Source organism: Entomomonas moraniae (assembly GCF_003991975.1).
In the GTDB taxonomy this organism is placed as follows: domain Bacteria; phylum Pseudomonadota; class Gammaproteobacteria; order Pseudomonadales; family Pseudomonadaceae; genus Entomomonas; species Entomomonas moraniae.
Window position 1 is genome coordinate 2763216 of the sequence record NZ_CP029822.1, and the last position, 115343, is coordinate 2878558.

The following is a 115343-nucleotide window of genomic DNA, read 5'->3' on the forward strand; positions in this document are numbered from 1 at the left end:
TTTTGCAGGGGTAATTCGTGCCCATAGTGATGAGGCTGATGTTATTGATAACGATACATTGAGTTTAGTTATTAGCGAGCCTATTGGTGTTGTTGGACAAATAGTTCCATGGAACTTCCCTCTATTAATGGGTGCTTGGAAAATAGCCCCAGCGTTAGCCGCAGGAAATTGTATTGTCATCAAACCTTCTCGTGAAACATCTCTTTCCTTATTGGAACTTGTACGTATTTTAGGTGAAGTTTTACCTGAAGGTGTTGTAAACCTTGTTACTGGCGCAGGTTCTACAACAGGTCAATATATGCTACAACATGAAGGCTTTAGTAAATTAGCCTTTACTGGTTCAACAGATATTGGTTACGGTGTTGCTAAAGCGGCGGCTGAAAAACTTATTCCTGCAACGCTTGAGTTAGGTGGTAAATCTGCCAATATCGTTTTTGAAGATGCCCAAATGGATAAAGCTGTTGAAGGTGCAGCACTGGCTATTTTATTTAATCAGGGCCAAGTTTGTTGTGCAGGTTCACGCTTATTAGTACAACGTCCTATTTATGATAAGTTTTTGGCACAATTAAAAGCTAAGTTTGAGTCTGTTAAAGTGGGCGATCCATTAGATCCTACGACTCAAATGGGTTGTCAAATTAGTGAAAAACATATGAATAAGATTCTAAGCTTCGTGGGTATAGGAACACGCCAAGGTGCTAGACTATTAACGGGTGGAGAACGCTTTGGTACAGAAGGTGCGTTTGTAAAACCAACGATTCTTGCCGATTGTAAACCTGATATGGATATTTCTTGTCAAGAAGTGTTTGGCCCTGTATTAGCCGTTATTCCTTTTGATACAGAGGAAGAGGCCATCACAATTGCAAATAATTCTGAATTTGGCTTAGGTGGCGCTGTTTGGACACGCGATATTAATTGTGCTTTACGTGTTTCTAAAGGTGTGAGAACCGGTAGAATGTGGGTTAATTGCTATAATCAATTGCCTGCACATGCTCCATTTGGTGGCGTTAAAAAATCAGGTATAGGTCGTGAAACACACAAAATGATTTTAGAAGCTTATACTCAGAAGAAAAATATTTTTATTAGTACCTCTGAAAAACTAACAGGATTGTTTTAGTTGTGAAGTTTTCAAGGGCAAGTAAATCTTGCTCTTGAAAGTGTTTTATAAGGTAAATAAAAACACTTTATGATTAATGTATAAAAGTTTTAGAAAAAATGAACTTTCTAAACTCGTTGTGTTCTCATAGTAAGTAAGATTTAGTTTAGTTATTTATTGTATGACTGGTTTTGTTGGATTTCCCCTAAATCCAACAGCTTAGATCCTGGGCTTCTCCTCCTCCCTAATTGAAGTCTGGGATTTTTTTTATTTAAATTTAATCAATCAATAAACAGCCCATTATTAGAGCATCTTCGTAGCCTTGTTTAGCGGGATAGTAGTTAGGTCTTCTGCCTATCTCATTGAAACCAAAACTTTCATAAAGCCGATAAGCAGCGAGATTACTTTCTCTAACTTCTAAAAAACATTCATCTGCACCTAGTTTTTTTGCTTTTTGCATGAGATGAGCTAATAAATATTTTCCAAACCCATTGCCTTGTTGGTCGGGTGTAATAGCAATGTTGAGTAGTTCTGCCTCATTTAACACAATTTTTAATATGCCATAGCCGATTATTGGTTGATTTTGTTGTAATACCCAACACCTATAATGATGGATGGCTTCTTTGATTAGTGTTTCGCTCCAGGGGTGGTAATGAGCTTTTTGCTCTATCTTGTTTACATCGTTTATGTCAATTTCCGTCATCTCACGGAATAAAAGATTAGTTAGTTCTGCCATAGTGGAATTAGCTTACGAATAGCTTGCCATAAAGGGGCTTTCAAGTGGGGGGAGGTCGTCAGTATATCAAGGCTAGGGCTAAGCAGTATTTGCCCATAGGGCTCAATAATGGGTGACTCAAAATAGTTTGTTTCATTTAGGTCAGTTGCATGGCAAATACTGTCTAATCCAATTAACCATAAGCACTGGGTATCAATAAATTGCTCTTTATAGGTGATGATGAAGCTTTGTAAAAACTCTTTGGCTTCTTTCTTTCCTTGAGCAATTGTGGAGTGTTTAAAAAGGGGCCATTGTATGAGGTCACCTAATGGTTGAGGGCTATCGGGTAGTTTGGCTGCATATAAAATATTGCGTAATAGTTGATAGGTTGGGTCTTTTATGTGAAAGGTTTCTGCTATTGGTCGTTCGATTAAAAGCAGGCAACGTCCTACTTGCATTAGCTGTAATGAGAAATGGGGGGCGGTAGTTGGAGTATTATTTTGTAATGGAGTTTCTTCTACAAGAGTCTTTTCTTTAAAAGCTGCTATCGGTGTGGGCGTTTTTTGCTCCTCTATAACAGCGATCGTTTCTATTATAGGGGGCTCTGTTATAGAGGTTAACAATGAGTTGTCAGATTGCTTAGCGAAAGGTAATGGTGCTCGGGGAAGCCATGTGTTTATTTGCATGGCCGATAAGTAGTTTTCCCGTTGCTTTGTTTGTATCATAAAGCTATACACTGTGCTTGAGTTGAGAGAATTGGTGCTGAAAAATACACATTCTGACTACATCACGATATTCACCATTAACAAAAAACTCTTGTTTCAAAATACCTTCTTGCTTAAAACCTAATTTGGCATAGACATGAATGGCTTTGTCGTTATTTACATCAACCAGTAAGTAAAGTTTATAAAGATTTAAAATATGAAAGGCATATTCCATTGCTAGTTTTGTTGCTTTACTGGCGTAACCTTTTCCTTGGTGTGCTGGATCTATAATAATTTGAAACTCAGCATTGCGATGAATATAGTTGATTTCGACGAGTTCAACGAGTCCTATTTTTGTTGTTTGATTTTGGATAATAAAACGGCGCTCACTTTGATCATGAATGTGCTTGTTATATAAGTCAGCAAGCTCTACAAAGGCTTCATAAGGCTCTTCAAACCAATAACGCATAATATTGGCATTATTATTTAGTAGATGAATAAACTCTAAATCTTTTTTTTCAAGGGGACGTAGTTGAACAGAGTTGCTTTCGATAATTGCCATAAAATCTCCAAAAGAATTTATATAGCTATTTTAATATAAGGCATTGTATAACTACTTTTTACTTTACAAAATAGTTGAAAACAAACCCAGTATTACTGGGCTTGTTTTTGAAAGACTAGTTTTTGGTGATATTCTCTTGTTTCATGCGTTCTAATTCTTGAGCATAGAGTGCATCAAAATTAATAGGAGAAAGCATAAGGGCAGGGAAAGAACCTTTAACAACTAGGCTATCTAATGTTTCACGAGCATAAGGAAATAATAGGTTTGGACAAAATGCACCTAGCATATGGCTTATGTTATCAGCATCTAAGCCTTTAATCATGAAGATACCGGCTTGTTGTACTTCTGCGATGAAGGCCACATCATCATCAATTTTTGCAGTTGCTGATACTGTTAATATAACTTCATAAACACCTTCTTCAATGGTGTTTTGGCGAGTATTTAGTTCAAGATTAACCGCCGGTTTCCATTCTTTTAAGAAGATGGCCGGTGCTTTAGGTGATTCGAAAGACGCATCACGTATATAAATTCGTTGGATTGAAAATTGTGGTTCTTGAGCATTATTTTGTTCAGTCATTGTGTTAAATATCCATAAATAAATTAAATATTAATGAGTTGCCAATAGCTTGTCTAACTTTCCTTCATTCTCGAGTGCAACAAGATCATCGCATCCCCCGACATGAAAATCATTAATCCAAATTTGAGGGACAGAGTTACTGTTGGCTTTTTGACTCATCTCTGCACGTACATCAGATTTGCCATCAACAGAAATTTCTTGGAATGTTACGCCTTTTTGTGTAAGGAGCTGTTTCGCTCTTATACAGTAGGGGCACCAAGCACTGGTATAGATAATGATATTTGCCATGGTTATGCCTTTGCTTTCTTTTTAACAAGAGGTAGGCCATCCGCTTTCCACGTGGCTGTACCTCCACCTAGTTTAGCAACATTAAAGCCAGCTTTTTTTAAGTCGCGGCAAACAGTGCCACAATGCTGACCTTGTGCATCGACAACAACGATTACTTTATTTTCTTTAAACTTATTAAGTTCCACCATGCGTGTCGCGATTTTTTCAAGCGGAATATTGAGCGAGTCTGTAATATGGCCTGCTCCAAAGTCTTTAGACGAGCGAATATCAACAATAATAGCCTGTTCGCTATTAATCAGTGACGTTAATTGAGCAGAACCAATACTGCGGCCTCCACGACGAACTTCTGTTATGGCTAATAAAACCAATAAGACCAGAAAAATACCACATAAAATATAGTGGTTACCAATAAACTCAATAAATCTTGAAGTATCCATTAATTAATTCCGCAATAAGTAATTCTGTCAGTATACACGAAGTTTATCCAATGCTTAATCTATACATTGAAACGGAAATGCATAACATCACCATCTTTTACTATATAATCCTTACCTTCTAAACGCCATTTTCCTGCTTCTTTGGCGCCTGCTTCACCTTTGTATTGTACAAAGTCATCATAAGCGACTACTTCAGCACGGATGAAGCCTTTTTCAAAGTCTGTATGTATGACCGCTGCAGCTTGTGGTGCTGTTGCTCCAATTTTTACTGTCCATGCCCTTACTTCTTTAACACCCGCAGTAAAATAGGTCTGTAAGTTAAGTAATTGGTAACCTGCACGAATAACACGGTTTAAACCAGGTTCTTCTATACCAAGTTCAGCAAGGAACATGTCCTTTTCTTCTCCATCATCCAACTCAGCAATTTCAGCTTCTATTTTATTACAGATAGGAACAACAACGGCGCCTTCTTCTTTTGCAATTGCCTGTACAATATCGAGATGAGGGTTATTTTCAAAACCATCTTCTGCCACGTTAGCAATGTACATAACAGGTTTTACTGTGAGTAGATGGAATGATTTGATCTTTATTTTTTCATCAGACGTTAAGTCTTTTAATAGGGAACGTGCAGGTTTGCCATCTGTAAGATGTTGTTGTAGTTTTTCTAATAAATCTTTACTAGCAATTGCTTCTTTATCACCACTTTTTGCTTGCTTTTGAGCACGTTGTAATTGCTTTTCTATACTATCAAGATCAGAGAAAATTAGCTCAAGATCAATAATTTCAATATCTCTTTTAGGGTCTACACTGTTGGCGACATGGACAATATTGTCGTCTTCGAAGCAGCGTACTACATGTGCAATTGCATCTGTTTCTCGAATATTAGCTAAAAACTGATTACCTAATCCTTCACCTTTGGACGCGCCTTTAACAAGACCTGCAATATCCACAAACTCCATAGTGGTTGGCAGTACTCGCTCAGGTTTAACTATCTCAGCCAATATATTTAGGCGCATATCTGGCATTGCTACAACACCACTATTTGGTTCGATTGTGCAAAATGGAAAGTTCTCAGCACCAATACCTGCTTTGGTTAGTGCATTAAATAAAGTAGATTTACCAACATTTGGTAAGCCAACAATACCACAATTAAACCCCATTGTTTGTATCCCTTAAAGTGATTAGTTTATGCTTTTTGACTGTGTAGTTGTTGCATTGCCTTATCCCAGTTACCAGCGATAATATCAGGTAATACATCAAGTGAGTGTTCTATACTGGTAGCCAGCAATTGGCGTTCTTTGGGAGGTGCTTTGCTTAGTACAAAGTTAGAGACTAAGCTTTTATCTCCAGGGTGCCCAATACCCAGTCGTAAGCGATAGAAATTATTTTGATTTGAGCATTGCGCAATAATATCACGTAAACCATTATGTCCACCATGTCCACCGCCTTGTTTTAGTTTTGTAACGCCAGGGGGAAGATCTAGCTCATCGTGGGCAATAAGGATAGCATCTGTTGGTATACGAAAAAAATTTGCTAGTGCGGCAACTGCTTGACCACTACGGTTCATATACGTTGTTGGAATCAAAAGTTTAACATCTTGATTATTGATATTAAAACGTCCAACCAAACCATAGTATTTACGTTCTGAAATTAGTGGAACATTGTATTTTTCTGCAATGCTCTCAACGAAAAGAGCCCCTGCATTATGTCGAGTTTGTTCATATTCTGGTCCTGGATTACCAAGACCTACTATCAACTGTACAGCAGACATATCAGGGGCCCTCTTTATACAGAAGAATTATTCTTCTGTAGGTGCTTCAGCTATATCACCTTCTGCGGCAGGTTCATCATCTACTTGTGCGCGTGGTGTGTAAATAGTTGCTACAGCAAGGTCATTTTCATGAGATAAAGCAACTAGTTCAACGCCTTTCGGTACATTAAGTTCTGATAAGTGGATAACTTGGTCTAGCGTAACATTAGCCATATCAACAGTGATTGACTCAGGTAAGTCTTTAGGTAAACACTGAATTTCAACTTCAGATGTCATGTGAGATATCTCACCACCATCTTGTTTTACGCCTATCGCAATATCTTCATTGATGAAGTTTAAAGGAATAGTTGTAGTAATTTTTTGGCCTGCAACCATGCGTTGTAGGTCAATATGTAAGACAAAACCTTTTGAAGGGTGACGTTGTAATGCTTTAATTAAAACATTTTCTTTTTGTCCAGCAACATTGATGTTTAAAATGTGGCTAAATACAGACTCGTTTTCTAAAAGTTTAGCAAGATCTTTTGCTAAGATACTTATAGATTTAGGAGCTTTGTCTCCACCATAGATGATGCCTGGAACCATGTTTACGTTACGACGTAGGCGGCGGCTCGCACCTTTCCCTAAATCATCACGTGATTCTGCGTTTATTGTAAAATCTACCATTTATAAAATCTCCAAAAAAAAGAGCTCAAAAACGTTTGCGACCAGCGTTTGAGCTGCTTATAAAAAAGCCTACCAATGATAGGCTAGGTTACAGTGCTAATAACGGAACATAGCACTAATAGATTCTTCATTACTGATACGTCGAACAGCTTCTGCGACGATCGGTGAAATATCAAGCTGACGAATTTTAGCACAGCCTTGTGCTTTTGCCGATAGGGGAATTGTGTTTGTAACAACTAATTCATCAAGTAATGAACCATTAATGTTTTCTATCGCTGCACCTGAAAGAATAGGATGTGTACAGTAGGCAAGAACCTTTGTAGCCCCGAAGTCTTTTAATGCCTTAGCTGCATGGCAAAGTGTACCTGCTGTATCAACCATATCATCGACTAATATACAAGTGCGGTTTTCTACCTCACCAATGACATGCATAACCTCAGATTGGTTTGCTTTAGGGCGACGCTTATCAATAATCGCTAATTCTACACCGAGTGATTTTGCTACCGCACGAGCCCTTACAACACCACCAATATCTGGAGACACAATTAATGTATTCTCGAATCGTTGAGTAATAATATCATCGACTAAAACCGGTGAACCATAAATGTTATCAACAGGGATGTCGAAAAAGCCTTGTATTTGGTCGGCGTGTAAGTCAACAGTAAGAACACGATTTATGCCCACAGTATCTAGCATATCAGCAACTACTTTTGCTGTGATTGCAACACGTGCTGAGCGAGGTCGACGATCTTGTCGTGCATAACCAAAGTAAGGAATAACAGCGGTGATACGGCTAGCAGATGACCGTCTAAATGCGTCAGCCATCACAATGAGTTCCATTAGGTTATCATTGGTTGGAGCACAAGTTGGTTGGATTAAGAAAACATCCTTTCCTCGGACATTTTCATTAATTTCTACACTGATTTCACCGTCTGAGAATTTACCGACAGAAACGTCACCCAATGGAATATGCAACTGACTAACGACTCGCTTTGCTAGGTCAGGATTTGCATTCCCTGTGAATATCATCATCTTTGACATGGAGGTGATACCTAAATAGGTTATCTAAGAATATGGCAGGGGTGGCTGGATTCGAACCAACGCATGGCAGGATCAAAACCTGCTGCCGTACCGCTTGGCTACACCCCTATGATTAAAGTAGGTATTTTAGTTTTCTTGTATATCAAGAATTGGTGCGCACTTTAATAGTTAGTTGGGTTAATGTCAAGCATTTATCTATTTTTTTTCAAGAAAACTAATAATTAATTACCCTCAAATTAAAAATTTAGACATTATTATAAGTTTACTATAGACTTTTTAAATGTTATAAGTTGAGTTAGCTTGTATTTTTCTTACTTTAGCTAGTTAAATGCAGAGTGTTTATTGGAATTAATTAGATGTATGAAAGAAAATTTAAAATACCGATCTTCTAAAGTATTTTTTTTGTGGATACTTTTGGGAATTTTTGGCTCGCTCCTTGTAGCTTGTGATGCGGATCTATCCTCTGTAAGTGCATTAGAAAAAATAAAACAAGAAGGGGTCTTACATGTGGTTACTTACAATAGCCCGATGACTTATTTTGAAGACCGCTCTGGAAAAACTGGTTTTGAATATGAGTTGGTTAAAAAGTTTGCAGAGAGTTTAGGGGTAAAACTGCAAATTGAGCAGGTCAATAATTTAGATGATGTTTATAGCAGTGTAGAAAGTAATGCACATTTTTTAGGAGCTGCTAATTTAGTTAAAACAAGTTATAGAGAGCAACAAGTAACTTTTTCAAAGCCCTATTTATTAGTTGATGCATTGGTGGTTTATCATAAATCAGCGCAGCGCCCTACAAGAGTGGAAGACTTATTGGGTAAATCTATTCTCGTTGTTAAGGGGAGTAGTCAGGCTGACGAACTAAAAAAGCTAAAAGAAAAATACCCTGATCTAATGTATCAAGAGTCTGATGTAATTGATGTTATTGATTTATTACAACAGGTAGAAGATCAAAAAACAGATATTGTGATACTTAATAAAAACGTGTTAGCAATGACACAAGTTTATTACAGTAATATCAGAATTGGCTTTTCCCTAATTAAAGACCAGCCGATGGCATGGATAGTTGCTAAAAATGATGACAGCAGTTTAATTGATGCTGTTGATGCGTTTATAGACGAGTCTGAATCAAATGGGTTATTAGAGCGATTAAATGATCGTTTTTTTGGGCATATTGATGTTTTAGGCTATGTAGGAGCCTATTCATTCGCTAAACATTTACAAGAAAGATTACCTAAGTATGAAAAATACTTTATTCAGTACGCTAAAAACAATGATTTGGATTGGAAGTTATTAGCGGCTATTGGTTACCAAGAGTCTCACTGGAACCCCGATGCTGTTTCTCCCACAGGCGTGAGAGGGCTTATGATGTTAACGCAAAACACAGCAAAAGCGATGGGGGTTGAAAATCGTTTAGATCCAGGGCAGAGCATCATGGGCGGAGCAAAACTCCTTAGTATTTTAAAAGAGGGTGTCAGTAAAGATGTTGTCGGACGTGATCGTACTTTTTTTGCATTAGCCGCTTATAATATGGGGCAGGGACATTTGGCAGATGTTCAGAAAATAGCTGAGTTAAATAATATGAATCCCAATGCTTGGCGTGATGTTAATCAGGTATTGCCACTAATTGCACAGAAAAAATGGTATACGCAAGTGCGTTATGGGTATGCGCGAGGGCTTGAAACAAAACAGTTTGTTCGTAATATAAGGCGCTATTATGATATTCTCAGTTGGTTAGGTTATTCACAGCGTGAGGTCATGACGGGGCTTCCTAAATTACATGTGCCATCACTAAGCCGTAAAGAGCTATCTGAAACGACCTCACTGCTTTAATCGTCTTTCCTTAAAAAAACTTTTGAGTAGGTTGCTGCACTCCTCAGCGAGTACACCGCCTTCGATAATAGGGCGGTGGTTAAGAAAGCTCTTTTCAAAAAACTCATCTTGGCTTGTAATAATGCCAGCTTTTGGTTCAGTAGTACCAAAAACGAGGCGTTTAATACGCGCATGGACAAGTAAGCCCGCGCACATACTGCAAGGTTCTAATGTGACATAGAGGGTTGTGTCAGGAATGCGGTAGTTTTGTAATGTTTGGGCTGCCTCATAGATAGCAATCATTTCAGCGTGGGCACGAGGGTCATTTTTTGTAATTGGTTGGTTAAAGCCTCTGCCTATAATAGTATCGTTATGGACAACGACAGCCCCTACAGGAACCTCCCCTAGAAGAGCGCCTTCTTTTGCCAGTACTATTGCCTGTTGCATAAAGTAGAGATCTTGAGCGCGATTAATGACGATTGGCTTTACCATATTAATAACGCGTTGCTTCTAAGTTAATGGGGTAGGCAGACTCATCAAGTCTTGAAATACCCGTATCGATAGTGCCATCATTGAACAATTTGATCCAACGATAACCAGGAGCCTGTGTATCGATTTTAAAGTCTGCTGAGTTAGGTGCAAATTGTATGCAAGTAGACGGTGTCGCAAATAAGTAAGTGCCTCGATAGTAGACTTCAAATTCTTGATGGATGTGTCCACATAGAATAACATTAGCATTGAGATGCCCTTCTAGGCGCTCTAAAAGCTTCCAAGAGTCTTGCAGCTTAATCTCATTTAACCATGTGTTTGTGCATGAAAAAACAGGGTGATGAAGACAAATAAGGTGGAAGCGGTCGGGGTGATCTTTCAACGATTGTGATAGGTTGTTGAGTTCATCTTCTGAGATTCTTCCGCAATTTTCACCGATGGACTGAGAGTTAAGCGTAATAATACGCCAAAACTCACCAAGGTTTTGTTGTTTAGTGAGATATTGCTGAAAAGTAAGGCGATCTTTTACACATGAAAAGTTATCATGGTTACCCGCCGCCCATAAAGAGGGCGTTGCGAGTTGGTTGAGTTGCTCTTGGAAAAGTTCATATGATTCAAGGCTGCCATCTTGAGAAATATCGCCTGTAGCGAGTACTAAATCAATATCCGAATGGTTTTTTTGAATCATAGCAACAACACTATTTAAACTTTCGGCGGTAGGTATACCTAAAAGGGTTTTTTTGGCATCAGCAAACAGATGACAATCGGTTAGTTGTATGCAAAGAGAATAGTTTTTTGATTTGGCTATCATGATAGAAGAGCATGGTTATTTAAAGGTTTTAGTATAGCCGATAAAACCCGCTCTTTTAATAGCCCAGTTGTTAGAAAGTTGATAATTCTTTTAAGCAGTTGCCGCGCGTTTCTAGTGTTGTCTGTTCAGCGATACAGTTTGATATAGCTTTTATCTGTGGTTCTTTTGAAAAGTCATCCACGCAAATATCGTTGAACTTAGTGTCGGAGCTTATGTCTTCAAGTTTAGTGATAAACTTTTTTGTTTGCTCATATTCTTCTGGTGTAATATTTTTTTCTTGAAACTCTTTATCATTTGTTTGTCGTAAATAAAACGAAACATCTTTGATATTGGATCGGATTGTTTGGCAGGATGCTCTTTTTAATCTGAGTTGTTGTTGAGCCACTTCCTGTTCTTTTTGATCAGGTGTTTTTTGTTGCTCTTCAAAAATAATTGTTTTCGAATCTTTAGCTACTTCTAGCTTCTTTGGGGGAAGGTCTGACGGTTGTGGGGGCATTTTTGAGTAATGCCATTTACCTGTGGCATCTTGCCATTTATAAAGTGTTTTATCGTCGGCTTTTTGTCCGATAGCCAATGAGGCGCTCATTGCTAATGTAAGCCCAACGAAACTAAGAGTAATTATGTTAGTAATGCGCATCATGATAAAGTCGTATTTAAAAAATATTGAAATTAGTTAAGATCAAAGATTGCATAATATGTAATAAAATGACAAATTGTGTCATAAAATTAATCGCATATTATTTTTTTGTTACAGTACTTACCTCTTCTATTAACCAGTTAATTTGCCATTTTCCAGTATCTTCCGTTAAAACATTCGTCAGAAAAGGCAATAAAGAAAGTAGTTCACTTTCTAATTTCCAAGGTGGATTTGCAATAATCATTCCAGAACCGTTAAGACCTAAGTCATTATCTGTAGGTTTTATCATTAATTCCGCTTTTAATAGTTTAGGAGCGTTTGATTGTTTTAGACTATTATAAAAATGATTAAGTGTTTTTTGATCTTTTATTGGATACCAAATAATAACGATAGCTTGACGCATACGTTTGATAGACTCAGTAAGACTCTTAACACAAAGTTCAAGCTCATTTTCCTGTTCAAAAGGAGGGTCGATGAGTACGACAATTCTTTTTTCCTTTGTCGGTAATACTGCTTTAGGCAGTAACCAACCATCTTGGCAATGAATGGTTGTGTTTCCATCATGTTTGAAGTTCTTTTTTAACACTAAGCTATCTTCTGGGTGTTTTTCATTCAAAATTATATGGTCTTGTGGTCGCATTAACACTTTTGCTATTGTAGGAGAACCTGGATAGTAGCGTAAGGTGTTTGAGATATTTAGTGCTTTTATGATGTCGATATAGGGGGTTATTAATGCTGGAGGATTGGGTGTATCAAATAAAGGTTTTATTCCTTCGAGCCACTCACCTGTACGACTGGCTTCAGAAGCTTGCAGGTCATATAAGCCAATGCCTGCATGTGTATCTAGATAAGCAATAGGGGTATCTTTTTGAGTGAGTAGCGTTATTATACGGCTTATAACAATGTGTTTTAGCACATCGGCGTGATTCCCTGCATGGAATGCATGGCGGTAATTCATAATAAGGTCCTGTAAATTCAAAAAGATAATATCTTTTTAATGTTTAAATAGGCGAACATTGTCAGATAGGGTTACAATACACAAAAATAGTATTACTTATGATGTCTAATTATACGATTGAACATCAAGTATAATATTTCATGTTTATATTTTATATCATTAATTGTTAAGAAGCTTATATATGGTTGCTAAAAATACTCACTCTACAATTGCTACAATAGATCTAGGCTCTAATAGTTTTCATATGCTATTAGCAAAAATAGATGATGATAAAGTGCGGGTGCTTGAACAATTGGGAGAGAAAGTGCAATTGGCCGCCGGTATTAATCAAGACTTACAATTAGATGAAGCCTCGATGGAGCGGGGATATGAGTGCTTAAAGCGTTTTGCTCAGTTTGTAAGTGATATGCCATTAGACTGTGTTCGAGTCGTAGGAACTAACGCACTAAGAGAAGCAAGAAACCGAAAAGTATTTATTAAGAAGGCTGAAGAAATTTTACAACATCCGATTGAGATTATTTCTGGTCGAGAAGAGGCAAGATTAATTTACGTCGGTGTGGCACATACATTACGTAGCTCCAAAGAAAAGCGATTAGTTATTGATATCGGTGGTGGGAGTACAGAGATTATTATTGGTCGAGACCTGGATACTTTGCTATTAGAAAGTTTGCAAATGGGTTGTGTTAGCTATAATAAGCGTTTCTTCATGGGGGAGAAATTAACAGCAAACCGTTATGCACAAGCTTATACCTCTGCTCGTTTAGAGCTTATGTCGGTTGAACAATCGATACAAAAAATGGGCTGGCAAGAAATAGTAGGGTGCTCAGGAACTATTAAGGCTATAGCGAACGCTTGTAAGTTTGCAGGTTTCACAACACCTGATGCTGATATTACAAGGGAAGGTATTATTTGGTTAAAGCAAGAAATTTTAAAGCTTGGTGATGTGGAAAAATTAAATATTGATGGGATTAAAAATGATCGTAAAGCGATTTTACCGTCAGGTTTAGCTATTCTAGAAGCTGTTTTTGATGCGCTTAATCTAGATAAAATGATTTATTCTGAGGGCGCTTTACGAGAAGGTGTTTTGTATGATCAACTAGGCCGTGATTCCAGTGAAAATGCTCAAGAGCGCACCATTGCTTCTTTGCAAGAACGTTATCGTGTCGATATAGAGCAGGCAAAACGTGTCTCAGATAAGGCTTTAGAGGCGTTAGCACAAGTAGCTGACGTATGGGAGCTAGAGGATGAACGATACGCAGAGCTCCTTGATTGGGCTGCTAAAGTTCATGAAATAGGCTTAGATATTGCTCATTATCAGTACCATAAGCATAGCGCTTATTTATTAGAGTATTCAGATTTATTAGGCTTTTCTAGACGAGAACAACAATCGTTGGCCTTATTGGTTAGAGGGCATCGTCGTAATATTCCGAGAGATAAGTTTGAGGACGCGGTTGAGGACAGTGAATCATTGCTTAGACTCTGTATTTTATTAAGATTTGCTATCTTATTCCACCATATTAGAAGTGATCAGAATGGTCCACAAGTCAAGCTTATTGCCTCTAATAAAAAATTAAAAATACAATTCCCTGAGGATTGGTTAGAGAATAATCCTTTAACCTTTGCTGATTTTACTCAAGAGGCTGTTTGGTTAAAGCGTATTGGCTATGAGTTAGTTGTTTCTTAGTGTTAACCGTTATGATTAAGTTTAGAGTCTATGTCTATTTATTAATTATAGCGCTAGCCTCCAATACAATATTTGCCAAGAGTAGTGTTTGGGTGGTAGAGAAGAATGGGCATAGTATTATTATAGCGGGCAGTGTTCATTTAGTTCACCCTTCTCAGTTGCCGCTACCTCCTGAATACCTTAAGGCATTTGCCTTTTCTAAGCGTGTGGTCTTTGAAATAGATTTAAGTGAAATGAATCAAGGTACGTCGTTAGCAAAAATGATACAGACATTTAAGCTAAAGGGAACAACTTTAGATAAAACCTTAAGACCCGAAGTTTGGCAAGAGCTAAATGTAGTAATGAAGCAGTACCGTGTCCCCCATTCTTTACTAGCCTATGATGCTGCTTTTATGAGTTTTTCGTTGCCTTTAATTATTTGGCAAAATCAAGGTTATCGAGAAGGGATCGATAAACTATTATATGATAAAGCCAAACAAGAAAATAAAGAAATCATTGGGTTAGAAACATTTGATGAGCAATTAAAGGCATTGGCTATTCTCCAAGAAATAGATCCTAACTTATTGATGCAAGAGACATTAAGAGAAATAACAAATCCACAATTTTCTTTAGATGCTTTAATTAAAGACCTTTATCAAGGTCAGCAAACGGTTTTGAATGAACAATTAGCAATTTATAATACGAAAGAAATGGAACCTTTTTATCAAGTCCTCTTAGTTAGTCGTAATAAAGCATGGATTCCTAAAATTGATCAATTTGCAAAGGATTCAGTAAAAACAATGGTTATAGTAGGTGCTATGCACCTAGCAGGCAATGATAGTGTTTTGCAACTATTAAAGGCGCAGGGTTATAAGATTCGTTATTACGAGTAGTAAACTCTCTGCTACTTTAAATGACGTCCACCATTAATATGCAGTATTTCTCCTGTGATATTAGTACTTTCTAATAAGTAATTAATTGCTTTAAAAATTTCTTGTTCACCCGGAACAATGCCCAGTAATGATTTGTTAATTGCATGCTGTTTATAGTCATCTGAGTCATGTTCATTAAACATCACTAAGGCGGGGGCGATACAATTTACTTTAACATGAGGTGCAAACGATTTTGCAAAGGATAATGTTAAGTTTGTTAGTCCAGCTTTACTAGCACAATAAGCGATATGATCAGCACTGCCTTTTCGAATGTTATCATCTGTAACATGAATGATATCTGCTGAGGAAGAAGCCATTAATAAGTGTTTGCAATGTAGATTAATTAAATAGGGAGCTTGAATGTGTACCGCTAATAGCGTGCTCATTGCCTCTCCAGTTGTATCATCTTTAACCCATGTTGACGCATTGTGAATAATGGCGCGTAGTGAAGATGTCGTCTTTTTTAGCTCATCAATAAAGGTGAGAATACTTTGGTTGTCTTGAAAGTTAGCCTGAATTAATTGTGCACCTTTATCTCTTAATACATTAAGCGCATCACGTTCTTGACGGTAAGTCGCTATCACAGGAAATCCTTGTTCTAGCCATTGCAGTGCACAATAGAATCCTACACGTTGCCCTGCACCGGTAATTAAAATAGGCGATGTTTTCATGTTCGGTTTCCTAAGTCGCGCTAATAGTTTATGAATGTTATTATAAAAGGAGTACACTATCAAAGTGAAACGAATCCGCTTAGTTAATCATGGTTAGATAGGCCATTGGAATAGATCAAACGTGTAAGAGAAATATAATGGCTGACAAAGAACATACTCCTCCCATTATTAATCAATATATTGAAATGCTTTGGCTAGAGAAAGGTTTGTCAGAGCATAGTCAAGCTAGTTATTTAAGCGATCTACGCCATTTTCATCAATGGTTGACTAAGCAGGGGCTGACAATTAGTGAAGCACAACGAGATAATATATTAAGCTACCTGTCTTTACGCTTAAAAAAAGGCTATAAGGCAAGATCAACCGCCAGATTATTATCTGCATTACGTAGTTTTTACCGTTATCTTGTTCGAGAAGGCTTACGTGAGTCTGACCCAACACTACAAATAGAAATGCCTAAATTAGGCCAACCTTTACCTAAAACGTTATCTGAGCAAGATGTTGAGGCGTTATTATCAGCGCCTGATACTGAAGAACTAATAGGCTTAAGAGATAAAGCAATGCTTGAAGTGCTTTATGCTTGTGGTTTGAGGGTGAGCGAGCTAATTAGTTTAACGTTAGAGCAAGTTAACTTAAGGCAAGGGGTATTAAAAGCTTTCGGTAAGGGGCGTAAAGAGCGGCTTGTTCCTCTGGGTGAAGAGGCTATTATTTGGCTTGAACAATATTTGCGATCAGGTAGGGCGTTACTTTTAGGGGGGAAGATTAGTGATGTACTCTTTCCCAGTACACGTGGTGATATGATGACAAGGCAAACGTTTTGGCATCGTATAAAATATTATGCCAAAATAGCAGGTATTAACAAGTCGCTATCCCCTCATACCTTAAGACATGCTTTTGCGACACATCTTTTAAACCATGGTGCTGATTTGCGGGTGGTACAAATGCTCTTAGGGCATAGTGATTTATCAACTACACAAATATATACACACATAGCTCAAGCGCGTTTACAAGATTTACATGCTAAACATCATCCGCGGGGTTAGCCGTAGGCAACTAACTTAATGAAGAAGACGATATGGAAAAGCTAGACCGTTACGATTTACACATTTTAGAGTTATTACAAAAAGATGCGAGTTTGTCTAATCATGAGTTGGCTAATCAAATAGGGTTGTCACCCTCCCCTTGTTCTAGACGTATTAAGCAATTGATTGATGCAGGGTACATTTCTAAACAAGTGGCGCTACTTAATCCCAAAAAATTGGGATTGAGTTTAACCGTTTTTGTGTTGATAGGGATGGATCGTCATACACCTGAGCGCTTTGACCATTTTCAATCCATTTTAAAAAAGCATCCTGAGGTGATTGAGTGTTGTTTGATTACGGGGATGGACGCAGATTATCAGTTAAAAGTGATTGTGCCAGATATCGACTGTTATCAAAAATTTTTACTGGGTACGTTAACTCGAATTGAGGGAGTAACCAGTGTTCGATCTTGTTTTGTACTTAATCAAATTATTTCTAAAACACAGATGCCTTTAAATTTTATTACTGAACAGAGCAAGGAGTCATCATAGACTCCTTTATTTAGATAAAAGCGTATTGGTTAGGTATTTATCAAAAAAGGCTGCGCTAGTATTAAAATAACGTTTAGCTTCTGGTGAGTCAGGTATCATCAAATATTGAGCATGAGAAAGCCCTTCTAATACTATTAAGTCTGCAATACTTCCTGCATCGCGTAGCTTTAAATGCATTCTAATGGTATTGCTTAAGAAGAGATCTCGTGTTCCTGTTACGAGTAATGTGGGAGGAAAGCCTGCTACATTACCATAAATGGGAGAAAGTAATGGCTCTTTCAGGTCATGGCCATTAGCGTAAAGTTTGGCTGCATCTCCTAACCAGCCGTCATAGCTCACCAAGACATTATCAATGCCTTCATGGGTAAAATAAGAGTCACCTGTTTTAGTTAAATCTGTCCAAGGTGTTCCGACTACAATAGCCGCGGGCATGGGTAGATTATTTTCTTTAATTTTAAGCATCAGCGCTAACGTCATGCCACCCCCAGTGGAGGTACCAAACACACCAATATTTTTTGCTGGGTAGGTTTTTAATAATGCTTGATAGGCTGCCAATGCATCATCTATTGCCGCAGGAAAAGGGTGATCGGGTGGCATACGGTAATCGATAGAGAAAACTTTAATTTTTCCATAGCCTGCCATCATGATGGCTTCATCCGTCCCTGCTTCTCCGGGGTTTAAGACATAACCCCCACCGTGTAGGTGAAGTAAAACGCGGTGCGCATTGTTAGCTGCTATTTGCTGCGGTGTAATGATAAAACTGGGTACACCTGCAAGTTTTGTTGATTCAACGCTGACATGCATTTGCTCACGTAAGGCCGGCAGTTTTTTAATCGTGTCATGCGCGAGTTGATTAACCCATTGTTTCCATGCTTGTGGTGTTTTAGGGTGCTCATTCCAATCAGGAAATGGTTGCTCTGACACCAAAGGTTGTATTTCTTGGCTGACCGTTGCAGGTGTTGGAAAGTGTTGTATGTTAATAAGCTGTGCTTGGGCACTTACCAAGTTGCTGGCGCAGGCAAGTAAGAGTAAATATATTGGTTTAAGCTTCATCCTGTGCTCCTTTAATCCATCCGCTCTAAGGTTACGGTAATATTTTGTTTAAGTGCAGCTAATTGCTCTTTACCTGATACGATGGTACCTAGTGCATAGACGCCATTTGCTTGGCCATAACCTTTATATAATAAGGCTAAATTACCCCAAGACGCATAGTAGGTGAAATCACTCTGAGTGGTTTTAGCCAGTGGTGTTTCTTGCAGTATTAGCTTGTTAGGTAAATAAGCAATTTTTTCAGTACGGGCAAAGTCAGATAACGCCAATGAAAGAGGAAGCTGATTAAGTAATTGTCGACTGGCGGAGTTATCAAACAGCGCAATAATAATGGGCTGCTGATTAATGTTCATTTTAATATGGGCTAGCGTTTTTGTTGATGGCGTATTGGCGTAACTATGCAAACAAAATACCATGAGTAGGCTGGAGAGCAGTATTTTATGACGTAACTTAATCATAGCGTCCTCTTTCAATATGGCTGACTATTGCTGTAAGTTTTGTTTAAAGAAGTGGGTTAATTTGTCAAAGGGAATTAAGTTGACTCGATCGTATAGATCAACGTGGCCAGCCCCTTTTACATAATAAAGTTCTTTAGGTTCTGCGGCGCGTTTATAAGCATCTTCACTAAACTCTTTTGAGTGCGCTTGGTCTCCTGTAATAAATAGCAGTGGGCGAGGAGAGATAGTTTCTATGTCATTGAATGGATAGAAATTCATGAATTTAACGTTACTGGTTAAAGTTGGATGAGTGGTCAGCTCAGGCGATTGGCCTTTCGGTGTAAACTCACCCCGTGGTGTACGGTAAAAATCAAAAAATTCACGCTCAATTGGGCTAGAGTTTTCATTGATTTCATGCACAGTACCGCTGGTGTAAAGTGTTTTGCCCCCAGTAAACTCAACATAGCGTTGCTCAGCAGCTTGGGTAATGATTTGTTTTCTTTGTTCTAGGGTTAAAGAGTGATTAAGTGCATCGCGATTGGCTGCCCCCATGTCATACATGCTGACGGTAGCAATGGCTTTTAGGCGAGGATCAATTTTGGCGGCACTGATGGCAAAACTACCACTACCACAAATACCAATCACACCAATACGTTCTTTATTAATAAAGGGGCGTGTACCTAAAAAGTCTACCGCTGCGCTAAAGTCTTCTGCATAAATATCAGGAGAAACAGCATTGCGTGATGTTCCCTCACTTTCACCCCAAAATGAAAGGTCAATGGCTAAAGTAACAAAGCCTTGCTCGGCCATTTTAGTGGCGTAGAGATTAGCACTTTGCTCTTTAACAGCCCCCATTGGGTGGCCAATAATAATAGCAGGGTATTTTTCTCCTTCTTTCATCGCTTTTGGCATAAATAAATTACCGGTTACCTTCATGTTGTATTGGTTTTTAAAGATAACAGTTTGTTTTGTAACACGTTCACTTTGATAAAAGTTATCAGCTCCGTTTGACATGTCTTGCCCCCTTGCAGTAAATGATAAAATAATTCCCATGATGACCATCCATATGGTGATGAGGGATAAATTAAGGTGTTTTTTCATGGATAAGCTCCTTGATTAGTCTCGTAAGATGGTGAGTTTTAGAAGGGTTTCCCCGTGATTGTGTTATACAGTGAAAAGCTTAACTTCATCACCAAAATAGCCAATAGCATAATGCTAGCGGCACTGATAAAGAGACCCCCACTACCAAAGTGATCAAATACCAAGCCGCCCATCGCTGCGGCTAAACCAATAGAAAACTGAATAGCCGCAACGCTAAGCCCACCCATTAGTTCAGCCTTATCGGCCAACGTGCGAGTAATCCATGTTGACCAGCCCACAGGAATAAAGCCAAATAGAAGCCCCCAAAACACAACCATTACTGTGTTACTTGTTATGTGATGTGGCGTGAAAAATAAACTCAGGGCAATGATAGCTAAGAGTAAATGTACTGTAATCATGGTAGGTTTGAAGTAGCGCCCTAAAAAGAGCCCCGCGATGAAAGTTCCTACACAGTTTGCAATACCGAAAATCAGTAGCATCAAGGTAAGTTTGGTTGAGGTCAGCTGTAAATTAAATTGTAAAAAAGGTCTTAGATAACTAAAGAAAACATGATAACCACCATAGCTTAGAATGGTGCCGATAATACCTACCAATACCCATGATTGTTTTAACAAATCAAACATGGTACGAAAACTATTGCCTGCTTGTGCGGGTAGTGACGGCAGTGATACCAATTGCCAGATAAGCGCGGCTAACCCCATCGTAGCAGAAAGGATAAAAACATTGCGCCAACCGATTAAATCACCTAAATAACTTGAAAGGGGAAGAGCAATGATGGTAGCGACGGACACCCCTGCATAAACAATACTCAGTGCGCGGGGTACATCTTTTGGTGGTGCAAGTTGTAAAGTAACTGCTGATGCCATTGACCAAAAACCACCCACACAAATGCCTAGTAACCCTCTGCCTATAAGCATCACCCCATAATTAGGTGCAAATGCTACCATCAGATTTGAGGCAATAACCATTGCAGAGAAACATAATAAAATAAGCTTGCGGTTAATTGTTTTTGTGAGGGGGGAAAGTAATAAACTGGTTATTACAGCAAATACACCCACCATGGTAATGCTCTGACCTGCCACCCCCTCACTAATGTTTAAGTCGTGAGCGATTGGGGTTAATAAACTGATAGGCGTGAACTCTGCGGCAATTAAACTGGTGACCCCCATAAATAAAGAAAAAATAGCTGACCAATAGGCTTGTTTAGGTATTGAAGGATTTAAAGTGATTTTTATTGCTTTAGCCATGTTTTTATAAATACTCGATTAAGATATGCTGTTTTAATTCTAATTACATGGCATATGAATAACAAATACCTATATTTTATGGTATATAATGCTTTTTAAGCATGGGCAAAATTTGTAGAGGATTTTATGGATATCCGAGTGTTAAGGTATTTTCTAGCTGTAGCTAACGAGGGAAGTATTACAGCTGCTGCAAATGCGCTATATTTAACGCAGCCAACGTTATCAAGACAATTAAAAGAATTAGAGGAAGAGTTAGGTAAAAAGCTGTTTCATCGCAGTAATCAGCGTATTAGTTTAACTGAGGAAGGTATTTTATTACGTAAACGTGCTGAAGAAATCTTAGAGCTTGTACACAAAACCAAGGCGGAGTTTGTCGATTTAGATGAAACTATTAGTGGTGATATTCATATCGCCTGTGGTGAAACAGAGGTAATCAGCTACATTGCGCGTATTGCTAAAGAGATGCGAGCGCAATATCCTAGAATACGTTTTCATTTTTACAGTGGTAATGCTGAATACGTTACAGAAAAATTAGATAAAGGGCTTATTGATTTTGGCATTGTAATAGAGCCTGTCGATGTGTCGAAGTATTATTATCTTGATATGCCTAGTCAAGATACATGGGGATTATTAATGCGTAAAGATAGTCCATTAGCCAATCATGAAACTATAAGCGTTAAAGATTTATTACCGTTACCTATTATTTGTTCAAGGCAGTTAATAACTGAAACTTCATCTAAAAATCATGTGAATAATTGGTTTGGTGATCATGTTGTAAAGCTTAATATTGTTGCCACGTATAACTTGATTTTTAATGCAGCAGTTCTTGTAAGAGAAGGGGTGGGTTATGCCATTACCCTTGATAAATTGGCCAATACCAGTGAAGAAAGTGAAATATGCTTTAAGCCATTTTCACCTAGACTTACTTCTGGCCTTAATATTATTTGGAAAAAGGATCAGGTATTTTCTAAGGCGAGCGAGTTATTTTTGAGGAAAGCCAAAGCGCTTTGCCAATCATAAGTGTTTGTAATTCATTATAGAGGTAAACAAGTATGTCATTTAATGCTATTTTATTAGAAAAAAATGAAACAAGTGGATTTACAGCTTCTATTAAAGTCCTGTCAAAAGAGACGTTATTACAACAACAGGGTGATACATTAATAAAAGTTCAATATTCTAGTATTAACTATAAAGATGCCTTAGCGCTCACTAATAAAGGGCCTGTTGTTCGATCATGGCCTATGGTGCCTGGTATTGATGGTGTTGGGGTAGTAGTTAAGTGTGATAGTGGACGTTATAAAACTGGCGATCAGGTTATTCTAAATGGTTGGGGTTGTGGTGAAAATCATTGGGGTTGTTTGGGACAATATGCTTATTTACAATCAGGTTGGTTAATTCCACTACCTGATAAGTTTACTCCTCAACAAGCCATGGCGATGGGTACGGCGGGTTATACGGCAGCGCTCTGTGTGCAACGTATTATTGAGCATGGTGTGAAACCAGAACAAGGCAGTGTTTTGGTTACAGGCGCTTCTGGTGGAGTAGGGTCGGTGGCAATTGCGTTGCTTACCAAATTGGGTTATCAAGTAACAGCGGCTACTTCGAAAACAGGAGAGGTTAATTATTTAAAACAATTAGGTGCGGTTGATTTTATCGATAGCCAAGCTTTTAAAGGAGCCGGAAAGCCATTGCAAAAAGAGTGCTGGTCTGCTGCTATTGATGTATTAGGTTCTCATGCGTTGGCTAATGTGTGTGCACAAATAAATTATGGTGGCATAGTGGCAGCTTGCGGCTTAGCGCAAGGGTTGGATTTTCCGACAACCGTCGCTCCTTTTATTTTAAGAGGGGTAACTTTAGCAGGTGTAGATAGTGTAATGGCTTCTTATGATAAGCGTTTAATCGCATGGAATCTTTTGGCTAAATATATTGATAGTGGCTTACTTAATCAAATTGCTAAAACTATTCCTTTAAGTGAGTGCATGGAGGTTGCTAATCAAATGATAGCAGGACGAATTAAAGGGCGATTTATTGTGGATGTTAATGTAAGTAGTGAGTAGCGATAATTATTTTTTGTTTGTATGACTCCCATGAATGGTTTAAAAATAATATCATGGGAGTTTTTTTATTATAACTCAACGATTTGACGGCCATTAAGTGGTTGTGGTGGTCGGTTATTTTTACTATTTAATAAGGTAGTAAGTTCTTGTATTTGCTCCTTTGACATTTTTGTGAATTGCTTCATTACTATCCAAATAACGCCCTCTGAGCATGGGGGAGTAGTTAATGATCCGCTGTATCGATAATAATGTGTATCTTTTGGAAGTAATGTTTCAAGTTGAAGAGTCTCTTCTATACGATTAACATCATTAATTCCTTTGGGCGATAGATTAATAATTTTATTAATCGTTGGGTTTGCTTCCCCTACTGTAGCCATGACAGCAACAACGGCTAATTGTCCTTCTTTATTAGTATGTACAAAGTGCATTTCTATAGGATAAGAATTTCCATTAAGGAGATTTTCACTGGGTGTGTGAAAGTGAAACTGTTCCATTGTGAAACTTTGCCCGTCAATATTTATTCCATCGCTATTTTTTGTATTTATTTGGATCATGAATATCGATAGGGAACTGGTTTTTCCCCGTTTTACACATTGCCCAATCAGGGCGTAGATCTTCCCAGTTTTGCGGTGCTCCTTTGCCATTATAAGACCAATGTTCTTCTGCAATAGTTGAATTAACTAAAGATATGAATAATACAGATAAGAAATAACCTTTAAATTTCATTTACAATCTCCGATGCGCTAGCGCTATATATTGCTTTGATATTAAGGTTTACAGGATACGATTTAAAAAAAGTTGTACTATGCAATAAATTATGGTCGCGTTCTTTTATACTTTTTAACTATAAAAATTCGAAAGAAGTAGGCGATTTGAGAAAATTAAAGACTAAACCAAATGATCAACAGATCAAGCCAGTAAAGATAGTCTGCTATTGAGGGATTACATATGTATGAAGTTTGGCTATCTATAAACTAACAAAAATAGTCTCAATATGATTAATGACATTTTGTGTTGGTTTATGTAACTAATAAGATTAATAATAGTAAAAAATGACAAAAAATGTCAGGCAATGAAATTTTTTTTGGGGGAGAAAAAAAAAGGTTTTTTAATAACATGTTGAAATTAATTGATTTATTGTTTTTTATTAAAAGTTGGCATGCTATGTGCTTACTATATAATTAGTCAGAAGGCAGATACAGGCAGTAAATGTCTTTGATTAAATCAAAAGTATATTGGAGAAATCACATGAAAGCAATGCAAAAAGGTTTTACATTAATCGAATTAATGATCGTAATCGCAATTATCGGTATTTTAGCAGCGATTGCTATCCCAGCTTACCAAGATTATATCGGTCGTTCTCAAATGGCTGAAGCATTAAGCTTAGCTTCTGGTCAAAAAGGTGCAGTGGCTGAGTACTATAGTTCTAATACTGCTTGTCCAGATAATGCAAAAACAAACTATGAAAATGGTGGTATTGCTAAAAAATCACAAATTTCTGGTAAATATGTTCAAGAAGTAACTGTGGGTAGCGGTGGTAGTACTATTATAATTTCTGGAACGACTAGTGCAACATCAACATGTGATATTAAAGCAAAAATGAGATCCGCTAATGTTGCGCAAGGTATTATGGGCAAAACTTTAACATTAGGTATGGTTCCTACTTCAGGTGCTTTCCAATGGGGTTGTACAAGTGATGCTGATAACAAATTCTTACCAGCTACTTGCCAAAAATAATTAGTTTGGTGTTAAAAAACCCTGCTTAGCAGGGTTTTTTTTGGTTTGGAATAACTTGTTGGTTATTAACTAATATATAGTTAGCAAGTGAGCTGTAAATCATTTAGTTTATTTAACTCGATATATCATATCTTATATAACGTTTTCTTAATTGTCGTTTCATATCTACCGCAATATAATTCGTTCTTCTATAACTAATTAAAAAGATCTAGCCTATGTGGTTTACATAAGATCAGATACTTTATTGGTTTAGTAGATTTTTGTTAGATATATTTTATATCTACTTTAGGCGTTATAAATAGTGGTTTGTATTATATACGCCCCACCATTAAATTGAATATCAAATTAAAAAAGTACTCGGCAACGAATAGTGCCTTTCACTTGTTGTAATTTTTCTTGAGCAAGTTCTGAGGATTTAGCGTCGAGATCTATAACGACATAACCAACTTTTTCATTAGTTTGTAAGTATTGTCCTCTTACATTAATATTATTATCAGAAAATACTTTATTAATCTCACTCATTACACCAGGGATATTTTGATGCACGTGAAGGATTCTGTGAATATTGCTCTGAGATGGGAGTGCAACCTCAGGGAAGTTCACCGCTGTAATAGACGAACCATTATCGCTGTACTTGATAAGTTTTTCTGCAACTTCAACACCAATATTGCGTTGCGCTTCCATTGTTGAACCACCTATGTGAGGTGTTAAGATCACATTATCTAAACCGCGTAATGGGCTCTGGAACTCATCTTTATTACTGCGTGGTTCAACAGGGAATACATCAATAGCCGCACCGCTTAGGTGCTCATCTTTAATTGCATCTGCTAATGGTTCAATTTCAACAACAGTACCACGAGAGGCATTAATTAAAATACCACCTTTTTTCATTTGACGGATTTCTTTTTCACCAATCATCCACTTGGTAGAAGGAAGTTCTGGTACATGGAGCGTGACAATGTCGGCTGTAGCTAGAAGTTCTTGTAAGCTTTCAACAGGATGTGCATTACCTAATGATAGTTTATTAACCACATCATAAAAAATAACATGCATACCTAAGTTTTCAGCAAGGATAGACAGTTGTGTACCGATAGAACCGTAGCCGACAATCCCGAGGGTTTTACCTCTGATTTCAAAAGAATTGGTTGCAGATTTTAACCAACCACCACGGTGGCACCCCATGTTTTTGGCTGGTATTCCACGGAGCAATAAAATAGCTTCAGCTAAAACGAGCTCAGCAACTGAGCGTGTATTTGAATATGGCGCGTTAAATACAACAATGCCTCTTTCACAGGCGGCTTGTAGGTCAACTTGGTTAGTTCCAATACAGAAACAACCAACGGCAATTAATTTCTTTGCGCAGTCAAAGACTTCGGCGGTTAAATGTGTTCTAGAGCGAATACCAATAAAATGAGCATCAGCAATTTTTTGCTTTAACTCTTCTTCAGGGATTGATCCAGAAATAGCTTCTATATTTTCATAGCCCGCTGCTTTTAAAGTATCGATAGCAGATTGGTGAATACCTTCAAGCAGAAGGAATTTAATTTTACTTTTATCTAAAGAAGTTTTGCTCATTGTATTCTGTCCATTTTATTAAAAATCACAAATAATAGTGTTAAGTTTAAACTTTAATAATAAAGGGTGTGTGAAATAGTTCAACTATGCTAGCATATTCTAAAGCACGTAAGAACTGGATATTTTATCAAGTTCTGTATGAATTTTTTGAGAGATTAAGAAAAATGACAAATAAGCTCCTTTTAGAATCATTACAAAAATTGATTGAGCCTAGTAAGATGTTAACGGACACTGAGTCCCTTGAAGCCTATGGTAAAGACTGGACTAAAATTTATACGCCTAATCCGATGGCAATTGTTTTTCCTAAAACGACTGAAGAAGTTCAAGCCATTGTGCAGTGGGCAAATGAGCATAAGGTGGGGCTTGTTCCGTCTGGTGGTCGTACTGGTCTTTCGGGGGCTGCGGTAGCCACTAATCAAGAAGTGGTGGTGTCATTTGATTACATGAATAAAATAATAGGTTTCAATGAAATTGACCGAGAAGTCATTTGTCAGCCGGGTCTGATAACGGAGCAATTGCAAAATTTTGCAGAGGACAATGGTTTATATTACCCAGTGGATTTTGCCTCAGTGGGCTCTAGTCAAATAGGTGGTAACATTGCAACCAATGCGGGTGGCATTAAAGTTATTCGTTATGGTATGACACGCAACTGGGTTGTAGGTCTAAAGGTTGTCACAGGTAAAGGCGATTTACTAGATTTAAATAAAGGGCTAATTAAAAATGCAACAGGTTACGATTTCCGCAATCTTTTTATCGGTGCAGAAGGAACACTCGGTTTTATTGTAGAGGCAACAATTAAGCTAGAACGTAAGCCAAATAATTTAACAGCACTTGTTTTAGCAACACCTGATTTTGAATCGATCATGTCTTTATTGCATGCATTTCAAAGTAAGTTAGACTTGACAGCTTTTGAGTTTTTTTCAGACCGTTGTTTAGAAAAGATTTTAGATCGTGGTGATATTCCTGCGCCACTTGATGATCGTTACCCATTTTATGCATTGATTGAGTTTGAAGCACTCACTGAAACGATAAAAGATGAAGCATTAGCCATTTTTGAAAATTGTATGGAGCAAGGTTGGGTCGTTGATGGGGTGATTAGTCAAAGCGAGCAACAATTAAAAAACTTATGGCGCTTACGTGAGGATATTTCAGAAACTATAGCACCCTTTACACCCTATAAAAATGATTTATCAGTGACTATCAGTAAAGTACCAAGTTTTTTAGCGGATATTGATGAGGTGGTTAAAGCTGATTATCCTGATTTTGATGTGCTTTGGTATGGTCATATTGGTGACGGTAATTTGCATTTAAATATTTTAAAACCACAAAATCTTGCTAAAGAAGAGTTTTTTGCAAAATGTGCCACTGTAAATAAAGATGTGTTTGAGATAGTTAAAAAATATAATGGTTCTGTTTCTGCAGAGCATGGAGTGGGCTTAGTTAAGCGAGATTATTTAGAGTATAGTCGCTCAGCTGTAGAGATAGATTACATGCGTTCGGTAAAAGCGGTATTTGATCCTAATAATATCATGAATCCTGGAAAGATATTTAAATAACATTTTATATGCCACCTTGCTTTTAGCTTATCTGAAGGTGGCTTAAATTGCCTAAGTTAATGCCAATGTGACAGCTTTTTCTGCATGAATAAGTGTTGTATCAAATAAGGGGATAGATGTGTCAGATTGTTTTATTAACATGCCTATTTCAGTACAGCCTAAAATAATTGCCTGTGCCCCATTTTCAACAAGCTTATCAATAATGGATAGATAAGTTTCTTTTGAAGATTGCCTTATAATTCCAGAGCAAAGTTCGTCATAGATGATAGTATGCACTCTCTTTCTATCTGCTGAGTCAGGTGTAATAACATGCAAGCCGTATTGATCTATAAGCCGTTTTTTGTAAAAGTCTTTCTCCATTGTAAATGCAGTGCCTAACAACCCTACTTGTGTAATCCCTTTGTTCAATAATGCATCACCTGTTGCATCAGCAATATGGATAATGGGGATTTGGATATTGTGGGCAATCGTATCGGCAACAATATGCATGGTATTTGTACAAATAAGTAAAAAGTCAACTCCCGCCTTCTCTATATTTTGAGCTGCATCTGTTAATAACTGCCCAGCCTTTTGCCAGTTTCCTTGCTGTTGTAAGATTTCGATTTCGGCAAAATCGACACTGTATAAGACGAGTTTGGCTGAGTGTAAACCGCCTAGTTGTTCTTTGATTTTTGTGTTTATCAAACGATAATAATCGGTGGTGCTTTCCCAGCTCATTCCACCGAGTAAACCAATAGTTTTCATGGAGTCAAATCCTTCTTTCTATTAAAAAATATACAATATTTACTGAGCGTCTTGTGATTATTTACTTTCATCCTCTTCTTTCACATGAAAGCGGGATGAAGCGATACGCACAATTAAGACGGCGATAGATAATAACAAAATAGCCCCGCAGACCTGAATAATACCCCAGCTCGGTTTATGGTTATGGGAGATATCAGAAATCAATAAACGAGTAAGTGCGGTGATAGAAACATAAATAAGAAAACGTACAGGCATTCGCTTAGTTTTAAAGTAAATACCAACCATGGCACCTAGCTCAAGGTATATAAAGAGCATTAAAATACCATCAACTAGCTCTTTATGCGCTGTGAAAATACTTAAGAACTCTTGTAGTGCTGCCCAAGCAATAATGGCACCCACTGCAAACAGAGCAATATAATGAAATACTTCAACAAATAAATTACCGAGAGAGTCTGCTTGCTTATTAAAAGCTTCTCTAAATAGGTCTATTTTATTTTTAGACATTGTTATTTTACCTAACATAATTTTAAGTGCAGGAGTCTGTATTATAGCGGGTTTAATAACGATGGGAGTAAATAAAGTGATGATTAATTTTTTATATTAAGAATTTTAAAGTAGACATTGCAGGATGATTTCACCCTGCAATGGGGATGGTATTTATCGAGTAAACTCTTTGCGTCCATTGTAAGGAGCTTTATCACCTAGAATTTCTTCGATACGAAGGAGTTGGTTGTATTTGGCCATACGGTCACTGCGGCAGAGAGAACCTGTTTTAATTTGCCCAGCGGCAGTTCCAACAGCTAAATCAGCAATAGTTGCATCTTCTGTTTCGCCGCTTCGATGAGAAATAACAGCGGTATAACCTGCTTTTTTAGCCATTCTAATGGCTTCAAGTGTTTCCGTTAATGAGCCAATTTGATTGAACTTAATCAGAATCGAATTAGCGATTCCCTTTTCGATTCCTTCTCTGAGAATTTTAGTATTGGTCACAAAAAGATCATCACCTACGAGTTGCGTTTTCTTTCCTATTTTATCAGTTAATACTTTCCAACCGTCCCAGTCTGACTCATCCATCCCATCTTCGATGGAAATAATGGGGTATAAGTTAGTTAAGTTATCTAAATAATCAGCAAACTCCGCAGAGGTGAAAGATTTATCTTCACCACTTAAAACATATTTTCCATCTTTATAAAACTCACTGGAAGCACAGTCTAGAGCGAGTGTTACGTCTTCGCCTAGCTTGTAACCTGCTTTTGCTACTGCTGCAACAATAGCTGCCAATGCCGCTTCATTGGATGAGAAATCAGGTGCAAATCCACCTTCATCACCAACGGCGGTGTTGAGTTTACGTTCTTTTAAGATAGCCTTTAAATTATGAAAAATTTCAGCGCCCATTCTGAGTGCCTCTGCAAAAGTCGGTGCACTCACAGGTTGAATCATAAATTCTTGAATATCAACATTATTATCAGCATGCTCACCGCCATTAATAATATTCATCATAGGAACAGGCATGCTGTATTGTTTTGGTGTGCCATTCAAATTAGAAATGTGCTCATACAAAGGGATCCCTTCTGATAGAGCTGCTGCTTTTGCAGTGGCTAAAGACACGGCTAAAATAGCATTTGCACCTAAGTTTTCTTTGTTGTCTGTACCATCTAAATCAATCATGACTTGATCAATTTCAGCCTGTTTTACAGGATCTTTGCCAATGAGTGCGGTACGAATGGGATCGTTAATATTAGCAACTGCTTTTAGCACGCCTTTCCCTAAATAACGGGCTTTATCTCCGTCGCGAAGCTCTAATGCCTCACGAGAACCTGTGGAAGCACCAGAAGGAGAACAGGCACGACCAATAATACCATTATCAAGTATTACATCTGCTTCGACTGTAGGGTTGCCGCGAGAATCTAAAATTTCACGACCTTTGATTTCAATAATTTTTGCCATTATTACTCCAAAATACAGCCGTATAGGCCATTAAGCGGTTTGCACAGGAGGAAACGATTTAATTAAATCATCCAGTTGTTTTAGTTGAGTTAAAAAAGGTTCAAGCTTATCTAACGGTAAGGCACAAGGACCATCACATTTTGCGTGATCAGGATCAGGATGAGCTTCTAAAAATAAGCCAGCTAACCCTTGGCTTAGACCTGCTTTAGCTAAGTCCGTCACTTGTGCTCTACGCCCACCGGCTGAATCTGATCTGCCACCGGGCATTTGTAATGCATGAGTCACATCAAAGAAGACAGGGTATTCAAATGCTTTCATAATGCCAAAGCCTAACATGTCTACCACTAAGTTGTTATAGCCAAAACTGGTTCCGCGTTCGCATAGAATTAGTTGATCATTACCTGCTTCTAAACATTTATTAAGAATATGCTTCATTTCTTGTGGAGCTAAAAACTGTGCTTTCTTTATATTAATAACCGCATTGGTTTTAGCCATGGCTATCACAAGGTCTGTTTGTCGTGACAGAAAGGCAGGGAGTTGTATTATCTCGCAAACCTCTGCTACAGGTGCCGCTTGTTCTGGCTCATGAACATCTGTTATTACAGGAACATCAAATGTTTTTTTAATTTCTTCAAAAATTTTTAAACCTTCATCTAAGCCGGGCCCTCTAAATGAGTTGATAGAAGAGCGATTGGCTTTGTCAAAACTGGCTTTAAAAACATAAGGGATCTGGAGTTTATCTGTGACCTTTTTATAGTATTCGCAGATAGTAAGTGCCAGATCGCGAGATTCAAGCACATTCATTCCACCAAATAAAACAAAGGGTTTATCATTGGCAATGTCGATGTTTTTAACACGAATAGTTCTTTGAGTCATATTAGCCCTTTAATTCATGTTGTTTAATTGCTGCTTTGATAAAACCACTGAATAGTGGATGCCCATCACGAGGTGTTGATGTAAACTCAGGATGGAATTGGCAAGCGACAAACCAAGGATGATCAGGAACCTCAATAACCTCTACAAGTGCACCATCTTCTGAGCGCCCCGTTACTTTTAAACCCGCATTCGTGAGTTGCGACAACAAATTGTTGTTCACTTCGTAACGGTGACGATGACGCTCTCTGATCATATCGCTTTGGTAGCAATTGTATATGGAGGAATCTGCCGCCAATTTACAATTTTGTCCACCTAAGCGCATCGTTCCGCCAAGGTCTGATGTTTCAGAGCGCTTCTCGGTTGAGCCTGTTGCATCTTGCCATTCAGTGATTAAGCCGACAACAGGGTATGGGGTGATTTTGTCAAACTCAGTTGAGTTAGCTTTTTCCATTCCCACAACATGGCGTGCAAACTCAATAACAGCCACTTGCATACCTAAGCAAATACCCAGATAAGGTATTTTATTTTCTCGAGCGTATTGAACTGTCTTAATCTTGCCCTCTACACCTCGTAAACCAAATCCACCTGGCACTAAGATGGCATCTACACCCGCGAGTAATTCCGTACCTTTTCCTTCAATATCTTCTGAGTCAATATAGCGGAGATTGATCTTTGTACGGTTTTGGATTCCCGCATGGGAGAGCGCTTCAATAATTGATTTATAAGCATCTAACAGCTCCATGTATTTACCCACCATGGCAACTGTTACTTCTTTCTCTGGGTTGAGTTTCGCATCAACGACGCGATCCCATTCAGAAAGATTGGCAGGATCACATTCTAGCCCAAAGCGTTCCACGACGAAGTCATCAAGCCCTTGTTTGTGAAGAATAGAGGGGATTTTATAAATAGTATCGGCATCTTCAAGCGAAATAACGGCTCTTTCTTCGACGTTAGTAAATAAAGCAATTTTACGACGTGAAGAGAAGTCTATGGAGTGATCTGAGCGACAAATTAAAATATCTGGCTGCAAACCGATTGAGCGTAGCTCTTTTACAGAGTGTTGTGTAGGTTTTGTTTTTGTTTCGCCTGCTGTCGCAATATAAGGAACTAATGTTAAATGCATTAACATAGCACGCTTAGCACCAACTTCTACACGTAATTGACGGATAGCTTCTAAGAACGGTTGTGACTCGATGTCACCCACTGTTCCTCCAATTTCTACCATTGCGATATCAGCATCACCAGCACCTTTAATAATACGGTATTTAATTTCATCGGTAATATGAGGGATGACTTGAATGGTTGCTCCTAAGTAATCACCACGGCGTTCTTTGCGTAATACATCCGCATACACACGGCCTGTGGTAAAGTTATTATTTTGTGACATTGTGGTACGAACAAAGCGTTCATAATGCCCTAAGTCAAGGTCTGTTTCAGCACCGTCATCTGTGACAAACACCTCGCCATGCTGAAAAGGGCTCATGGTGCCGGGGTCAACATTAATATAAGGATCAAGTTTAAGGAGAGTAACTTTAAGGCCGCGAGCCTCTAGTATAGCGGCTAAAGAAGCAGAAGCTATGCCTTTACCCAATGAAGAAACAACACCGCCTGTGACGAAGATATAATGCGTCATGAGAAATCCTAGCATCAATGAAGGTTGATAAATAACCTAAAATAGCAATATATAACCAAAATCTAATTTATTTCAATAAGATAAAGAAATGTGTAAAGGACTTTTGGGTTGAATTGCTTTAAATTTAAGACGGGATAATAGTCTACCTTAATGTTGCTTGTCCGTCCATGATTTATACTCAATAGAGTCGTTTTATCATAAAAAAGTATATTTCTACTTGAAAGTAAAAAAAAATCCCCCATATTTGTTAGCAGTTAAAGTTTGTTTGGATTTTAGCAAGTTCTAGAAGGAGAAACCTATGAGCGAAGAGCAAAAGCAAGCGGCAGAATCAAATGATATTGAGAATACAGAAGAGCAAAAACTAACGAATGAGCAATGTGGTGAAAGTGCTAGAGTTGCAGAGTTAGAGTCAGAATTAGAAGAAGCAAAAAATCAAGTATTACGTGCAGCGGCTGAAGTGCAAAATATGCGTCGTCGTGTTGAGCAGGATATTGAAAAAGCACATAAGTTTGCTTTAGAAAAATTTGCCTCTGATTTATTGCCTGTATTAGACAGCCTAGAGCGAGGTATTGAGGTTTCAGTAGGTGATCATGATTCAGTTGCTGCGATTCGTGAAGGAATGGAGTTAACACTAAAAGTTTTTAAAGATACATTGAAGCGCTTCAATATTGAAGAAGTTAACCCAGAGGGAGAGCCTTTTAACCCTGATACACAACAGGCTATGGCAATGGAACCTAGTGAGAATGTTGAACCAAATACAGTGCTGAAGGTTTTTCAAAAAGGTTATCTGATTAATGGAAGATTATTACGCCCTGCAATGGTTGTTGTGAGTAAAGCGCCTTAAAAAATATATAAAAAGGGCTTGAAATTTACTAAAACGCCCTTATTTATTTAGCAAGCTTAATGTTTAAATATATAAATACGAATTAATTGAAACAACGTTCAACGTTATTTTAGTTTCAGGAGAGTTATAAATGGGTAAAATTATTGGTATAGACTTAGGAACAACGAATTCCTGTGTGTCTGTTTTAGAAAATGGTGTTGCTAAAGTTATTGAAAACTCAGAGGGTGCACGTACTACACCTTCAGTTATTGCTTACACAAAAGATGGCGAAATTTTAGTGGGTCAATCTGCTAAACGTCAAGCAGTAACTAACCCACATAATACATTGTACGCAGTTAAACGTTTAATCGGTCGTAAATTCGATGAAAGTGTTGTACAAAAAGATATCAGCTTAGTGCCTTATAAAATTGTCAAAGCGGACAATGGTGATGCATGGGTTGAGGTGAATGGCCAAAAAATGGCACCGCCACAAATTTCTGCTGAAGTGTTAAAGAAAATGAAGAAAACAGCAGAAGATTATCTAGGTGAGGCTGTTACTGAGGCGGTAATTACTGTACCTGCTTATTTTAATGATAGCCAACGTCAAGCAACTAAAGATGCAGGTAAAATTGCTGGTTTAGAGGTTAAACGTATCATTAATGAACCAACAGCGGCTGCGCTCGCTTATGGTATGGATAAATCTAAAGGCGATCACACAATTATTGTATATGACTTAGGTGGTGGTACCTTCGACGTTTCTGTGATCGAAATTGCTGAGGTTGACGGTGAACATCAATTTGAAGTATTGGCGACTAATGGTGATACTTTCTTAGGTGGTGAAGACTTTGACTTACGCTTGATCGACTACTTAGCTGATGAGTTCAAAAAAGAAAATGGCATGGATCTAAAAGGCGATCCACTAGCAATGCAACGTTTAAAAGAAGCTGCGGAAAAAGCTAAGATTGAGCTTTCATCTAGCCAACAAACAGATGTTAACTTACCTTACATTACAGCAGACCAAACAGGTCCTAAGCACTTAAATGTAAAAGTAACACGTGCCAAATTAGAAGCATTGGTAGAAGATTTAGTTGCTCGTACGATAGAACCTTGTAAAATAGCATTAAAAGATGCAGGTCTTGATGCAAGCAAAATCGATGAGGTCATCCTTGTGGGTGGTCAAACTCGCATGCCTTTAGTACAACAAAAAGTAACTGAGTTCTTTGGTAAAGAGCCTCGTCGTGATGTTAACCCTGATGAAGCTGTTGCTATGGGTGCGGCTATTCAAGGTGCTGTATTATCAGGCGATGTTAAGGACGTATTATTATTAGACGTTACACCATTAACCCTTGGTATCGAAACAATGGGTGGCGTAATGACTCCGTTAATTGATAAGAATACAACGATTCCTACTAAGAAATCACAAGTATTCTCTACCGCGGATGATAACCAAAACGCAGTAACGATTCATGTATTACAAGGTGAGCGTAAACAAGCGGCTCAAAATAAGACCTTAGGTCGTTTTGATTTGGCAGATATTCCACCTGCGCCACGTGGTGTGCCACAAATTGAAGTAACATTTGATATTGATGCTAATGGTATTTTAAACGTATCGGCAAAAGATAAGGCAACCGGTAAACAACAATCAATCGTGATCAAGGCAAACTCTGGTTTGTCAGATGATGAGATTGAGAAGATGGTACGTGATGCTGAGGCTAATGCTGAGGAAGATCGTAAGTTTGAAGAGCTTGTAACGGCACGTAACTTGGGTGATCAAACAGCGCATGCGGCTCGTAAAATGATTACTGATTTAGGTGATAAAGTAACAGCTGATGAAAAAGCGGCTATCGAAAAAGCGATTGCTGATGTTGAAGAAGCTGTAAAAGGTGACAGCAAAGATGATATTGAAGCGAAAGTAAAAGCTTTAAATGATGTAACTGCACCTGTTGCACAAAAAGCTTATGCTGACCAAGCACAAGGTCAAGCACATGATGCCGGCGCTGACCAAAGTAAACAAGGCGATGATGTGTTAGATGCTGAGTTTGAAGAAGTTAAAGATAATAAAGATAAGTAATTCATAGGAGTTATCTTTAGAGTGTGATGCAAACGCGGGTAGTTTATTACTTTCCCGCGTTTGTTTATTTATGAAGGGATCATTTGTCTTTTCACAAAAGTAGTTATTTGATTCCTTTTTAAGGGTAAATCATCTAATCTGTTAGACTTTTATTTATTAAGTGTTGTTTAGGGGTATTAGGTAAAGAGGTTATGGCAAAGCGCGATTACTATGAAGTTCTCGGAGTGGAAAGAACGGTTACAGAAGTAGAGTTAAAAAAAGCATACCGTCGAGTAGCGATGAAATATCATCCTGACCGTAATCCGGACAATAAAGAAGCAGAAGAAAAATTTAAAGAAGCCAACGAAGCTTATGAGATTTTATCCGATAACCAAAAGCGTAGCGCTTATGATCAGTATGGTCATGCTGGTGTTGACCCACAAATGGGTGGCGGTGGTTTTGGTGGTGGAGCTGGTTTCTCAGATATTTTTGATATGTTTGGTGATATCTTTGGTGATACTGGCGGGCGACGTGGACGCAGTGGAGCCCAGAGAGGGCATGATTTACGTTACACATTAGATCTTACCTTAGAAGAAGCGGTAAAAGGCAAAGAAGTTACCATCAAGGTTCCTACCTATGTGGGCTGTAAAACATGTAATGGCTCTGGCGCTAAAGCAGGTTCAACACCAGAAACTTGTAAAACGTGCGGCGGTCATGGTCAAGTAAGAATGCAAGCAGGCTTTTTCTCAGTACAACAAGCATGCCCAGATTGTCATGGCTCAGGTAAAGTGATTAAAGATCCATGCCCAGATTGTCATGGAGAAGGTCGAGTACAAGAAACAAAAACATTGTCTGTCAAAGTGCCCGAAGGTGTGGATACTGGCGATAAAATACGCTTGTCAGGCGAGGGTGAAGCAGGTTCTATGGGTGGCCCAGCCGGTGACTTGTATGTTGTGATCAATGTTAAAAAACATAGTATCTTCCAGCGCGATGGCCGAGATTTATATTGCGAAGTTCCTATTAGCTTTCCTGATGCAGCCTTAGGTGCCGAATTAGAAGTGCCTACATTAGATGGGCGTGTCAAATTAAAAATACCAGAAGGTACCCAAACAGGTAAAATTTTCCGTTTACGTGGTAAGGGCATAAAGCCTGTGCGAGGGGGTTCTGTTGGTGATTTGTTGTGCAAGGTAATTATCGAAACTCCTGTGAAACTTGATAAAGAGCAACGAGAGTTACTTGAAAAACTACGTGAAACAATTGACGGTTCCGCACATCAAACACCACAAGCTACAGGATGGTTTGAGAGCGTGAAAAGTTTTTTTGAAAGTTTTAAATCCTAAGGTATAGATTATGTTACGTATTGCTGTCATCGGCGCCGCTGGGCGAATGGGTAAAAATTTAGTTGAGGTTATTTGCCAAAATGATAAGACTACACTAGGCGCAGCAATTGTTGAGTCTACTAGCTCATTGATAGGTGTAGATGCTGGAGAGCTTGTCGGATTGGGGAAGGTGGGGATTGTTATTGATAGTTCATTAGAGCATCAGCTAGATAATTTTGATGTATTGATAGACTTTACTCATCCCTCAGTCACGATGAATAACCTTGCCCTTTGTGTAAAGGCTAAAAAGGCAATTGTTATTGGAACGACAGGTTTTTCTGAAACACAGAAACAACAAATAGCCGAAGCATCTAAGCAAATTCCCATTGTATTTTCAGCCAATTACAGTATTGGTATTAATCTGTGTTTTAAGCTTTTAGATATGGCGGCACAAGTGTTGGGTGATGATGTAGATATCGAGGTTTTAGAGGCACATCATCGTAACAAAGTAGATGCTCCATCCGGTACAGCATTACGTATGGGTGAAGTAGTTGCTAATGCGCTAGGTAGAGATTTAAACAAAGTCGCTGTTTATGGCAGAGAAGGGCAGACAGGTGTACGTGACCGTGAAACAATAGGCTTTGCAACCGTGCGTGCAGGAGACATTGTGGGAGACCATACGGTATTGTTTGCTGCGGAAGGCGAGCGCGTTGAAATTACCCATAAGGCATCTAATCGTATGATCTATGCTAAGGGGGCTGTACGTTCTGCTTTATGGCTTCAAGACCAAGGAAGTGGTTTATATGATATGCAGGATGTGTTAGGGTTACGTTAGTATTTAAAATCTATTGGGTAGTTGTGATGAAATTGAAAAATGACCGCTTTTTACGCGCTTTATTGAAGCAACCCGTTGATGTAACTCCTGTTTGGATGATGCGCCAAGCAGGCCGTTATCTGCCAGAGTATCGGGCAACGCGCGAAAAAGCGGGTGACTTTATGAGTTTGTGTAAAAATGCTGAATTAGCTTGTGAAGTTACATTGCAACCACTTGAGCGTTTTCCTCTTGATGCTGCTATTTTATTTTCCGATATTTTGACGATTCCTGATGCCATGGGGCTAGGGCTTTATTTTGAGACAGGTGAAGGCCCGAGATTCAAAAAAGTTATTAATACTATGGCTGATGTTAATGCCTTGCCAATACTTGATCCTGAAAAGGATTTAGGCTATGTTATGCAGGCAGTTCGTACGATTTATAAAGAATTAAATGGCCGGGTTCCTTTGATTGGTTTTGCAGGAAGCCCGTGGACACTAGCCACTTATATGGTCGAAGGTGGTTCAAGTAAAGATTTTCGTAAAATCAAGGCTATGGCTTATGATACCCCTGAAATTGTTCATGCTTTATTAGCTAAGCTTACCCAATCCGTTATTAGCTACCTCAACGGTCAAATTTTAGCAGGTGCACAGGCTATTCAGATTTTTGATACGTGGGGGGGGAATTTAGCCTCTAATGCTTATTTAGAGTTTTCTCTTGCTTATATGCAGCAAATTGTTAATGGATTGATTAAAGAACACGAAGGTAGAACTATACCCATTATTTTATTCACAAAAAATGGTGGGCAGTGGTTAGAAGCAATGGCGAATACAGGTGCTACTGCACTAGGACTGGACTGGACATGTGACCTTGGTGAAGCAAGACTTCGTGTTGGTGAAAAAATAGCACTACAAGGCAATATGGATCCTTCTGTACTTTATGCTAATTCACAAGCCATTACTAAAGAAGTGCAAAGAATTTTAGCCTCTTATGGTAAAGGCTCTGGGCATGTGTTTAACTTGGGGCATGGTATTACGCCAGAGGTTAACCCTGATAATGCTGCTGTATTTATTAATGCAGTACACGAGCTTTCGGCGCGTTATCATTCATAATGATCAGCAAATGGCAGATTCATCATGTAGCTCATTTACTTGAGCAAGGTACGGTGGTCGCTTATCCTACTGAAGGGGTTTGGGGTATTGGCTGTGACCCTTGGAATGAGCAAGCAACATTAAAAATTTTAGCTTTAAAAAATAGATCGATTAAAAAAGGTCTTATCTTAATTGCGAGTGCTATTGAACAATTTGATTTTATTTTGCATGATTTACCAACGCAATATCGAGTTAAACTAGAGGAAAGTTGGCCAGGGCCATTCACATGGCTAGTTCCTCATCATAATAGAGTTCCTTATTGGATAACAGGGGACCACGCAACGGTAGCCTTGCGTGTAACGAATCATCCATTAGTTAAAGCATTGTGTGATTTAACGGGCCCTATTGTATCTACCTCTGCTAATCCCGCGGGGCAACCATCAGCTAAAACACGGTTAATGGTAGAAAAATATTTTTATAACACTGGGCTGACTATTTTAAATGGTCGTTTAGGTGGCGCAAAAACATCAAGTCGAATTTGTGATTTACTAACGAATAAAGTACACCGTTAAGTAAAAGATGAAAGATAATTACATCTGTTGTTTAAATGTTTAATTAATAAAGGGACTCTTAGAGTCCCTTTATTAGTTCTGTAGGATGCTAAATAGTATAATTTAAGATACCGTTTTTTTAGGTGCTGTAACTCTTGTTACAGGTCTTTTTACTGGGGTGGTTTTAGATGCTGCTGTTGCCCTAGGTTTTGATGGTGTTTTTGCAATAGGTTTTTTGGCTACGGTTCTTGACGTTTGTTTGGCAACCGCTGGTGCTGTCTTTACTGGGGCTTTTGTTGCAGTTGATGTTACTTTTGCTGCTGTAGGATTTAATAAGGTACTTACGCGCTCTTTAACCCGTGTAATGCCTTTGGCTAAATCCAAACTTTTTGTAGAGTCTTTTTTTAACGTATTAAGGTAAGTAAATAGTTTTTGTTGTTGATTTTGTAGTTTATTATGCGAGTCTTTTAATTCAATAATTGCTTTTTGTGCTTTAGCCTTAGCTTTGGCTTTGTTCGCTTCATTGGCTTTAGCAAGCTTTTCTTCTGTTTTGACTAGCTTCTCTTGTATTTTTACACGTTGTTTTTCTAGTTTAGTAAGTGCTTTTTCTGTTTCTTGCTGCGCCTCAATGCAAGCTGTTTGTAATTGGTTAACTAATGTATCACTTAGATCATGAAGTAGATGCAGAGGTGTTCTAACTGTTTTTTTTGTAGATGACATTTTACATTTTCCCTTAGCGATGAGTTGGTGCAATTTAATTCTTATTAACTAGCCTTAATATCATAGCTCAATTGGCGGTATTGTATAAGATTTTTTCTGTAGGAAATTGTTTTAAAATTAGTATTTTTAGTTAAATATTTCTAGTTAATTCTCTGTAGTGCTGGCTTATGATAGCGGGTTTGTACGCATCATTATTTGACTTGATTAGAATGATTAAAAGATTATCGGTTTATTAGATAAATCAGTATAATAGCGCCATGGAAAGATCGAAAAAAAAACGAGTAAAAAAAACTAAAAAACAATCCAGTCGTTGGCTAGTATTGTTTGGTTGGATATTTAAATTATCATTAGTCGCTATTGTTGTTATTGCACCGTATATTATTTATCTAGATGCTGTAGTTCAAGATAAGTTTTCTGGTAAGCGTTGGACAATACCCGCTAAAGTATATGCACGCCCGCTTGAATTGTATAAAGGTCAGAAACTTTCGAAAGAAGATTTTTTAACAGAGCTTAATGCTTTAGGCTATAGTTCTGTTGTGACAGTAAACAATGTTGGACAGATGCATGTGGAAGGCAATGATGTCAGTGTTTATGTTCGAGGTTTCCACTTTTATGAAGGAAAAGAACCTGCAAAACTGATTACAGTTTCTTTCTCTGGTAATACCGTTAGTCAGATTACAGATTCAAAAAATCAAAAAATTCCGCTTGTTCGCTTAGATCCAATGCTGATAGGTGGGGTTTATCCTGCCCATAATGAAGATAGAATATTGGTTAAGTTAGATCAAGTTCCCCCCTTACTTGTCCGATCCCTTGTTGCTGTTGAAGATAAACGTTTTTATAAACACCATGGTATATCCATGATAGGTATTGCACGTGCTGTTTATACAAACATTGTAAGAAAAAAATTATCTCAAGGTGGTAGTACACTGACCCAACAGCTAGTTAAAAATTTTTATTTGACCAATGAGCGTACAGTTAAGCGTAAAGCCAATGAAGCAATCATGTCCTTATTGCTTGAGATGCATTATGATAAAAATGAAATTTTAGAAGCTTATTTAAATGAAGTCTTTTTAGCGCAAGATGGGCAGCGCTCTATTCATGGATTTGGTTTAGCAAGCCAATACTTCTTTGGACAACCCATTTCTGAATTAAAACTACCACAAATCGCCTTATTAGTTGGAATGGTAAAAGGACCGTCCTATTATAATCCTCGGCGTAATCCTAAGTTGGCTACTGAGCGCCGTAATGTGGTATTGGATGTTTTAGCTGAGCAAAATATTATTTCTGCTAATGATGCAGCAAAAGCTAAAGCTGCACCTTTAGGCGTTATTCCTCAAGGACGTTTAGGGATTAGCTCATTCCCTGCTTTTATCGATTTGGTGAAACGTCAACTTCGTGAAGATTATAAAGAAGAAGATTTAACCGAAGAAGGCCTAAGAATCTTTACCAGTTTAGACCCCATTATTCAAATTAAGGCTGAGCGTGCTCTGGATGGTACATTAAAGCGTTTAGGTAATCGTGCCAATGATTTAGAAGCGGCGATGGTGATCACTAACCCATCAACAGGTGAATTACTTGGTTTAATCGGTAGTCGTGATCGTAACTATGTCGGCTTTAATCGAGCCATTGATGCGATTAGACCTATTGGTTCACAAATGAAACCTGCTGTTTATTTAACTGCATTAGAAAGTTTAAGGTACACGTTAACGACTTTTATTCAAGATGAACCTTATGCCGTTCCTTTAGCCGGTGGTAAAGAGTGGCGGCCACAAAACTTTGATCGTAAGTTTCATGGTAATATTTTCTTTTTTCAAGCATTGGCTAATTCTTTTAATGTTTCTACGGTAAGAATTGGTATGGATGTAGGCGTAGCTAATGTGTTAAAGACAATTAAGCGTTTAGGGGTAAATAATGATTATCCTGCTTATCCTGCCATGTTATTGGGTTCTGCCTCAATGACACCCATGGACGTATCCAAAATGTTTCAGACAATAGCCAATGGCGGTTATGATACAACTGTTCGCTCGATTCGTAATGTGTTAGACGCAAAAGGTAATCGACTTGGTCGTTATCCTTATGAAACACAGCAACGTTTTGATGCAGGTGCTATTTACTTGTTACAGTTCGCTATGCAACGTGTGATGAGAGAGGGAACGGGCCGTTCTGCTTATAATCAAGTACCAAGTTCGATTAATCTAGCAGGAAAAACAGGGACATCAAATGATTTAAAAGATAGCTGGTTTACTGGCTTTGGCCAAGATATATTAGCAACAGTATGGTTAGGTAAAGATGATAATAGTAATACCTCTTTAACGGGAGCATCAGGTTCATTACAAGTATGGTCTAGCTTTATGAAAGAGGCGAGACCAACTTCTTTAAATATGCCATTACCCAGTAATGTGGTTTATGCTTGGGTAGATGCTGAAACAGGTGAGGGCAGTGGTGAAGATTGCCCTAATGCAATACAGATTCCTTATATAAAAGGAACTGCTCCTGCGCCAGCTTTATCATGTAAGAGACCAGATGGGTCTACGACTGATTGGATACGTGGTTGGATAAATTAATATTAGGATTAAAATATGAGTGTTAAGTTGAAAAGAATAGCATTAGCGTTTAGTACGATTGTTGTTTTGTCGGGGTGTGGAACGAATCAACCAGATTCCATTCCTGTTGTTGATGCAAGTTCTCCTTTATCGAACAAGCCAAATCCTCTTGAAAAGAATACAACACCCGTTTCTAGTCCTTCAAAAAATGAAGCTGTTGCACAAGCAATACCTCAGGGGGTTGATGAAGATGTTCAACCTGCTGCTGTCCATGATAGTTCAGCGCTTCCTACAGGTATTCCTGTCAGCAATAATGGTGGTGGCGCACCCTTAGATGATGCAGTGCTTGCATTATTAACAACCGCACAACAACAAAAAGATGCGGGTAATTTGAATGAAGCAGCTGCAAGTGCGGAGCGTGCTCAACGTATTGCTCCAAGCGAACCAAGGGTGTTATATATGCTTTCAGTTATTCGCTTGCAACAAGGTGATGCTGAAGTGGCAGAACAGTTAGCCCGTAGAGCATTATCTTATACGACAGATGGGCAGGCAGAACTGAAATCAAATCTGTGGGAAGTGGTTGCACAAGCACGCGATAAGCAAGGTGACCAAGTAGGTGCAGATCAAGCACGCCAGCAAAAAACTACCAGTATTTAATTTTCTATAAAGATAAAAAGGGAATATGCTGTTCCCTTTTTATTTTCTCGCTTATGTTATTTAACTAATTACTATGTCTTCTCTTAATCCCCGTCAGCGTGAGGCAGTTCATTCAATTAGTGGCCCTTTATTGGTTCTTGCTGGTGCAGGTTCTGGCAAAACCAGTGTAATCACTAAGAAAATAGCTTACCTTATTCAAGAGTGTGGTATCAAAGCACATCATATCGTGGCAGTGACTTTTACCAATAAAGCCGCCAGAGAAATGAAAGAGCGGGTTAGCGGCTTATTGCGTAAAGGTGAGGGGCGAGGCTTAACCGTATCCACCTTTCATAACCTAGGGCTAAATATTATTCGTAAAGAATATCTAACGCTAGGCTATAAAGCAGGCTTTTCTATTTTTGATGATACTGATGTTAAGTCACTGCTGAAAGAAATTATGCATAAGGAATATGCGGGTGACGATGGTATTGATGAGGCACTGAATAGAATTAGTCGCTGGAAAAATAATTTAGTTTTACCTAACGAGGCTGTAGAACAAGCGCGTAATGCCAATGAACAAATGCTAGCGCATCTTTACATGCACTATCAACGGCTATTAAAGGCTTATAATGCAGTTGATTTTGATGATCTTATTTTATTGCCTGTTAAGCTTTTTCAAGGTAATGAAGCCTTATTACAACGTTGGCGTAATAAAGTGCGTTATTTATTGGTCGATGAATATCAAGATACCAATGCAAGCCAATATTTGTTAATCAAGCTATTGGTAGCAGATCGGGCACAATTTACGGTAGTAGGTGATGATGACCAATCTATTTATGCATGGCGTGGCGCAAAGCCAGAAAACTTGATGCAGCTAAAGCAAGATTTTCCCTCTTTAAAAGTGATTATGTTAGAGCAAAATTACCGTTCAACGAGTCGTATTTTAAAGTGTGCTAATCACTTAATTACCAATAATCCCCACGTATTTGAGAAAAAATTATGGAGCGATAAAGGGGATGGTGATTTAATCAGAGTGATTCGTTGTCGTAATGAAGAGGCCGAAGCTGAACGTGTTGCAACAGAAATACAAGCCATTGTGTTAAAAACACAGCGCTCCTATGGGCAGTTTGCAATTCTTTACCGTGGTAATTATCAAGCTCGTTTGATCGAGCTAAAACTTCAACACCACAACGTACCTTATGTCATTACTGGAGGGACAAGTTTTTTCGCTCGGCAAGAAGTGAGAGATATCATGTCTTATTTGCGCTTGTTAGTAAATCCAGATGATGATAACGCTTTTTTACGGGTGATTAATGTTCCACGCCGTGAAATAGGTTCGGTGACGTTAGAAAAGCTGAGTAATTATGCCACTCAACAGCGTACATCCCTTTATAATGCTGCCAGTGATAGAGCTTTGTTAGATACGCTGGACCAACGTTTTGTCGAGCGTTTACAACGTTTTACCAGTTGGATGGACAGCATTCGTCAACAATGCAGCCAAGGTGATCCTGTGGCAGTCTTGCGCAGTATGGTGGTTGATATTGATTATGAAACTTGGCTTAGACAAAATGCTTCCAACGATAAAGTGGCAGAAGCCAGAATGGGTAATGTGTGGTTTCTGATTGATGCGTTAAAAAATACCCTTGAGCGAGATGACGAGGGTAAAATGACCATTGAAGAGGCGGTTTCACGATTGGTGCTAAGAGATATGCTCGATCGCCAAGCAGAAGAAAAAGAGGAAGATGCGGTACAGTTGATGACATTGCATGCCTCTAAAGGGCTAGAGTTTCCTTTTGTATTTTTAATGGGGATGGAAGAAGAGTTACTGCCTCACCGCTCTAGTATTGAAGTCGATAATATAGAAGAAGAGAGGCGTTTGGCTTATGTAGGTATTACACGCGCTAAGCAGCATTTAACTCTGACCTATGCGGGAAAACGTCGCCAATATGGTGAGGTAATTGATTGTTTGCCAAGCCGTTTTTTAGCAGAACTTCCACAAGAAGAGTTAAGATACGAAGGGCTAGAGAATACACCTGTTGAGCAAAAAGCCGAAGCAGGCAATACGGCACTGTCTAATATCCGCGATTTATTAAAGAAGAAAAGCTAATGACTAAAATAATTACTATTGCTGCTGCATGCATTATTGATCCCCTTAATCGCTTATTAGTGGTTCGTAAGCAAGGTTCTGAAATTTTCATGCAACCGGGCGGAAAGATAGAACTTAATGAAAAGCCTATAGAAGCCTTAGTTAGAGAAATTAAAGAAGAATTGTTGTTAGCAATTGATTTAAGTTTGCCGAAGTATATTGGTCAGTTTGAAGCCCCTGCCGCTAATGAGCCAGGTTATATTGTGAAGGCCGAGCTATTCAAAATAGATTTACCTTATAGTCCAGAGTTAACAGTAGCCGCTGAAATAGCAGAGGCTAAATGGCTAACTGAGAAAGAGATAACCACCATTAATATGGCGCCACTGATGCATACCTATGTGATTCCTCTTTGGATAAAGTAATAAAGTTAAGTTGTTTGAATAGAAAGCCGTTGATAGAGCGGCTTTCTATTATGTGATTACTTATGGAATTGCGCCTTAGATACGGATGAACGGCGAAGATAAAGACTTGCCAACTTTTATTATTTTTTTAAATATAGCCAATTTACTTTTATTTATCGGGTGTTAATTATTTAGTTGTTTCTTTGTTCTATTTGAAACTTTAATAAGGCAGTACTCCGATAAAAGCCATGGGCAAATTTACCAAACGGTATTGTTAAAAAAAATGTCATCACACTGGCTAAGTGGATAATTAATAAAATACCCATGGCTGAAGTATTTCTAAATCCAAGTAAGGCCAATCCTGTTACACTAATGATCAGTAATAAGAAAATAAATCCACGATCCATTGGTTTTTGTTTAGCATCACCATGCAGTGGGTCACGCTTGACATTAAGATATAAGAGTCCTACGGGTCCTATTATTAAGCCCAAGCCACCCACTGTACCGAATATGACAGGTAAACTAAAAAATGGATAGGGAGCTTCAAGCCCTAAAAAGTAATGATAACCTGTAGCGAAAATGGTGGCTAAGAAGCACAGTAAAAAACCGTACATTGTGAGGTGGTGAAAGCGGCGGCGAATCAGTGTATAACGATCACTATCTTCATTACAGCCTTTGCCATGCCCCCCATCAAGGTACTTGAGTGTAAGGATATCTTTAGTAGCATCTTTAATATCAACAGCTTTTACCTGATTTTTAATCACTTGAGAGGTTTGTCGCCAAAAATTAGTAAGACCAAGCCCTAGCAGTAAAAAAGCCAGAATAAAGATACTACCAAAAGTGATGGCTAAAAAGTTATGAGGGAAAATACTGTAAAAATTGCCCTGATATAACCCAAATAGGCTGTTGTTATTGAAAAAAGTAGTCACTAATAAAAAGAAAGTAAACGTTAGTGTGAGTAAACTAACCATAGTAATACCTGCTTTTTGATAGAGCTGACCTAAAAAGCGAGGGATTGAGAAATTTTGGTAGGTTTCTAAACGCACTTTTGCCATCGCTTTAGGAATGTTAACGCCGAACTCGTGTGGTGGAGCATATTGGCAAGCATGAAGACAGTTACCACAGTTATGGCAAATATTGGCTAGATAATGAATATCTGCACGATTAAAGGATAGACGATGAGTCATGGCTTGAAAAACAGCACAGAAAGACTCACAGTAACGGCAAGCATTACAAATTTGCAGTGCCGCCGCCGCCTCTTGTTCATTTTTAGACAGCTGAACAACTGGAATTAATTGATTAGCAGTACTCATTAGATGGTCTCTTTTATTAAAGCAGCTTTTGCTGCATTTTTACCTGCAATACGTCCGAATGTCGTTCCAATAGACATGCCAACACCCGCTGTATACCCTTGACCTAGTACATTACCGGCCATCATTTCACCGGCGACATAAAGATTTGGACTTGGCAAGTTGTTAAAACGTACTGCCGAGTCTTCTTCAACTTTTAGACCTAAATAAGTAAAGGTAATGCCTGGGCGTAAGGCATAGGCATAAAACGGTGGTGTATCCAAAGGGGTTGCCCAGTGTGTTTTTGCTGGCGTTAAGTCTTGTGTATGGCAATTATCCAGTACGGTATGATTAAATTCACCTTTTATGCAGGCTTGATTAAAACCATTAACAGTTTTTTCAAGTTTTTCTGGGTTAAGATCGCATAGTACAGCGAGCTCTCGGATAGTATTGGCGGTTTTTCCTGCAAAAACTGGGGGCATAAAGCGACCCAATGATTTCGAATCAATAATAGAAAAGCCAATTTGACTCGGCTGCTTGGCGACAAGTCGCCCCCAAATAGCATACCGTTTAGGCCAAAAGTCTTCTCCTTCATCATAAAAGCGTTGAGCATTTTTATTGACGACAATGCCTAGTGAGACGCAGTCTATACGGGTACAGATTCCACCATCATATAATGGGGCTCTAGCATCTACAGCAACGCAATGCGATTGTGAAGGATCACCAATAATATCAGCGCCTTGATCAATCATGAATTTAAGTAGATTTCCTTGGTTAAAACGTGTACCGCGAATAACGAAGTTATCAGCAATCCATTCGCCCTCTTCATTTTTTCCCCATGCTTCTTTTAGCCAGTTAAGGTTTGATTCAAACCCTCCCGCTGCTAAAACACAGGCTTTAGCTTCAAAGCGTGTACCATCTTCAGCGATAGCTGCTACAAATTTGCTATCGTTTAATTCTAACTCCTTTATTTTGGTGTTGTATCTAATTTTTATCCCTAAGGCAATTGCACTGCGATAATAGGCATTAATCAGCGCTTTACCTCCACCCATAAAAAATGCATTGGTTCGTGCAACATGCAATGCACCTGAAAGTGGAGGTTGAAAATTGACACCGTGTTTTTTCATCCATGTTCGACAGCTTTCTGTTGAGTGAATGACTAATCGTGCTAGTGTTTCATTTGTTTTTCCAGCAGTTACTTTAAGTAAGTCTTGCCAGAATTCTTCTTCAGGATAGGCCTCAACTAAAACATCTTGAGGCGCATTATGCATACAGCGTAGATTGCGCGTATGCTGAGAATTACCACCTCGCCATTCTTTAGGTGCTGCTTCAAGTAGCAGTACAGAAGCTCCTGCTTCCTGTGCAGTAATAGCTGCGCAGAGCGCCGCATTACCGCCACCAATTACTAAAACATCGTACATAGCTAATCCTTTTAATTATTTTTTTATCACTGTAAAGGAAATATAGCTATGCTAGTAAGTAGCAAAAAATGTAGAGGGGGTTAATTTAATTGAATACCCCAACTATATTAAGCTTGTGCCTAACCATGCACCTTGCTGAATTAAATCATTTGTAGAAGCACGTATAACAGATTTTGCTGCTAGTGCTGAGGGAGATAGTACCTCTTCAGAAAGACTGACTAAATAATTAGTTCGTTCAATCGTTGGGTTGATTATTTTTAAACTGTTTAAATGGTGATAGTGTTGGTTAATAAAAATGCTGCTAGGCTGAATAGTAGCAACACATAGGCTAGCAACTGTTTTCATTAATAAACTAAGGCCATCAATTTCATAGATGATGTTGAGTTTTGATATTTCTTTATCAATGAGGCGCCTTAGACCATGGCCTGTGCTGGGTAATGCTAGAGGTAAAGGTTCTATATGGTTTGATGGAAGTGTTTCTTGTTCCAAATAGTTTTCTAAATGATAGAGTTTAAAGAATTCATTATTACCAATCAGTGACATTGACTCATTGATTAGCGGTTCAGATGTCCAGCTTTCATCAGTGGGTTGATTAAAAATAATCGCTAAATCAAGTTGGTGATTATTGATCAGTTTGATGAGGTTACCAGATAAGCTTTCTACAATGTGTACTTTAATATCAGGATAGCGTTCGGCCATCAGCTGGATAAAATGTACACCTAAAATAGAGGCGGTGCTAGGAGGTAAACCAACACTCACATAGCCTACAAGACGTGATGATTGAGCTGCTTCTATCGCTTGGTTAGCATAGCGTAGTACTTGGCGTGCTTGTTTTAAAAAAGCAAGTCCTGCTGGCGTCGGTGTTACGCCTAAAGGGGAGCGTTGTAGCAAGCGAGTAGCAAGTTCTGATTCTAATTTTGATAACTGTTGGCTCAAAACAGAGGCGCCTACATTCAAATGTTTAGCGGCTTTACCTATGCTGCCCTGTTCAACGATTAATATAAAAGAGCGAAGTTGTCGTAACTCCATGATGGCTACCTATTTTTATAACTTAGTCATGTTATGGGCTCAGTAATTTATTAGAGATTGTCACAGTATTTATACGTGTTATTTAAAACAACCGTCTAACGCCTCTGAGATTTAATTATAATTTTGTATTTTATGAGTCGTTAAATATTACTTGATTATGCCACAGTTTCAATAAGGATGGGTATAGCTGTTTATTGCATAGTCTGTGAATATTTCAATAAGCAGATCAGTAATAGGTATTGAGCATGGTCACGGTGAGTATTAACAGGGCTAATAAAATAGCAGCTATTATTGTGCAAAGAATGATGAGTACTTTTCTGGTATTTTGGTCTTGATTGTCAATGGCTGAACTAAATTTAGATAAGCTAAAACCACCGAATAAGGCGAAAACTGTGGCTAGTCCATAAAGAACAATGAGTGAATAACTATTCATTGCAAAGCCAATCGTCAGCCCGATGATAAAGCCTAGTACACCACCAATAATAGCTAACGAAGCAGCAAATAATTTATTCATGTTTTTCCATTCTAATTAGGCTAGATAATATCTAGCCTAAATGGTGAGAGAGTGTATTGAAATTAAGGTGTGTAAATTTGGTCAAAAATAGCACCGTCAGCAAAGTGTTTTTGTTGAATATCTTTCCAATCACCAAAGTTTTCTTTAATTGATAAAAACTCTACTTTAGGGAAGCGGTCAGCATACTCAGCTAATATCGCTGGGTTTCTTGGGCGTAAGTAATTTTTAGCCGCTATGCGTTGTCCCTCATCGGACCATAAGTATTTTAAATAAGCCTCGGCTTCGGGTTTAGTTTTCTTGGTTTCAACTACCTTTTCAACAACCGCTACAGGAAGTTCAGCTTCAGCAGAAACACTAGGGTAAACCACTTCAAAACTACCTTTACCAAACTCTTTAGCAATCATTTCGGCTTCATTTTCAAAGGTTACGAGTACATCACCTTGATGATTTTGCATAAAGGTTGATGTGGCTGCACGGCCACCTGTATCGAGGATTGAGACATTTTTGAAGAGACTTTTTACGAATGCCTTGGCTTTTTCCTCATCGCCACCTTGTTTAAGGGCATAACCCCATGCAGATAAATAACTATAACGCCCATTTCCTGATGTCTTAGGGTTGGGGATGATCACTTCAGTTCCTTCTTTGACAAGGTCTGACCAGTCCTTAATATTTTTAGGGTTACCTTTACGTACAATAAATACCGTTGCAGAGGTGAACGGCGCGCTGTCATTAGGGAGTAACGTTTGCCAGTTTTCAGGTATTAAGTTACCTCGGGTTGCAATTGCATCGATATCAGTTGCCATGTTCATGGTGACAACATCAGCTTTTAACCCATCAATCACAGAGCGGGCTTGTTTGCTTGAGCCGCCGTGTGACATTTGGACTCTGACTTTGTCATCTTTATGCTGTTCATTCCAGTTTTTTTCAAAAGCAGGATTGTAGTCTCTATAAAAATCGCGCATGACATCGTAAGAGACATTAAGGAGTAGCTTATCAGCCCATACTGGGCCAGTAAAAGCGACAGTTAGTGATAAAGCCGCATTGAGTAGAATCCGATTCATGTGTTCGCCTGCTATGAAGTAAGATTTAAAGTGTTTAAAAGTTAATTAATGTTTCAAAGTAGAATGATATAGTAACAAATACTCTAGTGTTTACTAATCATTATTGAATATTTTATTGGAATATCAATATGCATATTTATTATTTAGTGATAAGGAAATTATTTTTAAGCTACCTAAATTAATTGTATAAAAATATTGCAAATATAAATGAGAATCATTATATTTAATAATTGATAACTAGTTATTACTAATTTGCCATCCAAAATTTGGCTTATTTTCTATAGCTATACCATGTAGATATTACTAACAGTAGAGTCTTTCCATATTATGAAAAAATATACGAAAACATCACTTAGTTTTGCCGTGGCGTCAGCAAGCTTACCCATGATGGGTTATGCTGACACTAGTGGAGAGAAAGTATTAGAATTAGATACACTAACAATTGAGGGGCATAAAGAGACACCTTATCAAACTAAAAAATTGTCTTCGCCTAAGTACACTCAAGAGTTAGTTGATACACCTCAAAGTATTACCGTTGTGCCTAGGGCAGTTATCGAGCAGCAAAATGCTCAAACCCTTCAAGACGTATTATCGAATGTCCCTGGTGTTACTTTTAACTCTGGTGAGGGCAATGGTGGGGTGGGGGATAGCATAAATATCCGCGGTTTTAATAGTGGCGATTACGGTGGCTCTAATGTGTACATTGACGGCGTTCGTGACTCAGCATTTTATACACGAACCGACATGTATAATATTGAACAAGTTGAAGTGATTAAGGGTTCTAGTTCTGCTGCTTGGGGTGCGGGTGTCATTGGTGGAGCTATTAACCTTGTGACTAAAACACCTAAGCTTGAAGATTTTGCTAAAGTTGGCGCTGGTGTGGGAACGGCTGATTATAAACGCCTAACGTTTGATGGCAATAAAGTTTTAGAACATGATTCAGGAACAGCCGCGCGCCTTAATATGGCTTGGCAAGATTCAGGGATAGATGGGCGTGATTGGTTTAAGCGTAATCGCTGGGGGATTGCACCATCGATTTCTTTCGGTTTAAATACTAATACTCGTAATACGTTAGCCTATGAGCATTTAACAGATAATGGTAATTATGATTATGGTATACCCACAAAAGTCTCTAATAACAGGCCTCACAAAGTAGATGGTGTTAAATGGGATGGTTATTTTGGCTACCGTAATCTTGATAGAGAAGACCAACGCATTGATCGTATTTCATGGAAGTTTGAACATGACTTTAATGATAATATTAGCTTTAATAATCAGGCAACTTGGTCTCAATTACAACGCTCTTATATTGTAACAACCCCTAGTGGTGCTAACGCATCCCTTAGACGTTTGCAAGGTGTTGCAAGGCATACAGATAACCAAACATTTAGCAATCAAACTAATATTATTTGGAAGTTTGATACCTTAGGCGTGAAACACACGTTAGTGACAGGAATGGAGTTAACCCGACAATATCTTGATTATAAGTCAGGAGGGTTACGCTGGCACAGTGCGATGGTTTCTAACTCTGTACCTGCCGATCCTAGCCATCCTGCTTCACAGTTTGTAGGTAACAAAGAAATTGCTTATACCAGTAAAATCAGTGCCGACTCTACCACTAAGGCTTTTTATGTCATGGATACCTTAGAGTTTGGTAAATACTGGCAATTAGATTTATCGGCTCGTCAAGATCATTATAAAGCCCGTATTACAGATACTAAAAGTCGCTCTGCTATTAACTCGGGTGGCAAACCTACAGGCGCTTATACTCCATGGGCGAAAGGTGATAATGAGCACAATAACGACAAACTATTTAGTTACCGTACAGCATTAGTCTTCAAGCCTGTAGAGTATGGCAGTATTTATGCTAGTTTCAGTACAGCGCAACAGCCACAATCAATACGTATTGCGACTTCGGGTAGTTTGGGTGATGATTTATCCCCGACTAAAGGTAAAAGTTATGAGTTAGGTACTAAATGGGATCTATTCAATGAGCGGCTTTCTTTAACTGCTGCTATTTTTAGAACAAAAGTTGATGCAACAGACATGGATGATACTGTAACGCCAATACAAACTTACAGTTATAAGCAAAAAACGGATGGGGTTGAGTTAGGTGTATCAGGTAACATCACAGACCGTTGGTCAGTCTTTGCGGGTTATGCCTATATGGACAGTAAGGTCGAAGGACGAGAAGGTTGGGATGATGGGATTACATTACCCAATACCCCTAGAAACTCAGCTAGTCTATGGAGTAGCTATGAGCTACCTTATGATATAACGGTGAGCTATGGTGTTCGTTATGTTGGCGAAAGAAGTATTCCTGGTGGACGCGGAACTTCGATGAGTCATAGTTCAAAAACGGTTGTGCCTAGCTACAGTGTTCATGATGCAGCCATTGCTTGGCAGGCGAATAAAAACCTTAACTTAAGATTAAATATTAATAATATATTTAATAAGCACTACTGGCGTCAATATAACGGACGTGGTTTTGGATTGCCAGGCCCAGGACAAGGAGCACAGTTAACAGCTGAATACAGTTTCTAATGACGATTAATAGACTCATTAATTTTTCGGTAACAACGCCCCACCAAGCTGCCAGTTTAATACTGGTAGCGGCTAAACAAGGTGATGCTATAGCCCAAGCAAAGTTGGGGCAACTGTTATTAGATGGTTATGGCATTACACAGGACTCAGTGCTTGCCTTTAAGTGGTTTAGTATTTCGGAAAAGAACGGTTGTTTACAAGGCACTAACATGCTTGGGCGCTGTTATGAAAATGGTTGGGGGTGCCCTATAAGTTATGAGAGGGCGGCCTACTATTATCAATTAGCTGCAGAAAAAGAATTCAGCTGGGGGCTTTATAATTTTGCGAATTTATTGGCTAAAGGAAAAGGTGTTGTAAAGGACTTGCAAAGAGCCTTTGACTTATATTATCAAGCAGCCCAAAAAGGTCATGCAAAATCAATGAATTTAGTGGGTAGGTTTTATGAAGAAGGGTGGTTGTTTACCTCTGATCTTGATAAAGCAACTGATTGGTATCGACGGTCAGCCAGTGCGGGAGACTTTAGAGGACAATGTAGTTATGCCTCTGTATTAACAGCACAAGGTAACGTTGATGAAGCAGTGATATGGCTAAAACAGTCGATGCAAACAGCAACGCATGGGTTTTTGCAAAAAATGGCCAGAGCACTCTGTGAGTCTCCGCATCAACCATTAAGAGCACTTTCTATTGAAATGTTTGAGCAGTGTGCACAGTGGGGTGATGATGATAAAAAAGCTTATCAAGCAATTATCGAACAATCTATAGGTAAAAAACATGCTATTGCAAATTCCTAATGTATTTTCTAAAGAAGAGGTTCGTTATATCCGTCAGCGGTTAGAACAAGCTAACTGGCAAGATGGACAATTAACTGCGGGGCACATCGCCATAAACTGTAAAGACAATGAGCAGCTTTCAGAAGAAGATCCTTTTGCTATTGAGCTAGGGGATGAGATTATTAAACGGCTAGGGAATCATCCGTTATTCATTTCCGCCGCGCTACCTCATAAAGTATTTCCGCCCATGTTTAATCGTTATCAGGGTGGAGGAACTTACGGCTTTCATGTAGATAATGCCATACGCAAACCTAAAACCAGCTCACAACGAGTTAGAACCGATGTTTCATCAACGTTATTTTTTAGTGAGCCTGAAGAGTATGAAGGCGGCGAGTTAGTTATTCAGGATACTTATGGAGAGCAACGTGTACGTTTGCCTGCAGGTGATTTAGTTTTATATCCCTCAACCAGTTTGCATCAAGTGACACCAGTAACTTCCGGAGCTCGTTATGCTTCTTTTCTGTGGACACAAAGCATGGTTCGCTCCGATGAGAAGCGGCGTTTATTATTTGATATGGATTGTGCAATACAACAATTAGTGCAAGATGTGCCTAATCATCCATCCATCATTAAATTGTCTGGTAACTACCATAATTTATTAAGACAATGGGCTGAGATATAATCATTTGTAAAATAACTAAATACAATAAGCCTAAACATTTATTACGCTTTGTTTTATTATAGGCTGAGTTTAATAAAATAATGAAGGTAAGAAAATGACAGCACCTCATCTCAATAAGAAAGTAAAAGATTTTACGGCGACCGTTACAGGTACGCCTAATACGGTGACACTCTCTGAATTAGCAGGGAAAAATGTTGTGATTTACTTCTATCCTAAAGACAGTACTCCTGGTTGCACAACAGAAGGTCAAGATTTTCGTGATCTTTATGATGAGTTTCTCGCACTTGATACCGTTATATTTGGAGTTTCCAAAGACAGTTTAAAGTCTCATGAGAATTTTAAGGCGAAACAAAATTTTCCCTTTGAGCTAATCAGTGATTCGGAGGAAGTACTATGCCAACAATTCGATGTGATTAAGTTGAAAAAACTTTATGGTAAAGAGTACATGGGGATTGAGCGCAGTACTTTCTTAATTGATAAGCACGGTACGTTACGACAGGAATGGCGTAAAGTTAAAGTGGCAGGCCATGCAGAAGAAGTCCTGAGAGCGGTAAAATCATTAAAAGAATAGGTTGGAATAACTTATTTTTTAAAAAAAGTATATAATAATTAATTAACTTTTTAGACTCAGGAGTCCTCGGTGGCTGTCGTTTTTGTTGCATCTTCATTACTACCTACCCCTTTTGCTGTATTTACTATGCATGGCTTTTTAGATGAGGAAACGGGGATAGAGCATGTGGCTTTAACTTTAGGTGACGTAAAGACTCCAGCGCCTGTTCTTGGAAGAGTACATTCAGAATGTTTAACAGGGGATGCACTGTTTAGTTTACGTTGTGATTGTGGTTTTCAGTTAGAAGCAGCTTTAAAAGCAATTGCCAAAGAAGGGCGAGGTGTACTGCTTTATTTACGCCAAGAAGGCAGAGGAATAGGGTTATTAAATAAAATCAGAGCGTATGCTCTGCAAGATAAAGGTGCTGATACAGTAGAAGCTAATGAACAGCTAGGCTTTCCTGCTGATATGCGAAAATACACCATGTGCCGTCCAATGCTAGAACATTTAGGAATAAAGATGGTTGAGTTGATGACGAATAATCCTAAAAAAATAGCTGCATTAACCGAGTTAGGTATTACAGTAACTAGCCGTAAGCCTATCGAGTTTGGTAATAATCGCTACAATGAGCGTTATTTAGCAACTAAGGCAAACAAAATGGGGCATTTACTCGGGTTGCAACACCAACAAGAATCACCAACAGATAATCACTGATTATGCCTATAAAGCGGTGGGTTAGTTTCCTTTTATTGTTTGTGACGGTTGTTGCGTATGGTGATGAATTAACCAAGCCAAAAATTATTAGCTTAACCCCCTCTTTTACCGATATGGTGGTTGATTTAGGAGCGACTGATCAGTTGGTAGGAGCATCAATACTCGATAAGCAGCGTTTACCAGTCCTTAAATCGCTTGATTCAATTGGTAATTTTGGAAGTTATTCTTTAGAAAAAATAGTCAGCTTAAAACCTGATATTGTTTTAATTTGGCCATCGGCGATCAACTTAGCACAACAACAACAGCTTTCTTCCCTTGGTATTAAAGTAATCAGCCGAGATCCTCAGACATTGAGTGATTTGGGTAATGATATTATTTATTTAGGAAAACAAATTGGTAAAGAGAAAGAAGGTGAGCAACTTGCAAAGCGATTACAAGAAGAGTTAGTGCAACTTAAAAAACAATATCATCGAGAAAAACCATTAACTGTATTTTACCAGATATGGGATAAGCCTATGTATACCATAGGTAAAAAACAAATCATCAATGATGCATTAAATATTTGTGGTGCTAGAAATATTTTTGATGATATTGATCTATCGGCTCCCCAAGTGGATATTGAAAGTGTGCTAGCGCGTAATCCACAGGTGATTATTTCTTCTAAACAATCGTTACTGAATAGTTGGCGATCATGGACAAACCTTTCTGCGGTGGCAAATAATAAACTCATTTTATTTCAGGATGACCGCATAGCGCGTCCAAGTACAGAGATGGTTGAGGCGATCAAGAAACTCTGTATTCAAATTAACGAGTAGGGCCTGTCTAGTAAGCACTTTATTTATTGAATATAACCATCGGGTGCGGATAGCGGTTTTTATTGAGTTATATTAGATTCTCTCGAGATATAACGTTCTATATTGGGAGCAGAGATTTAAAACTAGTTAAGAATAATGTCTTAACAAATATGATCAGAATGATTTGTTAGAGTAGTTCTAGATATTCTAAGTCTAGAACTACTTTCTTAGCTATCCTTAGCGGTTTCATCTTAATTAGAAACTATAACGATAACCTAAGTTAAACATCGCACTGTCAAACTTGCCACCGGTAGAGTAGTCTACTTCTGTATAAATGTTGTGTTTTTTGTTGATGGTTACATTGGCACCAATGCCATTATCGAACCAGCTAGAGCGGAAAGTATGGCCTTTTTTATCACCATTATTAAAGCGATAAGAAGCACCACCACTCATTTCTCTTACAACACCTGTTTTTACATAAATATTAATGGGGTTTTCACCTTGTATTTGGTAACCAGCAATACCACTGACTCTTCCTAAAGCGCTATTGTAATGACTCAGCCCCACTTTTAACCCATTGCTGGCATGGACTGTATCACCGTTTTGATAGCCATAAGATAGCTGAGCCTGTGGTTCAAGATAAAACCCTTGTTGCTTACTTTCAAGCCAAAAACGTTTTCCTATTTCTGTCGAGAGCATTATCCCTTGGGTTTTTCCTGTTCCTTTAACATTGTTTCCTGCCGTATCTCTTACGTTAAATTGGTTATGCATGCTGTTGTATTTTAGTACATTGTCTACATAGATACCGTTATCGTTTAAGTAAGTGGCATAAAGTCCCGTAGTATAATTCTTCCCTGTACCATTGCCATCTCTATAGTTAGGGTTAGTGCGGGTAAAACCAGCCATAATACCAATTAGCAACCGCCCACTTTGCATATCAATATTCTTATCAATGCCTAATTGTGTACCAGTATATGTCATGTCAAAGCCTTTCATGGAGTTACCGGAGAAAGCCGATAATTTACCGCCAAAGCCTTTTATCCATAGTCCATCGCTCTTAACACCTGCTACTTTGCTATTGCGTAAGTCGCCTAAACGTTGTAGTAGAGTTTGGTTTTCAATGTAAGAAGTTAAATAGGCAACATTAAGAAAACTGGTGGCAGCCTCTGCTGTAGTAGTTTTGCGACCAGTAGAATATAGCTCCCATCCAGTACTATTATTACTGTTATTAATAGACTGACGTAAACTATACTCATAAGCTCCTGCCTCAACAGGTTTTACTAATGAAAAGTTGCCACTATTGTTTTCTGGCGTTTCCACTACTTGTAATACTTCATTGCCTTGAGTTGCTGCTGAACCATTATTTGTAATGGCTAATTTGTAGTTCCCAGTATTCGATAATGTATCCGTTACTGTTAACAGATCACCATCAACCCCAGCCGAACCAATTCTTTCACCTTGATTATTGATTCTGGTAGCAGTAGTGATGCCACCTAAATTAACATGCATTCCAAAGTTGGCGTTATTACCTGCTAAGTTAGCTACCTCTAATGTTTGGTAGTTATTGGGGGTTGATAGGAAGTTAATGGAACTATCATTGGCTGTTAAATTTGTAACAATTGAACTATCAGTCATATCCCAAGTAGTACCCGTCATTGAAAGTTTAGTTGTAGAGTTATCACTGGTACTAACAACGCTTTTTAAATAGGAACCTTGTAATAGATTAAAATCTATTAAGCCTTGGTTTTGGGCAAATAGCCCACCATCAATAGTCATTTTGCTGCCGTCTGTGTCTGTAGTCACTTGACTATTATTCCCATCAACAACCATTGCTATCTCTGAGTTACCACTATTGATAGTGGTATTACCTTTGAATACTACTTTGCCTTGGTTTTGGGCAACTAGACCATAAGCCGTATTACTCGCATTGATAGATAAATTGTTAGCATTAACTTCACCGCCTATCACCCAAAGGGTATAGCCATTACCATTAGAGTTGAGCTCTACATTATCTAAATTAGCTTTTGAGGTAGTACTTTGTACTTGTAATGCAAAGGTTCCATTCGCAGTACTGGTAATGGAGCCATTTTTATAATTAAATAGGCCGCCCTGGAACACACTTACACCGTAACCTCAAATAGCTGTAATAGTTCCACCGTTGATGCTCATATTTCCCCGAACATCTATTGCGTGCCCTTTTGTCCCTGTTGAGCTATCTTGTATAATAGTTAAATTATTTGCTGTCAAAGTCCCTTGAAAATTCTCAATACCTGTTGCATTACTTCCTGTTACTTTTATTAAGCTACCATCACCCAAGTTTACTTCGGTATTTTGCTCGGTATGTATTCCTGTTGAGTTAGTACCAGTTGCGTTTATTGATACTTGATCAGCAGTAAAAGAAGCTTTATCGTTAGGAGAGGCATAAATCATCACACCTGTCCCTGTCGCTGTGATACTTGAGCTCCCTTTTAAATGAACCCTAGCACCATTTTCTATATCAAGTCCATAGGCAGAGTTAGCAGATTTAGATATAGCTGTTATATTGAGATCTGTAGCTGTTAAAGAAGTGCCACTTCCTTTTATCTCGATACCTGATGCATAACCATTGCCATTGGTTACAATAGTACTACCTGAACCTAAATTATTAGCAGCACCATTACTTAATTGAACAGCTGAAGTTATTGAACCTGTCGTATTAATACTGATGGCCCCATTATTATTAACTTGTATCCCCTTCCCACCGGTAGTTAAGTCGCTAATACCTGAGTTACCATTTGAAATATTAACTGTATCTCCATTTTCAAAAGTAATTGGTCCAGATATTGGTGTCGTGTAATTGGTTGCATGTGTATAATAAGGACAGAATAAAACATTAATAGCTACTACAATTTTTTTAAAATTAACCAACTTCATAATTAAATCCTATACTTCTTTAATACTTATTGTACGATTTGCTCGTATTAAACTAATTTTCAAACGGTGAGGTTTTGATCAACCCGTTTTATTGAACTGCGCTATCTTAACTTATTTATACCTGTCAATCATCCTTTGGTATTATATTTTGGAAAATATTTTATTAAATCCATAATGTACTGGCATGCTGGCATTCATTAATACAACTGAATAATAACGTGTTGAATTTATGATATGTTTTAATAGATTTACCAAGCTCTATGCGGATGCTAAAAGATGATATTAACATCGGAGCGATTAATATTAAGACCTTGGTAGGAAAGTGATGCGCCGAGCCTTTATGAATATGCAAAAGATGAGCGTGTTGGTCCCATTGCAGGATGGCCCGTACATGAAAGTGAAGCACAAAGTTTAGAATGCATTCAGACTGTCTTTGCACATAAAGAAGTATATGCAGTTACTAAAAAAGAAAATAATCGTGCAATAGGTATGGTTGGTTTATTAATTGGTAAAGATAGTAATTTTGTAATTGCTGACAGTGAGGCTGAGATTGCTTATTGGATTGGTGTACCCTTTTGGGAGCAAGGTTTAATACCTGAAGCGGTAAAAGTTCTGATGAGGCACGCTTACGAAGATTTGCAAATGCAAGCCTTGTGGTGTGGTTATTTTGTCGGAAATGAGAGATCATTTAAAGTACAGGCTAAGTGTGGCTTTAAATATCACCATACAGAAGAAAATAAGTTTAACCAGTATTTAGGTGATTACTACACTGATCATGTTTCTTATTTGTCACGCGAAGAGTGGCGTAGCAGGTTCTAAAGATAAAGATATAGCTAAATAGTACGACAGAATCACTGTTAAGCTTATTCTTTAATATAAAATCGCTCTGGCCTACCTACATTTCCATAAGATACTTGTATTGTTAAGAATTTAATTTTTATACAGTATTCTAAATAGCGTCGTACAGTGGTTTTACTCATTCCTAGTTCAATTGCAACCGTTTCTGCGGAGTAAAGTTTTTTAGGGTTAGTAATAAAAAGATTTTGGACGCTCTGTAAAGTAATTTCTTCAATACCTTTCGTTTTGTTTTTATCTCTAAAGTCTTTTCTTTGTAAATTAAATAGCTCATCTATTTTTTGCTGACTGAGGTATGTTGTATTCTTTTGTGTCTTAATAAAACTTTCAAATTTACTTAAAGAGTATTTTAATCGCTCATACGATATGGGTTTAATGATGTAATCAAAAGCCCCAAGTCGTATTGCATCGCTACAAGTTTGCATATCGCTAGCGGCGGTGATAAAGATGACGTGACAACCTAAGTTAAGAGTAATGATATTTTGAAATAGATCTATTCCTTTACCATCGGGCAAATAGTTATCCAATAAAATTAGCTGTGGTTTTAGTTTTGGAATGAGTTGTTTGGCTTCTTGTAAAGATGATGCAATAGCAACAGCTTTAAATGCTGGTATTTGCCCTATGATTTCAGCATGGACTCCCGCAAGGATAGGTTCATCTTCAACAATAAGAATATCTATTGGTAGAGTCATTTTATGGTTTCCTTAAGTTGCTTTTGTCAAATCAATTACTGATTACTTTGGAATGAAAATGGAAAAAATAGCACCTCCTTCATCTCCATCGCTGATGGTAATTAATCCCCCTGCTTGCTGAACATAAGAGGAAACTAAGTATAACCCTATTCCATGATCGTCAGAAGCTTTTGAAGTAATGCCTCGTTCAAATAAATGATCGCGAATTGTTGGATCTATGCCTACACCTTGGTCTGCTACTTCAATGACTAGCTCATTGGTCTCGTCAGAAATATATAATTCGATTCTATTATGTTCACTAATGAGTTGGGGCTCTTTTAAGTTCATAATGGCATCGAAGGCATTATCTAATAGATTTCCCATAATAGAAATCAGCATCACTTCTGTAAGTGTGGCAGGAATTTCTTTTAATTGGCACGCAGGGTCTAGTTCTAACTGTAGCCCTAGCTCATTAGCTCTTGAGTATTTGCCTAATAATAAACCACAAACAGCGTGATTTTGAAAACGACTAGAAATAAAATCTAGTATTCTCTGGCTACCTAGAGACTTTGCTTCTAAAATACTGATTGCTTTGTCGTATTCTTTCATGTGCAGTAAACCTGCTAACATCGCCATCCAATTTAAAGACTCATGGCGCATGACTCTTAAATTATCTGCAAAGTTTTTTACCTGGCTTAGTTGCAAGTTTAAACTATTAATATCGTTTTTATCCCTAAAAGAAATCACCCAACCTTGCAATTGGTTATTGATGATGATTCGAGTCCGACTTGCAATGACGGCTATATTATTGAATTGACAGATTTCATCTTTACAATCAGTTGTTTTACTGTCAGTATCTAAAAAATTAGTTGTTTGAATGATGGAGCTCAAATCAACCCCTGTTAACATTGAGGCGGACTGCTTAATACCCAAGATAGATCTTGCTGCGTAGTTGATGGCAGTTATTCTATAGTTGATATCGATAGCAATAACTCCTTCAAAAATGGATTCTAGAATAGCTTCTTGTTGTATGGCTAACCGACAAATCTCTTTAGGTTCAAGACCTAGCATTTGAGATTTTATGCGTCTTGAGAAAAACCATGAAAAAGCAAAAACAGAGATAGTTAAACAGATAAATATAATGATAATAGGTGTAAATTCTTCACTGTATATTAAATGGATATCGTGTTGTAAATACCCTACCGAGACAATACCAACCACTTCCCCATTTTTGTTAATGATGGGGGTCTTCCCTCGTAAAGAAACACCGAGTGTACCTTTTCTTATAGAAATGATGCTTTCACCTCTAAGTACGGCATCATTATCCCCTCCCATCATGGGTGAGTATAATTGAATATTACCTGTATGAAATAGATGGTTCCCTTTAGAGTCTCCAATAACGATAAAGCTTGCATCTGAATTTGCATATAGTCGTGAGACAAATTGATTTATACCTTTTGTATCACGTTGTTCGACAGCAGAAATTAGATTGGGGATAATGGCTATTTCTTTGGCTTGTACTAAAGCATATTTGCCGATTTGTTGGTAAAGGAGCTCTTCAAATCGTTTGCTAAAATATGAGACGAGCAGAAGAGCTATAATAATAAAAAAAATAATTAATGAGATAAAAAGTTTGGTTGCAAAAGAGTTTAATCTTTTTTTTAGGGATTTCAGCATCATTAATGGATTAGCTTCGCGGTAGTAATCTATTTTGATCAGTATAAATTAAAACCTTTTCGAAAGGTTAATATAATAAAAAATAGTCTAATGATGTAAGTCATCAATATTTGATAGTAAAAAAATATAACACCATTTACTCCATAAAAACCACGATTTTTTTTTGCTAGACTCTTCTATAAGAAATACAAAATTATAAAACAAACACAGAGGTAGGATTATGAGTGACCAAGATAGAAGTGCTAGTAGTAGTGACTCTGTAACAAATGAAACATGGCAAGAAAAGTTCTGGAGATTTACAGATAAATATAAAATAGGTGTTATTCCTCTCCCCTTATTTATTGCCTGTGGCGTTTTAATCTTCGCGATTATTGCATTAACAGGTACTCTTCCCGCTGATATTGTAGTGATGGTTGCTACCTGTGCTTTTTTTGGTTTTGCTTGTGGAGAAATAGGCAAGCGGTTGCCTATTGTTGGAAAAATGGGTGCAGCTGCAATATGTGCAACTTTTATTCCCTCTGCACTTGTCTATTATAAATTACTACCTGCCCCTGTTGTTGAAGCAACAACTTCTTTTTATAAAAGTACTCATATACTTTACCTTTATATTTGTTGCATTATCGTTGGTAGTATTATGAGTATGGATCGTAAGACCCTAGTCCAAGGGTTTTTACGTGTTTTTGTTCCTATGCTGTGCGGCGAAATTGTCGGTATGGTGGTTGGTGTTACCGTAGGTGTTGTATTAGGTCTTCCAGTTCTTCATACCTTTTTCTTCTTAGTATTACCTATTATGGCGGGCGGGGTAGGTGAGGGAGCCATTCCTTTATCAATGGGATACGCTGCAATTTTTAATGCTGAACAGGGGGTGTTTTTAGGGAAAGTTTTACCTATTGTGATGTTAGGTGGTTTAACGGGAATTTGTTGCGCGGGGATTCTCAATAGAATAGGTAAAAGCTATCCACATTTAACAGGCAATGGCCGTTTATTACCGAGTGATAATGAAGAGGAAGATATAAAGCTTCATAATAATGCTTCATTATCAACGGATGTTACTACTTTTGCCTCAGGTGTGTTATTAGCGGTGATGATGTATATGGTCGGTATGTTGGGGCAAAAAATTGTGGGGCTTCCAGCACCTGTAGGTATGTTGTTTGCGGCAGTTATTTTAAAATTAACTTCTATTGTTTCACCTAAAGTGCTTAGTGGTTCACAAGTAGTATACAAGTTTTTTCAGACATCAGTTACCTATCCTATTTTATTCGCCGTTGGTGTGGCTATTACCCCTTGGGATGAATTGGTTTCAGCTTTTACTATAACCAATTTAATCGTCATTGTTAGCACAGTTGTTTCTTTAGTCGCTACTGGTTTTTTTGTTGCTAAGAAAATGAAAATGTACCCAATTGATACGGCTGTTATTTCTTGTTGTCAAAGTGGGCAAGGTGGAACAGGAGACGTTGCAATATTAACTGCGGCAGAGCGTATGGAATTAATGCCCTTTGCTCAAATTGCTACACGTATTGGTGGTGCGATTAATGTATCATTATCTCTTCTTGTACTTGGCCAGCTGATAGGACCATTTCCTTTGTATTGATAACGGTTAGATCTCTATGAAAGGATGAACAAGGTAAAAACTTATAGTAGGTCAGGAGGTAAAAAAGATGAATCAAGTATGGTCTGCAATTTGGCAAGTGATTAGCTCTTGTCTCCCTGTATTCTTATTGATTTTTCTTGGTTGGCTATGTGTTCAACAGAAAATATTTACGAAGGATGCTAAAAAATTACTATCTGGCCTTGTTTCGAACTTTGTTTTTCCAGCATTACTTTTTGTTCAAACATCCCATGCAAAGCCATCTGAAATATTCGATGGAATTTGGATTATTGCTTTCTTTTGTACCATGGCCTTTATTTGGATAATTTGTTTTGTAGTAAACAAATATATTCTCCATAAAGAGCTAAAATCATGCACAATAAACTCAATGTTGTGTTGTTTTCCAAATATGGGTGGAATGGGCGTACCATTTTTAACACTGATGCTAGGCGCCTCTTCCACTATTTCTATTGCGGTAGCTAATTTTGTGGTGGCGCTTACGCTGATTCCTCTCACTATTTTTCTATTTGAGCTTTGTAGTGCTAAGGTCTCTGGGGGAGAAGTAACCAGTGCAATGATTATCGATGCTGTTAAAAACTCAATTATGAAGCCTATGTTTCTAGCTGTTGCCTTGGGTTTAGTCATTAGTGTTACTAATGGTACTACATGGTTGCCTCATTTTGTTTTTAATACGTTTGACATAATGTCAGGTGCTTGTAACTTTATTTCCCTTATTGCTGTCGGAGTAGGTGTGTATGGTGTAAAAGTAACGTTAAGTAAACCATTGGTTGTTAATGTTATTCTAAAATGTTTTTTAACACCTGTGATCGCCTTAAGTGCAGTATATCTTTTTGGTATTACAGGCATGCAAGCGCAAGAGTTAGTTTTTCTATTGGCCATGCCTACGGCTTCAACTGCAGTCATTTTAGCTTATGACTGGAATGTTGAGCAAGAACAAGCTTCCAGTATTTTCTTAGCTTCTACCGCTTTATCTGTCATTATTTTACCATCGCTATCACTAATAATGAACCTGGTTATCCCAGGGATAAAGTAGGTTTTTAGTTATTCAAAATCATGTATTTTTAGATATGTATTAATTAAGAAGGGTATATCATGAAACTGATCAGCTATAATTATAATGAGCAAGAACATTATGGCATTTTAACGCCGGAAGGCATTATTGATTTATCAACCAGATTAGGTCAGCAATTTTGTGATTTAAAATCTTTGATTGCGGGCGGTGCTTTAAAGCGAATTCAATGCTATTTAAATGAGAGCCCAGACTTTACAGAACAAGAAGTAAAGTATTTACCTGTTATAACAAGGCCTAATAAAATTTTGTGCGTTGGGATGAACTACGCTGATAAGCGTGTAGAGTTTAATCAGACAGACCCTGCCCCCACGCTTTTTGTCCGATTTCCTGATTCGCAAGCAGGCCATAAATGTCCCATTATAAAGCCAAGTATTACTAATGAGTTTGACTATGAAGGAGAGCTTGCCGTTATTATAGGGAAAGATGGTTTTCATATTAAAGCAGAAGATGCACTGTCTCATGTGGCAGGTTATAGCTGCTATATGGATGGTTCAGTCCGTGACTGGCAGCATAGTTGGTTTACTGCGGGGAAAAACTGGCCAAAAACAGGTGGCTTTGGTCCATGCTTAACAACTTCGGATGAAATACCTGACCCTACCAATTTAACAATCTCTACCTATTTAAATAACAATAGGGTACAACATGATAATACGAGCAATCTTATTCACAAGATACCTGAGTTAATCGCATATATTAGTTTATTTACTGAGTTGTCTGCTGGAGATGTTATTATTACAGGTTCTCCTGGTGGTGTGGGTAAGAAACGTGTGCCTCCACTATTCATGAAAGCAGGCGATTGTATTGAAGTTGAAATTGAAAAAATAGGTCGTTTAACTAACTTTATTACCGATGAAGTCACTCCTACTATTTAGTAGGATAGAAACTTTCATAGAAAAAGATAGCCTAGATCATTAATTCTATAGAGTAAATAGAGTAAAGTAAGGTAGGGTAAAGAAGGCGGAATAATGACTAGTGAAATAAAATTTGCACTATTAAATAATAGTGAAAAATCTTTAAATGACGTGAAGGGCTTGTTAGAGAGTTGTCATTTGAAAGTAGACCGACAAGTGGATTTGTTCGCTGTCGCGTATACTGATAATAATGACATTATCGCTTGTGCGGGGCTTTTTCATAATATCATCAAGTGTGTTGCGATTAGCCCTGAGTATCGAGGTGAGAACTTAACAAGCCGACTTATTAATGAAATTATACTTTATGCGGCCGATCGAGGGGTATTTCACTTATTCCTTTATACAAAACCAGAAAATATTCGGGTATTTGAAAAGTGTGGTTTTTATCCTTTAGTTGTTATTCCAGAACTGGCAACGTTTATGGAAAATACTCCGGTTGGGATAAAAGGTTACTGTGAGAAACTTTCTCAGAAACAGCATGTGGGAAAAAGAATCGGTAGTATTGTTATGAATGCTAACCCTTTCACATTAGGTCACCAATATCTCGTTGAGTTTGCCGCAAAACAATGTGACTGGCTCTATGTTTTTGTTGTGAGTGAAGATAGCTCAATGTTTTCTTTTAAAGACCGTTTCCGTCTAGTGCAAGAAGGTACATCAAGTATTGCAAATGTTACGGTGCTTTCTAGTTCTGAGTATATTGTATCAAAAGCAACATTCCCCAGTTATTTTCTAAAAGAGAAAGCTGATGTAGATCATGCCATTACAGGTATAGATTTACTCGTATTCAGAAATTATATAGCACCATCGCTGAATATCATGAGCCGTTTTGTTGGAACAGAGCCATTTTCGCCAATAACAGATAAATATAATCATGGCATGAAATATTGGCTAAGCGAGTACCAGACAAGTTCCCCAACCATTAATGTTATTGAGATCGAGCGCAAGAAGATTAATGGAACGCCTATTTCGGCAACGGCCGTTCGCTATTTTCTTAAGGAAAATAACCTTGAGGAAGTAAAAAAATTAGTACCTGAAACAACATGGGCTTTTCTAAAAGAAAACTTTGCAACAAATTCAAGAGAGGTATTATGAAAATCATCAAAGACGCAATTGCAGGGACACTGGAGTCCAGTGACCTACAGGTTAAGGTTTCTCCCCAAGACAATCTTGAGATCGTTATTCATAGTAATGTCATGCATCAATTTGGAGAGAAAATTGCAGACGTTGTTAAAGAAACACTCAATAAACTACAAGTCGCTGAAGGTTTGATTATTATTGAAGATAAAGGTGCTCTAGATTGTGCTATTCGAGCACGTGTAGAAACTGCTGTTTTACGTGGAGCCGAAGTGACTGAGCTAAACTGGAGTCTATTAAAATGAAAAAATTACGCCGTAGCATGTTATTTTTACCAGGTGCAAATGCCGCTATGTTATCTACCGCATTTGTTTATAGACCCGACTCGGTTATGTTTGATTTAGAGGATGCTGTTTCTATACGTGAAAAAGACAGTGCACGCTTATTAGTGTATCAAACATTACAATTGCCCATATACAGAGAGTTTGGCATTGAGGTCATTGTTCGAATTAACTCATTAAAAACTGAGTTTGGCCTAAAAGACCTTGAAGCAGCTATTTGGGGTGGCGTTGATGCCGTTCGTTTGCCTAAAACAGATACACCCGATGAAATCTATGAGTTAGAAAAACACATGGAGCGTATAGAGAAAGAGGCGGGGCGTCCTGTAGGCTCAACAAAAATTGTTGCAGCGATCGAATCTGCTGTTGGTGTTATTAATGCTGTATCTATTGCACAGTCATCGCCTCGAATGATTGCTATTGCTATTGCGGCGTTTGATTATCTTGTGGATATGCAAACACAGCGTGGCGATGGTTCAGAGCTTTTTTATGCTCGTTGCGCTGTATTGCATGCAGCACGTGTTGCAGGTATCGATGCGTTTGATGCAGTTTACTCAGATGTTAACGATGAGGCTGGCTTTTTAAAAGAGGTTGAGTTTATTAAGGGGTTAGGTTACAACGGTAAATCTCTTATTAATCCTCGCCAAATTTTACCTTTACACAATGCTTATGCTCCTACTCAAAGTGAAGTAGATTATTCTAAACAAGTGGTTGCTGCTGCGGAAGATGGAGAGAAAAAAGGGCTAGGTGTTATCTCTTTAAACGGTAAAATGATTGATAATCCTATCATTAATAACGCTCGCAGAATTATTTCTCGTTATGAAGCTTCTGGCGTTCGTCAATAAATAAGACTATATGATTTAAGGAGCTCCATTATGAAAACTACATTAGATACACTTGTGAAACAACATCCAGAGTTAGAAGGTTTAAAACCATTCTCTACCCCTTATGCGACAACACCTTATTTAGCCGACGCTACTCAAAAGCATACAAGAAAAATACTTAACTCAGTAGAAGATGCTATTAAAGCTACAGGGTTAAAAGATGGCATGACCATTTCTTTTCACCATGCTTTTCGTGAAGGTGATAAGACGATTAATAGTGTGATGGATATCATCGCCAGTATGGGAATCAAAGACCTTACTTTAGCTTCAAGTTCATTATTAAGCTGTAATGAGCCGTTAATCAAGCATATCGAAGCAGGTGTTATTACTCAAATTTATACTTCGGGAATGCGTGGTGAACTTGCTAATGCAATTTCTCATGGTTTAATGAAAAAGCCTATTCAAATTCATTCTCATGGTGGCCGTGTCAATCTTATTCAACAAGGTGAAATAAAGATTGATGTTGCATTTCTTGGGGTATCAACTTCCGATGAGTTTGGTAATGCTAATGGTATAACGGGAAAATCTCGTTGTGGGGCATTAGGCTATGCAATGGTTGATGCGCAATATGCTAAAAATGTTGTTTTACTGACTGAAGCTATTGTACCTTTCTTTAATACACCACCTAGTATCCGACAAGATCAGGTTGATTATATTGTTAAAGTAGACCAAGTAGGTGATCCTACACAAATCGCTGTTGGTGCAGTAAGACTTACCTCTAACCCCCGTGAGCTTATGATTGCTCGTTATGCTGCAGACATCATTGAGCACTCAGGTTATTTTGAACAAGGCTTTTCTATGCAGACGGGTTCAGGTGCTTCTGCAACAGCATGTACACGTTTCCTTGGCGAGAAAATGGTCAAAAAAGGAATTTCAGCTAGCTTTGCACTAGGCGGAATTACTGCTGGTATTGTTGAGTTACATGAAAAAGGACTCATTGAAAAACTTATTGATACACAAAGTTTTGATACTGCGGCGGGTATGTCGCTTGCCAAGAATCCAAATCATTTTGAAATCTCAACGAATATTTATGCAAACCCTGCTTCAAAAGCAGCGTGTGTTGATCAGTTAGATGTAACTATTTTAAGTGCCTTAGAAATAGATTTAGGTTTTAATGTCAACGTACTGACTGGATCTGATGGGGTTATGCGTGGTGCATCAGGTGGACATTGTGACTCAGCAGCGGGTGCTAATTTGCGAATTATTGTTGCACCACTGATTCGTAGTAGAATCCCAACTGTTGTACGTAATGTTACGACAAAAGTAACACCTGGTGATAATATTGACGTTTTGGTTACGGATCACGGTATTGCAGTCAATCCGAAACGACCAGAGCTAATTGAACGCTTAAAAGCAGCTAATTTACCAATTACAACAATTGAAAAACTTTATGATCGTGCAATATCCTTGACAGGAGAACCAAAACCTATTGAATTCACTGACCGTGTGGTGGGTGTTGTTCGTTATCGTGATGGTTCTGTTATTGATATTGTTAAGCAAGTAAAAGATTAATTAGGAGTAAATAATGCAGCAGATCCTTAGTTTGACAGATGGTCCAGAGGTTACACTCGATCAAATGTTACAAACAAGGGATTTGCGTGCTAGAAATCAACGGCAGTGGCTTGTAAAGCACAATATGCCGTTAATTTCGCTGACGTTAGTTGTTCCTGGTTCTATTAAGTATAGCAGTGGTGCGCAATATTTATTTAATACAGCACTGCATAATATTGAAAATACTTGTCATACACATAACTTTCTTATTGCAGCCAAGCAGAACTTTAGTACTGTTTGTGGCTATGAGGCATTATTAAGTGTTCAGGCCGATGCTGCACAGTTAAAAGCAATCTGTATAGAGCTTGAGGAAAAACATCCTCTGGGTAGGCTTTGGGATATTGATATTATCTGTCCCCACAAGGGAATTATTTCTAGACAAACAACAGAGTTTAATGCTCGTCCTTGTTTGGTTTGTGAGGAAGATGCGCATGCCTGTGCGAGGTCTAGAAAGCATAGTTTGCTAGAGCTTATCAAAGTCATAGAGGAAAAGATTAATGCTTTTCAGTGTTGCCCAAAGTGATACATCTTCTGTAGTACAGCAGCGCTTACCTTTTATTAATCAATTACCCGCTACTCGAGTGGCTACACTTGCAACGACGGCTTTATTAAAAGAAATCTATCTAACGCCTAAACCAGGACTGGTCGATCGTCATAATTCAGGTGCACATAATGATATGGATTTTCAAACATTTATTGTAAGCATTCAAGCAATTAGCAAGTGGTTTGATAATTTTTATTATTGTGGTTATCTCCATAAAGAACTCGAGGGGTCATCATTACTTAATGTTATTCGTCCTTTGGGTATTGCTTGTGAAAAGGCTATGTTTGAGGCAACGCAAGGGATAAATACACATAAAGGAGCTATTTTCTCATTAGGGTTGATTTGTGTTGCACTTGGCCATTTAGAGGCAAGACGAGAGCAGGTTAACCATGTCACCATTTGCAACAGAGTAGCGTCTATTTGTCAAAATATTCTTAATGAGTTAGTTACAAGCAATAGACAAAAAACTGCAGGGGAACGGTTGTATAAGTTGTATGGTTTTACTGGGGCAAGAGGTGAAGCCGCCGCTGGTTTTACAACAGTTATACAATATAGTCTTCCTATATATATTGCATTATTAAGGCAAGGTCATTCAGAGCAAACAGCATTATTACAAGCGTTGATGGTGTTAATGGCACATAATAATGATACAAATGTTGTGGCGAGAGGTGGGCTTGAGGGCTTAATATTTGTACAAGAAACAGCACAAAAGCTACTAGATCAATATGGATTATTTTTGCCAGAAGACTTAACGCCTCTCTTCACATTTGATCAACAGCTGATAGATAAAAACCTGAGCCCAGGTGGTAGTGCTGACTTATTATCGATTACTTGGTTTTTGGCTCAATATGAGGCTAATAATTTATAGTTATGTTAGAGAATGCTGTAAAGGTGGTTTATCCATAAAGATAACATATTACCATTAGCCCTTGCTGTCATCAGCAATGGGCTTAGTATTCTTTGCCAAAGTTATTTTGTTAATGAGTGTTAATTTGGGGTACATCAACACTTTTAACATTGTCTACTTCATCTCTGATCTGACCTTCTAAAGAGTCATCAGTGCTTTCAGTTGTATTGTCTCTATGGGTTTGCTCTGCACCACCTTGAATTTCTTCCTCACGCGTTTTTCCTGGCTGGAAGTCTCCAGAAAGGCTAACTAGCTGATTGTTTTCATTGAAGAATAAGGTAATGTTTTCTTGGTGCATGGTTCCACCGCCGGGTTGAATACTATAAATATAGTCCCAGCGATTTGCATGAAATGGATCTAGAATCAGCGGTGTTCCCATTAAGTAATTCACTTGAGCACGATTCATGCCAGGCCGTAATTGGTTGACCATGTCTTGGGTAATAATATTACCTTGTTGAATATCAATTTTATAAACACTCGGGAAACAGCCTGACAGTGTTAATAGGCTTATCAGTAGACTACCTATCAGGATAAATTTTGATTTTTGCATTAGCAATGGACTTCCACTATATTATAGTATCTAATAAAAAATAGTATGATACCTTTATTATAGTCTATTGCGAAGAGTAAAGTGAGAAACATATGGTAGAAAATAGTGAATTAAGAAAAGCAGGCTTGAAAGTTACATTGCCGAGAGTCAAAATTCTTCAACTTTTGGATGCTGCTGAAAGCCGTCATATGAGTGCAGAAGATGTTTACAAATCACTGATGGAGTCAGGTGAAGACGTTGGATTAGCGACAGTGTATCGTGTTCTAACTCAATTTGAATCTGCAGGTTTAGTCGTTCGCCATAATTTTGATGGTGGGCATGCTGTTTTTGAATTGGGCGATGGCGATCACCACGATCATATGGTTTGTGTTGATACGGGAGAGGTCATTGAGTTTGTTGATAAAGAAATTGAGGAGTTACAACACACCATTGCAAAGCGGCATGGCTTTGACCTTGTAGATCATAATCTTGTACTTTACGTTAAAAAGAAAGAAAAATAAAAAGTAGTTGTTTGTCTGATAGCTAATAAAGGGTGTGAAATCAGTCTCCTTTAAAGCGCTGAGATCAATATGCCAGAGAATATTTAGTATAATTTTGATTTATACTAATGACTCTAAGAAAAAAAATGCTTTTTACTTTGTAACCATATATATTAGTGTAATTACAAACGCAATAAGGGGCTTATATGAAGAGTAATAAGGTACTTTGTCAAATTCCGTGGCTAATTCTTGCCATTGTGGGGGCATGTTGTCTTGGTGTTGTGGCATTAAGAAGAGGGGAAGCAATTAGTGCGCTATGGATTATAGTCGCAGCTATTTCAGTTTATTTAATAGCCTATCGTTATTATAGCCTTTATATTGCAAAGTATGTTATGCAGTTAGATCCTTCAAGGGCCACCCCCGCGGTTGTTAATAATGATGGTTTAAATTATGTACCAACAAATCGTTATGTTTTGTTTGGTCACCACTTTGCTGCTATTGCTGGTGCAGGGCCATTAGTTGGGCCAGTTTTAGCCGCTCAAATGGGTTATCTTCCCGGTGTATTATGGATTTTGGCGGGAGTTGTTTTAGCTGGTGCTGTACAGGACTTTATAGTTCTATTTTTATCAGCAAGACGTAATGGTAGCTCGTTAGGTGAAATGATTAAAGAGGAAATGGGGCCAGTAGCAGGAACCATTGGATTGTTTGGTTGTTTCCTTATAATGATTATTATTTTGGGTGTTTTATCACTCATTGTAGTTAAAGCATTAGCAGATAGCCCTTGGGGCGTATTTACAGTTTTCTCAACTGTACCGATAGCCCTTTTTATGGGTGTTTATATGCGTTTTCTTCGCCCTGGTAGAGTGGGAGAAGTCGCTGTTATTGGGATAATTTTGTTGGTGTTGGCTATTTGGTTTGGTGGCGTTATTGCTCATGATCCTGAATTAGCACATTATCTAACTTTCAAAGATACAACGCTTACTTTTATTTTGATTGGTTATGCGTTTGTTTCAGCTATGTTGCCTGTTTGGGTTATCTTGGCTCCACGTGATTATTTAGCAACTTTCTTAAAGATTGGTGTAATTGTAGGGTTAGCAATTGGTATTGTTATTTTAAGACCTGATTTAAAAATGCCTGCATTGACCGACTATATTAGTGGCGGAGGCCCTGTATGGGGGGGCGCAGTATTCCCATTCTTATTTATTACTATTGCATGTGGTGCCGTTTCAGGGTTCCACGCTTTAATTTCTTCAGGTACAACACCTAAACTATTAGCGAACGAAACAGATGCTCGTTTTATTGGTTATGGTGCTATGTTGATGGAGTCTTTTGTTGCGATTATGGCGCTTATCGCAGCGTGTATTATTGACCCTGGTTTGTATTTCGTAATGAATACTCCACCAGCAACACTTGGCTTTTCAATGCCGGATCTTCATAATTTAGGCTCTGCTGATGGGCAAATGATTCTTGCTTCTCTACATGATGTAACCATTCAAGCAGCAGAAAAAGTCAGTTCATGGGGCTTTGTGATTACACCCAATGAAATATTGCAAACAGCAAAAGATATTGGTGAACCTTCTGTTCTTAATCGTGCAGGTGGTGCGCCAACGTTAGCTGTTGGTATTGCTCATGTATTCCATAAGATTATTCCATTTACGGATATGGGCTTCTGGTATCACTTTGCTATCTTGTTTGAGGCATTATTTATTTTAACCGCATTAGATGCAGGAACCCGTTCTGGGCGTTTCATGTTACAAGATTTGTTAGGTAACTTTGTTCCTGTATTGAAAAAGACAGATTCCATTTGGGCTAGTCTAATTGGTACTGCGGGTTGTGTCGGTTTATGGGGATACTTGCTTTACCAAGGTGTTGTCGATCCATTAGGTGGTGTGAAGAGTCTATGGCCTCTATTTGGTATCTCTAATCAAATGTTAGCAGCTGTTGCACTTGTGTTAGGTACTGTTGTTCTGATTAAAATGAAACGTGCTAAATACACATGGGTAACGATTATACCTGCAGTTTGGTTATTAATTATTACCACGTGGGCAAACTTTATTAATATCCCAGGCTTTATTAATACAGCGAAGAGTCAACAAAAAGATGCTGTAAGATTTGAGCAAAATATTGGTGATATTAGAACAGCGCTTCAATCGGCTCAAAGTAATGGTGGCGAAACCATTTCTATTAGTACCACATTGGCTCCTTATACTAGTGCAAAAACCTTAAGTGTTTCTCTATCTGAGGCTGAGCAAGTGATTACGGTATTAAAAAATAAGCTAGCCGATAAAGACTATGCCGTTATCAATAACATGGTAGCACATAAAGAAGATGTTCAAAGTTTAGCCACTTTAGTTGCTAATGCAGAAGCTTCTAATAAGCCTGTTGTTAATATTGATAAACGCTTTGTTCCATTAATTAATGATCCACAAATAACTGTACCAGTTGCTGATGGTGATTTAGTGATTAAATCGCTAGAAAATAAAATACAAGATGCAGGACATATTGTACGTAACAATTATACAAATCTTGTATTAACTATTTTATTCTTACTAGTGGTTTATAGTTTATTATTCTACGGTATCGTTACAGGTATTAAAGGTTTTATGAACCCTAATCGTTCTGATCAGGAAACGCCTTATGTACCTGTTCCTGAAGGTGGTGTGAAAATCTCGACATCACACTAGTTGAGATATTCTAAGCACCTCATTGTTATGGGGTGCTTATGGAGAAATAAGATGTTTGGAAATTTAGGTAAGGCCAGTAAATACCTCGGCCAAGCTGCACGTATGATGATTGGTATCCCTGATTATGATAACTATGTAGCTCATATGAAAAAAAATCATCCAGACAAACCTGTCATGACTTATGAGGAATTTTTTAAAGAGCGCCAAGAGGCACGTTATGGCGGTAAAGGCAAAGGTGGTTTTCGATGTTGTTAATGAAATAATATAATGTAAGGGCATTTATGGCTATTCCTGCGACAATATTAACAGGCTTTTTAGGCTCTGGAAAAACGACACTTTTACAACATATCCTTAAAGAACAACACGGTTATAAAATCGCAGTTATTGAGAATGAGTTTGGAGAGGTCGCTGTTGATACCTCTTTGTTAGGTGATAGAGCCACTAATATTACAACGTTAAGCAATGGCTGTATTTGTTGCAGTAGTCAGAATGAGTTGTCTGATGCACTATATGATTTGCTAGACTCAATAGATGATGGTAGCCTTTCTTTTGATTATTTAATTATAGAATGTACTGGAATGGCTGATCCTGGGCCAATTCTTCAAACATTCTTTTCATCAGAAGTACTATCTGAGCGTTATTTGCTTGATGGTGTGATTACTTTGGTCGATGCTGTACATGCAATGCAGCAGCTTGATCAGTTTTCAATTGCACAAGCCCAAGTTGGGTATGCCGATCGTATTTTGATTACAAAAACTGATGTTAATCCAGACACCAAAGCGTTAGAACAACGACTTAAGCAAATTAATATCAGAGCACCCCAGTATAAAGTTATTCAAGGGCAAATCGATTTAAGCTTATTGTTTAATATTGAAGGCTTTATTTTAAATGATCAATTGTCAAGCAACACCTTGATCTTTAATCCAGTAACGCCTGTTCAGCAAGCAATGGCTATTCAATCATTTGTCATTAGGTTAACAAAACCATTGGAGTTATCTAAAATATCTGAGTTTATGGATGAGCTTTTAGTAACGTATGGTGATCAAATTTTACGTTATAAAGGGCTTTTAGCGATTCAAGATGATGATCGTCGACTTTTATTCCAAGGTGTACAAAGGTTATACAGTGCAGATTGGGATAAAGAATGGCAAGCAGACGAAAAGAGAGAGAGTATACTTGTTTTTATTGGGCTAAATTTGCCTGAGCAAGAGATTAGACAAGGGTTTGATAATTTATAAAAGGATTAGTATGCATATTCGAGCTATTGTAATTACATTGCTCACTGTTTTTTTTGTAGGTTGTATGAATAAGCAAACAGTGCAGGAGCCTTTCGTTATTAATGGTGAAACAGCATGCCAGTCGATTAACCTTAGGCTTAATCAGCAGTTAACAGTTCGCCTTAAAGCTAATCCTACAACGGGTTATCAATGGGTATTAAAGCAGCAACCAAGTTTTTTGAAAATCATTAATGCTGATGTTTATCAACAAGATAGTCATCCAGAAGGAATGGTAGGAGTTGGTGGGCAAACAACATGGTCGTTTCAAGCTCAAGCAAAGGGAAGTGATGCGTTAATATTGATTTATCAGCGGCCTTGGGAGAAAGAGCAGGTTGCTGAAACCTTTGAATGCGTTATAAACGTTAACTAGGGTCTTAGTTACATTTCTAAAAAGCTGTTGTTACCGTTGAGATATTGCTCAATGGCTTTGGCTGGTGACGTAGATGCAATATTACCTACCAGCACATAGTTTTTTTTAATAAGATTTTGTTCTCTTAATTTATTACCGAATACACCTAATATTATTCGTAGGGGGGTTCCAATGATAAAGCTAATATTATTCATGGTATTAATAACTTGATCATCAGGCAAACCTTGTAAACTAGGTGTTAAGAAAATAACGATAAGAAGCGTTACGACAAAAATAATAGCCGCTACGCCCCATAACTGTTTTATAAGTGCCCATAAAATATCAAAGAAGAACGCAGGCCAAGACCAGCCTTGTTTGACTGCTTCATAGCTATCTGAAGAACTTTTAAAAATTTTATAGTCATTCATATCGTTTTATCTAAGCAGCTTTCTAGCAATGGATTAATAAAAGTTAATCCATTGCTATTAGTTGTTACTTGTCCAGTGAGCGCATGTGAGGGAATAAAATTACATCTCTAATAGATGGCGAATCGGTCAGTAACATTACCAATCTATCAATCCCAATACCTTCTCCCGTTGTTGGAGGCATCCCATATTCTAGTGCATTGATGAAATCAGCATCATAATGCATGGCCTCATCATCACCGGCATCTTTTTCTTTCACTTGTTGCATGAAGCGTTCTGCTTGGTCTTCTGCATCGTTAAGTTCTGAGTAAGCATTAGCAATTTCACGTCCGCCAATAAATAACTCGAAACGATCAGTAACGGTAGGATCTTCATCATTACGACGTGCTAATGGTGATACTTCAAATGGGTAGCGTGTGATAAATGTTGGTTGTTCTAGTTTATGTTCAACTAGCTCTTCAAAAATCATGGTTTGTAGTTTGCCTAAGCCTTCATAACCTTTCACATCAGCCCCTGCCTTTTTAGCAATAGCGCGGGCTTTTTCAACAGAGCGTAAATCGTCAGCAGTAATTTCAGGGTTATATTTTAAAATTGAGTCAACAACAGAGAGACGTGCAAAAGGTTCACCAAAATGGAAAACTTTACCTTGATAAGGTACATCGGTTGTGCCTAATACAGCTAAAGCAAGCTCACGGAATAACTCTTCTGTTAAATCCATGTTGTCTTCGTAATCAGCATAAGCCTGATACCATTCAATCATTGTGAACTCAGGATTATGGCGAGTAGAAACGCCTTCATTTCGGAAGTTACGATTCACTTCGAAGACTTTTTCAAAACCACCCACAACTAAACGTTTTAAATAAAGCTCAGGTGCTATACGCAAGAACATATCCATATCTAATGCATTATGATGGGTTTGGAAAGGCTTAGCAGATGCTCCACCAGGAATGCTATGTAGCATTGGGGTTTCTACTTCCATAAAGTCGCGTTCAGTTAGAAACTTGCGAATATGATTAATAACTTGTGAGCGTGTTTTGAATACATGGCGAACTTCTTCATTAACGATTAAGTCAACATAGCGTTGGCGGTAACGCATTTCTGTATCGGTTAAACCATGATGCTTATCAGGTAATGGGCGTAGTGATTTAGTAAGTAAGCGCACATTTTGTAAATGGATAAATAAATCACCTTTGTTAGAGCGTGAAAGATAACCTTCTGCTGCTATGATATCGCCTAAGTCCCATGTCTTAATGTCAGTTAGGGTTTCTTCAGGTAAATTTTTGCGGTCTACATAAAGTTGAATACGGCTTGTCATGTCTTGAATAACCATGAAAGCCCCGCGGTTTAGCATTAAACGGCCCGCAATTTTAATTGTTTTTTTATCAGCTTCTAGCGCTTCTTTATCTTTTCCTTCACCAAAGGCTAGTAAGTCTGCAATATAACTATTACGGCGAAAGTCATTAGGAAATGCAACGGGTTGCTTTTCACGGATGGCCGCTAGCTTTTCTTTACGTTGAGCAATGAGTTTGTTTTCATCTAGCTGTTGTGTGTTTTGTTCAGTCATCTTCTTTCTCGTTGATATGCTTAAAGTTAGAGGCCTTGTTTTAAACTTGCTTCAATAAATTTATCTAAATCACCGTCTAATACGGCATCACAGTTAGTATTTTCAACACCTGTTCTTAGGTCTTTAATACGCGATTGATCCAATACATAAGAGCGGATTTGGCTACCCCAGCCAATATCTGATTTTGTATCTTCTAATGCTTGGGCAGCAGCATTACGCTTTTGCATTTCTAATTCATATAACTTAGCACGTAACATCTTCATCGCATAGTCTTTGTTCGCATGTTGGGAGCGTTCATTTTGACAGCTGACCACCGTATTGGTAGGGATATGTGTAATACGTACGGCAGAGTCGGTGGTATTAACGTGCTGACCACCTGCACCTGATGAACGGTAGGTATCGATCCTTAAGTCGGCAGGGTTAATATCAATTTCGATATTATCATCGATTTCAGGTGATACGAATACAGCTGCAAAAGAAGTATGACGGCGGTTACCTGAGTCGAAAGGGCTTTTTCTCACTAAACGATGAACACCAATTTCAGTCCGTAACCAACCAAAAACATATTCTCCTTCAATATGAATGGTGGCTGATTTTATTCCTGCAACCTCACCTTCTGAGAGCTCAACAATTTTACTTTTAAAACCATGGCTGTCAGACCAGCGTAAATACATGCGCAGTAGCATGTTAGCCCAGTCTTGAGCCTCTGTGCCACCAGATCCAGATTGTATATCTAAATAAGCATTGTTTGGGTCCATTTCTCCGCTGAACATGCGGCGAAACTCTAATGCTTCCATTGTAGAAGTAAGGCGTTTTACTTCTTTTTCAATATCTGCAACGGCCGTCTCGTCATTTTCTTCGACAGCCATTTCTAGTAATTCGTGGGCGTCAGCAAGGCCATTAGACATTTCATCTAAGGTAGTCACGATATGTTCGAGTTGAGAACGCTCTTTTCCTAAGCTTTGTGCTTGCTCAGGATTATTCCATATATTAGGATCTTCAAGTTCACGTGTTACTTCGATTAATCGATCTTTTTTAAGATCGTAGTCAAAGATACCCCCGAATAGCTTCGGTGCGCTCGGTTAGATCTTTTATTGCATTGACAATAGGATTAACTTCCATCAGATTAGCCTATTAATATAACAGTGTGAAAGCTGTTAATTATAACTGTTTTATAGCTAAAATGGCTATTATTGTATTAATGGATAACGTAAATAATAATGAGTAAGGTGAAAGAATTAATAAAAAAGCCAATTGGTTGTTTATTTTTGGGCTTTATTTTTTGCTTTTTGGGCTTCATGGATGGAGGTCTTGTACTACAACTGTGCATTTTATTTTTCGTAGGTATTTATTTTTTAGGGCTATTTGTTCAAACATTATTTAATAAACAGTGGCGTATTTTCGGTAAAAATCTTTGTATTTGGATAGTTGCAGTGGTTATTGGTATGGCAGGTCAGTACTATTTATATAAAAGTTGGTTAAATGAAGCGAATCAAGTGGTTGAAGTTTTACAGGATTATCAGCAAAAATACGGGCAATACCCCAATAAAGAGAAGTTTTACCAGTTATTAAATGCTAAACAATTAAGATTAATTAAACGGCCAGGTTATATTTTTGAAGAAGATGCAGAGTTTCCCTTTCTGATCTATGCCAGTCCAAATATGGTTTTTGGCGCAAATCGATATGATTTTAAATTACGGCAATGGGAATATTTGAGTGGTGATTGATATTCCCTTGTGTGTTTTAAACACAAGGGAATAAGGCTTAGAATTGGCTTCTGTCTAAATTTGTCATCGCTAATGGATTGACCCATTCATTAAAATCTTTTTCTGAGACTAGTTTCAGTTCAAGTGCTACTTGTTTTAGACTTTTATTTTCTTTGTGGGCGGTTTTTGCGATCAGTGCTGCTTTATCGTAGCCAATGTGTTTGTTTAAGGCGGTGACTAACATTAAGTTATTTTCAAGGTGTTTATTAATAACAGGTAAATTAGGTTCGATACCCACAGCACAATGCTCATTAAAGGAAAGGCAAGCATCGGCTAATAGATTAATGCTTTCTAGAACATTATGGACCATTACGGGTTTATAAACATTCAGTTCAAAATTACCCTGTGTTCCCGCAAAGGCTACTGTGGCATCGTTACCAAAAACTTGAGCACAAACCATAGTCAGTGCCTCGCATTGTGTTGGATTTACTTTGCCAGGCATAATAGAAGATCCAGGTTCATTTTCAGGAATTAATAGCTCACCAATACCACAACGTGGACCGCTGGCCAACCATCGGACATCATTGGCTATTTTAAAAAGGGCGCCTGCCAATGTTCTCAATGCGGATGAGGTATTGACTAAGGCATCATGGGCAGCAAGTGAAAAGAATTTATTTTGGGATGATACAAAGGGTTGCTGCGTTAGATCTGCAATATTAGCAGCGCAACGATCACCAAATTGAGGGTGTGCATTTAAACCCGTTCCAACAGCAGTTCCGCCGATAGCAAGGCTATAGAGTCCGCGTAAAGCATATTTAATGGTGTCTAATGCAAAGTCAATTTGTGCAACCCAACCGCTTATTTCTTGGCCTAGCGTAATGGGGGTTGCATCTTGCAAGTGGGTACGTCCAGTTTTAACCACTTCTTTGTATTCAATGCTTTTTTTATGAAGAGTGTCTCTTAATTTACTGACATCGGGAAAGAGTCGATTAAAGAGCTCTAACACTACGGCTATATGCATGGCGGTAGGAAATGTGTCATTCGATGACTGTCCGCAGTTAACATGGTCATTAGGATGAACAACGCTCTTATCACCAATTTGTCCGCCTAATATTTCTACAGCACGATTAGCGATAACTTCGTTAGCATTCATATTCGATTGCGTGCCTGAACCGGTTTGAAAGATAACGAGTGGAAAGTTATCATTGAGTTTACCTGTAATCACTTCGTCGGCTGCTTTAGCAATAGCATCCGCAACATCCGGCGGAATTTCGCCAAGGTCTTTATTCGCTAAGGCGGCTGATTTTTTCAATAAACCCAGTGAGTGAATGATTGTTGGATGCATTTTAAAACGGTCAACACCTATTTTAAAGTTTAGCATTGAGCGCTCTGTTTGCGCCCCCCAGTACTTATCGGCAGGTACTTCAATTTCACCCATTGAGTCACGTTCTTTACGCATTCTAGTCATCATGATTTCCTTTTTTTATTAGTTTTTTCGTAGTTAATTTCGATACCCTTGATTAAAAAGGGTTCCTATTTCTTTATTTTTGTTTGTAACATCTTTTTGATTTGCCATCATACTAAAGATAGATTTTATCGCATTTGGTATCTCTTTATTCTGTTCTTGTTAAATAATCTGTAACATTTTTTTCACGATAATGGCTTTTAAAATATTGAAGTAGCACTATGTTATGCAAGATGGCTGGTTAATCTAGCTATATCCATAGTTAATTAGCATCGTTTTTTCTCTGGTGTTATAGTAGTCGACTTGATTTTTATTCTCAAAATGAGGCTGTTTTGGAAAATATATCTGTTCGTGGTGCGCGTACCCATAATCTTAAAAACATAGATTTAACTTTACCTCGTGATAAATTAATTGTCGTGACGGGATTGTCAGGGTCGGGTAAGTCGTCACTGGCGTTTGATACACTTTATGCAGAAGGGCAAAGACGTTATGTTGAGTCCTTATCTGCCTATGCGAGACAGTTTTTATCAATGATGGAGAAGCCCGATGTTGACTCCATTGAGGGGTTGTCGCCTGCCATTTCCATTGAGCAAAAATCCACCTCACATAATCCGCGATCAACTGTGGGAACGATTACAGAGATTTATGACTACTTACGTTTGCTATATGCTCGAGTAGGAACGCCTCATTGCCCTGAGCATGATGAACCATTAGAAGCGCAAACCGTAAGCCAAATGGTTGATCAGGTATTGGCGCTACCTGAGGGCAGCAAACTAATGCTACTGGCACCTATCATCAAAGAGCGTAAAGGTGAGCATCTGGCTGTATTTGAAGAAATGCGCGCCCAAGGGTTTGTTCGTGCTCGTGTGGATGGGCGACTTTATGAGCTAGACGAGCTCCCTAAACTGGATAAACAAAAAAAACACAGTATTGATGTAGTGATTGATCGTTTTAAGGTAAAACCTGATATTCAGCAGCGCTTGGCAGAGTCTTTTGAAACAGCACTTAAGCTAGCAGATGATACTGCGATTATTGCCCCCATGGAAGGTGAAGAGCTTGATGAGATTTTGTTTTCGGCTAAGTTCGCATGTCCTATCTGTGGCTTTTCTATCAGCGAGCTAGAACCTAAACTGTTTTCATTTAATAATCCGGCTGGGGCTTGTCCTAGTTGCGACGGCTTAGGCGTTAAACAGTTCTTTGATGCCCGTCGAGTTGTGAATGATGAGCTCACGTTGGGCGAGGGGGCTATTAAAGGTTGGGATAGACGTAATGCCTATACTTTTCAAATGCTCAACTCGCTGGCAACGCATTATAAATTTAGCTTAGATACGCCATTTAAGGATTTAACAGAGAAGCAACAAGGGCTAGTGTTAAATGGCAGTGGAACAGAGCAAATTACCTTTAATTATTTAAATGATCGTGGTGATGTTGTAAAACGTAAACATCCTTTTGAGGGGGTATTACCTAACTTAGAGCGTCGCTACCATGAAACGGAGTCCCAAAGTGTTCGTGAAGATCTTGCTAAGTTAATTAGTACAAGGGCTTGCCCTGACTGTAAAGGTACAAGATTACGTCCTGAGGCACGCTTTGTTTGGGTGGGTGAGAAAACATTACCTGAGGTTGTTCAGTTACCCATAGAAGATTGCTACCAATACTTTTCAACCCTTAAGCTAACAGGAACTAAAGGTGCTATTGCTGAGAAGATACTGAAAGAGATTAGCCAGCGTTTAGAGTTTTTGGTCAATGTGGGGTTGGATTATTTAACCTTGGAGCGTAGCGCGGAGACTTTGTCAGGTGGTGAGGCACAGCGTATTCGTTTAGCAAGCCAGATAGGTGCTGGTTTAGTGGGGGTGATGTATATTTTAGATGAACCCTCAATCGGTTTGCACCAACGTGATAATGATAGGCTGCTTAAAACCTTAACCCACTTGAGGGATTTAGGTAACACCGTCATCGTTGTTGAACACGATGAAGATGCTATCCGATTGGCAGATTATGTGATAGATATTGGCCCAGGTGCAGGTGTTCATGGTGGTGCCATTGTTGCACAAGGTACACCTGAAGAGATTATGAAAAATCCTGACTCTATCACAGGTAAATATTTATCAGGTATTTTGAAGATTGAAGTACCTGAAAAACGCACAGCCTATAATAAGAAAAAAGAATTGGTACTAAAGGGTGCGAAAGGTAATAACTTAACAGGCGTTGATTTACACATTCCATTAGGATTATTTACTTGTATTACAGGAGTTTCTGGTTCAGGAAAATCAACATTGATTAATGATACCCTTTACCCTTTGGCTGCGACAGCATTAAATAATGCAACAACACTGGAAGTGGCAGCGTATGATTCTATTAAAGGTCTTGATCAGTTAGATAAGGTGGTTGATATTAATCAAAGCCCGATTGGGCGTACACCTCGTTCAAATCCTGCGACCTATACCAATATCTTTACCCCTATTCGAGAGCTTTTTGCCGCGGTGCCCGAGTCGCGTGCAAGGGGTTATAATGTGGGGCGCTTTTCATTTAATGTGAAAGGCGGGCGTTGTGAAGCTTGTCAGGGGGATGGTGTGATTAAGGTTGAGATGCATTTTCTTCCTGATGTCTACGTCCCTTGTGATGTGTGTAAAGGAAAGCGTTATAACCGTGAAACTTTGGATATTAAATACAAGGGTAAAACTATTCATGAAGTGCTAGAAATGACCATAGAAGACGCCGCTCAGTTTTTTGACGCGGTACCTGCTTTGTCACGTAAGCTACAAACCCTTATTGATGTAGGTTTGTCCTACATTAAATTAGGACAAAGTGCTACAACGTTGTCGGGTGGTGAAGCCCAGCGTGTTAAGTTGGCGCGTGAGCTTTCTAAACGGGATACTGGTAAAACGTTGTATATCTTAGATGAGCCTACCACAGGACTTCATTTTGCCGATATTCAGCAGCTGTTAGTAGTGTTACATCGTTTACGTAATGATGGTAATACAGTAGTGGTGATTGAGCATAATTTAGATGTGATTAAGACTGCTGACTGGATTGTTGATTTGGGTCCTGAGGGTGGTTCAAAAGGTGGAAAAATTATTGCTTCAGGCACACCAGAAGAAATTGCAGAGCTTGAGTATTCATGGACAGGTAGGTTCTTAAAGCCTTTACTGGTGTCTCAACAACAAGCTAAAAAAACCAAGAAAAAATCTAAATAGGTAAAACCACTGTTGCTATCTAGTGGCAGTGGTTATTGTTTGATGTTAATGCGCCCTTGTTAATCATTTGATTCTCCTTGATAATAACCCTATTTATTAGTTTTTAAAGGGATCGATCAATGAAAAAAATAGGGCTGTTGCTACTTGTATTATCTTCAAGTGTTGTGTGTGCTGAATCGCGTTTAGATACGGTATTAAAAAAAGGTATTTTGACTGTATGCACAACAGGGGATTATAAGCCCTATACCTATGAAACAGCTAAAGATCAGTATGAAGGGATTGATATTTCCATGGCTGAGTCTTTAGCGAAATCATTAGGGGTAACCGTCAATTGGGTTAAAACCACTTGGAAAACCTTAACGCCTGACTTCCTTAAAGGGGAGTGTGATATTGCTATGGGAGGCATTTCTGTTACCTTAGAGAGGCAAAAAATTGCATTTTTCTCTGATCGATTAGATGTTGATGGGAAGATTCCTTTAGTGCGGTGTGAAGATAAAGACAAATATCAAACAATTGAACAAATTAATCAACCCTCTGTGCGTGTTATTGAACCTAAAGGAGGAACAAACGAGCGCTTTGCAAATGCTTATTTACCTAAGGTTAATTTGACATTGTCTCCAGATAACATGGGTATTTTTAAGCAATTGGTAGATAAGCAGTATGATGTGATGATTACAGATACTTCTGAAGCATTATATCAACAAAAGCGTAATCCTACACTTTGTGCAATTAATCCCCGGCAACCAATGCAATACAGTGAAAAAGCCTACATGTTGCCTAAAGGTGATGTGACATGGAAACTGTATGTTGACCAATGGTTGCATTTAAGTAATCAAACAGGTGAGCGACAAAAAGTAACTAGCCAATGGCTAGGTGATTACTAGCCTAAGGTTCTGCCGTATAGCGACTTGAAATAGCTATGCGGTTCCACGTGTTAATGGTGATAGCTAACCACTCGATGGCCGCAATTTGTTCCTCTGTAAGGTATGTTGCGGCTTCTTTGTAAATGCCCTCGGGTACTTGATCATCTGCGATGAGGGTGATTTTTTCGGTTAATTTCAATGCACTGCGTTCTAAAGAAGAGAAGTACTGGCTTTCCTCCCACGCACTTAATAAGGTGATACGCTCGATGCTTTCACCATGTTTTAGTGCATCTTGTGTGTGCAGTCGAATGCAAAAAGCACATTGGTTAATTTGTGAGGCTCTTAGGCGAAGTAAATGTGAAAATCCTTCATCAATACCTGCATCGTTTATGACTTGTGAAGCCAGTTTATCTAGCTCAGCTACACATTTATAGAGGGTAGGGTTTGACTTGCCAAGATTGATTCTTTTCATAATAAATAGCCTATTTGTCGTTAATTACTTACATCATATACTAAAATAGCGTATCAATAATGGTTGGTAGTGAAGAGAAGTGGGTAGTGGTCTATAAAAAAGAAAGAAATTGTTATTATCATCAGGTGATTGTGATTTTTGTTTATATAAAAATGAGCATGGCTACTTTTTGGAAGTACCTATTCTTGTTGGGCAAATAGCTTGGTCAAGAACAGTGGCGCTTACGAAAATACAATTTGAGTTGTTCTTAGTCAATGATCCCCCTGCTATTATTGTTGCAAGCCAGCAAGTAGAACAAGGAAGTAAAGAGGCAAGGCCAGCCTTTGATAGACTAAGAAAGGAAAGCATATGAACAATAAATGAAATAGGTGCTAGCATAAAATTAGAAAATGTGGTATAAATTGCGCCCTTAACTCGGCCTTACGGCTATTTTTTAAAACCCGCACATATATCGACACAGTATTCTGGGTGCCTATTTGGTTGAATGCTGGGATATATGGAGGCTTAACCCATAGAGGAATAAAAATGTCTCAAGTATCAATGCGTGATATGCTTCAAGCTGGTGTGCATTTTGGCCACCAAACTCGTTACTGGAATCCAAAAATGGGTAAATACATTTTCGGTGCGCGTAACAAAATCCATATCGTTAACCTAGAAAAAACATTACCTATGTTTAACCAAGCAATGGCTTTCTTAGGAAAAGCAGTTGCTGGAAAAAATAAGGTATTATTTGTAGGTACTAAGCGTTCAGCAAGCAGAATTGTTGCTGAGCAAGCAACACGTTGCAAAATGCCTTATGTTGATCACCGTTGGTTAGGTGGTATGTTGACGAACTACAAAACTATTCGTCAGTCTATTAAGCGCCTACGTGAGTTAGAAGCTCAATCTCAAGATGGTACTTTTGATAAATTAACTAAGAAAGAAGCATTAATGCGTACACGCGACTTAGAAAAGTTAGAGCGTAGTCTTGGTGGTATTAAAGACATGGGTGGTTTACCTGACGTATTATTTGTTGTCGATGTTGACCACGAAAAAATCGCTATTGCAGAAGCAAACAAATTAGGGATTCCTGTTATCGGTATCGTTGATACAAATAGTAATCCAGAAGGTGTTGATTACATTATTCCTGGTAATGATGATGCGATTCGTGCGATTCAATTGTATTTAGGTACTGCAGCTGATGTAGTATTAGCAGCTAAGCAAGGTTCTGGTGCTGCTTTAGCTGAACAGTTTGTTGAAGAAAATGTAGCTGATGAGGCTGCTGAAGGCTAATTATTATTGCCCTTCTTTAATTGATAAAATTAAGGGGGCATTGCCCCCTTTTCTGACTTTAGAGCTAGCTATTTAAAGTTTATAAGCTAATTAAGAGGATATAAAAATGGCAGAAATTACTGCAGCATTAGTAAAAGAATTGCGTGAGCGTACTGGTCTTGGCATGATGGAATGTAAAAAAGCATTAGTAGCTGCCGCTGGTGATATTGAAAAAGCGATTGATGAATTACGTAAATCAGGTGCTGTAAAATCTGCTAAAGCAGCAGGTCGTGTAGCTGCTGATGGCGTGGTTGCAGCTAAAGTGTCTGCTGATGGTAAATACGGTATCATGATCGAAGTTAACTCAGAAACTGACTTCGTGGCACGTGATGATAATTTCAAAGGTTTTGTGGCTGACACATTAGAAAAAGCATTTGCGGGTAAGATTACTGATGTAGCTGAGTTGGCTGCTCAACAAGAAACTGCAAGACAAGCATTAGTACAAAAGATTGGTGAAAATATTTCTATTCGCCGTATTGCTGCGGTTGAAGGGGATGTAGTTGGTGCTTATGTTCATAGTAACAGCCGTCTTGCTGCTCTTGTTGCACTACAAGGTGGTGGCGATTCAGAATTAGCCAGAGATATTGCTATGCATGTTACTGCTTCTAACCCAGCAGTATTAAACCCAGAAGAAATTTCTGAAGATTTAGTAGCGAAAGAAAAAGAAGTTTTCTTAGCATTAAATAAAGATAAGATTGAAGGTAAACCAGCTGAAGTGGTTGAAAAAATGATTGCTGGCCGTATTCAAAAATTCTTAAGCGAAGCAAGCCTTGTAGGTCAAGCTTTTGTTAAAGATGATAGCGTTAAAGTTGGTGAGCACGCTAAGAAACAAGGTGCTAAAATTATTTCTTTCGTACGTTTTGGTGTTGGTGAAGGCATTGAAAAAGCAGAAGTTGATTTTGCTGCTGAAGTAGCTGCTCAAGTAGCTGCAACTAAATAAATAGTTGTGTATTAAGAAAAAGGTTATCTTATGAGATAACCTTTTTTTTATGTCGATTTATTTGGGGTGAGCTGCTTGATTGATAATAACTATAAGCATCCTTTTGAGAGTTGTTGGGGATCCTGTTGTAATTACCTACTCAATAATAAAGTCATTTTGACAATGAGGCGCAAGCTTTTTAGCTACTTACCATTCTTGAAGTTGAAGAGTGATGTGACAGACGTAGTCTATATGAATTGGTTGGTTGACCTTGAGGCGTTTAAAGATTATATACCCGAAGGTGTGACCCTTTTTGAAAAACAAGGACGTGCCTTGTTTACAATTTTGACATATAAACATCATCATTTTTCTCCTGCCTTTTTAGGCCCTTTTCGTAAGTTATTTCCATCTCCTTTACAAAGCAATTGGCGACTTTATGTTGATCAATTGCCATTAAAAACAAACAATGACCAAGAGGTCGTGTTATTTTTAAAAAATATTTTAGACAGTCATTTATTTGCAATAGGTAGCCGCCTTTTTAGTGATGCATTACCTTCGCATTTTGCAGCTTCTTTTACACACAGTAAACAGGGTGATTGTTATGAGACAATAATTACCCCTGGCGAGGGGAGTGCACCCGAGTTACAGGCACGTTTGACAGAAATGGACTCTCAACATTGGCTACCTGTAGAGTTTGAGTACTACTTTGGCGATATACAAAAAGCGCTAGAGTTTATTTGCTTACAAAAAGCAGCTATTTCTTCAATTGGTTCATCAAAAGAAGTTGCTTATGCGGGCATTGATTTACCAGTTGATATTGCAACCATTAAACCGATGCAGCTTAATGGTATCCATGTACCTTTTTTAGAAACATTGCAGGGAAATCTATCACAGCCTTTTTGTTTTGTTGTCCCTAGCGTGCCTTTTACAGTACTTTGGGAGAGAGTTTTATAGTTTAGTCAGTTGGCATTGTAAGGGATAGTTAGGAGTTATGGTGTATCGTTTCCTTAGAAATGGTGGTGTCATTTAAGGATAGTTAAATGAAAAATAATAGATATAGGCATCCAACACAGAGCAAATTAGGAACCATTTGCAATATTTTATTTAATAGTAAACTAATTTTATTTATAAGGCGAACCGCGTTTTATTGTTTGCCTTTTCCGACCCTGCGCAGTGAAGTGAAAGATGTTGTTTATATGAGCTGGCTTGTGGATAGTAAAAGCTTGGCTGACTATATTCCAGAGGGTGTTGGAATTTGTGAGCAGCGTGGGCGAACACTGATTACAGTGCTAACCTATCGGCATCATCATTTTGCACCCGTTTATGTAGGGCCATTAAGAAGAATTTTTCCTTCCCCATTACAGAGTAGTTGGCGTGTATATGTAAATAAGTTACCAAAGAATGATTGTTTAGATAAGGGGGTTATTCTTTATTTAAAAAACACCTTTGATAGCTTGTTGTTTGCAATGGGAACACGATTAACGAGTGATATAGAACCTTCTCATTTTTCCCCTAAATTTATCTTTAATAAAGAGTTTGACCACTACAATATTCATATTGAGGGTGGGATAGGGAGTGCACCTTCATTAGATGCTACTTTGTCGGTTATGGAGGATAAGGACTGGTTGCCTAAAGAATTTGAAGACTATTTTGGTAGTAAGGAAGCTGCTTTAAGGTTTATTTGTTTACAAGGTTCAGCTATTTGTTATGCAGATTCTATTCAGAAGATTGTAAGGGCAGGTATTCGGTTACCTGTTGATCTTTCAACTATTACGCCATTAAAGTTTGAAGAAGGTATAACCCCATTTTTAGATGAATTAAATGGAAATCCTTCAGAACCCTTTTGTTTTATAGTGCCTTACATTCCATTTGATGTGTTATGGGAAAAAATTCTAAAGTGAGGTTATGAAATATTTTTTATATTGTTTATGACGTATCTATAATATTAAACTTGAACAAATGGTAACAATTCGGAATAATGACGCCCCAAATGTTATTGATATTAAAATATAGCCGCTTAAATAGTTACCTGCAGGAGATTTAAAATGGCTCAGCAAGTGGGATTAAGACAACCACGCTACAAACGCATCTTATTAAAGCTTAGTGGTGAAGCGTTAATGGGAAGTGAGAACTTTGGAATAGACCCGAAAGTACTTGACCGTATGGCGCTAGAAATAGGTCAGTTAGTGGGTATTGGAGTGCAGGTCGGGTTGGTTATTGGTGGTGGTAATCTATTCAGAGGGGCTGCGTTATCAGCTGTCGGAATGGATAGGGTTACGGGCGACCATATGGGAATGCTGGCCACTGTAATGAATGGCCTTGCGATGAGAGATGCCTTAGAGCGCTCTAATATTCCTGCTTTGGTTATGTCTGCAATATCAATGGTAGGTGTGACAGACCATTATGACCGCCGTAAGGCAATGAGACATCTTAACTCTGGGGAAGTTGTAGTTTTCTCAGCAGGAACCGGAAATCCTTTCTTTACAACAGATTCAGCGGCTTGTTTAAGAGCAATTGAGATTGATGCTGATGTTGTTTTAAAAGCGACTAAAGTGGATGGGGTGTACACCGCTGATCCATTTAAAGATCCTGATGCTAAGAAGTTTGATCGATTAACTTATGAAGAAGTTTTATCACGTAAGTTGGAAGTAATGGATCTGACCGCTATTTGTTTATGTCAAGATCATAACATGCCGCTTCGTGTGTTTAATATGAATAAACCCGGTGCCCTTCTTAATATTGTTGTCGGTGGAACTGAGGGTACATTGATTGAGGAAGAAAAGAATGATCAATGAAATTAAAAAAGATACACAAACTCGTATGCATAAAACGGTTGAGTCATTAGGCCAAGCGTTTGCTAAAATTAGAACAGGTCGCGCACACCCTAGTATTCTTGAATCTATTTCTGTGCCTTATTATGGTGTTGATACACCACTCAATCAGGCTGCTAATATCACTGTTGAAGACTCCAGAACGTTGGTAGTGACAGTATTTGATAAAAGCATGGCGCAAGCGGTTGAAAAAGCGATTATGACATCAGATTTAGGATTAAATCCTGCTTCTGCGGGCACTGTTATCCGTGTTCCTATGCCACCTTTAACTGAAGAAACTCGTAAAGGTTATACAAAGCAAGCACGTTCTGAGGCGGAAAACGCACGGGTAGCGATTCGAAATATTCGACGTGATGCTATTACGCAATTAAAAGATTTGCTGAAAGATAAAGAAATCAGTGAAGATGAAGATCGACGTGCTCAAGATGAGATTCAAAAAATAACAGATAAATTTATCGCTGAGGTTGATAAAGCATTAGAGCAGAAAGAAACTGATTTAATGGCTGTCTAATAAACTGTTTATGAAAGACACAAAGCAGTTTATTGCTTCTGCAATACCAAGGCATGTAGCAATTATTATGGATGGTAATAATCGTTGGGCAAAAAAACGATTATTACCCCATGTGGCAGGCCATAGAGCTGGTGTTGCGGCTGTACGTGCAGTTGTGGAGGTTTGCATTGAGTCGGGGATTGAAGTTTTAACTTTATTTGCTTTTTCTAGCGAGAATTGGCAAAGGCCGGCAGTCGAAGTACAAGCACTTATGAAACTGTTTTTATGGGCGCTAAAACAAGAAGTTAAAAAGTTGAATCAGCATAATGTGCGATTAAAAATCATTGGTGAGCGCTCTGCATTTAGTCAAGAGCTACAAAGCTCAATGAAAGAAGCTGAGAATTTAACATCAAATAATAATGGTTTGGTATTACAAATTGCAGCTAATTATGGTGGGCAGTGGGACATCTTACAAGCCACTCAGAAAATAGCCAACGATGTAGTAGCAGGCAATATACAACCCGATGAAATTACAATCAACCATATAGAAAATTATTTAGTAACATCTCCTCTTGTTATGCCTGATTTATGTATTCGTACAGGTGGAGAACATAGGATTAGTAATTTCTTATTATGGCAGTTAGCTTATACAGAGCTTTATTTTTCAGAAATGTTTTGGCCCGATTTTAAGCATGAAGCTATGCGTGAAGCATTGGCTGATTTTGCCGCAAGGCAGCGTCGCTTTGGTAAAACTAGCGAGCAAATAGAGCGAGGAGAGTAGAACATGTTAAAACAACGAGTATTAACAGCATTGGTACTTATTCCTATTGCTTTATGGGGGTTTTTCTATCTGGATGGTCGCGCTTTTGCTATTTTTGTTGGTGCAGTAGTGACAATAGGTGCATGGGAATGGGCAAGATTGGCAGGGCTCGAAGAGTCAAATAGTCGCTTAACCTATGCAGGTATTTGCGCATTGCTCCTCATCTTGTTGTGGAATATGCCTTCAGTCGCTAGATTAGTTGTATTGCTAGGTATTTTTTGGTGGGGGTTTGCTTGGTTATTAGTGCTGGGCTTTCCAGATTCAGCGAGTTATTGGAAAAATAACACAACAAAATATGTAATAGGATTACTCATTTTATTACCTGCTTGGCAGGGGCTTATGTTATTAAAGCAAGATGAGTATGGTAATTGGATTATTTTTAGTATTATGCTCTTTGTTTGGGCGGCTGACATTGGCGCGTATTTTGCTGGGAGAACATGGGGTAAAGATAAACTTGCTCCTAAAGTAAGTCCGGGCAAAAGCTGGCAGGGTCTATGGGGAGGCATGCTAGCGGCAGTTGTTGTCGGCTTAATTATTTATATGAAAACAAATATTTTCGACGATAAGTTACTTATTGGCTTAATTTGTTTAGTTATTTTAGTGACTTTCTCCGTCCTAGGTGATTTAACAGAAAGTATGTTTAAACGCGAAGTGGGTCTTAAAGACAGCAGTAATTTATTACCGGGGCATGGTGGCGTATTAGACAGAATCGATAGTCTAACCGCAGCGATACCAGTTGCTGTTTTATTGTTATGGGTTCTTGGTAGCTAATTGTGCAACGTATTTGTGTTTTAGGAGCAACTGGCTCTATTGGTAAAAGTACTCTAGATGTTATTGCAAGACATCCAGAGTGTTACGAAGCGTTTGCATTGACCGCACATACAAGGATTGCAGAGTTAGTACAGTTATGTATTCAGTTTCGTCCTCAGTATGCCGTTGTTGCTAATGAGGCCAATAGGCTTTCTGTTCAGCAAAGTCTTCAAGAAAATGGCATTAAAACTGAAGTTTTGAGTGGTTCTCAAGCGTTATGTGATGTCGCTAGTCATCCAGATGTAGATGCCGTGATGGCCGCTATTATCGGGGCAGCAGGCTTATTGCCAACACTTTCTGCAGTAAAAACAGGAAAGAAAATCCTGTTAGCTAATAAAGAAGCATTGGTTATGTCTGGTGCTTTATTTATGCAGGCAGTTGAAGATTATCATGCTACATTATTGCCTATTGATAGTGAACATAATGCTGTATTTCAGTGCATGCCGAGCTCTTTTAAAAGAAACTTAGATGAAGTGGGCGTGGAGCGAATATTACTGACAGCATCTGGTGGTCCATTCCGAAATACGCCAAAAGAACAGTTAGTTAATGTAACGCCAGAACAAGCCTGTGCACATCCCAATTGGTCTATGGGGCGAAAAATCTCTGTTGATTCAGCCACTATGATGAATAAAGGGCTTGAGTTTATTGAAGCCTGTTGGCTTTTCAATGCACAGCCTGAACAGATCGAGGTGGTTATTCATCCTCAGAGTATTATTCACTCTATGGTTGCTTATACTGATGGTAGTGTATTAGCAGAGTTAGGCAATCCTGATATGCGTACGCCAATAGCTCATGCGCTGGCATGGCCAAAGAGAATAGCATCTGGCGTTGCACCCCTTGATTTATTTAAGATAGCACAACTAGATTTTCATCAACCTGATAACGAACGTTTTCCTTGTTTAAAATTGGCCGAGCAGGCTATGATTACCAGAGGTACGGCTCCTGCTATTTTAAATGCAGCTAATGAAGTGGCTGTTGCAGCGTTTTTACAAAGTAAGATAAAGTTCACAGAAATTGTACAGTTAATTGATTATGTATTAGATAAGCAGCCAGTCATTCAGGCTGACTCTCTTGAAACTATTCTGCAAGAAGATGCAGAAGCGCGAAAGTCTTCGTGTAACTATCTGAAAAAGCTAGGAAAGTAGTGTTCTAATATGTCAATGTTATTTGGAGCGATTATTGCTTTAGGTGTACTAGTCACCATTCATGAGTTTGGTCATTTTTGGGTGGCTCGCCGTTGTGGTGTTGAAGTAATACGTTTTTCTATTGGTTTTGGTAAACCATTAGTTCGTTGGCATGATCGCTTAGGGACAGAGTATGTAATTGCTATGATCCCTCTGGGTGGTTATGTGAAAATGCTGGATGAGCGCGAGACCGATCAGCAAATCCCACCCGAGAAGTTGCCTTACGCTTTTAATCGTAAGTCTGTTGGAAGGCGTATGGCTATTGTCGTCGCAGGGCCTGTTGCAAATTTCATTTTGGCTATTCTGATTTTTTTTGTATTAGCTCTTGTCGGTTCTAAAGAACCTATTCCCATTATTGAAAAAGTTTCTCCAGAAAGTATTGCAAGTGCTGCTGGGCTTAAGCCAATGACAGAGATCCTTGCCGTTGATGATGTATCCACACAGACGTGGGGAGATGTTTCTTTACAGCTTTTTAAGCGATTGGGTGAGACAGGGAGTATTACCCTTAGAGTAAAAGAAGATGATCAAGAAAAACTGTACCCATTAGCTATTAATGACTGGTTGCGGGGTGTCGCACAACCCGACGTTTTCTCAGGGATAGGCATAAAACCTTATCGCCCCCCCATTCAAATTCTTTTAAGTGGCGTGACTGCTGGAGGAGCCGCTGAGAAGGCCGGTTTAAAAGGTGGTGATGTATTAAATTACTTTAATGATCAGCCAATTACAGGATTTCAGATGTTAACGGATGAAATCAAAAAAATGCCCTATCAAAATGTAAAGATTGGCTATGAGCGTAATGGTCAAAATTATGTTGCTAATGTTAGATTAATGACGATGCCCGATGATTCAAGTCTGGGTTATATGGGTGTTGAGTTATCGGGTAAAATGGATTGGCCAGAAACAAAGTTACGTCATGTGAATTATAGTTTAAGCGATTCATTATTAAGGTCGTTTGAGCAAACGTGGGCATTTAGTTTTGTGACATTAACCTCTATTAAGAAAATGTTTACAGGGCAGGTGTCAGTAAAGAATCTAAGTGGCCCTATTTCGATTGTAAAAGTGGCTGGTTCTAGTTTTAGTTCAGGATTTCTTTATTTCTTAAAGTTTTTGGCGCTGTTCAGCATCAGTTTGGGAGTGCTGAATCTCTTACCAATACCTGTATTAGATGGTGGCCATTTGCTGTTTTATATCATTGAATGGGTAAGAGGACACCCTCTATCTGACGAAATACAAGGGATGGCGTTACAACTTGGCATATTTTTAATGATTGGTGTGATGTTATTTGCTATTATGAATGACTTAAATTGGTTATAATGCAGAATTTAAAGTTTGATTTTATTGTTCAGGTATTATTCAGGATAAAAAGGACAGCATGAAATATTTGTTACTACCCCTAGTCTTTGCTGCTGCAATCTCTCCAAGGATTTATGCAGAGTCCTTTACTATTTCTGATATTCGAATTAATGGACTACAGCGGGTCTCAGCAGGCAGTGTCTTCACCGTATTACCCATCAAGATTAATGACGAAGTTGATGAAGATATGCTAGCCGAAGCCTCTCGTGCTTTGTTTAGATCAGGTTATTTTCAAGATATACAGTTAAGTCGTAGTGGCAATGTACTGATTATTACGGTTGTTGAAAGACCGACGATTTCTAGTATTGATATTACTGGTAATAAAGCTATCAAAACAGAGGATTTGTTGAAAGGTTTACGCCAAGCTGGTCTAGCAGATGGCGAAATTTTTCAACAAGTAACATTAGAACGTGTACGTAATGAACTGCTACGCCAATATGTTGCTCAGGGACGTTATTCCGCCAATATTGAGACAGAAGTTATTTCTGAGCCGAGAAACCGCGTTCGTTTAAAAATTAAAATAGATGAAGGTGTTGTTGCCTCCATTGCTAACATCAATATTGTAGGGGATACAGTATTTCCTGAAGATACATTAACTAACTTGTTTGAATTGAAAACAAAGAAGTGGTATCGCTTTTTTAGTAGCAGTGACAAATATTCTCGCGAAAAATTAGCGGGTGATTTAGAGCGTTTGCGCTCTTATTATATGGATCGTGGTTATGTAAATATGGATATTTCTTCGACCCAAGTATCTATAACACCTGATAAAAAGAGTGTTTACATCACAGTAAATATTGATGAAGGTGAGAAATTCCATATTAGTAATATTAAGCTTGCTGGTGATTTAAAGTTACAAGAAAGTGCTTTGCGTGATCTTTTGCTAGTAAAAAGTGGACAAGTATTCTCTCGTAAATTAATGATTACATCCTCTGAGTTAATCAGCCGAAGATTAGGAAATGAAGGTTATGCTTTTGCGGATGTTCGTGGAATTCCTGAAATTAATGCTGAAAATAAAACGGTTTCTATTACTTTTACGGTTGATCCTGGTAAGCGTGTTTACGTTAATCGAATTAATTTCCGAGGTAATACGAAAACGGAAGATGTTGTTTTACGTCGTGAGATGCGTCAAATGGAGGGAGGATGGGCCTCTACTTATTTGATTGACCAGTCAAAAACGCGTTTAGAGCGATTAGGGTATTTCAAAGAAGTAAAGGTTGAAACACCTAGTGTTCCGGGTATTGATGACCAAATTGATGTGAACTATACCGTTGAAGAGCAACCTTCTGGCTCTATATCTGCTTCTGTCGGGTTTGCGCAAAGCTCAGGACTTGTTTTAGGTGGTTCTATCAAGCAAGATAACTTTTTAGGCACAGGTAATAAAGTAGGTATTGGTATGACACGTAGTGACTATCAAACCAATTTAAACTTTAGCTACTTGAACCCTTACTGGACCGTTGATGGTGTTAGTTTAGGTTATAACGTTTTCTATAGAACTACTGACTATTCTAAATTAGATGTGGATTATACAAGTTACTCTGTTGATAGCTTGGGTGCAGGTTTTAGTTTTGGTTATCCGATTAGTGAAACCTCTAGTGTCAACTATGGCCTAGTTGTCCAAAATGATAAAATCAAAACAGGTAATGCAAGTGCTGAAGAAGTTTATGACTTTACAGATAAATACGGTACTAACTATTTAAACTATAAGTTAAATGTTGGTTGGGGCAAGTCTACGCTAAATCGTGGTTTACTTCCTACAAGAGGCGGTTCGCAGTCCTTATCTCTAGAAGTGGCTATTCCAGGAAGTGATTTGACATTCTATAAGATAGATTATAGTGCCCAATACTTTAAACCGATTACAGATAGTTATGTATTACGCTTCCATACGGATTTAGGCTATGGTGACGGTTATGGCTCAACGAAGATACTGCCTTTCTATGAAAACTATTATGCAGGTGGTTATAACTCAGTACGTGGATTTAAAGATGGTTCATTGGGTCCTCGTAGTACGCGAAGCTATAGATATTATAATAGCTATTATGCTAATGATTGGAGCGATGATGATGACCCATTTGGTGGTAATATTTTAATCACTGGTGGTGTAGAGTTGATTGTTCCAACACCTTTTGTCAGTGATCAACGATCAATAAGAACGTCTATTTTTTGGGATGCGGGTAATGTGTTTAGTAACAATTGTCCACTTTCAACAACCAAATACTGTAATAATCCAAACTTTGGTGACTTAGCAAGTTCTGTTGGTGTTGGTGTTACGTGGGTGACTGCATTTGGGCCTCTAAGCTTTAGTTTAGCTGCTCCGATTAAAAAACCCGACGGTGCTGACACTCAAATATTCCAGTTCTCATTGGGACAAACCTTCTAATAAGTTAATAGTTTATAAATATTGTAAGTATCAGGAGTATAGTTTATGCGTAAATACACCAAGTACGTGCTAGTCGCTCTTTTAGCCGTCAGCGCACCAGCTTTTGCTGAGATGAAAGTTGCTGTCTTGAATTATCAAATGGCTTTACTTGAGTCGGATGTAGCACAAAAGTACGCAAAGGATTCTGAAAAGCGTTTTGGGCCAAGAGTTCAGAAATTAAAAGCATTAGAAGAGCAAGCTAAAAAAATTCAAGATAATTTAGTTAAAAATAGCTCAAAAATGCAGCAGGCAGAAAGAGAACGCTTAGAGCTAGAACTTAACCAAAAAGCACGTGATTTTCAAGTTCAGTCTAAAGAGTTAAATGATAGTAAGATGAAAGCTGATCAAGACATGCTTAAAATTCTTAAACCAAAATTAGATAAAGCAGTTGAAGAATCTTTGAAAGCAGGCGGATATGATTTAGTATTAGAAAGTGGTGCTGTTGTTGATGTAAAACCACAATATGATATTACTAAACAAGTTATCGACCGTTTAAATAAAATGAAATAAGGCGTTATTATGCCCAAGTATACACTGGCAGAGTTAGCTGAAAAATTTGAAGGAACTGTTAAAGGTAATCCTCAACACATGGTTAGTGGTTTAGCAAGTTTACAAACTGCTACTGAAGAAGATTTGAGTTTTTTAGCAAATGCCCAATATAAAAAGTTTTTATCTGAGACAAAAGCAGGTGCTGTACTACTTAAAAAAGAACAAGCTGATTTTTTCGAAGGTAATGCAATACTATTAGATGATCCTTATCTTGCGTATGCAAAGATTTCTTATTTATTTGATACCAAACCTATTAGTAAATCAGGTATTCATCCTACCGCCGTTGTAGCCGATACAGCGAAGATTGATCCTACCGCGGCTATTGGGGCTTATGCTGTTATTGAGTCTGATGCAGTAATTGGCGCAGGTGTGACTATCAGTGCTCATTGTTTTATTGGGGCACGTTGTATTATTGGTGAGGGGGGATGGCTAGCCCCGAGAGTAACGCTGTACCACGATGTTAAAATAGGTAAAAGAGTTGTTATCCAATCAGGCGCTGTCCTTGGTGGAGAAGGCTTTGGTTTTGCAATCGATAAAGGTGACTGGTTTAGAATTGCACAAATTGGCGGTGTTACATTAGGTGATGATGTCGAGATCGGTGCTAATACTACTGTTGATCGTGGTGCATTAGCTGATACCGTGATCGGTAACGATGTTAAACTAGATAATCAGATTATGATTGGCCATAATGTCCAAGTAGGTGATCATACAGCAATGGCTGCTTGTGTAGGTATTTCTGGTAGTACAAAAATCGGTAAACGTTGTATTATTGGGGGTAGTGTTGGTATGGCTGGCCATTTAGAAATTTGTGATAATGTTATGCTAACAGGTATGACAATGGTTACACGTTCTATTTCTGAGCCGGGTACTTATTCATCTGGTACTTCTATGCAAACATCAACGGAATGGCGAAAAAGTGTTGCACGATTTAGGCATTTAGATGAAATGGCACGAAAAATACAGCAATTAGAAAAAAAATTAGCAAATATTGAGCTTAATAATAAAAGTTCGTCGTAGGGTAGTATATTTTTATAATATACTTCTTAGTAAAATTACATTATAGAATAGATAGGTCCGTGTTAATGAAGATGGATATAAAAGAAATTTTCGAGCATTTACCACAACGTTACCCATTTTTGTTGGTGGATCGTGTTGAAGAATTGAATTTAGATACTGATGAGAAAACGATTCGTGCATATAAAAATGTAACGATCAATGAGCCTTTTTTTGAAGGGCATTTCCCTGATAACCCGATAATGCCAGGTGTCTTAGTTTTAGAAGCTATGGCTCAAGCAGCAGGGATTTTAAGTTTTAAAATGATGAATGCCAAACCTGATGATGGAACGGTTTATTATTTTGTGGGTTCTGATAAGTTAAGAATCCGCCAACCTGTTGTGCCAGGTGATAGACTAGAGTTAAGAGCGAAATTTTTAGGGGTTAAGCGAACCATTTGGAAATTTGAGTGTAAAGCCTTAGTTGATGGTAAGGAAGTAGCAGCGGCCGAAGTAATTTGTGCTGAGAGAAAGCTATAAACGGCTTTTTTCATTAATCGCAAAATTTTAATGAATAACATTGCTTTTGGTGAGATAAAAATAACTGAAAGCAATAATAACAATAGCATATAGATTATTAGGGGTTTTTTGTGACTGATGATTTAATAAACAATATTGAATTGCCATCGGATAAGAAGCTTTGTGTTGCTATTGTAGTCGGTGAAACCTCTGGGGATCTTTTAGGTTCAGGACTTATGGCTGAACTTAAAAAGAGACATCATAATATTGAGTTCGTTGGTGTTGGCGGCTCAAAAATGGAAGCGCAAGGTTTAAGTTCAATGTTCCCTATGGAACGACTCTCTGTTATTGGTATTACAGAGGTTTTTGGGCGTATTCCTGAATTATTAAAGCGTCGTTCAAAATTAATCAAGGATATTATTGCGATAAAACCTGATGTGTTTATTGGTATTGATGCTCCTGATTTTAATTTAACAATAGAATTGAAATTACGCCGTGCAGGTATTAAGACGATTCATTATGTCAGTCCTTCTGTATGGGCATGGAAGCAAAAGCGTATTTTTAAAATAAAAGAAGCATGTGATTTAGTTTTAGCGCTATTTCCATTCGAAACGAAAATATATAAAGAACATAATATTCCTGTTGCCTTTGTTGGGCACCCTCTGGCTGATTCTATTCCCCTTGAGTTAGACAAAAATGCAATTAAGGCGGAGTTAGGATTTTCTGACAGTACTCCTGTGGTTGCTTTAATGCCTGGTAGTCGTGCGGGAGAAGTCTCTCGTTTAGCGCCTATTTTTTTGGAGACAGCGCTTAAGATTGTTGATAAATATCCTTCCGTGCAATTTGTTATTCCTTGTGCTAATGCTAGCCGTCGGGAGCAGCTAGAGTCATTATTAAAAGGGTATAAGTTACCAATACGTTTATTGGATGGACAGTCACAAAAAGCATTAGGTGCTTGTGATGTAGTCTTAATTGCATCGGGAACGGCTACATTAGAAGCTTTGTTATGTGTACGTCCGATGGTTGTTGCCTATAAGCTCACGACATTAAGTTTTTATCTTATAAAAAGTTTATTTAAGATGCCTTATGTTTCTATACCTAATATTTTAGCAGGGCGTTTTGTGGTGCCTGAGCTGCTTCAGCATGATGCAACACCTGAGAAACTTTTTAATGCCTTAGTGCCTTTATTGGATGGAAATATCAAAGATCAAGTAGAAAACTTTAAGGCAACGCATATTGAGTTAAAGCAGAATGCATCTGAAAAAGCTGCAGAAGCTGTATTAAAACTAATAGCTACTGTTTAATTTCGCGTTCACTGGGTCGTCTGCTGCCCTGTACTATCTTTTCTATTATTTTAGAGGCTGCTGTCATTCCAAAACTGGCAGTTACCATTGTGATAGCACCAAAACCACCACTGCAATCTAATCGAGTTCCTTCTCCTGTAAAGCCTTTTGTTTGGCAAACGGAACCATCTGGCTGGGGATAACGCAATTGTTCAGTAGAGAATACACATGGAACACTGTAGTGTCGCCCTGTCGTTTTGGAAAAACCATAATCTTTACGTAAAAGAGAGCGAACCTTTGCTGCTAGTGGATCATTGTAAGTTTTATTAAGGTCTGTAATTTGAATTTGGGTTGGATCAATTTGTCCGCCTGCACCACCTGTTGTTACAATCTGAATCTTTCTACGCTTACACCAAGCAATTAAAGCTGCTTTTGCTTGGACACTATCAATACAATCAATGGCCCCATCTAAGTCATTGTGAATGAGTTCAGGAATAGTTTCTCGTGTTACAAAATCATGGATAGCATGCACCGTACAAATAGGGTTAATAGCCCTTATTCTTTCAGCCATGACATCAACTTTTGGCTTACCAATAGTATCTTCTAACGTATGGAGTTGACGGTTAGTATTTGATACGCAGATGTCATCAAGATCAATCAGGGTTATCTCCCCAACTCCCGTACGAGCTAAGGATTCTGCTGCCCAAGTACCAACTCCGCCAATTCCGATGATGGCAATATGTGCTTTTTGTATCTTGTCGAGCCCTTGTACACCATATAAGCGCGCAATGCCTGCAAAACGTGGATCAATTATCATATTGTTCTGTCTTTAAATAGTTCACTAGCCAATCTTACGGGGGCAAAAGATTGGCGGTGTATAGGTGTGGGGCCGAGTTTTTTAAGTGCTGCTAAGTGAACAGGGGTAGGATAGCCTTTATGGGCAGCAATACCATAGGCTGGGAACTCTTTATCGAGAGCGATCATTTCTCTATCTCGACTTACTTTAGCTAAAATGGAGGCGGCGGCAATGGCAGGTACACTAGAATCGCCCTGTATAACTGCTTTACAAGGTACGGAAGTATTAGGACATTTATTACCATCAATGAGTGCTAATTTGGGTTCAATGCTCAAACCTTCTATAGCACGCTTCATTGCAAGTAGCGTTGCTTGTAGAATATTTATCTCATCAATTTCTGATACTTCAGCACGGGCAATAGACCAAGCCAGTGCTTTTTGCTTTATTTCATCAAACAGTAAATTACGCTTATTTTCAGAAAGTTTTTTTGAGTCATTTAAGCCTATAATTGGCTTGTTAGGGTCAAGAATAACGGCAGCTGTGACAACAGGGCCACACAAAGGGCCCCGACCAACTTCATCAACCCCAGCGACTAATGTTTCAACCAAATTAAAGTCTAAGCCTAATTGCATAGAATAACCATTGTAAAAAGTGTAGACCTATTATAGCAGTTAGCTACGGAAGATAAAGAAAACAGCACCGAGCATACAGCAGCCAGCCCATAAATAGTCTAGCTTGAGTGGTTGATTCATAACATAGACACTAAAGGGAATAAATACAGCTAAAGTAATTACCTCTTGCATGATCTTTAATTGACCTAAAGAGAGTTGTGTAAAACCAATACGGTTAGCAGGGACTTGAATAAGGTATTCGCCGAGGGCAATAACCCAACTGACTAGTGCTGCAATAATCCATGGTTTACTTTGCATGGTGCGAAGATGCCCATACCAAGCATAGGTCATGAAAAGATTAGAGGCCGTGAGCATGAGAGCAGTAATTAACCAAACGGGCATGATAAGCTTCCTTGTAGCAGTTTTAGTAGTGTTGGGTAGTGAATTTATTTCAGCTAATAATTACTCAAAAGAAAATGAATAGCTTAATAGATAGGTCTTAAGGTTATGTTCGTTATATTTTTATTTATTATAAAAGCATTGGTTTAGTATGATCAATATAGTCTTTTTTATTTTAGTAATTTAAACATAAAACTTTATGAAAATTACATGAAGTATTGTTATTAAGCTATGGTAATTTGGGAGTGATTTTATTATTATGGGACTTTAGTCTATATTAAGTTGGCTACCATGTACTCTTCTAAATCCCTCCTATTTTTTGTGCCATTAATTACTTTTACATCTTTTGTTTATGCCGACAAGAGCTACGTTGATGCTGATTTTTCTTCAACAGCAAGTGCCATTCAAAGTAATAGTACGACTGGTAATGTAACAATTAATACTACAAATGCTTCAACTCCTCATATTGTGACAAATGGGTATGGTCTTGAGGTTTTAGACGGTACTAGCTTTAATGTTAATAATACCAATGACTTTACAATTGATGGTTCTTGGGGCATTAGAGTATTGAATAGTACTGGCAGTGGTATTAGCCAATTAATGTTAAATGGCCCAGGTAATTTGGTTATCAATAGTTCTGGTCAACGTGGTATTTTTGTTGGTAGAGACAGTGAGCTAATCAGTGACTCTAAGGTATTGATAAACGCAAATATGGCAGGTATTTGGGGATATGACTCTGGACGTATGACTTTTAACAAAGAGGTTGATATTACTGCCAATAACTACGGGGTTATTGTTCAGAAAGCCGACCCTAGTATGGCAGACCCTACTATTACGTTTAATGGTAAAGTAGCTATCAATATTCTAGGTTCAGGGTCTGCTGTTGTTGCACAAGGAGTTCCTATACCTGGTCAAGGTATTAATGCGCAAGGTGGTAAAATTGAGTTTAAGAATGGTTTAGAAGCAACTACTGCTGATGGCAATGTTATTGAGTCTACAGATAGTACTCAGGTGATAGTTAATGGAGATAGCTATTTAACATCCAGTAATGGTACATCAATGGTTGCCCTTGCTGCTGATTATGGGCAAATAGATATCAATGACAAAGCTATAATAAATGGTCATGTTGCGGGTATTGATAATGGCGTTGTCAATTTAAACTTAACCGCAGGCTCTATTATTACAGGAGCGATGACAACTAACTCTGGTACTGGGCAGGTTAATGTTAATATGGCTGGCGGAACTTGGAATATGACAGAAAGTTCTGATATTACCTCATTAGCATTAAGTAATACCCAAGTAAAATTTACTGATACTAATTTTAGTAAGTTAACGAGTAAATCATTATCAGGCAACGGCAATTTTACATTAAAAACTGATATTGTAGCTGGTCAGGGGGATAAACTTGTTATTACTGATAGTTCGTCAGGAAGTCACTCTATTACAGTTAATAATCAAGGCAGTAGCCTGACTAATGGCACTGAAAAGTTAACAGTTGTTGAAACGGGAGATGGAGGAGCTAATTTTTCATTAGCTAACTCTGTGGAACTGGGTGGTTTTGAGTATGGTTTACAAAGAGCTACCGCCGATTCAAAAAATTGGGAGTTAGTGGGGAGAGGCCAAAAAACATCTACAGCGGAAGCAAGCATCAGTTTTTTAAATTCGGCTTATTTACTTAACTACATAGATACTCAAACTTTATTTCAGCGCATGGGAGATTTAAAAGCAGTTAATGGTCAAGAGGGTAATTTCTGGATAAGAGGATATGGTGGTAAATTAAATTCGTTTAATAGCAATCAGCTTCATGGATTTGACATGAATTACAATGGTTACCAGTTAGGTATAGATAAACTCTTAGAAATAAGCAATGGCAATCTCTATCTTGGAACTATGCTAGGTTATACGCATGCTGACCCTGATTATAAAAGGGGAAATGGCACAGTAAAAGATTACAATGCTGGATTATATGGCACCTACATAGATAATACTGGTTTTTATGTTGATGCGGTTGCAAAATATATGTACATGCGTAATCGCTTTGATGTCATTGATACTGCTGGTCGTACTGTCAAAGGTACTGCAAAAAATCAAGGCTATAGCCTTTCCATTGAAGTTGGTAAGCGCTTTGCCATTAGTAACACTGCTTTTTATATAGAGCCCCAATCGCAACTAACTTATAGCTATATGGGTGACTCCACTACACATGCTTCAAATGGGCTCAAAGTAAAGCTCAATAGTTATAATTCAACACTAGCCAGAGCTGGAGCCGCAGTAGGATATCAAGTGAATAATGCTCAAAACCCCATTGATATCTATATTAAGGCAGGCTATGTCAAAGAGTTTTCTGGTAAAACTTCGTATAAGTTAAATCAATACAAAGAAAAATATAATTTTAGAGGTGGCTGGGTTGATAGCGCTGTAGGCGCGAATGTACAGCTTAATAATCGTCATAATATTTATGGTGAAGTCAGCTATGCCAATGGCGACCGCTTTGATAAACAACAAATTAATTTAGGTTATCGCTATCAGTTTTAATTAATCTAACATCAATAAATAAGGTAACTCAACACTTTATTTATTGATTCTGCAGTTAAGTATAGTGTGAAGATTAACAGAGTTTAATGGGCTTTTCCGCCCAGTGAATTAAGTTACCATTTAGAACTTAAGCCCTATTTCTAAACTAGCAAAGTCTCTGTCTGCCCACGTATTATAACGACCGCCAAAAAAGTTAGTATAGTTGAGGCTTACATAATAAGTTCTCAGATATTCTGCTTTAAGTCCTAAACTTAAAGCTTTACGCCCCTCAACAAAAGTAGCTTCATTGCTAGGGGAGTAGCCTTGGATATCATGCAGCCAGCTTATGCTTGGTTTAAGAGAAAGTCGTGAGATGAAAATGTTTTGGTAATCCCACTCCCCGCGTATTCTGTAGCCCCATGAAAAGCGTGTAGTAAAGCCATTTTTTTCACAATAGTTTGTCAGGGCTGAACAGTTATAGGCATTGCCAAAGACTGCATCTCTTCCATAGAGTGTTTGGTTATCAAGCCCTGCTACGTAAACCATGCCTATGGCTGAGGTTAGCTTAAATTCTTCTGCGCCCATGGCTTCATTAGCCGTTTGGGTAATACTGGTTTGGAATTGGCTAACACGCTTTCGGTCATACCCCTTAATTGTTTGATTAGCAATGGATGCTATTGGGCCGTTAGTTGTGGTATTAAAAAGTTCAACAGGGCTAACTTGGATGGGCATATTGGGGCGGTAGCTGAACTCCCCGCGCCATGTTAAATCAGCACGGATATCTTTATTAAAACTAACGCCATAGAGGTGAATATTCTCAGGGTATTTCATAAAGTAACTACTATTACCTGCTAACCAACTAGGTGTTAGTTGTGCCAGTCCTGCCGCTTGGTTGATAGCACTTTGACTGGCTGTTCGGCCATTAATAAATGCTGTTCGGCTATGATAGTTGATGGCATAAAACCCGAGATCAGCTCCTAGGGGTTCTGCATAGTAATTGATGGCAATACCAAATTGCCCTGATGTTTTAGGGCGTTGGTCTTTAGTTTGTCGCACTAGAATACCCTCTGGCGTAATATTGAGGCCATTGAGTGCATTTAAATCACCCGCTGAGAGCTGGTTACTTCCTTCGAGTACACGAAGATTGTTAGAGCATCCATGAGTCGTATAGTCTGTCATTGCGAAAAAGGAGTTACAATTCGCATCGGCATCAGGCCTCCAGTCTAACTGATAAAATAAATCAGTAGAGAGCTTATCGGTTAATTGCTGAGAGAAAGACAATAGGTTGACAGGAACACGCTCAGCTCTTGTATCCATATCAGGGCGCCAACCTTCTCGATAATCCATTGGATTGATAATATTAATGCCACCTAAAAAAAATTGTTCTTCACCCCAGTTGAGGTATTGTCTACCAAGCTTAATCGTTCCTTGTTTGCCTTGAATCTGGTAGTGGTGATAAATGAAGGCTTCTTGCCATTGTGCACCTGATCCACGTGAGTTGCTGTAACGACCGCGATCACTGATATTAGCAAATGCTTGGTGTTGGTTCTTCTCGACAAAATCGTACCAGTATTGAGCACTAACGACTAACCCATAATCTTGGTATTTAAGGTGTAAGCGATTTTTACCTTTGAGTAAGCGAGAGAAACTATCACCTTTTTTAAAATTTAAGCGATTATTATCACTTGTACTAGCAAAGCCTCTCCCACCATTACTGCTGCCAATAAAGTAATGATCAGGTTTAGTGGTTGCCCATTGGTTTTTTAAGGAGAGCTCAGTATCTAATTGGCCCTCAATAGAGCCTATGCTGATAGGGAGTGCAAGAACATTTGAACAAGCGAATAGTAAGGAGCTAACCGTGAAAGGTAACTTATATGACGGCATTGTTTGAGTTCCTTTCTATTGCATCAGATTTGCCGCCCAGTAGTGCTGGGCGGTAGATCTATTAGTCTTCTAATGTTCCCATGGCTGTTGTATTGAAGCCACCATCAACATAAAGGATTTCACCTGATATACCTGATGCTAAATCAGAGCATAAGAAAGCTGCTGCATTACCTACTTCATCAATCGTTACATTACGGCGAAGAGGGGTTTGACGCTCATTTGCTGCTAACATTTTACGGAAGCTTTTAATGCCTGATGCCGCTAATGTACGGATAGGGCCTGCAGAAATAGCATTAACACGAATACCTTCAGGGCCTAAACTACCTGCTAAGTAACGAACACCGGCCTCAAGGCTGGCTTTTGCCATACCCATTACGTTGTAGTTAGGCATGGTACGTTCAGCACCAAGGTAAGATAAGGTTATTAACGAACCGTTACGGCCTTCTAACATTTTACGGCCCGCTTTAGCTAAGGCTACGAAGCTATAAGAGCTGATATCATGAGCAATTTTGAAACCTTCACGTGTTGTTACACTGGTAAAGTCTCCATCTAGTTGATCACCAGGTGCAAAGCCAACTGCGTGAACGATAATGTCTAGGCCATCCCATTTTTCACTAAGGTCAGCAAAGACTTGATCAATTTGCTCATCGCTGGCAACATCACATGGAAAGCAAAGTTCTTTGCTTGAACCCCAACCCTCAGCAAACTCCTCTACACGTCCTTTTAACTTGTCATTTTGATAAGTAAAAGCAAGCTCAGCTCCTTCACGGTGCATTGCTGCTGCAATACCAGATGCGATTGATAATTTACTAGCTACGCCAACAATTAGCGCACGCTTACCTGTTAAAAAACCCATAATTTATTCCTCTTTTGGAATGGTTGTCTCGTTATTGATTGGAGTTAAAAAAGCAGCCTCCAACAATTGTTTTGTATAAGGATGTTGTGGAGCAGAAAAAAGTTGCTCTGTAGAGCCTTTTTCTACAACGTGTCCAGACTTTATGACCAATAGCTGATGGCTAAGTGCTTTTACCACGGCCAAGTCGTGACTAATAAATAAATAAGCAAGATTATACTTCTCTTGGAGCGTTTTAAGAAGCTCTACTATTTGTTTTTGTACCGTACGGTCTAATGCTGAGGTTGGTTCATCTAATAAAATAAGCGAGGGTTTTAATACTAGTGCGCGTGCAATAGCAATCCTCTGACGTTGTCCTCCTGAAAACTCATGGGGATAACGGTTTATACTATCAGGGCTTAAGCCAACTTCATGCAAAACGTTAATGATAGCAGTTTCTTGCTCTTCTCGCGAACCTATGTGATGAATTTTAAGCCCTTCTCCAATAATTTGCCCTATAGATAAGCGTGGACTTAAACTGCCGTAAGGATCTTGGAAGACAACTTGCATTTGTCGACGGATCGGGCGCATTTGGCTTTGGGAGTATTGAGCGATATTTAAACCTTGAAAGTTTATTCTGCCTTGGCTTTTTAATAACCTTAATATCGCTAGCCCTAAACTAGATTTGCCTGAGCCACTCTCACCGACAATGCCCAGTGTTTCTCCTTGGCGGAGAGTGATATCAATCCCGTCAACAGCTCTGAAGTAGTCTTGTTGTCGGCTAAGTAGCTTTTTAGGTAAGGGAAACCAGACTTTTAAATCATCAACTTTCAGGAGTTCCGCACCTAGTTTTCTAGAGGAGGGTGTTCCTGTTGGTTCAGCGGCAAGTAGTTCTTTTGTATAGGGTTGTTGGGGGGTAGAAAATAGTTGTTCACAATCGGCTTGCTCAATAATTTTTCCATCTTTCATGACAAACACATAGTGAGCAAGACGTTTAACTATATTTAAGTCATGGCTAATAATTAGTAATGACATTCCAAGGCGTGCTTGTAGTTCTTTAAGAAGTTCTAAAATTTTTAATTGGATTGTGACGTCTAAAGCGGTTGTTGGCTCATCGGCAATTAATAATTCAGGCTCACAGGCCAATGCCATGGCGATCATTACCCGTTGGCGCTGTCCTCCTGAAAGTTGATGAGGCAGTGAGTTGAGTTTTGTTTCAGGCTTCTCTATGCCTACGAGGGTTAAAAGCTCAATAATACGTTGTTCGGCTTTCTTTCCCCTTATCCCTTTATGTAAATAAAGCACTTCTCCGATTTGTTTGCTGATTTTATGGAGAGGATTAAGTGATGTCATTGGTTCTTGGAATACCATCGCAATTCGATCGCCTCGAATAGCGCGCATGCTTTTGATGGGGAGTTTTAGCAGGTCTTTATTGTCGTAAATAATTGTGCCGGTGGGGGTTTTAGCTGTATCAGGTGGTAACAGGCGTAAAATAGAATAAGCTGTCACAGATTTACCAGAGCCACTTTCACCAACCAGTGCAACTGTCTTGCCTCTAGGAATATTAAAACTAATATTATCTACTACACGGTGTACGTTATTTTCTGTCGTAAACTCGACAGAAAGGTCATGAATTTCCATTAAGTTGTCGGTCATTCTTATCTCCTTGGGTCGAACGCATCACGCGCCGCTTCACCAATGAAAACAAGCAGTGACAGCATAATGGCTAACACTGAGAATGCACTGATACCCAGCCATGGGGCTTGTAGATTCTCTTTTCCTTGTTTAACTAGCTCACCTAAAGAGGGGGCTCCTGCCGGTAAACCAAAACCAAGAAAGTCTAACGAGGTGAGGATGCCAATAGCACCTGTTAATATAAAGGGCAAGAATGTCATGGTAGATACCATTGCATTAGGTAATATGTGTTTAAACATAATACCGCCATTACGCATTCCTAAAGCACGAGCTGCTCTGACATACTCAAGATTACGCCCTCGTAAAAATTCAGCGCGAACGACATCGACTAAGGTCATCCATGAAAATAGTAGCATGATGCCTAATAACCACCAAAAGTTAGGCTGGACAAAGCTAGATAAAATAATGAGTAGGTATAGCATGGGAAGACCTGACCAAATTTCAATAAAGCGTTGGCCTATAAGGTCTACCCAACCACCATAATAACCTTGAATAGCCCCTGCAATAACGCCAATAAAAGCGCTAATGAGGGTGAGTGTTAATGCAAAAAGTATAGAAATACGAAAACCATAAATAATACGTGCTAAAACATCTCGGCCTTGGTCATCTGTTCCTAACCAGTTTTGTAATGATGGAGGCGAGGGTGCAGGTTCTTTGAGATCGTAGTTAATGCTTTGGTAGTTAAAGCGAATGGGCGGCCAAATCATCCATCCCCCTTTTTCTTCAATTAACTTTTGAATATAGGGGCCTTTGTAGTTTGCTTCTAATGGAAGCGGATTATCACCACCAAAAATATCTTCATTGTAGCGAACAAAAATTGGGAAGTACCAATGGTTGTCATAGCGAAGGACAAGCGGCTTATCATTAGCAATAATTTCAGCCACTAAGCTAAAAATAAAAAGGGTGATAAAAATCCATAAGGATATCCAGCCACGTTTATTTGCTTTAAATTGTGCGAATCGGCGTTGATTAAGGGGAGAAAAGTGGTTCATAAGTAGCATGTTAGTGTTCCCTGTTTGCAAAATCAATACGAGGGTCTACTAGGCAATAGCACAAATCACTTAATAGCTTCATGAGAAGACCTAACAGGGTAAAAATAAACAGTGTGCCAAATACGACGGGGTAGTCGCGGTTGATAGCAGACTCAAAGCTTAAAAGTCCGAGCCCATCTAAGGAGAAGATGACCTCAATCAGCAGAGAGCTTGTAAAGAAAAGTCCCATAAATGCACTAGGAAAACCCGCAATAACAATTAACATGGCATTTCTAAAAACATGACCGTATAGCACTTGTTTTTCGGAGAGCCCTTTGGCACGCGCGGTGATGACATACTGTTTGCTGATTTCATCCAAGAAACTATTTTTAGTTAAAAAGGTGAGTGTGGCGAAGTTACCAATAACCAGTGCTGTGATAGGTAGCGCGAGATGCCAGAAATAGTCTTTTATTTTTTCAAATAAGCTGAGGGTATCAAAATTATTAGAGACAAGACCTCGCAGTGGAAACCAGTCGAAATAACTCCCCCCCGCAAAAAGGATGATCAATAAAATGGCAAATAAAAAAGCGGGGATTGCATAACCAATAATAACAATGCTACTGGTCCAAATATCAAATTTGCTATTGTGTCGTACTGCTTTGGTAATTCCTAAGGGAATAGAAACGAGGTACATAATTAATGTACTCCACAGCCCTAATGAAAGGGAGACGGGCATTTTCTCTAAGATAAGGTCAGTGACTTTGGTATCTCTATAGAAGCTATTGCCCAAATCGAAGGTAGCATAGTTTTTGACCATGATCCAAAAGCGCTGTGTTGCGGGTTTGTCAAAGCCATACATTTTTTTGATGTCTTCAACTAAGTCGGGATCTAAACCTTGCGCTCCTCGATAACCACTGCCTGATTTAACGTCGCCTCCACCACCGGTCGCTCGGCTTGCTGCTCCCCCTGATGTGTCTAAGCCTTCTAATTTAGCAATCGTTTGTTCAACGGGGCCTCCAGGGGCGGCTTGAATGATGACAAAGTTTAATAAAAGAATACCAAATAAGGTTGGAATAATGAGTAGTAGTCGCCTTAATATATAGTCTGACATAGGTAATATTCCTAGTTTTTTATCTTATCGCTATGGGTTGGCATAGCGTTAGATTTTGGTTGGTCAGTTGGTATATCAAGTGACCACCATGTATAAAGACCATAATCATAATCTGGCGCTTTAGTGGGTTGTCCAAATTTATTCCAGTAAGCAATCCGCCATTTGTCTGTATAGTAATTCCAAACAACATAGTGTCCCCACTGTAATACTCTGTCTAATGCTCTAGTATGCAAGATTAAGCTTTCTCTTGAGTCTGCTTGAATCAGCTGTTCAACCAGTTGATCTACCACAGGGTCTTTTAAGCCAATAATGTTTTGGCTACCAACAACATCGGCGTTGAATGATGACCAATAATTTCGTTGCTCGTTCCCCGGTGAATTGCTTTGCCCCCAAATATAAGAAACCATGTCATAATCATGTGATCGGATACGGTTGATGTATTGGGAAAGATCGACGCGCCTGATTTCCATATCAATACCAATTTCAGCTAGATTGGTTTTAAAAGGCAATAATACACGCTCAAGGTTTGTTTGGAACATTAGAAACTCAAAAGAAAGTTGTTTACCGTCTTTATCAACCATTTTGCCATCTTTGATTTCATAACCTGCCTCTTGTAAAAGGCGATAAGCTTTTCGTTGTTGTTCACGAATAATACCTGAGCCATCAGATTTTGGGGCTGTAAATACGGTGGTAAATACTTCTTCTGGAATTTTGCCTCTATAGGGTTCTAGAATTGTCAGCTCTTCTGCTGTAGGGAGCTCATGCGCTGCCATTTCTGAGTTATCAAAGTAACTGCTAAGGCGCTTATAGCTATTATAAAATAATTGGCGATTTGACCATTCAAAATCAAACAGTAAGCTGATAGCTTCACGAACTTTTTCATTTTGAAAGATAGGGCGACGAATGTTAAATGCAAAACCTTGAATAGCGGCAGGGTTATGATTAGTGATTTCTTTTTTTATTATTTTACCTTCTTTTAGTGGCTTGCTTTGGTAACCTGTAGCCCAACTTTTGGCTGAGTACTCAAGATTAAAGTCAAATTGCCCTGCTTTGAATGCCTCTAAAGCAACAGCCATGTCACGATAATAGTCAATAATGATTTTGTCAAAATTATAAAAGCCTTTGACGGCTGGTAAATCTTTTGCCCACCAGTGTTTTACGCGCTCATAGTGGATGCTTGCATTAGGTTTTACTTCAGATATCTTATAAGGACCACTTCCTAATGGGGGCGTGAGAGATGTGGTATTAAAGTTTTTATCTTGCCAGTAG

111 protein-coding genes, 1 tRNA gene and 2 pseudogenes (2 of these 114 cut by a window edge) are annotated in these 115343 nt (G+C 38.4%); 61 read left to right on the forward strand and 53 right to left on the reverse strand.

The features are described from left to right. Positions 1 to 1114, forward strand: the 3' portion of a protein-coding gene (locus tag DM558_RS12805; protein ID WP_228411753.1) for an aldehyde dehydrogenase family protein. It extends 374 nt beyond the left edge of the window; only the last 1114 of its 1488 coding nucleotides appear in the window; the start codon falls outside the window, past its left edge; the stop codon is at positions 1112 to 1114. 256 nt (positions 1115 to 1370) lie between these two features. On the opposite strand, the gene rimI is transcribed toward DM558_RS12805, so the two are convergent. The 11 genes from rimI to DM558_RS12860 form a co-directional block, all read right to left on the reverse strand. After that, the gene (rimI, locus tag DM558_RS12810; protein WP_127164354.1) at positions 1371 to 1829 is read right to left on the reverse strand and encodes a ribosomal protein S18-alanine N-acetyltransferase; all 459 of its coding nucleotides are present in this window, start codon (positions 1827 to 1829) and stop codon (positions 1371 to 1373) included. After that, positions 1817 to 2533, reverse strand: a complete 717-nt coding sequence (locus DM558_RS12815) for a hypothetical protein (protein ID WP_127164355.1) — start codon at positions 2531 to 2533, stop codon at positions 1817 to 1819. The genes rimI and DM558_RS12815 overlap by 13 nt, the downstream gene beginning before the upstream one ends. A 4-nt stretch (positions 2534 to 2537) precedes the next feature. Further along, positions 2538 to 3074, reverse strand: a complete 537-nt coding sequence (gene speG / locus DM558_RS12820; RefSeq protein ID WP_228411754.1) for a spermidine N1-acetyltransferase — start codon at positions 3072 to 3074, stop codon at positions 2538 to 2540. 115 nt (positions 3075 to 3189) lie between these two features. Then, positions 3190 to 3651, reverse strand: coding sequence for a protein-export chaperone SecB (gene secB / locus DM558_RS12825; RefSeq protein ID WP_109704159.1), 462 nt, complete (start codon positions 3649 to 3651; stop codon positions 3190 to 3192). A 30-nt stretch (positions 3652 to 3681) separates the two neighbouring features. After that, a complete protein-coding gene (gene grxC / locus DM558_RS12830; protein WP_109704158.1) occupies positions 3682 to 3939 on the reverse strand; it encodes a glutaredoxin 3 in 258 nt (85 codons plus the stop codon). A gap of 2 nt (positions 3940 to 3941) precedes the next feature. Beyond that, positions 3942 to 4376, reverse strand: a complete 435-nt coding sequence (locus DM558_RS12835; RefSeq protein ID WP_127164356.1) for a rhodanese-like domain-containing protein — start codon at positions 4374 to 4376, stop codon at positions 3942 to 3944. Between the two features lie 59 nt (positions 4377 to 4435). Continuing rightward, positions 4436 to 5536, reverse strand: coding sequence for a redox-regulated ATPase YchF (gene ychF / locus DM558_RS12840; RefSeq protein WP_109704156.1), 1101 nt, complete (start codon positions 5534 to 5536; stop codon positions 4436 to 4438). Positions 5537 to 5562: 26 nt separating this feature from the next. Next, positions 5563 to 6147 (reverse strand): aminoacyl-tRNA hydrolase, encoded by a 585-nt coding sequence (gene pth / locus DM558_RS12845; protein WP_109704155.1) that lies wholly within the window; start codon positions 6145 to 6147, stop codon positions 5563 to 5565. Between the two features lie 27 nt (positions 6148 to 6174). Continuing rightward, entirely contained in the window at positions 6175 to 6810 is a 636-nt protein-coding gene (locus tag DM558_RS12850; protein WP_127164357.1) for a 50S ribosomal protein L25/general stress protein Ctc, read from the reverse strand. Positions 6811 to 6906: 96 nt separating this feature from the next. Beyond that, a complete protein-coding gene (locus DM558_RS12855) occupies positions 6907 to 7851 on the reverse strand; it encodes a ribose-phosphate pyrophosphokinase (RefSeq protein WP_109704153.1) in 945 nt (314 codons plus the stop codon). 33 nt (positions 7852 to 7884) lie between these two features. Then, positions 7885 to 7959 (reverse strand) — tRNA-Gln (locus tag DM558_RS12860). A gap of 252 nt (positions 7960 to 8211) precedes the next feature. Here DM558_RS12860 and mltF point away from each other — a divergent pair. Then, positions 8212 to 9681, forward strand: a complete 1470-nt coding sequence (gene mltF, locus DM558_RS12865) for a membrane-bound lytic murein transglycosylase MltF (RefSeq protein WP_127164358.1) — start codon at positions 8212 to 8214, stop codon at positions 9679 to 9681. Here the strand turns inward: mltF and tadA are convergent. The 4 genes from tadA to DM558_RS12885 form a co-directional block, all read right to left on the reverse strand. After that, positions 9670 to 10152, reverse strand: a complete 483-nt coding sequence (gene tadA, locus DM558_RS12870) for a tRNA adenosine(34) deaminase TadA (protein ID WP_127164359.1) — start codon at positions 10150 to 10152, stop codon at positions 9670 to 9672. The two genes, mltF and tadA, sit on opposite strands and share 12 nt — an antisense overlap. Before the next feature lies 1 nt (position 10153). Beyond that, the gene (gene cpdA / locus DM558_RS12875) at positions 10154 to 10960 is read right to left on the reverse strand and encodes a 3',5'-cyclic-AMP phosphodiesterase (RefSeq protein ID WP_127164360.1); all 807 of its coding nucleotides are present in this window, start codon (positions 10958 to 10960) and stop codon (positions 10154 to 10156) included. 70 nt (positions 10961 to 11030) lie between these two features. Beyond that, positions 11031 to 11600, reverse strand: coding sequence for a DUF4124 domain-containing protein (locus tag DM558_RS12880; protein WP_127164361.1), 570 nt, complete (start codon positions 11598 to 11600; stop codon positions 11031 to 11033). A 97-nt stretch (positions 11601 to 11697) separates the two neighbouring features. Continuing rightward, on the reverse strand, positions 11698 to 12555 hold the full coding sequence (locus DM558_RS12885; protein ID WP_127164362.1) for a 23S rRNA (adenine(2030)-N(6))-methyltransferase RlmJ: 858 nt from the start codon (positions 12553 to 12555) through the stop codon (positions 11698 to 11700). A 181-nt stretch (positions 12556 to 12736) separates the two neighbouring features. Between DM558_RS12885 and ppx the strand changes: the two genes are divergently transcribed. Then, positions 12737 to 14239, forward strand: coding sequence for an exopolyphosphatase (gene ppx, locus DM558_RS12890; protein WP_127164363.1), 1503 nt, complete (start codon positions 12737 to 12739; stop codon positions 14237 to 14239). An 11-nt stretch (positions 14240 to 14250) separates the two neighbouring features. After that, positions 14251 to 15111: a TraB/GumN family protein gene (locus DM558_RS12895; RefSeq protein ID WP_127164364.1), complete on the forward strand. Its 861-nt coding sequence runs from the start codon at positions 14251 to 14253 to the stop codon at positions 15109 to 15111. Between the two features lie 11 nt (positions 15112 to 15122). On the opposite strand, the gene folM is transcribed toward DM558_RS12895, so the two are convergent. Continuing rightward, positions 15123 to 15821, reverse strand: coding sequence for a dihydromonapterin reductase (gene folM / locus DM558_RS12900; protein WP_127164365.1), 699 nt, complete (start codon positions 15819 to 15821; stop codon positions 15123 to 15125). A 137-nt stretch (positions 15822 to 15958) separates the two neighbouring features. Here folM and xerD point away from each other — a divergent pair, with 137 nt between their 5' ends. Both xerD and DM558_RS12910 read left to right on the forward strand, forming a co-directional pair. Further along, the gene (xerD, locus tag DM558_RS12905) at positions 15959 to 16861 is read left to right on the forward strand and encodes a site-specific tyrosine recombinase XerD (protein WP_127164366.1); all 903 of its coding nucleotides are present in this window, start codon (positions 15959 to 15961) and stop codon (positions 16859 to 16861) included. A 32-nt stretch (positions 16862 to 16893) separates the two neighbouring features. Next, entirely contained in the window at positions 16894 to 17391 is a 498-nt protein-coding gene (locus tag DM558_RS12910) for an Lrp/AsnC family transcriptional regulator (RefSeq protein ID WP_127164367.1), read from the forward strand. 6 nt (positions 17392 to 17397) lie between these two features. Here the strand turns inward: DM558_RS12910 and DM558_RS12915 are convergent, their stop codons facing one another. From DM558_RS12915 to DM558_RS12930, 4 genes are all read right to left on the reverse strand, one after another. Next, complete coding sequence (locus DM558_RS12915) at positions 17398 to 18444, reverse strand: alpha/beta hydrolase (protein WP_127164368.1); 1047 nt, start codon at positions 18442 to 18444, stop codon at positions 17398 to 17400. Between the two features lie 11 nt (positions 18445 to 18455). Then, positions 18456 to 18899: a cyclophilin-like fold protein gene (locus tag DM558_RS12920; protein ID WP_127164369.1), complete on the reverse strand. Its 444-nt coding sequence runs from the start codon at positions 18897 to 18899 to the stop codon at positions 18456 to 18458. 24 nt (positions 18900 to 18923) lie between these two features. Beyond that, positions 18924 to 19940 carry an alpha/beta hydrolase gene (locus tag DM558_RS12925; RefSeq protein WP_407644322.1) on the reverse strand — a complete coding sequence of 339 codons (1017 nt, stop codon included), beginning with the start codon at positions 19938 to 19940 and terminating at the stop codon, positions 18924 to 18926. A gap of 77 nt (positions 19941 to 20017) precedes the next feature. After that, on the reverse strand, positions 20018 to 21226 hold the full coding sequence (locus tag DM558_RS12930) for an MFS transporter (RefSeq protein ID WP_127164371.1): 1209 nt from the start codon (positions 21224 to 21226) through the stop codon (positions 20018 to 20020). A 126-nt stretch (positions 21227 to 21352) separates the two neighbouring features. Here DM558_RS12930 and DM558_RS12935 point away from each other — a divergent pair, with 126 nt between their 5' ends. Both DM558_RS12935 and acuI read left to right on the forward strand, forming a co-directional pair. Then, positions 21353 to 22246, forward strand: a complete 894-nt coding sequence (locus DM558_RS12935; protein ID WP_127164372.1) for a LysR family transcriptional regulator — start codon at positions 21353 to 21355, stop codon at positions 22244 to 22246. A gap of 32 nt (positions 22247 to 22278) precedes the next feature. Beyond that, positions 22279 to 23283: an acrylyl-CoA reductase (NADPH) gene (gene acuI, locus DM558_RS12940; RefSeq protein ID WP_127164373.1), complete on the forward strand. Its 1005-nt coding sequence runs from the start codon at positions 22279 to 22281 to the stop codon at positions 23281 to 23283. Positions 23284 to 23351: 68 nt separating this feature from the next. Here acuI and DM558_RS12945 read toward each other — a convergent pair whose 3' ends face one another. Then, positions 23352 to 23777 (reverse strand): carbonic anhydrase family protein, encoded by a 426-nt coding sequence (locus DM558_RS12945; RefSeq protein ID WP_267128182.1) that lies wholly within the window; start codon positions 23775 to 23777, stop codon positions 23352 to 23354. Positions 23778 to 23811: 34 nt separating this feature from the next. Then, complete coding sequence (locus DM558_RS15860) at positions 23812 to 24009, reverse strand: hypothetical protein (RefSeq protein WP_228411756.1); 198 nt, start codon at positions 24007 to 24009, stop codon at positions 23812 to 23814. A gap of 522 nt (positions 24010 to 24531) precedes the next feature. Between DM558_RS15860 and DM558_RS12950 the strand changes: the two genes are divergently transcribed. Further along, the gene (locus DM558_RS12950) at positions 24532 to 25020 is read left to right on the forward strand and encodes a pilin (RefSeq protein ID WP_127164374.1); all 489 of its coding nucleotides are present in this window, start codon (positions 24532 to 24534) and stop codon (positions 25018 to 25020) included. 345 nt (positions 25021 to 25365) lie between these two features. Here DM558_RS12950 and serA read toward each other — a convergent pair whose 3' ends face one another. After that, a complete protein-coding gene (serA, locus tag DM558_RS12955; RefSeq protein WP_127164375.1) occupies positions 25366 to 26595 on the reverse strand; it encodes a phosphoglycerate dehydrogenase in 1230 nt (409 codons plus the stop codon). 164 nt (positions 26596 to 26759) lie between these two features. On the opposite strand from serA, the gene DM558_RS12960 reads away from it, so the two are divergent. Then, positions 26760 to 28151: an FAD-binding oxidoreductase gene (locus tag DM558_RS12960; RefSeq protein WP_127164376.1), complete on the forward strand. Its 1392-nt coding sequence runs from the start codon at positions 26760 to 26762 to the stop codon at positions 28149 to 28151. A gap of 51 nt (positions 28152 to 28202) precedes the next feature. Here the strand turns inward: DM558_RS12960 and DM558_RS12965 are convergent, their stop codons facing one another. The 5 genes from DM558_RS12965 to DM558_RS12985 all read right to left on the reverse strand — a co-directional run bounded on the left by DM558_RS12965 (position 28203) and on the right by DM558_RS12985 (position 33351). Continuing rightward, positions 28203 to 28895 carry an aspartate/glutamate racemase family protein gene (locus DM558_RS12965; protein ID WP_127164377.1) on the reverse strand — a complete coding sequence of 231 codons (693 nt, stop codon included), beginning with the start codon at positions 28893 to 28895 and terminating at the stop codon, positions 28203 to 28205. A gap of 57 nt (positions 28896 to 28952) precedes the next feature. Next, positions 28953 to 29399: a phosphate-starvation-inducible protein PsiE gene (locus tag DM558_RS12970; protein WP_127164378.1), complete on the reverse strand. Its 447-nt coding sequence runs from the start codon at positions 29397 to 29399 to the stop codon at positions 28953 to 28955. Positions 29400 to 29552: 153 nt separating this feature from the next. Continuing rightward, positions 29553 to 30842 (reverse strand): phosphopyruvate hydratase, encoded by a 1290-nt coding sequence (eno, locus tag DM558_RS12975; RefSeq protein ID WP_127164379.1) that lies wholly within the window; start codon positions 30840 to 30842, stop codon positions 29553 to 29555. 30 nt (positions 30843 to 30872) lie between these two features. After that, on the reverse strand, positions 30873 to 31718 hold the full coding sequence (gene kdsA, locus DM558_RS12980) for a 3-deoxy-8-phosphooctulonate synthase (RefSeq protein WP_127164380.1): 846 nt from the start codon (positions 31716 to 31718) through the stop codon (positions 30873 to 30875). Between the two features lies 1 nt (position 31719). Next, the gene (locus DM558_RS12985; protein ID WP_127164381.1) at positions 31720 to 33351 is read right to left on the reverse strand and encodes a CTP synthase; all 1632 of its coding nucleotides are present in this window, start codon (positions 33349 to 33351) and stop codon (positions 31720 to 31722) included. 298 nt (positions 33352 to 33649) lie between these two features. Here DM558_RS12985 and grpE point away from each other — a divergent pair, with 298 nt between their 5' ends. The 6 genes from grpE (at position 33650) to DM558_RS13015 (ending at position 40017) form a co-directional block, all read left to right on the forward strand. Beyond that, positions 33650 to 34195: a nucleotide exchange factor GrpE gene (grpE, locus tag DM558_RS12990; RefSeq protein WP_127164382.1), complete on the forward strand. Its 546-nt coding sequence runs from the start codon at positions 33650 to 33652 to the stop codon at positions 34193 to 34195. A gap of 130 nt (positions 34196 to 34325) precedes the next feature. Beyond that, complete coding sequence (gene dnaK, locus DM558_RS12995; RefSeq protein WP_127164383.1) at positions 34326 to 36245, forward strand: molecular chaperone DnaK; 1920 nt, start codon at positions 34326 to 34328, stop codon at positions 36243 to 36245. 191 nt (positions 36246 to 36436) lie between these two features. Beyond that, positions 36437 to 37564 (forward strand): molecular chaperone DnaJ, encoded by a 1128-nt coding sequence (dnaJ, locus tag DM558_RS13000; protein ID WP_127164384.1) that lies wholly within the window; start codon positions 36437 to 36439, stop codon positions 37562 to 37564. Between the two features lie 10 nt (positions 37565 to 37574). Next, positions 37575 to 38378: a 4-hydroxy-tetrahydrodipicolinate reductase gene (dapB, locus tag DM558_RS13005; RefSeq protein ID WP_127164385.1), complete on the forward strand. Its 804-nt coding sequence runs from the start codon at positions 37575 to 37577 to the stop codon at positions 38376 to 38378. 23 nt (positions 38379 to 38401) lie between these two features. Next, positions 38402 to 39466 (forward strand): uroporphyrinogen decarboxylase, encoded by a 1065-nt coding sequence (gene hemE / locus DM558_RS13010; protein WP_127164386.1) that lies wholly within the window; start codon positions 38402 to 38404, stop codon positions 39464 to 39466. Next, on the forward strand, positions 39466 to 40017 hold the full coding sequence (locus tag DM558_RS13015) for an L-threonylcarbamoyladenylate synthase (protein WP_127164387.1): 552 nt from the start codon (positions 39466 to 39468) through the stop codon (positions 40015 to 40017). Before hemE ends, DM558_RS13015 begins: the two co-directional genes overlap by 1 nt. Positions 40018 to 40119: 102 nt before the next feature. Here DM558_RS13015 and DM558_RS13020 read toward each other — a convergent pair whose 3' ends face one another. Next, the gene (locus DM558_RS13020) at positions 40120 to 40716 is read right to left on the reverse strand and encodes an AlgP family protein (RefSeq protein WP_127164388.1); all 597 of its coding nucleotides are present in this window, start codon (positions 40714 to 40716) and stop codon (positions 40120 to 40122) included. A 257-nt stretch (positions 40717 to 40973) separates the two neighbouring features. On the opposite strand from DM558_RS13020, the gene mrcB reads away from it, so the two are divergent. The 4 genes from mrcB to DM558_RS13040 all read left to right on the forward strand — a co-directional run bounded on the left by mrcB (position 40974) and on the right by DM558_RS13040 (position 46403). Next, positions 40974 to 43280 (forward strand): penicillin-binding protein 1B, encoded by a 2307-nt coding sequence (gene mrcB / locus DM558_RS13025; RefSeq protein ID WP_127164389.1) that lies wholly within the window; start codon positions 40974 to 40976, stop codon positions 43278 to 43280. 15 nt (positions 43281 to 43295) lie between these two features. Beyond that, complete coding sequence (locus DM558_RS13030) at positions 43296 to 43916, forward strand: tetratricopeptide repeat protein (RefSeq protein ID WP_127164390.1); 621 nt, start codon at positions 43296 to 43298, stop codon at positions 43914 to 43916. Between the two features lie 73 nt (positions 43917 to 43989). After that, positions 43990 to 46002, forward strand: coding sequence for a DNA helicase Rep (gene rep / locus DM558_RS13035; protein ID WP_127164391.1), 2013 nt, complete (start codon positions 43990 to 43992; stop codon positions 46000 to 46002). Then, positions 46002 to 46403, forward strand: coding sequence for an NUDIX hydrolase (locus tag DM558_RS13040; protein ID WP_127164392.1), 402 nt, complete (start codon positions 46002 to 46004; stop codon positions 46401 to 46403). The genes rep and DM558_RS13040 overlap by 1 nt, the downstream gene beginning before the upstream one ends. Positions 46404 to 46573: 170 nt before the next feature. Here DM558_RS13040 and tcuB read toward each other — a convergent pair whose 3' ends face one another. The 5 genes from tcuB to DM558_RS13065 all read right to left on the reverse strand — a co-directional run bounded on the left by tcuB (position 46574) and on the right by DM558_RS13065 (position 51696). After that, complete coding sequence (gene tcuB / locus DM558_RS13045) at positions 46574 to 47695, reverse strand: tricarballylate utilization 4Fe-4S protein TcuB (RefSeq protein WP_127164393.1); 1122 nt, start codon at positions 47693 to 47695, stop codon at positions 46574 to 46576. Then, positions 47695 to 49092, reverse strand: coding sequence for an FAD-dependent tricarballylate dehydrogenase TcuA (gene tcuA, locus DM558_RS13050; RefSeq protein WP_127164394.1), 1398 nt, complete (start codon positions 49090 to 49092; stop codon positions 47695 to 47697). Before tcuA ends, tcuB begins: the two co-directional genes overlap by 1 nt. Positions 49093 to 49194: 102 nt before the next feature. Next, positions 49195 to 50121: a LysR family transcriptional regulator gene (locus tag DM558_RS13055; protein WP_109704115.1), complete on the reverse strand. Its 927-nt coding sequence runs from the start codon at positions 50119 to 50121 to the stop codon at positions 49195 to 49197. Positions 50122 to 50347: 226 nt separating this feature from the next. Beyond that, positions 50348 to 50635 (reverse strand): hypothetical protein, encoded by a 288-nt coding sequence (locus DM558_RS13060; protein WP_109704114.1) that lies wholly within the window; start codon positions 50633 to 50635, stop codon positions 50348 to 50350. A 62-nt stretch (positions 50636 to 50697) separates the two neighbouring features. Then, positions 50698 to 51696 carry a sulfate ABC transporter substrate-binding protein gene (locus DM558_RS13065; RefSeq protein ID WP_127164395.1) on the reverse strand — a complete coding sequence of 333 codons (999 nt, stop codon included), beginning with the start codon at positions 51694 to 51696 and terminating at the stop codon, positions 50698 to 50700. A 327-nt stretch (positions 51697 to 52023) separates the two neighbouring features. Here DM558_RS13065 and DM558_RS13070 point away from each other — a divergent pair, with 327 nt between their 5' ends. The 6 genes from DM558_RS13070 (at position 52024) to DM558_RS13095 (ending at position 57771) form a co-directional block, all read left to right on the forward strand. Continuing rightward, positions 52024 to 54240, forward strand: a complete 2217-nt coding sequence (locus DM558_RS13070) for a TonB-dependent receptor (RefSeq protein ID WP_127164396.1) — start codon at positions 52024 to 52026, stop codon at positions 54238 to 54240. Then, entirely contained in the window at positions 54240 to 55031 is a 792-nt protein-coding gene (locus DM558_RS13075; protein ID WP_127164397.1) for a tetratricopeptide repeat protein, read from the forward strand. The genes DM558_RS13070 and DM558_RS13075 overlap by 1 nt, the downstream gene beginning before the upstream one ends. Continuing rightward, positions 55012 to 55692: a Fe2+-dependent dioxygenase gene (locus tag DM558_RS13080; RefSeq protein ID WP_109704110.1), complete on the forward strand. Its 681-nt coding sequence runs from the start codon at positions 55012 to 55014 to the stop codon at positions 55690 to 55692. Before DM558_RS13075 ends, DM558_RS13080 begins: the two co-directional genes overlap by 20 nt. A 94-nt stretch (positions 55693 to 55786) precedes the next feature. Then, positions 55787 to 56263 (forward strand): peroxiredoxin, encoded by a 477-nt coding sequence (locus DM558_RS13085; protein WP_127164398.1) that lies wholly within the window; start codon positions 55787 to 55789, stop codon positions 56261 to 56263. Positions 56264 to 56332: 69 nt separating this feature from the next. Beyond that, complete coding sequence (gene ribA / locus DM558_RS13090; RefSeq protein WP_127164399.1) at positions 56333 to 56956, forward strand: GTP cyclohydrolase II; 624 nt, start codon at positions 56333 to 56335, stop codon at positions 56954 to 56956. 2 nt (positions 56957 to 56958) lie between these two features. After that, positions 56959 to 57771 (forward strand): cobalamin-binding protein, encoded by an 813-nt coding sequence (locus DM558_RS13095; protein ID WP_127164400.1) that lies wholly within the window; start codon positions 56959 to 56961, stop codon positions 57769 to 57771. Positions 57772 to 58005: 234 nt separating this feature from the next. Here DM558_RS13095 and DM558_RS13100 read toward each other — a convergent pair whose 3' ends face one another. Then, positions 58006 to 59868 carry an autotransporter outer membrane beta-barrel domain-containing protein gene (locus tag DM558_RS13100; protein WP_127164401.1) on the reverse strand — a complete coding sequence of 621 codons (1863 nt, stop codon included), beginning with the start codon at positions 59866 to 59868 and terminating at the stop codon, positions 58006 to 58008. Positions 59869 to 59883: 15 nt separating this feature from the next. After that, positions 59884 to 60663 carry a hypothetical protein gene (locus tag DM558_RS13105; RefSeq protein ID WP_127164402.1) on the reverse strand — a complete coding sequence of 260 codons (780 nt, stop codon included), beginning with the start codon at positions 60661 to 60663 and terminating at the stop codon, positions 59884 to 59886. Positions 60664 to 60939: 276 nt separating this feature from the next. On the opposite strand from DM558_RS13105, the pseudogene DM558_RS13110 reads away from it, so the two are divergent. Beyond that, positions 60940 to 61482, forward strand: a pseudogene (locus DM558_RS13110) (GNAT family N-acetyltransferase). Between the two features lie 44 nt (positions 61483 to 61526). On the opposite strand, the gene DM558_RS13115 reads toward DM558_RS13110, so the two are convergent. Both DM558_RS13115 and DM558_RS13120 read right to left on the reverse strand, forming a co-directional pair. Then, the gene (locus DM558_RS13115; RefSeq protein WP_127164403.1) at positions 61527 to 62210 is read right to left on the reverse strand and encodes a response regulator; all 684 of its coding nucleotides are present in this window, start codon (positions 62208 to 62210) and stop codon (positions 61527 to 61529) included. Between the two features lie 42 nt (positions 62211 to 62252). Then, positions 62253 to 63869: an ATP-binding protein gene (locus DM558_RS13120; protein WP_228411757.1), complete on the reverse strand. Its 1617-nt coding sequence runs from the start codon at positions 63867 to 63869 to the stop codon at positions 62253 to 62255. Between the two features lie 217 nt (positions 63870 to 64086). On the opposite strand from DM558_RS13120, the gene DM558_RS13125 reads away from it, so the two are divergent. The 9 genes from DM558_RS13125 (at position 64087) to citG (ending at position 72717) form a co-directional block, all read left to right on the forward strand. Next, on the forward strand, positions 64087 to 65457 hold the full coding sequence (locus tag DM558_RS13125) for a 2-hydroxycarboxylate transporter family protein (RefSeq protein ID WP_127164404.1): 1371 nt from the start codon (positions 64087 to 64089) through the stop codon (positions 65455 to 65457). 67 nt (positions 65458 to 65524) lie between these two features. Next, complete coding sequence (locus tag DM558_RS13130; protein WP_127164405.1) at positions 65525 to 66508, forward strand: AEC family transporter; 984 nt, start codon at positions 65525 to 65527, stop codon at positions 66506 to 66508. Positions 66509 to 66567: 59 nt separating this feature from the next. Continuing rightward, positions 66568 to 67419 (forward strand): fumarylacetoacetate hydrolase family protein, encoded by an 852-nt coding sequence (locus tag DM558_RS13135; RefSeq protein ID WP_127164406.1) that lies wholly within the window; start codon positions 66568 to 66570, stop codon positions 67417 to 67419. 93 nt (positions 67420 to 67512) lie between these two features. After that, positions 67513 to 68550 (forward strand): [citrate (pro-3S)-lyase] ligase, encoded by a 1038-nt coding sequence (gene citC / locus DM558_RS13140; protein WP_127164407.1) that lies wholly within the window; start codon positions 67513 to 67515, stop codon positions 68548 to 68550. Next, on the forward strand, positions 68547 to 68837 hold the full coding sequence (citD, locus tag DM558_RS13145; protein ID WP_127164408.1) for a citrate lyase acyl carrier protein: 291 nt from the start codon (positions 68547 to 68549) through the stop codon (positions 68835 to 68837). Before citC ends, citD begins: the two co-directional genes overlap by 4 nt. Next, positions 68834 to 69715 (forward strand): aldolase/citrate lyase family protein, encoded by an 882-nt coding sequence (locus tag DM558_RS13150; RefSeq protein WP_109704097.1) that lies wholly within the window; start codon positions 68834 to 68836, stop codon positions 69713 to 69715. The genes citD and DM558_RS13150 overlap by 4 nt, the downstream gene beginning before the upstream one ends. Before the next feature lie 30 nt (positions 69716 to 69745). Then, positions 69746 to 71266 (forward strand): citrate lyase subunit alpha, encoded by a 1521-nt coding sequence (gene citF / locus DM558_RS13155; protein WP_127164409.1) that lies wholly within the window; start codon positions 69746 to 69748, stop codon positions 71264 to 71266. 13 nt (positions 71267 to 71279) lie between these two features. Beyond that, positions 71280 to 71828: a citrate lyase holo-[acyl-carrier protein] synthase gene (gene citX / locus DM558_RS13160; RefSeq protein WP_127164410.1), complete on the forward strand. Its 549-nt coding sequence runs from the start codon at positions 71280 to 71282 to the stop codon at positions 71826 to 71828. Then, positions 71803 to 72717, forward strand: coding sequence for a triphosphoribosyl-dephospho-CoA synthase CitG (gene citG, locus DM558_RS13165; protein ID WP_127164411.1), 915 nt, complete (start codon positions 71803 to 71805; stop codon positions 72715 to 72717). Before citX ends, citG begins: the two co-directional genes overlap by 26 nt. A 109-nt stretch (positions 72718 to 72826) precedes the next feature. Here citG and DM558_RS13170 read toward each other — a convergent pair whose 3' ends face one another. Further along, positions 72827 to 73306 carry an outer membrane protein assembly factor BamE gene (locus DM558_RS13170; RefSeq protein ID WP_127164412.1) on the reverse strand — a complete coding sequence of 160 codons (480 nt, stop codon included), beginning with the start codon at positions 73304 to 73306 and terminating at the stop codon, positions 72827 to 72829. 92 nt (positions 73307 to 73398) lie between these two features. Between DM558_RS13170 and fur the strand changes: the two genes are divergently transcribed. From fur to DM558_RS13195, 5 genes and pseudogenes are all read left to right on the forward strand, one after another. After that, complete coding sequence (gene fur, locus DM558_RS13175; RefSeq protein ID WP_109704092.1) at positions 73399 to 73806, forward strand: ferric iron uptake transcriptional regulator; 408 nt, start codon at positions 73399 to 73401, stop codon at positions 73804 to 73806. Positions 73807 to 73991: 185 nt separating this feature from the next. After that, positions 73992 to 75848, forward strand: a pseudogene (locus DM558_RS13180) (carbon starvation CstA family protein); the annotation flags it as partial. Positions 75849 to 76520: 672 nt separating this feature from the next. After that, entirely contained in the window at positions 76521 to 76724 is a 204-nt protein-coding gene (locus tag DM558_RS13185) for a YbdD/YjiX family protein (RefSeq protein ID WP_127164413.1), read from the forward strand. A 26-nt stretch (positions 76725 to 76750) separates the two neighbouring features. Next, positions 76751 to 77707: a GTPase gene (gene yjiA, locus DM558_RS13190; RefSeq protein WP_127164414.1), complete on the forward strand. Its 957-nt coding sequence runs from the start codon at positions 76751 to 76753 to the stop codon at positions 77705 to 77707. 64 nt (positions 77708 to 77771) lie between these two features. Beyond that, entirely contained in the window at positions 77772 to 78116 is a 345-nt protein-coding gene (locus DM558_RS13195; protein WP_164731464.1) for a protease inhibitor I42 family protein, read from the forward strand. A gap of 8 nt (positions 78117 to 78124) precedes the next feature. Here DM558_RS13195 and DM558_RS13200 read toward each other — a convergent pair whose 3' ends face one another. The 3 genes from DM558_RS13200 to prfB all read right to left on the reverse strand — a co-directional run bounded on the left by DM558_RS13200 (position 78125) and on the right by prfB (position 81206). Next, on the reverse strand, positions 78125 to 78523 hold the full coding sequence (locus DM558_RS13200; RefSeq protein WP_127164416.1) for a DUF2628 domain-containing protein: 399 nt from the start codon (positions 78521 to 78523) through the stop codon (positions 78125 to 78127). Between the two features lie 64 nt (positions 78524 to 78587). Next, positions 78588 to 80084 (reverse strand): lysine--tRNA ligase, encoded by a 1497-nt coding sequence (gene lysS, locus DM558_RS13205; RefSeq protein ID WP_109704087.1) that lies wholly within the window; start codon positions 80082 to 80084, stop codon positions 78588 to 78590. A gap of 26 nt (positions 80085 to 80110) precedes the next feature. After that, positions 80111 to 81206 (reverse strand): peptide chain release factor 2 gene (prfB, locus tag DM558_RS13210; protein WP_127164417.1). Its coding sequence is split into 2 segments (ribosomal slippage): positions 80111 to 81133 and positions 81135 to 81206, totalling 1095 coding nucleotides; the frame shifts between segments, so codons are not numbered across the junction. 107 nt (positions 81207 to 81313) lie between these two features. On the opposite strand from prfB, the gene DM558_RS13215 reads away from it, so the two are divergent. Further along, complete coding sequence (locus tag DM558_RS13215) at positions 81314 to 81811, forward strand: hypothetical protein (RefSeq protein ID WP_127164418.1); 498 nt, start codon at positions 81314 to 81316, stop codon at positions 81809 to 81811. Between the two features lie 37 nt (positions 81812 to 81848). Here the strand turns inward: DM558_RS13215 and fumC are convergent, their stop codons facing one another. Beyond that, positions 81849 to 83249 carry a class II fumarate hydratase gene (fumC, locus tag DM558_RS13220; RefSeq protein ID WP_127164896.1) on the reverse strand — a complete coding sequence of 467 codons (1401 nt, stop codon included), beginning with the start codon at positions 83247 to 83249 and terminating at the stop codon, positions 81849 to 81851. A gap of 338 nt (positions 83250 to 83587) precedes the next feature. Between fumC and uvrA the strand changes: the two genes are divergently transcribed. Both uvrA and DM558_RS13230 read left to right on the forward strand, forming a co-directional pair. Beyond that, a complete protein-coding gene (gene uvrA, locus DM558_RS13225) occupies positions 83588 to 86449 on the forward strand; it encodes an excinuclease ABC subunit UvrA (RefSeq protein WP_127164419.1) in 2862 nt (953 codons plus the stop codon). A gap of 119 nt (positions 86450 to 86568) precedes the next feature. Then, entirely contained in the window at positions 86569 to 87333 is a 765-nt protein-coding gene (locus tag DM558_RS13230; RefSeq protein WP_127164420.1) for a transporter substrate-binding domain-containing protein, read from the forward strand. Between the two features lies 1 nt (position 87334). Here the strand turns inward: DM558_RS13230 and DM558_RS13235 are convergent, their stop codons facing one another. After that, the gene (locus tag DM558_RS13235) at positions 87335 to 87784 is read right to left on the reverse strand and encodes a carboxymuconolactone decarboxylase family protein (protein ID WP_127164421.1); all 450 of its coding nucleotides are present in this window, start codon (positions 87782 to 87784) and stop codon (positions 87335 to 87337) included. Between the two features lie 109 nt (positions 87785 to 87893). Between DM558_RS13235 and DM558_RS13240 the strand changes: the two genes are divergently transcribed. The 16 genes from DM558_RS13240 (at position 87894) to lpxB (ending at position 103282) form a co-directional block, all read left to right on the forward strand. After that, the gene (locus DM558_RS13240; protein WP_127164422.1) at positions 87894 to 88136 is read left to right on the forward strand and encodes a hypothetical protein; all 243 of its coding nucleotides are present in this window, start codon (positions 87894 to 87896) and stop codon (positions 88134 to 88136) included. A 173-nt stretch (positions 88137 to 88309) separates the two neighbouring features. Continuing rightward, the gene (rpsB, locus tag DM558_RS13245; protein ID WP_109704080.1) at positions 88310 to 89056 is read left to right on the forward strand and encodes a 30S ribosomal protein S2; all 747 of its coding nucleotides are present in this window, start codon (positions 88310 to 88312) and stop codon (positions 89054 to 89056) included. Between the two features lie 106 nt (positions 89057 to 89162). Continuing rightward, positions 89163 to 90035 (forward strand): translation elongation factor Ts, encoded by an 873-nt coding sequence (gene tsf / locus DM558_RS13250; RefSeq protein ID WP_109704079.1) that lies wholly within the window; start codon positions 89163 to 89165, stop codon positions 90033 to 90035. A gap of 213 nt (positions 90036 to 90248) precedes the next feature. After that, a complete protein-coding gene (locus DM558_RS13255; RefSeq protein WP_164731465.1) occupies positions 90249 to 90968 on the forward strand; it encodes a DUF2071 domain-containing protein in 720 nt (239 codons plus the stop codon). Positions 90969 to 91054: 86 nt separating this feature from the next. After that, on the forward strand, positions 91055 to 91915 hold the full coding sequence (locus tag DM558_RS13260; RefSeq protein ID WP_127164424.1) for a DUF2071 domain-containing protein: 861 nt from the start codon (positions 91055 to 91057) through the stop codon (positions 91913 to 91915). A 144-nt stretch (positions 91916 to 92059) separates the two neighbouring features. Then, a complete protein-coding gene (gene pyrH, locus DM558_RS13265; protein WP_109704076.1) occupies positions 92060 to 92809 on the forward strand; it encodes a UMP kinase in 750 nt (249 codons plus the stop codon). After that, complete coding sequence (gene frr, locus DM558_RS13270; protein ID WP_109704075.1) at positions 92799 to 93356, forward strand: ribosome recycling factor; 558 nt, start codon at positions 92799 to 92801, stop codon at positions 93354 to 93356. Before pyrH ends, frr begins: the two co-directional genes overlap by 11 nt. 10 nt (positions 93357 to 93366) lie before the next feature. Continuing rightward, on the forward strand, positions 93367 to 94116 hold the full coding sequence (locus DM558_RS13275) for an isoprenyl transferase (protein ID WP_127164425.1): 750 nt from the start codon (positions 93367 to 93369) through the stop codon (positions 94114 to 94116). A 3-nt stretch (positions 94117 to 94119) separates the two neighbouring features. Next, positions 94120 to 94926 (forward strand): phosphatidate cytidylyltransferase, encoded by an 807-nt coding sequence (locus tag DM558_RS13280; protein ID WP_127164426.1) that lies wholly within the window; start codon positions 94120 to 94122, stop codon positions 94924 to 94926. 2 nt (positions 94927 to 94928) lie between these two features. Then, positions 94929 to 96110, forward strand: a complete 1182-nt coding sequence (gene ispC / locus DM558_RS13285) for a 1-deoxy-D-xylulose-5-phosphate reductoisomerase (RefSeq protein ID WP_228411758.1) — start codon at positions 94929 to 94931, stop codon at positions 96108 to 96110. A gap of 9 nt (positions 96111 to 96119) precedes the next feature. Next, entirely contained in the window at positions 96120 to 97463 is a 1344-nt protein-coding gene (rseP, locus tag DM558_RS13290) for an RIP metalloprotease RseP (protein ID WP_177412512.1), read from the forward strand. Positions 97464 to 97521: 58 nt separating this feature from the next. Further along, on the forward strand, positions 97522 to 99879 hold the full coding sequence (gene bamA, locus DM558_RS13295; protein ID WP_127164428.1) for an outer membrane protein assembly factor BamA: 2358 nt from the start codon (positions 97522 to 97524) through the stop codon (positions 99877 to 99879). Between the two features lie 45 nt (positions 99880 to 99924). Beyond that, a complete protein-coding gene (locus DM558_RS13300; protein WP_109704070.1) occupies positions 99925 to 100428 on the forward strand; it encodes an OmpH family outer membrane protein in 504 nt (167 codons plus the stop codon). 9 nt (positions 100429 to 100437) lie between these two features. Further along, positions 100438 to 101484: a UDP-3-O-(3-hydroxymyristoyl)glucosamine N-acyltransferase gene (lpxD, locus tag DM558_RS13305; RefSeq protein ID WP_127164429.1), complete on the forward strand. Its 1047-nt coding sequence runs from the start codon at positions 100438 to 100440 to the stop codon at positions 101482 to 101484. Between the two features lie 71 nt (positions 101485 to 101555). Further along, entirely contained in the window at positions 101556 to 101999 is a 444-nt protein-coding gene (fabZ, locus tag DM558_RS13310) for a 3-hydroxyacyl-ACP dehydratase FabZ (protein WP_109704392.1), read from the forward strand. A 140-nt stretch (positions 102000 to 102139) separates the two neighbouring features. After that, on the forward strand, positions 102140 to 103282 hold the full coding sequence (lpxB, locus tag DM558_RS13315) for a lipid-A-disaccharide synthase (protein ID WP_127164898.1): 1143 nt from the start codon (positions 102140 to 102142) through the stop codon (positions 103280 to 103282). Here lpxB and tcdA read toward each other — a convergent pair. The 3 genes from tcdA to DM558_RS13330 are packed head-to-tail and all read right to left on the reverse strand — an operon-like array spanning position 103272 to position 105070. Continuing rightward, positions 103272 to 104078, reverse strand: a complete 807-nt coding sequence (gene tcdA, locus DM558_RS13320; RefSeq protein WP_127164430.1) for a tRNA cyclic N6-threonylcarbamoyladenosine(37) synthase TcdA — start codon at positions 104076 to 104078, stop codon at positions 103272 to 103274. The genes lpxB and tcdA overlap by 11 nt on opposite strands. Then, positions 104075 to 104689, reverse strand: coding sequence for a ribonuclease HII (gene rnhB, locus DM558_RS13325; protein WP_127164431.1), 615 nt, complete (start codon positions 104687 to 104689; stop codon positions 104075 to 104077). Before rnhB ends, tcdA begins: the two co-directional genes overlap by 4 nt. 39 nt (positions 104690 to 104728) lie before the next feature. Further along, positions 104729 to 105070 carry a DMT family protein gene (locus DM558_RS13330; protein WP_127164432.1) on the reverse strand — a complete coding sequence of 114 codons (342 nt, stop codon included), beginning with the start codon at positions 105068 to 105070 and terminating at the stop codon, positions 104729 to 104731. 288 nt (positions 105071 to 105358) lie between these two features. On the opposite strand from DM558_RS13330, the gene DM558_RS13335 reads away from it, so the two are divergent. Then, positions 105359 to 107602 carry an autotransporter outer membrane beta-barrel domain-containing protein gene (locus tag DM558_RS13335; protein ID WP_127164433.1) on the forward strand — a complete coding sequence of 748 codons (2244 nt, stop codon included), beginning with the start codon at positions 105359 to 105361 and terminating at the stop codon, positions 107600 to 107602. A 120-nt stretch (positions 107603 to 107722) separates the two neighbouring features. Here the strand turns inward: DM558_RS13335 and DM558_RS13340 are convergent, their stop codons facing one another. From DM558_RS13340 to DM558_RS13365, 6 genes are all read right to left on the reverse strand, one after another. Continuing rightward, positions 107723 to 109465 carry a DUF1302 domain-containing protein gene (locus DM558_RS13340; protein ID WP_127164434.1) on the reverse strand — a complete coding sequence of 581 codons (1743 nt, stop codon included), beginning with the start codon at positions 109463 to 109465 and terminating at the stop codon, positions 107723 to 107725. Positions 109466 to 109526: 61 nt separating this feature from the next. Beyond that, entirely contained in the window at positions 109527 to 110321 is a 795-nt protein-coding gene (gene fabI / locus DM558_RS13345; protein ID WP_127164435.1) for an enoyl-ACP reductase FabI, read from the reverse strand. A gap of 3 nt (positions 110322 to 110324) precedes the next feature. Then, a complete protein-coding gene (locus tag DM558_RS13350) occupies positions 110325 to 111953 on the reverse strand; it encodes an ABC transporter ATP-binding protein (protein WP_127164436.1) in 1629 nt (542 codons plus the stop codon). Between the two features lie 2 nt (positions 111954 to 111955). Further along, entirely contained in the window at positions 111956 to 112984 is a 1029-nt protein-coding gene (locus DM558_RS13355; protein WP_127164899.1) for an ABC transporter permease, read from the reverse strand. A gap of 10 nt (positions 112985 to 112994) precedes the next feature. Beyond that, positions 112995 to 114074, reverse strand: a complete 1080-nt coding sequence (locus DM558_RS13360; RefSeq protein ID WP_127164437.1) for a microcin C ABC transporter permease YejB — start codon at positions 114072 to 114074, stop codon at positions 112995 to 112997. Positions 114075 to 114085: 11 nt separating this feature from the next. Then, on the reverse strand, positions 114086 to 115343 hold the 3' portion of the coding sequence (locus DM558_RS13365; RefSeq protein WP_127164438.1) for an extracellular solute-binding protein. It continues 596 nt past the right edge of the window; only the last 1258 of its 1854 coding nucleotides appear in the window; its start codon lies beyond the right edge, outside the window; it ends in the stop codon at positions 114086 to 114088.

Excerpts from the sequence above, each read along its gene's own strand:
- rimI (WP_127164354.1), bottom strand. The coding sequence starts at position 1,829 with ATGGCAGAACTAACTAATCTTTTATTCCGTGAGATGACGGAAATTGAC.
- DM558_RS12815 (WP_127164355.1), bottom strand. The coding sequence starts at position 2,533 with ATGATACAAACAAAGCAACGGGAAAACTACTTATCGGCCATGCAAATA.
- speG (WP_228411754.1), bottom strand. The coding sequence starts at position 3,074 with ATGGCAATTATCGAAAGCAACTCTGTTCAACTACGTCCCCTTGAAAAA.
- secB (WP_109704159.1), bottom strand. The coding sequence starts at position 3,651 with ATGACTGAACAAAATAATGCTCAAGAACCACAATTTTCAATCCAACGA.
- grxC (WP_109704158.1), bottom strand. The coding sequence starts at position 3,939 with ATGGCAAATATCATTATCTATACCAGTGCTTGGTGCCCCTACTGTATA.
- DM558_RS12835 (WP_127164356.1), bottom strand. The coding sequence starts at position 4,376 with ATGGATACTTCAAGATTTATTGAGTTTATTGGTAACCACTATATTTTA.
- ychF (WP_109704156.1), bottom strand. The coding sequence starts at position 5,536 with ATGGGGTTTAATTGTGGTATTGTTGGCTTACCAAATGTTGGTAAATCT.
- pth (WP_109704155.1), bottom strand. The coding sequence starts at position 6,147 with ATGTCTGCTGTACAGTTGATAGTAGGTCTTGGTAATCCAGGACCAGAA.
- DM558_RS12850 (WP_127164357.1), bottom strand. The coding sequence starts at position 6,810 with ATGGTAGATTTTACAATAAACGCAGAATCACGTGATGATTTAGGGAAA.
- DM558_RS12855 (WP_109704153.1), bottom strand. The coding sequence starts at position 7,851 with ATGTCAAAGATGATGATATTCACAGGGAATGCAAATCCTGACCTAGCA.
- mltF (WP_127164358.1), top strand. The coding sequence starts at position 8,212 with ATGAAAGAAAATTTAAAATACCGATCTTCTAAAGTATTTTTTTTGTGG.
- tadA (WP_127164359.1), bottom strand. The coding sequence starts at position 10,152 with ATGGTAAAGCCAATCGTCATTAATCGCGCTCAAGATCTCTACTTTATG.
- cpdA (WP_127164360.1), bottom strand. The coding sequence starts at position 10,960 with ATGATAGCCAAATCAAAAAACTATTCTCTTTGCATACAACTAACCGAT.
- DM558_RS12880 (WP_127164361.1), bottom strand. The coding sequence starts at position 11,600 with ATGATGCGCATTACTAACATAATTACTCTTAGTTTCGTTGGGCTTACA.
- DM558_RS12885 (WP_127164362.1), bottom strand. The coding sequence starts at position 12,555 with ATGAATTACCGCCATGCATTCCATGCAGGGAATCACGCCGATGTGCTA.
- ppx (WP_127164363.1), top strand. The coding sequence starts at position 12,737 with ATGGTTGCTAAAAATACTCACTCTACAATTGCTACAATAGATCTAGGC.
- DM558_RS12895 (WP_127164364.1), top strand. The coding sequence starts at position 14,251 with ATGATTAAGTTTAGAGTCTATGTCTATTTATTAATTATAGCGCTAGCC.
- folM (WP_127164365.1), bottom strand. The coding sequence starts at position 15,821 with ATGAAAACATCGCCTATTTTAATTACCGGTGCAGGGCAACGTGTAGGA.
- xerD (WP_127164366.1), top strand. The coding sequence starts at position 15,959 with ATGGCTGACAAAGAACATACTCCTCCCATTATTAATCAATATATTGAA.
- DM558_RS12910 (WP_127164367.1), top strand. The coding sequence starts at position 16,894 with ATGGAAAAGCTAGACCGTTACGATTTACACATTTTAGAGTTATTACAA.
- DM558_RS12915 (WP_127164368.1), bottom strand. The coding sequence starts at position 18,444 with ATGAAGCTTAAACCAATATATTTACTCTTACTTGCCTGCGCCAGCAAC.
- DM558_RS12920 (WP_127164369.1), bottom strand. The coding sequence starts at position 18,899 with ATGATTAAGTTACGTCATAAAATACTGCTCTCCAGCCTACTCATGGTA.
- DM558_RS12925 (WP_407644322.1), bottom strand. The coding sequence starts at position 19,940 with ATGGTCATCATGGGAATTATTTTATCATTTACTGCAAGGGGGCAAGAC.
- DM558_RS12930 (WP_127164371.1), bottom strand. The coding sequence starts at position 21,226 with ATGGCTAAAGCAATAAAAATCACTTTAAATCCTTCAATACCTAAACAA.
- DM558_RS12935 (WP_127164372.1), top strand. The coding sequence starts at position 21,353 with ATGGATATCCGAGTGTTAAGGTATTTTCTAGCTGTAGCTAACGAGGGA.
- acuI (WP_127164373.1), top strand. The coding sequence starts at position 22,279 with ATGTCATTTAATGCTATTTTATTAGAAAAAAATGAAACAAGTGGATTT.
- DM558_RS12945 (WP_267128182.1), bottom strand. The coding sequence starts at position 23,777 with ATGGAACAGTTTCACTTTCACACACCCAGTGAAAATCTCCTTAATGGA.
- DM558_RS15860 (WP_228411756.1), bottom strand. The coding sequence starts at position 24,009 with ATGAAATTTAAAGGTTATTTCTTATCTGTATTATTCATATCTTTAGTT.
- DM558_RS12950 (WP_127164374.1), top strand. The coding sequence starts at position 24,532 with ATGAAAGCAATGCAAAAAGGTTTTACATTAATCGAATTAATGATCGTA.
- serA (WP_127164375.1), bottom strand. The coding sequence starts at position 26,595 with ATGAGCAAAACTTCTTTAGATAAAAGTAAAATTAAATTCCTTCTGCTT.
- DM558_RS12960 (WP_127164376.1), top strand. The coding sequence starts at position 26,760 with ATGACAAATAAGCTCCTTTTAGAATCATTACAAAAATTGATTGAGCCT.
- DM558_RS12965 (WP_127164377.1), bottom strand. The coding sequence starts at position 28,895 with ATGAAAACTATTGGTTTACTCGGTGGAATGAGCTGGGAAAGCACCACC.
- DM558_RS12970 (WP_127164378.1), bottom strand. The coding sequence starts at position 29,399 with ATGTCTAAAAATAAAATAGACCTATTTAGAGAAGCTTTTAATAAGCAA.
- eno (WP_127164379.1), bottom strand. The coding sequence starts at position 30,842 with ATGGCAAAAATTATTGAAATCAAAGGTCGTGAAATTTTAGATTCTCGC.
- kdsA (WP_127164380.1), bottom strand. The coding sequence starts at position 31,718 with ATGACTCAAAGAACTATTCGTGTTAAAAACATCGACATTGCCAATGAT.
- DM558_RS12985 (WP_127164381.1), bottom strand. The coding sequence starts at position 33,351 with ATGACGCATTATATCTTCGTCACAGGCGGTGTTGTTTCTTCATTGGGT.
- grpE (WP_127164382.1), top strand. The coding sequence starts at position 33,650 with ATGAGCGAAGAGCAAAAGCAAGCGGCAGAATCAAATGATATTGAGAAT.
- dnaK (WP_127164383.1), top strand. The coding sequence starts at position 34,326 with ATGGGTAAAATTATTGGTATAGACTTAGGAACAACGAATTCCTGTGTG.
- dnaJ (WP_127164384.1), top strand. The coding sequence starts at position 36,437 with ATGGCAAAGCGCGATTACTATGAAGTTCTCGGAGTGGAAAGAACGGTT.
- dapB (WP_127164385.1), top strand. The coding sequence starts at position 37,575 with ATGTTACGTATTGCTGTCATCGGCGCCGCTGGGCGAATGGGTAAAAAT.
- DM558_RS13015 (WP_127164387.1), top strand. The coding sequence starts at position 39,466 with ATGATCAGCAAATGGCAGATTCATCATGTAGCTCATTTACTTGAGCAA.
- DM558_RS13020 (WP_127164388.1), bottom strand. The coding sequence starts at position 40,716 with ATGTCATCTACAAAAAAAACAGTTAGAACACCTCTGCATCTACTTCAT.
- mrcB (WP_127164389.1), top strand. The coding sequence starts at position 40,974 with ATGGAAAGATCGAAAAAAAAACGAGTAAAAAAAACTAAAAAACAATCC.
- DM558_RS13030 (WP_127164390.1), top strand. The coding sequence starts at position 43,296 with ATGAGTGTTAAGTTGAAAAGAATAGCATTAGCGTTTAGTACGATTGTT.
- rep (WP_127164391.1), top strand. The coding sequence starts at position 43,990 with ATGTCTTCTCTTAATCCCCGTCAGCGTGAGGCAGTTCATTCAATTAGT.
- DM558_RS13040 (WP_127164392.1), top strand. The coding sequence starts at position 46,002 with ATGACTAAAATAATTACTATTGCTGCTGCATGCATTATTGATCCCCTT.
- tcuB (WP_127164393.1), bottom strand. The coding sequence starts at position 47,695 with ATGAGTACTGCTAATCAATTAATTCCAGTTGTTCAGCTGTCTAAAAAT.
- tcuA (WP_127164394.1), bottom strand. The coding sequence starts at position 49,092 with ATGTACGATGTTTTAGTAATTGGTGGCGGTAATGCGGCGCTCTGCGCA.
- DM558_RS13055 (WP_109704115.1), bottom strand. The coding sequence starts at position 50,121 with ATGGAGTTACGACAACTTCGCTCTTTTATATTAATCGTTGAACAGGGC.
- DM558_RS13060 (WP_109704114.1), bottom strand. The coding sequence starts at position 50,635 with ATGAATAAATTATTTGCTGCTTCGTTAGCTATTATTGGTGGTGTACTA.
- DM558_RS13065 (WP_127164395.1), bottom strand. The coding sequence starts at position 51,696 with ATGAATCGGATTCTACTCAATGCGGCTTTATCACTAACTGTCGCTTTT.
- DM558_RS13070 (WP_127164396.1), top strand. The coding sequence starts at position 52,024 with ATGAAAAAATATACGAAAACATCACTTAGTTTTGCCGTGGCGTCAGCA.
- DM558_RS13075 (WP_127164397.1), top strand. The coding sequence starts at position 54,240 with ATGACGATTAATAGACTCATTAATTTTTCGGTAACAACGCCCCACCAA.
- DM558_RS13080 (WP_109704110.1), top strand. The coding sequence starts at position 55,012 with ATGCTATTGCAAATTCCTAATGTATTTTCTAAAGAAGAGGTTCGTTAT.
- DM558_RS13085 (WP_127164398.1), top strand. The coding sequence starts at position 55,787 with ATGACAGCACCTCATCTCAATAAGAAAGTAAAAGATTTTACGGCGACC.
- DM558_RS13095 (WP_127164400.1), top strand. The coding sequence starts at position 56,959 with ATGCCTATAAAGCGGTGGGTTAGTTTCCTTTTATTGTTTGTGACGGTT.
- DM558_RS13105 (WP_127164402.1), bottom strand. The coding sequence starts at position 60,663 with ATGAAGTTGGTTAATTTTAAAAAAATTGTAGTAGCTATTAATGTTTTA.
- DM558_RS13115 (WP_127164403.1), bottom strand. The coding sequence starts at position 62,210 with ATGACTCTACCAATAGATATTCTTATTGTTGAAGATGAACCTATCCTT.
- DM558_RS13120 (WP_228411757.1), bottom strand. The coding sequence starts at position 63,869 with ATGATGCTGAAATCCCTAAAAAAAAGATTAAACTCTTTTGCAACCAAA.
- DM558_RS13125 (WP_127164404.1), top strand. The coding sequence starts at position 64,087 with ATGAGTGACCAAGATAGAAGTGCTAGTAGTAGTGACTCTGTAACAAAT.
- DM558_RS13130 (WP_127164405.1), top strand. The coding sequence starts at position 65,525 with ATGAATCAAGTATGGTCTGCAATTTGGCAAGTGATTAGCTCTTGTCTC.
- DM558_RS13135 (WP_127164406.1), top strand. The coding sequence starts at position 66,568 with ATGAAACTGATCAGCTATAATTATAATGAGCAAGAACATTATGGCATT.
- citC (WP_127164407.1), top strand. The coding sequence starts at position 67,513 with ATGACTAGTGAAATAAAATTTGCACTATTAAATAATAGTGAAAAATCT.
- citD (WP_127164408.1), top strand. The coding sequence starts at position 68,547 with ATGAAAATCATCAAAGACGCAATTGCAGGGACACTGGAGTCCAGTGAC.
- DM558_RS13150 (WP_109704097.1), top strand. The coding sequence starts at position 68,834 with ATGAAAAAATTACGCCGTAGCATGTTATTTTTACCAGGTGCAAATGCC.
- citF (WP_127164409.1), top strand. The coding sequence starts at position 69,746 with ATGAAAACTACATTAGATACACTTGTGAAACAACATCCAGAGTTAGAA.
- citX (WP_127164410.1), top strand. The coding sequence starts at position 71,280 with ATGCAGCAGATCCTTAGTTTGACAGATGGTCCAGAGGTTACACTCGAT.
- citG (WP_127164411.1), top strand. The coding sequence starts at position 71,803 with ATGCTTTTCAGTGTTGCCCAAAGTGATACATCTTCTGTAGTACAGCAG.
- DM558_RS13170 (WP_127164412.1), bottom strand. The coding sequence starts at position 73,306 with ATGCAAAAATCAAAATTTATCCTGATAGGTAGTCTACTGATAAGCCTA.
- fur (WP_109704092.1), top strand. The coding sequence starts at position 73,399 with ATGGTAGAAAATAGTGAATTAAGAAAAGCAGGCTTGAAAGTTACATTG.
- DM558_RS13185 (WP_127164413.1), top strand. The coding sequence starts at position 76,521 with ATGTTTGGAAATTTAGGTAAGGCCAGTAAATACCTCGGCCAAGCTGCA.
- yjiA (WP_127164414.1), top strand. The coding sequence starts at position 76,751 with ATGGCTATTCCTGCGACAATATTAACAGGCTTTTTAGGCTCTGGAAAA.
- DM558_RS13195 (WP_164731464.1), top strand. The coding sequence starts at position 77,772 with ATGAATAAGCAAACAGTGCAGGAGCCTTTCGTTATTAATGGTGAAACA.
- DM558_RS13200 (WP_127164416.1), bottom strand. The coding sequence starts at position 78,523 with ATGAATGACTATAAAATTTTTAAAAGTTCTTCAGATAGCTATGAAGCA.
- lysS (WP_109704087.1), bottom strand. The coding sequence starts at position 80,084 with ATGACTGAACAAAACACACAACAGCTAGATGAAAACAAACTCATTGCT.
- fumC (WP_127164896.1), bottom strand. The coding sequence starts at position 83,249 with ATGCGTAAAGAACGTGACTCAATGGGTGAAATTGAAGTACCTGCCGAT.
- DM558_RS13230 (WP_127164420.1), top strand. The coding sequence starts at position 86,569 with ATGAAAAAAATAGGGCTGTTGCTACTTGTATTATCTTCAAGTGTTGTG.
- DM558_RS13235 (WP_127164421.1), bottom strand. The coding sequence starts at position 87,784 with ATGAAAAGAATCAATCTTGGCAAGTCAAACCCTACCCTCTATAAATGT.
- rpsB (WP_109704080.1), top strand. The coding sequence starts at position 88,310 with ATGTCTCAAGTATCAATGCGTGATATGCTTCAAGCTGGTGTGCATTTT.
- tsf (WP_109704079.1), top strand. The coding sequence starts at position 89,163 with ATGGCAGAAATTACTGCAGCATTAGTAAAAGAATTGCGTGAGCGTACT.
- DM558_RS13260 (WP_127164424.1), top strand. The coding sequence starts at position 91,055 with ATGAAAAATAATAGATATAGGCATCCAACACAGAGCAAATTAGGAACC.
- pyrH (WP_109704076.1), top strand. The coding sequence starts at position 92,060 with ATGGCTCAGCAAGTGGGATTAAGACAACCACGCTACAAACGCATCTTA.
- frr (WP_109704075.1), top strand. The coding sequence starts at position 92,799 with ATGATCAATGAAATTAAAAAAGATACACAAACTCGTATGCATAAAACG.
- DM558_RS13275 (WP_127164425.1), top strand. The coding sequence starts at position 93,367 with ATGAAAGACACAAAGCAGTTTATTGCTTCTGCAATACCAAGGCATGTA.
- DM558_RS13280 (WP_127164426.1), top strand. The coding sequence starts at position 94,120 with ATGTTAAAACAACGAGTATTAACAGCATTGGTACTTATTCCTATTGCT.
- rseP (WP_177412512.1), top strand. The coding sequence starts at position 96,120 with ATGTCAATGTTATTTGGAGCGATTATTGCTTTAGGTGTACTAGTCACC.
- bamA (WP_127164428.1), top strand. The coding sequence starts at position 97,522 with ATGAAATATTTGTTACTACCCCTAGTCTTTGCTGCTGCAATCTCTCCA.
- DM558_RS13300 (WP_109704070.1), top strand. The coding sequence starts at position 99,925 with ATGCGTAAATACACCAAGTACGTGCTAGTCGCTCTTTTAGCCGTCAGC.
- lpxD (WP_127164429.1), top strand. The coding sequence starts at position 100,438 with ATGCCCAAGTATACACTGGCAGAGTTAGCTGAAAAATTTGAAGGAACT.
- fabZ (WP_109704392.1), top strand. The coding sequence starts at position 101,556 with ATGGATATAAAAGAAATTTTCGAGCATTTACCACAACGTTACCCATTT.
- tcdA (WP_127164430.1), bottom strand. The coding sequence starts at position 104,078 with ATGATAATTGATCCACGTTTTGCAGGCATTGCGCGCTTATATGGTGTA.
- rnhB (WP_127164431.1), bottom strand. The coding sequence starts at position 104,689 with ATGCAATTAGGCTTAGACTTTAATTTGGTTGAAACATTAGTCGCTGGG.
- DM558_RS13330 (WP_127164432.1), bottom strand. The coding sequence starts at position 105,070 with ATGCCCGTTTGGTTAATTACTGCTCTCATGCTCACGGCCTCTAATCTT.
- DM558_RS13335 (WP_127164433.1), top strand. The coding sequence starts at position 105,359 with ATGTACTCTTCTAAATCCCTCCTATTTTTTGTGCCATTAATTACTTTT.
- DM558_RS13340 (WP_127164434.1), bottom strand. The coding sequence starts at position 109,465 with ATGCCGTCATATAAGTTACCTTTCACGGTTAGCTCCTTACTATTCGCT.
- fabI (WP_127164435.1), bottom strand. The coding sequence starts at position 110,321 with ATGGGTTTTTTAACAGGTAAGCGTGCGCTAATTGTTGGCGTAGCTAGT.
- DM558_RS13350 (WP_127164436.1), bottom strand. The coding sequence starts at position 111,953 with ATGACCGACAACTTAATGGAAATTCATGACCTTTCTGTCGAGTTTACG.
- DM558_RS13355 (WP_127164899.1), bottom strand. The coding sequence starts at position 112,984 with ATGAACCACTTTTCTCCCCTTAATCAACGCCGATTCGCACAATTTAAA.
- DM558_RS13360 (WP_127164437.1), bottom strand. The coding sequence starts at position 114,074 with ATGTCAGACTATATATTAAGGCGACTACTACTCATTATTCCAACCTTA.